The following is a 113,131-nucleotide window of genomic DNA, read 5'->3' on the forward strand; positions in this document are numbered from 1 at the left end:
GGGCTCACGGAGAGCAATCCGCCCTGCCCTCAGCTCTCGTACACGACGCTGCCGCGTCCACCGCAAGCCCGGCTCGCGACAATGACGACCTCATGATCGCCCCTCGAGATTGAGCCGGGATGGGCGACACATACGTCATTTCCGAATTTCGGTAAAGCGGAATATTTTTATGCGGGCAGATTGACAGAGAAGCGAAACATCGACGAGACGGCGACGCCGAACATCAGGACCGCCCGCGCGAGCGTTGCGCCTGGGCCCAGGCGACAGCGACATCGCGTGGCGGGGCATCCACGCGCTTGATGGGGGTCAATTCGCCGGAGGCCGAGACGATCGCCGTTTCTTCGCGGCGGCAACGCGTGCAGACGAAGCGGACCTCGTGCGGCGACGCCGACCAGCTCGACCGTTTCACATTGGCCGCCATCGGCCAGGCATCGCAATGCGAGCACGACACCAGAAATCGACCGGGATCGAGCATACCCATTCCATTGGACTCCGCGTCCTGCCGCCTCCTTCAATGATTAATCCATGTGAATCGTTCCGGTGCTACAGCACCGCCGGCATTGGCTCGAGTGCCCTACCGGTTCCGCGCATCCGCAAAGTGCTCAGCGGGCGCCCTTGAGGGTGCAGGAGGTCGTGCAGGTGACCGTCGTGCCGCGGTCGCACGTTTTGCAGGCGCTGACGCACTGGTTCATGTCGCGTGGATTGTAGCTGTAGTTGCGCAACGGACAGGCCGCATTCGTCGAGCCGGTGATGTCCTGCTCCTGATCGCAGGCCGCCGTCATGAGCGCGAATATGATCACTGCAACGAGGCGCATGGGATTGCCCTGTCAGACATGGCAAATCACACTCACGAGGCGCGCTGCATTGCAGCGAACCCCGGCCTTCCCACCAACGAGTGTCGCCGACCGGCGATGCTCGCTTGCTCCAAGGATGCGCGCCAAACGTTAAGAACGGATTTCAGCCGGCTCAGGCCGCAGCCGTCGTCGCGATCGCCTGCCGGATATCGACGGCCAGCTGACGGTACTGTTCCCCGAGCTTCAAATAGAACTCGCGCTTGCTGCTGTCGGTGGCGAGCTTGGCGATCAGCTCGCATTCGGCGGTGAGCGTCTCGAACCGTTCCAGCCTGTCTTCGAGATGTGTCATCGGCGTGTCCCCCATCAGACGCCTCATGGACATCCAACCTAAGCCCGGGAAATAGGTCACGGCGAACATCGTTATGGAGTAGCATCTTTTTTCCGGCGCGGCGTGCCGACCGCAAAGGCACGGCTATTTCTGCTCCAGCCGCCAGACGCCGTCCCAATCGGGATCCGGCGGATTGGCCACAAATTGAGCGATGCGGCCGAGCATCGTGCGCGAGGGGCCGTCGCCGGGGACCGCCTCGAGCGCCGCGTTGAAGGCGGCGCGGGCCTCGTCGAAGCGCCGCGCACGATAGGCGGCGAGACCATCGGCATAATGCGTGCGCAAGCTCACTTGCGCATCGCTGAGCGCGCCCGGTCTCGCCATCAGCTCGAAGATCGCCTGCGGCGCGCTTTGGCCCGCGACCGCCAGACGATCGATCTCGCGCAATTCCAGGCGCGATCCGATCCCGTCCGCGGTCGCCTGCGAGATCAGGATGCGGGTGCCGTAGACCTTGTTGACGGCCTCCAGCCGCGAGGCGAGATTCACGGCATCGCCCATCACGGTGAAGCTCATCATCAGCTCGGAACCGATACTGCCGGTCAGGACCTCGCCCGTGGCGATGCCGATGCGAAGATCGCACGGCGCCGGCATGGCGCGGATGCCGAGCAGGTCCGGCAGCTGCTTCTGCAGCGCGGGCACCTGATCGGTCATCTCGACGGCGGCGAGCCCTGCGAGCAGACCCTGCTCATCCTCCTCGATGAAGGGCGGCCCCCAATAGGACATGATGGCGTCGCCGATATATTTGTCGATGATCCCGCGATTGTTCCTGATGGGAGCGGACATCACGGTGAAGTAGTGGTTCATCACCTTGACGAGGCCGCGCGGCGTCATGCCCTCGCTCATCGAGGTGAAGCCGCTCATGTCGCAGAACAAGATGGTCATCACCCGGCGCTCACCGTCGATGGCGACCTCCGGCCGGTCGATCAGGCCCTGCACCACCTTCGGGTCGATGTAACGGCCGAAGGTCTCGCGAATGCGCTCGTTGTGCCTGAGCTGCTCGATCATGCGGTTGAAGGCGGCAGCGAGCTCGCCGATCTCGTCCTGTGTCGAGACGGTGATGGGCTTGTCGAACCGGCCCGCCTCGACCTCGCGGGCGCCGGCCAGCAGCAGGCGCACCGGTCGCGTGATGCCGCTACTCACCAGCAGCGCAAACACGAAGCCGACGATCGCCGCGAGCAGGGTTACGACCCCCGACACGATGATGGTCTGGTGCTGGCGGCCGATCACCTGAGACGTCGAGAAATAGACCTGCGCCAGCATGTCGGCGCGGATCGCATCGACCTTCCGGTTGAACGCATCGCGCAGCGTGTCGAGGTGTTCCAGCGTGCCGCGGGCCGCGGCCATATCCTTGGCGTCGACCTGCTTGAGCAGTTTCGCATTGCCCTCGTCCAGATCGCGCCGCAGCTCGGTGACGGAGCTTTCGATCCGGACATCGAGCCGTGCCAGCGCGGCGTTGTCGGAATACGTCCTGGGGTCGTCGATGATCGCGTTGATGAGCTTGCGAGCGGCCTCGGCCTCCCGCTCGAAATTGCGGTCCAAGGCCTCGAAGTCGCGAAGCCGCGCCGCGTAGGCCTCCTCGTCCGACGGCGCCTCCATCCTGGTCATCACCATCCGCCGCTGCGCCAGCGCCCGTTCCAGCGAGCGGATGTTCGCGCGCGCCAGATGGCTATAGGCGGGGATGTAGCGGTTGGTCAGCTCGTCGAGCAAAATGCCGACCTGGCTGGACATCACCATCGACAGGATCGAGGTGACCAGCATCAGGACGATCAATCCGAGCGCGATGCCGACGATCTTGCGCCGGATCGACTGGTTGAAAATCGGCATAGGTACAGGGCAAAGGTTGAAAGGATGAAGAGAAGGCACTCATACACCGGATTTCGCCGAGGGAACACGCGCAATCTGGCCGTTCCGGCGTCCTGTACCGTGCGCAATCGTCGCGCGAGTCCAGATCGTTAACAAAGGTTAAAGCCACTGCCTCTTCCGTCCTTTCGGAAGTTCCCCAGTTCCAATCCGTATTTTGCCGCATTGTTGCGACAGCCTGAGGATGCGACACGATGCCGACGCATCGTTCGGTACTTTGATTCGCAAGCCGCATGTCGCGGACCTTGGTTTGTAGTGGTTTTCGCAGGGGGGACCATCCAATGAACCAGTGCCTACGCTCGCTCGCGTGTGTCGTTGCCGTGGCCGCGATGGCCCTCCTTCCCACCGAGCTTGCGGCGAAGAGCAGTCAAAAATCATCCGCACCGAAGAAGACGCATGAGGCGAAAGCGGGCAAGCACCGCCACGCCTCCGCCGGCAAAGCGCGGCACGGCAAGCACGCCGAGGCCAAGCGCAAATCGAAGAAGGCGGTCGAGGAGCCCGCGGCCAAGCCGGCGCTGCCGCCGCTGACCGGCGATCTCGCCGCGCTGAAGGACGCCATCGACCTGACGCGCAAGGGCAAGACCGAAGACGCGAGCGCTGCGCGCGACCGCATCACGGACCCTGCCGGACAGAAGCTCGCCGACTGGTTCATGCTGCGCCATCCCGACAGTACCGCGAATTTCAAGCGCTACGCCGCCTTCCTCGCCGCCAATCCCGGTTGGCCGAGCAGCGCCCTGCTCCGCCGCCGTGCCGAGGCACGGCTGTGGCAGGAGAAGGCCGACGCGGCCATCGTGCACAAGTTCACGATGGATCGCCCGACCAGCGCCAAGGGCAAGTTCGCACTCGCGCGCGTCCTGCTCGCCGAAGGTGAGACCGACAGGGCTGCGCGGCTGGTCCGGGAAACCTGGCGCGCGGAGGAACTGTCCGAGCGGAGCGAAGAGGACTCCTATGCGGCGTTCGGCGACCTTCTGTCCGCCGACGATCACCGCGCGCGCATGGACAAGCGCCTCGGCGCCAAGGATTATGCAGGTGCGCGGCGCGCGGCGAAGCGGCTCGGCGAGGACGCGCTCGCGATCGTGAAGGCCTGCGCCGCCGTCACCGGCAAGGCGAGCAAGGCCAAGGATCTGCTCGAGGACGTCGCGGCCGAGGAGCGACGCGATCTCGGTTACGTGCTGTGCCGCGCGCAGTGGCATCTTCAGAACGACCGCATCGACGACGCGGCCGAGGTGATCCTCGCTGCCAAGCCCGACATGATGGCCGCGCAGGACACCGATGCCTGGTGGCGCGAGCGCCGCATGCTGGCGCGCAAGCTGCTCGATCAGGGCAAGGCCAGGATCGCCTATGACGTGGTGCACACGGCCGCGGTGCCGGAAAAGGAGGTCTACCGCGTCGACTATCACTTCATGTGCGGCTGGATCGCGCTACGCTATCTCGACGATCCCAAGACGGCGATGGTGCATTTCGCCTCGATCGACGCTGGCTCGTCCAATCCGATCGCGCTGTCGCGGGCGCATTACTGGCGCGGCCGCGCGGCCGAAGCCATGGGCGCGGCGGCCGACGCGCGCATGAGCTACCGGGCGGCGGCGCGCTATCACACCGCCTATTACGGCCAGCTCGCCCGCGCCAGGCTCGGCCTCGACGGCATCGAACTGCGTCCGCCCTCGCCGGTGCTGGCCTCGGCCGATGCGCAGCTTGCGGACGAGCGCGTGCGCGCCGCCGACATGCTCTACGGCATCGGCGAGCGCGACATGGTGTTCTATTACGCCGAGGATTTCGCCAAAGAGAGCACCGACGTCGCCGCGCTGGAAGCGCTCGGCGAGCTTGCGGGCCGGCGCAACGATGCGCGCGTGATGCTGGAGGTCGGCAAGACCGCGCTGGCGCGCGGGCTCGCGCTTGACCATTACGCCTTCCCGACCATCGGCATCCCCGAGCACAAGCAGGTCGCACCGGCGATCGAGACCAGCGTGATCTATTCGGTGGCACGCACCGAGAGCTCGTTCGAGCAGCGCGACAAGTCGCATGCCAACGCGGTCGGGCTGATGCAGGTGACGCCGGAAGCGGGACGCGACACCGCGAAGCGCTTCGGCCTGACTTACGACTGGGACAGGATGGTCTCCGACCCCGTCTACAACACGCAGATGGGCGCCGCCGAGCTCAGCGCGCTGTTCTCGGAATATCGCGGTAACCAGATCATGACCTTCGCCGGATACAATGCCGGCCGCGGCCGCGTGCGTGAATGGGTGCAGAAGCGCGGTGATCCCCGGGACCCCAACATCGATCCGGTCGACTGGGTCGAGCGCATCCCGCTGTCCGAGACGCGCAACTACGTCCAGCGCGTGATGGAGAACGTGCTGGTCTACCGGGCAAGGTTCGAGGGCAGCAGCATGATCGCCGGCAAGAGCGACCGGCGCGTGGTGACGCACGAGGCCAGCGCAACGGAGCCAGCGGCGGCCGCAGCACCCATTCCCTGATCAACGCCGCCGGGGCTGGACGCGGCGCCTGCAAGAATACGGTGCTGCGGCTTCTACGCGCGTGCAGCCGCGCAGCTAAAGCGCGATGCGATTAGGATGAATCGTCATCGCGCTTTACGTTATTGTTTGAGCATGATCGTTTCGGAAAACCGCTTCACACTTTTCCGGATCATGCTCTAGGTGTCACCTCCTTCCATCGTGATCGGGTCGCGACTGTCCAAATAGGCGCCGGTCAAAGCTCTCGCGAAGGTCCAGGCAGTGATCGTGCAGCCCCAGCACCAGACGGCACTCATCACCGTCAACGTCTGGATCATGCTGCCAGCGGCGAGCTCGACCTTGCCGGCGATTGGTTCCGTCCGCCCAGGCACCGGCCAGTGCATGAACAGCGTGGAGAATTCGCCGCGCCGGTAACAATCGTCGTCACAGTAACGGCGCTGCGTCCGCGCATGGCGGACATAGCCGGAGCGGAGCGACCGCGAGCATGTGCTGCACGCGGCCGCGTGCAACGGCGGCTCGTGATTGACCACCACGAATTTCATGAAGCCGCTCTCACGCCATCTTTGGCGAGCGTCTCGCAGAACAGCGCGTAGCACTGATGATCGCAGTAAGGCAGACGCGTCGCGATCTCGCGCAAATAGCTGCCGCTGATCGGCTCGCAGCACTGCATGCACGAGGTCTGCCGGAACGGGGTCCGGCCGTTGACCAGCACGAACGCGAATCTCATGTGGCACCTCCCAAAGCGAAGCAGTAAACGCTGTCGAGCGGAGACAGTGCGGGCGGTGGAGCGCACAGATGGTTCCGGCCGTCCGGATTATCCCTGTTTCGCTCCACCTTTTGCGGTGGGATCAGAATGTATCTCCCGTCCTCCCGGCGCCGCGCATAGATCTGGCCGTCGATGTACTTGATGTCGGTCGGATAACAGTCGGCGCTGTTGCAACAACTGAGGCTCGGGTTATCAGGCATGTGCCAGGTGGAATAGAACTTTTCGTGCAGCGCCTGGTCCTGGGGTGGGTGCTTGCGATGAACGGCACCGTGTCCCGTCTCCTGTGCCTGGCCGGCCGCGATGGGGGCGATGAGAACGATCCAGCAGAAGAGCTTGCATGAGCGGTTCAACGCACGGCCTCCCGGATCAACTCTCCAATCCAGCCTTATGCGACCTGGGCCCGAAACAACCACCGGCGGTCGCGTTCGCTTCGCGTGCGGAAACGATCAACGCACTTCTTGGAGCAGAGCGCCGTGCGCCAGGAATAGTAGCGGATCAGGCCAAACTTGCCGCCGCACACCGCACAGCCCTTGACTGAGGAGCAACTATCGGACGCCGATGGGCGACGCTCAGGAAGTACCGACATATCGCACATTGCTGTCTCCCTCTGTTGCTTGCGCTTTTCTCGGCTGTTCGCTTCGACACTCCCGATGGTCGAGAGGCTAGTCCGCCGGGCACGAAACGCTCAATTGTACGGAGGTAAAATGGCCGACATGACTAGGCATGGAGGAGCTATACCTAAGTTTGTCCCGTATTCGCCCGGGCCCACGCGGCCCGAGTTCAACGAGACGGCGCACGACGCACCGGCTGCACGGTCACCGTGAACCTCGGCCGGCACGGTGTCCTTGAGGCGCCGCAATGGACCTGGCGGTGAGCGGACGGTCCAAAGGCGAACGTCATGACGGCCGACCCGACTTTGGCTGGAATTGCTCCTCTGGCCGCAACGTGCTCTACTCCTGTTCACGCAGAGAGTGCCGGGAGCGTCAGCGATGAAGCCTGGCCGGGCAGCGACGTTCGGAAAGTCAGCCGCGCAATTCCTCGTCGGCTGCTTGAGGCAAACTGTTCCTACCAAGCAGCGCACCGATGCCAATGCCGCCGACTTGCTTGAAGCGGTCAAGCAGTGGCAGCAGGTCTTCGAGCACACGCCGGTCATGTACTTCATGGTCGATCCGGCCGGTACCGTGATCAACGTGAACACATTCGGCGCCGAGCAGCTGGGCTACACGCCGGCGGAGTTGATCGGCCGATCCGTGCTGGATGTCTTCCTCGCGGAAGATCGCGCCACTGTCCGCGCCTGTGTCGCGTTGTGCCTCAAGACCCTTGATCAGTCACACACCTGGGAAATCCGGAAGGTTCGCAAGGACGGCTCGAAGTTATGGGTGCGCGAGAACGCCAAGGCCATGCTGCGGGCCAATGGCGGGCCGATCGTGCTGGTCGCCTGCGAGAACATCACCGAACGGAAGGAGGCCGAGAACGCGCTGCGACAGAGCGAGGCTTATCTCGCCCAGGCGCAGGAATTGAGCCACACTGGTAGTTTTGGCTGGAAGGCCGCAACCCGCGAGATCACCTGGTCCAAGGAGACCTATCGCATCTTCGAATGCGAGGAAGGGACGAAGCCCGCGATCCCCTTCATGCTCCAGCGGATCCATCCGGAGGACCGGCTCGCCGTGCAGCAGACGACGGGCCGGGCGGCGCGCGAGGGCAAGGACTATGATCACGAATACCGGCTGGTGATGCCCGACGGTTCCATCAAATACGTCCGAGCGGTGGCACGGGCAACGCGAGATGCTAGCGGTCGCGTTGAGTTCGTCGGATCGGTCACCGACATCACGGCGACCAAGGAGGCAGAACGCAGGCTTCGTGACAGCGAGCAGCGCTTTCGCGATTATGCCGAAACTGCGTCTGACTGGTTCTGGGAAACCGGGCCGGACCACCGGGTCACCCAGATATCCGAGCACTCCGATACCAACACCGCCCCCGCCGGCCTGATCGGGCTCACGCGTTGGGACATTGCGCCCGACGCCGCTCTCGAGCCCGAAAAATGGCGACAACATCGAGCGGCGCTCGACGCCCACGTCCCGTTCCGCGACTTGGTGTACCGCAGCAAAGACCGTAGTGGGCAGCCGATCTACGTCCGGACCAGCGGCAAGCCCTTCTTCGACGCGGACGGCACTTTCCTGGGCTACCGTGGCGTTTGCACGGACGTAACCGCCGCCATCCGGGCCAACCAAGCCGAAGACGCGCTGCGCAAGGCCCAGGCCGAGCTCGCCCATGTGACACGTGTCACGACACTGGGTGAGCTGACCGCTTCGATTGCGCACGAAATCAATCAGCCTCTCGCTGCAGTGATCGCAAACGCCGACGCCTGCCTCGCCTGGCTGCAGCGCAGTCCGCCGGATCTCAAAGCGGCCCGCCGCTCGGTCGAGTGGATCATCGAGGACGGCAGGCGTGCCGGCGACGTGATCCGTCACGTTCGGGCGCTCGCCAAGCGTTCTGACATCGAGATGGTTCCGCTCGACGCCAATGCGGTCGTGCGGGAGGCCGTCGCGCTGGTTCAACGCGAGATGGCCAGCCACGCCGTGTCCGTCCGCATGGAGCTGTCGTCGGCACTGCCGAGGATCTTTGGCGATCGCATCCAATTGCAGCAGGTCCTGATCAACCTGATCATGAACGGGATCGAGGCCATGGCAGACGTCCACGATCGCCCGCGCGAGCTGGCGATCCGCTCACAGGCGAGCGGCGATGGCGCGATGCAGGTGAGCGTTTCCGACTGCGGAACCGGCATCAGCGAACAGGCGATAGACCGCCTGTTCACGCCGTTCTTCACCACGAAGTCCTCCGGCATGGGCATGGGTCTGTCGATCTGTCGATCGATCATCGAGGCCCATGGCGGACGACTTTCCGCCATACCAAATCAGGAGCGCGGCGCGACTTTTCAGATCACCTTGCCCCTCCACCGAGAGGAAGCATCGTGACCGAGCGCGCGGAATCTTCGCCGCCGCAGAAGGACGGCGATCAGCCCCTTGTCCTCATCGTCGACGACGACGCGTCCATGCGCCGTGCGCTCACCAATCTGTTCGAGTCGGTCGGTCTCAAGGTCGAAGCATTCGGCTCGGCGCCGCAGCTCCTGCAGGCCAAGCCGCCAGACGTCCCGAGCTGCCTGGTGCTCGACATCCGCCTGCCCGGAACGAGCGGCCTCGAGCTGCAGGCCGATCTTGCCAAGGCAAATATCCACACGCCTATCATCTTCATTACCGGTCATGGCGATATCCCCATGACGGTTCGGGCCATGAAGAGCGGGGCGATCGACTTCTTGACCAAGCCGGTCCGCGATCAGGACATTCTCGACGCAGTTCAGGCCGCGATCGAGCGAGATCGCAAGCGCCGCGACCTCAACAGGATGGTCTCGACGGTCAGATCACGCTTCGAGTCACTGTCCTCGCGGGAGCGAGACGTATTGTCACTGGTGACGTCCGGCCTGATGAACAAGCAGGTCGCCGCCCAGCTCGGATTGGCCGAAATCACCGTCAAGATCTACCGCGGCCAGATCATGCGGAAGATGGGCGCGAAGTCGCTGGCCGATCTGGTGAGAATGAGCGAGGCGCTCGGGATCGGCCCGAACAAGCCCGATGCACAAACCTAAGTATGAGTTTCCAATCGTGACCGGCAGGTCCACCTTGCGCCTTTATGTTCTAGCCGTGGCGACGGCAAGCGTAATTCCCGGCGAGGAGCGGACGTCTTGTCAGTGGCTTCGGTCATCTCGGTGCTTGACGACGACCCCTACGTTCGGGCCGCGATCAACAATCTCCTGGAATCGCGCGGATACAACGTCCACACATTCGCCTCGGCGGAAGAGTTCCTGAGCTCGACCGATTCGAGCGACACCTCGTGCGTGATCGCCGACGTGCAGATGCCGCTGATGAGCGGAATCGATCTGTTGACAAAGATGCGGGCGCAGGGGTCGGCTACGCCGTTCATATTCATCACAGCTTTCCCGGATGAGGGCGTGCGTGTGCGGGCGCTCGATGCGGGCGCAATCTGTTTTCTCGGTAAGCCGTTCGCCGCCTCGGATCTGATGCAATGCCTGGACCGTGCGCTGGCACCAGGTCACCAAACCACGTCGTGAGCGCCCCGCCGCCAGCAAACGCGGCGGTGACGCCGCGAGGAGTGCGCCGCCGGTTCAATCCACCTTGATGTTGGCCGCCTTGATGATCGGCCACCATTTCGCGATCTCGGCCTTTTGCCGCGTGCCGAGCGCTTCGGGCGTGAGCTGATCCTTCGGTGTCATCTCGAGACCCTGGCTTTCGAGCTGCTTCCTCACCGCAGGATCGTTCAGCGCCTCCACGGCCGCGGCGTTGAGCTTCGCGACGATCTCCTTCGGTGTGCCCTTCGGCACCCACATGCCCGACCACAGCGTCATGTTGAAGCCTTTCAGGCCCGCCTCCTCCGCGGTCGGGATCTCGGGTGCGGAGGCGAGGCGTTTGTCGTCGGTGACGGCGTAGGCGCGGATGGTGCCGGCGCGGACCTGGCCGATGGAATTGGAGGTCTGGTCGACGATGATGTCGATCTGGCCGGCGATGAGATCGTTCAATGCCGGTGCAGTGCCGCGATACGGCACGTATTGCAGCTTGATGCCGGAGACGCTCTCGAAATAGACGCCGGCGATGTGGCTGCCGGAGCCCGCGCCGGCCGTGCCGGCGGTCGGCGGCGACGGTCGCGACTTCAGCCAGTCGATCAGCTCCTTCAGCGAGGTCGCCGGCACCGCATTCTTGCTGACCACGATCATCGGGTTGCTCGGCAGCAGCACTACCGGCTCGAGATCGGCAACGAGGTCGAATTTGAGCTTGTAGACGGCGCCGTTGGCGACGTGGGTCCCGAGATGGCCGAACGAGATGGTGTAGCCGTCGGGCGGCGATTGCACGGCACGGCCGACACCGATCGAGCCGCCTGCTCCGGTGACGTTCTCGACCACGACCGGCTGGCCCAGCGGCACCCGCATACGCTCGGCGAGCACCCGCGCCATTGCGTCCGAAGGGCCCCCGGCCGCGAACGGCACGATGATGGTAATGGGACGCGAGGGAAAATCGTCGGCGCGCGCGGCGCCTGCAACAGCGAGAACAGCAATCAGCGCAGCCCAGAAGGCCTTCTTCATTGTCTTCTCCCCAGTGATGTCTTTTTCTTCACCTCGCCCCGCTTGCGGGGAGAGGTCGAATTGCGAAGCAATTCGGGTGAGGGGGAGTCTCCGCGAACTCAACTGTCACTGTGTTTGCGGAAGCAGCCCCTCACCCCGACCCTCTCCCCGTAAGAACGGGGAGAGGGAGAAGCAAGTTAGAACTTCGAATAGTCAATCGGCTTGTGGCGATCGAGCGTGCGGGTGACCGGCGGCAGCGGATATTTCAGGCCGGTCGCGCAGTTGAACAGCATGACGCGATCGGTCTTGCTGACCCGGCCGTCGGCGAGACTTTCCTTGTAGGCGGCGTAGGTCGCGGCGCCCTCGGGGCAGAGCAAGAGCCCCTCCTCGCGCGCGACCTCGTTCAGCGCCGCCGAGATCTTGTCGTCGTCGACCGCGATGGCAAAGCCCTTGCTCTCGCGCACCGCGCGCAGGATCAGGAAATCGCCGATCGCCTGCGGCACACGGATGCCCGAGGCGATGGTGTGGGCGTCCTCCCAGCGCGTCGCATGCTCGGTCCCGGCCTCATAGGCGCGCACCATCGGCGCGCAGCCGGAGGCCTGCACCGCGACCATGCGCGGACGCTTCGAGCCGATGAAGCCGATCTTCTCGAGTTCGTCGAACGCCTTCCACATCCCGATCAGGCCGGTGCCGCCGCCGGTCGGATAGAAGATCACGTCGGGCACGTCCCAGCCGAGCTGCTCGGCGAGTTCGAGGCCCATCGTCTTCTTGCCCTCGATGCGGTACGGCTCCTTCAAGGTCGAGGTGTCGAACCAGCCGACCTTGGCCTTGCCCTCGCCGACGATCTTGCCGCAATCGTCGATATAGCCGTTGACGCGGTAGACGGTCGCGCCCTGCAGCTCGATCTCGCTGACGTTCACTTCGGGCGTGTCAGCCGGGCAGAAGATCGTGGTCTTGATGCCGCAGGACGTGGCGTAGGCCGCCAGCGCCGCGCCGGCATTGCCGTTGGTCGGCATCGCCATATGCTTGATGCCGAGCGCCTTGCCCATCGACACCGCCATCACGAGGCCGCGCGCCTTGAACGAGCCGGTCGGCAGCCGTCCCTCGTCCTTGACGATGATCTCGCCGCCGCCGAGTTTTGCGCCGAGCTTCGGCAGCCGGACCAGGGGCGTCGTGACTTCGCCGAGCGAGACAATGTCCTTGCATTTGCGCACGGGCAAAAGCTCGCGGTAGCGCCACATGTCGCCGGGGCGCTGGGCGAGCGCATCCTTGGTCAGCGCCTTCTTCACGCCCGCGAGGTCGTAGCGTACCAGAAGCGGCTTGCCGGCCTTGGAGAGGTTGTGAACCTCGTCGGCCGCGTAATGATCGCCCTCCATCGCGCATTCGAGATGGGTGACGAAGGTCGGACGTTCGATGGTGAGATTGTCGTTGTCGTGCATGGGATGATTTCCTTCTTGTTCTGCAAACAGCTCTCTCTGCTCGTCATTGCGAGCGAAGCGAAGCAATCCAGAATCTTTCCGCAGCAGCAGTCTGGATTGCTTCGCTTCGCTCGCAATGACGGCTGTCAAATGTTCAACACCCGTCCATACGCATCCAGCACGGCTTCCTTCATCATCTCCGACAGGGTCGGATGCGGGAAGACCGTGTGCATCAGCTCTTCTTCCGTCGTCTCCAGATTCATGGCGACGACGTAGCCCTGGATCAGCTCGGTGACCTCCGCGCCGACCATGTGGGCCCCGAGCAGTTGGCCGGTCTTCTTGTCAAAGATGACTTTGACCAGGCCCTGATCCTCGCCGAGCGCGATCGCCTTGCCGTTGCCGACGAAGGGAAAGCGGCCGACGCGGATCTCGCGGCCGTTCTCCTTGGCCTTGGCTTCCGTCAAGCCGACCGATGCAACCTGCGGGTGGCAATAGGTGCAGCCCGGGATCATGTTCTTGTCGAGGGGATGCGGATTGAGGCCCTTGATCGCTTCGACGCAGATCACGCCCTCATGCTCGGCCTTGTGCGCCAGCATCGGGGGGCCGGCAACGTCGCCGATCGCGTAGATGCCGGGGACGTTGGTCTTGCCGTAGCCGTCGACCACGATGATGCCGCGGTCGGTCTTCACGCCGACTTTTTCCAGGCCGAGATTCTCGATGTTGCCGACGACGCCGACCGCCGAGATCACGCGCTCGAACTCTGATGTGACAGGCTTGCCCTTGCCGTCGTCGATGGTGGCGAGGACGCTGTCGGCCTTCTTCTCCAGCTTGGTGACCTTGGTCGAGGACATGATCTTGATGCCCTGCTTCTCCAGCCGCTTGCGGGCGAGGCCCGCGATCTCGGCGTCCTCGACGGGCAGAATCTGCGGCAGCACCTCGACCACGGTGACGTCGCTTCCCATGGTGTGGAAGAACGAGGCGAACTCGATGCCGATCGCGCCGGAGCCGACCACCAGCAGCGACTTCGGCATCCGCTCCGGCACCATCGCCTCGAAATAGGTCCAGACCAGCTTCTTGTCCGGCTCGAGGCCGGGCAGCACGCGCGGCCGCGCACCGGTGGCGACGATGATGTGCTTGGCCTGGTAGGTCCCCTCGCCTAGCGCGCCCTTCGGGCCCTCGACGTCGGACTTCTTCACCGTGACCTTGCCGGGCGCATCGATCGAGGCCGCGCCCCAGATCACGCTGACCTTGTTCTTCTTCATCAGGAAGCCGACGCCGTCGTTGAGGCGCTTGGAGACGCCGCGCGAACGCTGCACCACCGCCTTCGGATCGAACGAGACCTTCTCGGCGGAGAGCCCGTAGTCCTTCGCGTGCTGCATGTAGTGGTAGATCTCGGCCGAACGCAGCAGCGCCTTGGTAGGAATGCAGCCCCAGTTGAGGCAGATGCCGCCGAGATAGGATTTTTCGACGATCGCGGTCTTGAAGCCGAGCTGCGCGGCGCGGATGGCGGTGACATAGCCGCCGGGGCCGGAGCCGATGATGATGACGTCGAAGGATGTGTCGGCCATGCGCGATGCTACTCCGGTTTAGTGCTCTCTTCAGTTACCGCAGTCGGGGTTGCAGCTACGGTCTCTTTTTTGCTGGGGGAACGACTACTCAACAGTTCGAGAATAATCGGAATGGCGCGAAACGCGAGATAGATGCCCACCGGTACGATCAATGACTCCCATGAAAAGCTGACGTTCATGTCTCAACCCCTGAAATGTGAAGCTAGGTACAAGCTTTGACTTCCTAAAACCCAATTCACGACAATGAGACTTACAACTGAAACTGAATTCGCCGACCAGAGTGGCTGTCTGTGCGCCCGATCAATACCAAGTATCGCGAAGGCGGCGCTAACCATCGCCAAGTGCAAGAGTCCAGCGGGCGTAAGAGAGTCAACCTGAAAGACCTTTAACCAGCCAAGAGAGGCACGACTGATGTCGCCTGAGAAACCATTGAAAAAGATCGGGCCGCCAAACGTCAACTTCCACCAGACAACTTCGCGGGCCTGCGGTAGGAGGCTCGCTACACAGGTTGCATGATTTGCGAATGAATAGGAGGCAAACGCGGCGAACCCCGTGTATATTAGTAATGCTGCCGGAACGAAGGCCATTGGAATCTCAGTGCCGAGCACTTTGAAGCTCGCAGCTCGTGAGAGCTTGAGCAAGACAATCGTCCAAGCGAACGCAACGCCTCCAACAAACGTACTACTAACAAACTTCGCGTCGCTTAGAATTCCTTCCGTGAGGATATCCGGCGGCGGGCACACCGGAAATCACACCATCATCATCACGGGATTTTCGATCAGCTGCTTGAACGCGCCGATCAGCTCGGCGCCGAGCGCGCCGTCGATGGCGCGGTGATCGCAGGACAAGGTCACGCTCATCATGTGCGCGATCTCGATCTTGCCGCCGCGCACCACGGGACGCTCCTCGCTGGTGCCAACCGCAAGGATCGTGGCATGAGGCGGATTGATCACCGCAGTGAAGTGGCTGATGCCGTACATGCCGAGGTTGGAAACGGCCGTGGTGCCTCCCTGGTATTCCTCCGGCTTGAGCTTGCGCGAGCGGGCGCGCGCGGCAAAATCCTTCATCTCGTTGGAGATGGTCGAGAGCGTCTTGGTCTCCGCTTTGCGGATGATCGGCGTGATCAGGCCGCCGGGCATCGCGACGGCAACGCCGACGTCGGAATGGTGATGCTTGACCATGCCGCTTTCGGTCCAGCTGACGTTGCAGTTCGGGATCTTCTGCAGCGCGACCGCCATCGCCTTGATGACGAAATCGTTGACCGAGATCTTGTAGAGCGGCTTCTTCTCCTTGTCCTTCGGCGCGGCGGCGTTGATCTCCTCGCGGGCAGTGAGCAGCTTGCCGATGTCGCAGTCGATGGTGAGGTAGAAGTGCGGGACGTTCTGGATCGATGCGGTCAGGCGCTGGGCGATGGTGCGGCGCATGCCGTCATGCGGGACGATGTCGTAGGAGCCGGGCTCGAACAGCGACAGGATCTGCTTGTCCGACATGGTCGGCGCGATCGCAGGCGCGCCTGACGGTGCCGCGGCGGGCGCTTTCAGACCCTTGCCGGACTTGGCCTGCTCGACGTCGCGGGCGACCACGCGGCCGTGCGGACCGGTGCCGGCGACCAGGGCGACATCGATGCCGGCCTCCTTGGCGAGACGGCGCGCCAGCGGCGACGAGAATACACGGCCGCCATGACCATTGGCTTGCGCTGCCGGAGCTGCAGCCTGCTGCGCGGGTGCCGCGGCGGGCGCAGCAGCTTTCGGTGCGGCGGGCGCAGGCGCGGGAGCCGGCGCAGCGGCAGCGGCCTTTGGCGGCGCGGCCGAGGCGCTGGGCTTGGCGCTACCCGCAGCCTTCACGTCCTCGCCCTCGCCGGCGAGCACGGCGATCACGTCGTTGACCGGGACATCCTGCGTACCCTCTGGCACCAGGATCTTGGCGATCGTGCCTTCGTCGATCGCCTCGACCTCCATGGTCGCCTTGTCGGTCTCGATCTCGGCGATGACGTCGCCGGACTTGACCTTGTCGCCCTCCTTCTTCAGCCATTTGGCGAGGTTGCCCTTCTCCATCGTCGGCGAGAGAGCGGGCATCAGGATGTTGATGGGCATGCTGACCTCAAGAAGAACTTTGCAAAACGTCGTCGTCCGACAGCGGCGACGAACAGACCAGGTTTAGTTGCCGATGTCGCCCTGCCACAGGCGCTCATTGGTTGGGATGGAACGCCAATTCTTCATCATGGTGATGGAGCGGTCGTCGGCAAGGTCGATCCACGGAATCCCGAACTTGTCGAGAATGTCCTTGGAGCCTTCGAAGGTGGCGGATTCCCCGATCACCACCAGCTTGACCTTGAACAGCGCGAGCGCGCCGGCGCACATCGAGCAAGGCGACAGCGTGGTGTACATGACGGTGTCATGGAACGAGATCGCGCCGGCCTCGCGCAGGCAGCTCATCTCGCCATGCAGGATCGGATTGTTCTCCTGCACGCGGTTGTTGTGGCCGCGGGCGATGATCTTGTTGTCGCGCGTCAGCACCGCGCCGATCGGCAGGCCGCCCTGCGCGATCGAGGCTTCCGCCTCGCGGATCGCCTCCAGCATGAAATCGTAATGATAGGCTTCGATCGCCATGGTCAGTGCCCCTTGCCGCGCGGCGTGGTGGTGCCCGTGTCAGTGGGACGCTCGATCTCGGCCTGGAACATGTCGAGGATCCGGTTCAGCGCGTCCTCCTCGGTATATTCGCTCTCGCGCGCATAGGCGCGCGCGGCATGACGTGCGAGATCGACGAGCAGGAGGCCCCACATGTCCGGCTCCTCGAAGGCGCGCTGGAACGCCATCGACAGCCCACCGTCCAGGACGAACACGCGCAGGATCTCGACCGCGTCGTCGCGGGTCATGACGTCTGGCGGCAGTGGCTGCTCCTTGGGGCCTGCCATGGTCTACCTGTAGCAGACGGCTTTAGCGGCCTCGACGACGTCCGCCGCCGAGGGCAGCGCGAGCTTCTCCAGGTTCGCGGCATAGGGCATCGGCACGTCCTTGCCAGACACGCGCGTCACCGGCGCATCAAGATAGTCGAAGGCGTTCTCCATGATGCGCGCGGCGATCTCGGCGCCGACGCCGCTCTGGGCCCACCCCTCTTCCACCGTAACCGCACGTCCCGTTTTCTTCACGGAGTTGATGATGGTCTCCGTGTCCATCGGGCGCAGCGTGCGCAGGTCGATCACCTCGGCCTCGATGCCGTCCTTGGCGAGCTCGTCCGCAGCCTTCAGCGCATAGGTCATGCCGTTCGACCAGGAGATGATCGTGACGTGACTGCCGGCGCGCACGATGCGCGCCTTGCCGATCGGAATGATGAAGTCGTCGAGCTTCGGCACTTCGCCAGTGTGGCCGTACAGCACCTCGTTCTCGAGGAAGATCACCGGGTTGGGATCGCGGATCGCAGCCTTGAGCAGGCCCTTGGCGTCCGCGGCCGAATATGGCGCAACCACCTTGAGGCCGGGGACGTGCGAATACCACGCCGAATAGTCCTGGCTGTGCTGGGCGGCAACGCGCGCGGCCGCACCGTTCGGACCGCGGAACACGATCGAGCAGCCCATCTGGCCGCCCGACATGTAGAGCGTCTTGGCCGCGGAATTGATGATCTGGTCGATCGCCTGCATGGCGAAGTTGAAGGTCATGAACTCGACGATCGGCTTGAGGCCGGTCATCGCGGCACCGACGCCGACGCCAGCAAAGCCGTGCTCGGTGATCGGCGTGTCGATCACGCGCTTGGCGCCGAACTCCTGGAGCAGGCCCTGGGTCACCTTGTAGGCGCCCTGATATTCAGCAACTTCTTCGCCCATCACGAACACGTCCGCGTCGCGGCGCATCTCTTCGGCCATGGCATCGCGCAGCGCTTCGCGGATGGTCTGCGTCACCATTTCGGTGCCGGCGGGGACTTCCGGATCGGGCTCGGCGACGGCCTGGGGAGCAGGCGCGGCTTTCGGCGCGGGCGCCTCGGCCTTTGCTGCGGCCGGCGGCGCGGACTCCGCAGCCTTCGCCGCCGCTGCGGGTGCCTTGGCGAGATCAGCCGCGCTCTCGCCGTCTGCGAGGATGGTCGCGATCGGGGTGTTCACCGCGACGTCGGCGGTGCCCTCGGGGATCAGGATCTTGCCGAGCGTGCCCTCGTCGGTCGCCTCGACCTCCATGGTCGCCTTGTCGGTCTCGATCTCGGCGATGACGTCGCCGGACTTGATCGTCTCGCCCTCTTTCTTCAGCCATTTGGCGAGGTTGCCCTTCTCCATCGTGGGCGACAACGCGGGCATCAGCACTTGAATTGGCATATCTTCTCCAAAGAAAGCTTGCGCGCGTTCAGCGGTACACGTCGGTCCAGAGCTCGGCGGCATCCGGCTCGGGATCATGCTGGGCGAAATCGGCGGAGGCGTTGACGATGTCGCGCACTTCGGCGTCGATCGCCTTGAGATCGGCCTCGCTGACCTTGGCGGCGAGCAACCGATTGCGAACCTGCTCGATCGGATCCTGGTCGTGGCGAACCTTCTCGACCTCCTCGCGCGTACGATATTTTGCGGGATCGGACATCGAGTGGCCGCGATAGCGATAGGTCTGCATCTCCAGGATGAAAGGACCCTTGCCGCCACGGCACCAGGCCGCCGCCTCCTCGCCCGCCGCCTTCACGGCGCGGACGTCCATGCCGTCGACCTGCTTGCCCGGGATGTTGAAGGACGCACCGCGCTTGGAAAAATCCTGCTGTGCCGAGGCGCGCGAGACCGAGGTGCCCATGGCGTAGCGGTTGTTCTCGATTACGTAGATCACCGGCAGCTTCCAGAGCTCCGCCATGTTGAAGCTCTCATAGACCTGGCCCTGATTGGCCGCGCCGTCGCCGAAATAGGTGACGCTGACATTGTCGTTGCCGCGATAGTGGTTGGCAAAGGCAAGGCCGGTGCCGAGCGAGACCTGGGCGCCGACGATGCCGTGACCGCCGTAGAAGTGCTTCTCCTTGCTGAACATGTGCATGGAGCCGCCCTTGCCCTTGGAATAGCCGCCGCGGCGTCCCGTCAGCTCGGCCATGACACCGTTGGCATCCATGCCGGTCGCAAGCATGTGACCGTGGTCGCGATAGCCGGTGATGACCTGATCGCCCTCTTTGAGGGCCATCTGCATGCCGACCACCACGGCCTCCTGGCCGATATAGAGGTGGCAGAAGCCGCCGATGGCGCCCATGCCGTAGAGCTGGCCTGCCTTTTCCTCGAAGCGCCGGATCAGGAGCATGTCGCGGAGCGCCTTGAGTTCCTGCTCCTTCGTGAATTCCGGGGGCGAACCGCCGTCGGTCTTGTCCTGTGGAGCGCTTGCGGCGGCTTTCTTGGGTGCGGCCATGGGAATTCCGGGTCAGAGAAAACTTTCGCCCTCTCTAACCCAAGTCAAACGCCCTTGGAAAGCACCGCGGCGGCATGGCACGACTTTCATTATGCCGCACTGCAACGTGATCGAAATATTGCAAAATCTTTGGCGCTGATCGGGCAACAAATCTATGAGCGCCATCGCGCGCGCAGATTCGTGACCGGATCAAGAACGGTGCACGACGCCAATCCCGACATGCGGAGCGGACGGCGCCGAAGCGGCGCCGCCCTCTCCGATCCGATCAGAAGAAGCCGAGCTTCTTCGGGCTGTAGCTGACCAGGAGGTTCTTGGTCTGCTGGTAATGATCGAGCATCATCTTGTGGGTCTCGCGCCCGACGCCCGACTGCTTGTAGCCGCCGAACGCCGCATGGGCGGGATAAGCGTGGTAGCAGTTGGTCCAGACCCGGCCAGCCTGGATCTCCCGGCCGAAGCGGTAGCAGCGATTGGCGTCGCGGCTCCAAACGCCGGCACCCAGGCCGTAGAGCGTGTCGTTGGCGATCGCGAGCGCCTCTTCGTCGGTCTTGAAGGTCGTGACCGAGACGACGGGGCCGAAAATCTCCTCCTGGAAGATTCGCATCTTGTTGTGGCCCTCGAACACGGTCGGCTGCACGTAGAAGCCGCCGGTGAGATCGCCGCCGAGATCGGCGCGTCCGCCGCCGGCCAGCACCTTGGCGCCCTCCTGCTTGCCGATGTCGATATAGGAGAGGATCTTGCTGAGTTGCTCGCTGGAGGCCTGCGCGCCGATCATGGTGGTGGGATCGCGCGGATCGCCCTGCTTGATCGCAGCGACGCGCTTGAGCGCCCGCTCCATGAAGCGGTCATAGATGTCGGCGTGGACCAGCGCCCGGCTCGGACAGGTGCAGACCTCGCCCTGGTTCAGCGCGAACATGACGAATCCCTCGATCGCCTTGTCGAAGAAATCGTCGTCCTCGGCGGTGACGTCCTTGAAGAAGATGTTGGGCGACTTGCCGCCGAGCTCTAGCGTGACCGGAATCAGATTCTGGCTGGCATATTGCATGATCAGCCGGCCCGTCGTGGTCTCGCCGGTGAAGGCGATCTTGGCAATGCGCGGGCTCGACGCCAGCGGCTTGCCGGCCTCGAGGCCAAAGCCGTTGACGATGTTGAGCACGCCTGCCGGCAGCAGGTCGGCGATGACCTCGGCGAAGACCATGATCGAGGCCGGGGTCTGCTCGGCGGGCTTGAGCACCACGCAATTGCCGGCGGCCAGCGCCGGCGCGAGCTTCCAGCAGGCCATCAGAAGCGGGAAGTTCCAGGGAATGATCTGGCCGACCACGCCGAGCGGCTCGTGGAAATGATAGGCGATGGTGTCGTGGTCGATCTCGCCGATCGAGCCTTCCTGGGCGCGGACGACACCGGCGAAATAGCGGAAATGGTCGATCGCGAGCGGCAGGTCGGCGGCGCGCGTCTCGCGGATCGGCTTGCCGTTGTCCCAGGTCTCGGCAATCGCGAGGCGCTCGAGGTTCTCTTCCATGCGGTCGGCGATCCGGTTCAGGACCGCGGCGCGCTCGGCGACGCTGGTGCGGCCCCAGGCGGACTTGGCGGCATGCGCCGCGTCGAGCGCTGCCTCGATGTCCTGCGCGTCGGACCGCGCGATCTTGCAGACGACCTGGCCAGTCAGGGGCGAGGCATTGTCGAAATATTTCCCGGAGATCGGCGCGACGAACTTGCCGCCGATGAAATTGTCGTAGCGTTCGGCAAAGGGCACTTTGGTGACGCTGAGGAATTCCACCTTGTTCATTGATCACTCCCGATGTTGCTGTTTGCGCTTTGTCGTCGCCTGTTTGCGACTTGCGCCGACGATGATGCGGGAGGCGATGTCTGTCAGCCCGGGCGGACGCGATGGCGGAGCCGACCTGTCGCAGAACTGCGACAGTCGTGGACGAGGTAAGCGTGAGATGGAGCGCTCACAGCCACCCTACCGTCATTGCGAGCGCAGCGAAGCAATCCAGAGTCCCTCCGCGGAAAGATTCTGGATTGCTTCGCTGCGCTCGCAATGACGGATGAGCTCAGTGGTTCAGCTCGAACCGCTTCAGCTTCCGATGGAGCGTGGCGCGGCTGACGCCGAGGGCCTTGGCGGCGGCGGAGACATTGCCGCCGGCGCGGAGCAGCGCCCGCTGCAGCACCGCGCGCTGGCCGCCGGCAAGATGATCGCGCGCGGCATCGCCGCCGAGAAGATCGGCCGCGGGCACCGGCCGCAACGCACCGCCGGGCGCGATGCCGAGCGCCAGCCGGGCGGAGCGCGTTGCGCCGATCACGAGATCGTCCGCATCGACCGCAACGAGGCCGCCGCAGCTTCCATCCGCCGCCTGTGTCAGCACGATGCGGGCATGGGCGAAGACCTTGCGAAACAGGTCGGCCTCGATCCGCCTGGCCGCCTCGCCTGCCGCGAGCGCGATCAGGCTGGCGAAGGCGTCGGTGCGGTCGGCGCGGCAGGAGGAGACGTCGAGCACGCCCGCGAGCGCCGCCTCGTGATCGTAGATCGGAACGGCGGTGCAGCTCAGAAGCGTGTTGCGCGCAAAGAAGTGCTGGTCGCGATCGATGGTCAGCGGACGCTGCTCGACGAGGCAGGTGCCGATACCGTTGGTGCCCTCGTGCTCCTCGCTCCAGAGTGCACCGGTCCAAAGGCCCCAGGACTGAAACGTCGCATCGTCCGCCACCGTGCCGCGGCGATCGACCGGCACGCCCTCGCGATCGGCGAGCAGCACGCAGCAGCCCGCAGCGCCGACAGCCTGATAAAGCCGGTCCATGGCGCCCTGGGCGGCCGCCAGAAGCGGCGCGATGCGCTCGCGCGCCTGCTGCAGCTCGGCTTCGGTCAGCCGCATCGGCGCGGCGTGGCCGCCGGGATCGAGATGGTGCAATCGGGAGGAACGGCGCCACGAGGCCACGAGCGCGGACCGGGCCGCCTGGCCTGACGCGATGGCGGCCTCGACGCGGGCCGCGTGATGCCGGGGCATTGTCCCATTCATCACAGTTTCCTCCGGATATCGATTGTAGGACGCGCCGGTGCTCCCCGGTTGATCTGCGTCAACTTCAGCGCGCGCCAGCAAAGGCATGAGCCCGCCGCGGCGCCGCCGTCAAGGGAACCGCCCGGTTCGGGGGTTACGACCTTCGCAGGAGGAGGCAAAGGTGCGGCGGTCGGATGTCAGCAGCGACTTTCGCTTTCCGCTTCGAAAGCTGCGGATGCCGCTAGTTCGCCGGGATCATTCGAACGAGATCGCGCGGATGGACATAGTCGAGCTGGAAGCGCGCCCGCTCGTCCAGCATGTCCGGGTCGATCTTCTCGGACCGCAGCAGCGACACCCGTTGTTCGCTTCTGGCGCGCTCGCGCTTGAGCTGAGCCAGCTCGCTGGTCAGCGCGATGATCTCCTGGTCGAGCTCCTGGCGGGCGTTGAGACCGTATTTGCCGGTGTAGGCGTTGACGCCGAAATAGCCGACGATCGCCGCCGCCATCGCATAGAGGGCAAGACCGGTCAGGATCGATTTCAGGCGCGCGCGGGAGACCATCTTCGGAAGATGGGACAGGTTGGTTAAGGGAGTGCTAATTGCCAGAACGAGGCACTATCCCCACGACGCGTCATGCCCGGGCTTGTCCCGGCCATCCACGTGCTTTGCCGGCGATGACGAAGAACGTGGATGCCCGGGACAAGCCCGGGCATGACGGAGCGTCGGCTTGGCCGGAAGCTCAGCCCTGATTCTTCGCCACATGCGCGGCGAAGGCGTCGATGTATTGCTGCAGCACCGTCTTGAGGGAGTCCTTGGTCAGGTTGCCGTCCGCATCGAAGGCATCGCCGACGCTACTGAGATAGATTTCCGGCTGCTGGAGGACCGGACCGGAAATGCCCGGCAGGATGTTCTGCAGATGCTTGGCCGCGCTGACGCCGCCGAGCAGCCCCGGCGAATTGGAGATGATGCCGACCGGTTTGCCGAGGAACGAGCTCTTGCCATAGGGGCGCGAGGCGACGTCGATGGCGTTCTTCAGGACGCCCGGGATCGAGCGGTTGTATTCGGGCGTGACGAACAGGACGCCATTCGACGTCTTGAGCTTCTCGCGGAAGGCGAGCCAGTCCGCGGGCGGCGCGCCCTCTAGGTCCTGGTTGAAGAACGAGATGCCCGCCGGCGTGATCACCTCGAGCTTGAGCGAGGCAGGCGCAAGCTTGGCGAGCGCATTGGCGATCTTGAGCGAGAAGCTGTCCTTGCGCAGGCTGCCAGCGATCGTGACGATGTTGTAGGCCATTGGGTGTCCTTGAAGGCTCGAGCGGAAATGCCGGGACGGCACTTAAGCCATCCGGGTCAATAGATGCAAGTGCATGAACCGGTCCGATTTGGAAACGCTGCGTTTCTGGAAATGGGTCCGGTTGCGATCCGTCCAGGCCACGATCAAAAGCAATCAGGCCGCCAAGCGGCGGCCTGATGCGTGTCGATAACCGACCGAAGCGATCACTTGTTCGGGTTGATGAGGAATTTTTCGCCGGTGGCCCGCTTGGCGTAGACTGCGATATTGGCGGGATCGAGCGCCTCGGCGAGCGAGACAACCTTGGTGTAATGGCTGGCGAAGGTGGTTTTGAGCTCGGATGCCACGCGCTGGCGCAGGCGGCCGATCTCGGCCGGGCCGATGTTTTGAAGGAATGGCGTGAGCAGCCAGCCGCCGACGCCCCAGCTGAGCCCGAACGAGCGGTTCAGCTCCGTCGGCCGCGTGTCGAGGCTGCCATAGATGTAGACCTGCTTGTACACGTTGGAGCCGTAGCGGCTGTATTCCTTCGCGGTCTTGTTGGCTGCGATCTCCATCGCGGTCAGGATCTGGCTCGCCAGCTTGCCGCCGCCGATGGCGTCGAAGGCGATGGTGGCGCCGGTCTCGACCAGCGCGTTGGTCAGATCGTCCATGAAGCTGGGCGCGCTGGAATCCACGACGTACTTTGCGCCGATCTTGTGCAGGATGTCGGCCTGCTCCTTGCTCCTGACGATGTTGACGAGGCCGATGCCGTCCTTGATGCAGATCTTGTTGAGCATCTGACCGAGATTGGAGGCTGCGGCCGTGTGCACGAGCGCCTTGTGGTTCTCCCGCCGCATCGTCTCGGTCATGCCGAGTGCGGTCAGCGGATTGACGAACCAGGAGGCCCCGTCCGCCGCCGTGGTGCCCGGCGGCAGCTCCATGACGTCGCGGACCTTCAGCACGCGGTACTGCGTGTACATCCCGCCGCCGATCATCGACACCGTCTTGCCCATCAGGGCCTTGGCCGCGTCCGACGATCCGGTCCTTACTACCGTGCCGGCGCCCTCGTTGCCGACCGGCAGCGACTGATCGAATCTCGCCGCCATCATCCGCATCGCCGCCTCCGGCATCGTGGCAGTGATGACCGGCATCTCCTTGGTGCCGGAAGCCTTGGCGGCCGACATGTCGGCGGGTCCGATCAGCAGCCCGAGATCGGACGGGTTGATCGGGGTGGCCTCGACGCGAACCACGACCTCATCGTCGGCCGGCTCCGCGGTCGGGACCGTCACGAGAGACAATTCCAGCTCGCCGCTCTTCTTGAGCAGCGAACGCAATTCCAGTCCGGTCTTGCCGTCACTCATGTCGATCCTCCCCTGTCCTTCTGTTCGCGCGGATCGAGACGCCGGCTTACGCCAGCGCCTTCAGTGCCGCCCTGCCGCCATAGAGCGCCTGCTTGCCGAGCTGCTGCTCGATGCGCAAGAGCTGGTTGTATTTGGCGGTCCGGTCGGACCTTGCAAGGGAGCCGGTCTTGATCTGACCGCAATTGGTGGCGACCGCGAGGTCGGCGATGGTGGAATCCTCGGTCTCGCCGGAGCGGTGCGACATCATCGAGGTGTAGCCGGCCTTGTGCGCCATCTCGACCGCGGCGAGCGTCTCGGTCAGCGTGCCGATCTGGTTGACCTTGATCAGGATCGAGTTGGCGCGGCCGGTCTTGATGCCTTCGGCAAGGCGCTTGACGTTGGTGACGAAGAGGTCGTCGCCGACCAGCTGGCACTTCTTGCCGATCAGGTCGGTGAGCTCCTTCCAGCCGTCCATGTCGTCTTCCGACATGCCGTCCTCGATGGTCACGATGGGATAGCGCGCGACGAGGTCGGCAAGATACTTCGCCTGCTCGGAGATCGAACGGGTCTTGCCCTCGCCTTCATAGACGTATTTGCCGTCCTTGAAGAACTCGGTCGAGGCGCAGTCGAGGCCGAGCATGATGTCGGTGCCCGCCTTGAAGCCGGCCTTGCCGATCGCGTTCATGACGAAGTCGAGCGCGGCGTCCGCCGACGGCAGGTTCGGAGCGAAACCGCCCTCGTCGCCGACATTGGTGTTGTGGCCGGCCTTCTTCAATTCGGACTTCAGCGTATGGAAGACTTCCGCGCCGTAGCGCAGGCCCTCGGCAAAGCTCGAGGCGCCGACCGGCAGGATCATGAATTCCTGGAAGTCGATCGGGTTGTCGGCGTGCACGCCGCCATTGATGATGTTCATCATCGGCACCGGCAGCAGGCGCGCGGAGGTGCCGCCGACGTAGCGATAGAGCGGCATGTCGAGCGAATTCGCGGCCGCCTTGGCGCAGGCCAGCGAGACGCCGAGGATGGCGTTGGCGCCCAGCCGGCTCTTGTTCGGCGTGCCGTCGAGGTCGATCATGATCTGGTCGATCTGGGCCTGCTGCTCGACATCGAGGCCGCTCAGAGCCTCGAAGATCTCGCCATTGACGGCGCCGACCGCCTTGGTCACGCCCTTGCCGAGATAGCGCGCCTTGTCGCCGTCGCGCAGTTCCACGGCCTCATGGGCGCCGGTGGAGGCGCCGGACGGAACCGCGGCGCGGCCGAGCGCCCCGTCCTCCAGCACGACATCGACCTCGACGGTGGGATTGCCCCGGCTATCGAGAATTTCGCGGCCGATGATGTCGATGATGGCGGTCATGATGTCCACTTCCGTTCGTTGGGGCTGATCGGTGCCGCGGGTCTTACACGGGCCGCAAGCAAATGTGAACGCTTGGACGCACGGCTCCGACTGACGCGAAAGGCGCCTCAGAATATGCTCGACCGCATCTGGTCCGCGTGCCCAACCTCAATCTCAAACAGTCGGGGTAACGCCATGAATCGCCGCCAATTTCTTGCTTCGAGTGCCGCGCTGCTTGCCGCCCGCCCAGGTTTTGCGCAGGAAGCCCCGTTCCGGACGAAATACTACGCGATCAGCCCAGGCATCGGCCTGCACGATCTCACGCCCGCCCCTGACGGCACGATCTGGTTCACGGCGCAGGGCAAGGGCCTGCTCGGCAGCCTCGATCCACGCGATGGCCGTTTCAAGACGGTCAGCCTCGGCCAGGGCGCGGCCCCACACGGCGTGACCATCGGACCCGATGGCGCGCCCTGGATCACCGAGGGCGGCCAGAACGCGATTGCGCGGGTCGACCCTGCCGATCTCAAGGTGACGCTGTTCCGCCTGCCGGAAAAGTTCGCCTCCGCCAATCTCAACACCGGCGTGTTCGACAGGGAGGGCACCTACTGGTTCACCGGCCAGTCCGGCTATTACGGCCGGCTGTCTCCGAAGACCGGCGAGATGAATGTGTTCAAGGCGCCGAAGGGGGTCGGCCCCTACGGCATCACGGTCACACCCATGGGCGATGTCTGGTACGCCTCCCTCGGCGGCAGCCATATCGCGAAGATCGACCGCGCGGGCGGCAATGCGACCGTGGTCGAACCGCCGACCCCGAACCAGGGGTCGCGGCGCGTCTGGTCGGATTCGAGGGGCCGGATCTGGGTCAGCGAGTGGAACAGCGGCCACGTCTCGGTGCATGATCCCGCGGACGGCTCGTGGAAGACCTGGAAGCTGCCGGGCGAACGTCCCCGCGCCTATGCCGTGTACGTCGATGACAAGGACAAGGTCTGGCTGACCGATTTCTCCGCCAACGCCATCGTGCGGTTCGATCCCGCCACAGAAAAGTTCAATGTCTTCGCCAGCGACAAGGCCAACGCCAATGTCCGCCAGCTCGACGGCCGTCCGGGCGAGCTATGGGGCTGCGAGTCCGGCAACGACCGGATCGTCATGATCCAGACAATCGCCGCCGGTTGACGACGAGCCCGTTTGCGTCCATCCCGGCATCCTCTGGAGCGCGATCTTATCGCGCTCCTATTGCTTAATTGAGCATGATCTTTCGGAAAACCGGTGCCCACTTTTCCGGATCATGCTCCACAGGATGTTGACGACGATGGCGAAAAAGTCCCTCCAGCTCGGCCGCGCGGTCGAATGGCCGCACACGCCGGAAGAGGCCCAACTCGACCGCGTGCCCAATCCGCAGAAAGGCACGGATTATCTGGTGCGCTTCACCGTGCCGGAATTCACCTCGCTCTGCCCGGTTACGGGCCAGCCGGATTTCGCGCATCTGATGATCGACTACGCGCCAGGCGCTTGGCTGCTGGAATCGAAATCGCTCAAGCTCTACATCGCCAGCTTCCGCAATCACGGCGCCTTCCACGAGGACTGCACCGTCATGATCGGCAAGCGCATCGCCAGCGAGATCAAGCCGAAATTCCTGCGCATCGGCGGCTATTGGTATCCGCGCGGCGGCATCCCGATCGACGTGTTCTGGCAGACCGGCCGCGTGCCGAAGGGCCTGTGGGTGCCGGAGCAAGGCGTGGCGCCCTATCGCGGGCGGGGCTAGGGCATGCTCGGTCACGTGTGACCATCAAGAGAAAACGGCCTCGGTCGACAGCGACGAGGCCGCTCTCGCAGCACGGTCCTAGCTTGCCAAGCGCTGCCTCAGGCTCTGGTAGAGCGCCGTCTCGAAGTTCATATAGCCGATGAATGATGTCGGATCACCGAAGGGCAGAATCTGGGTGGCCCAGAACCCGCCGACGTTGTTCTGCCGATCGATCCAGTAGAACAGGTTGGCAAGCCCGGCCCAGCCCAGCGCGCCGGCGGGACGTCCTGTCGGGGCTTCCTCGTCGTTGACCATGAAGCTCAACGCCCAGGATTTGGATTGGCCCGGAAAGAATTCCGCATCATTGCACAGTGACGGGATGACACCCGTGATCGGCGTTACCTTCCTGTCGCCCAGATGGTTCTTTTCCGCCATCCGAACGGTTTCGGCTTTCAGCACGCGGCCGTGTTCGCCAACCCCGTCATTCAGCCACATGCGGATGAAACGCATGTAGTCGCCGACCGTGCCGTACAGGCCGTGGCCGCCCATATGGACTTCGGGCTTTGCTGGAAGCTCGAAATCCATCGGCGCAAGGGACCCGTCGGCATTCCGCGCGTGGATGCCGGCCAGTTTCTGGCGCATCGCATCGGTCAGCTCGAAGGTCATGTCCTCGATCCCGAGCGGTTCGAAGATGCGTGTCTTGAAGACTTCACCGAGTCGCTTGCCCGTGATGGCCTCGACGATCTGGCCGCACCAGTCGAGATTTGTTCCATAGTCCCAGCGCTCGCCGGGATCGAACAGCAGCGGGGTCATCAGGGAGGCCTTGGTCGCGGTGATCACGCTGGGCTGCCCCTTCTCCTGCGCCAGCCGGTTGTAGGTGTGGTTGATGAAATCGTAGCTCAGGCCCGCCGTGTGGGTCATCAGCATGCGCGTGGTGATATCGCGCTTCGGTGCACGCAGGATCGGCTCGCCCGCTGCATCGAAGCCCTCGATCACCTGCAGCTTTCCGATCTCGTTCGCGTAACGCTTCGCGGGCGCATCGAGATCGAGCTTGCCCTCCTCGACGAGTTGCAGAACGGCCGTGCCGGTAATCGCCTTGGTGGTGGAGAAAAGGGCAAAGACGCTGTCGGTGGTCATGTCCGCCGGCCGATCGAGACGGCGTTTGCCGGCTGCGCCTTCATAGATGTTGCGCCGGCGGTCCGTCATCATCGCGACAACGCCGGGCACGCGCAGCGTGGATGTGACGACGCCGTCGAGAACGGCATCTGCCGTCGCGCCAAAATTCATGATCATGATCGTCCTCCCGTGCTGGATTGTTTGATGTGGTCGACGCTCGCGTCGCGAGCGCTCATTGCATCACGAAGCCCTCGTAACCGTTCACCGCGACCTCGTCGCACTTCTGTCGATACGCGCCGACGCCGCCGCAGTACGACAGGACACGGCGCGGCTTGCCTTCGACGTTCGAGCCCAGGTACCAGGAATTGGTTTTCGCGATCAGCGTCGCGTTTGCGATCTCATCGTGATGGGCCACCCAGCTGTCCTGGGCGTCCTTTGTCGGCTCGACCACCTTCAGATCCTTGCTGCGCATGTACTTGATGCAGTCATCGATCCATTCGACCTGCTGCTGCAGGCACGTGGTCATGTTGCACAGCGCGGCCGATGGAGCGAGCGGAACGGCGGTCGTGAACAGGTTGGGATAGCCGTGAACCTGCAGGCCCATCGTGGTGCGGATGTCCCTGCCCCAGTCCTCCCTCAGCGATCGGCCGTCGCGGCCCCTGATATCGATGCGCGTCAAGGCACCGGTGCCGGCGTCGAAGCCGGTTGCTAGGATAATGACATCCAGCTCATGGACCGTACCGTCAGCGGTCTGAATACCAGTGGGCGTGACGCGATCGATCGGATTGCTCTTGACGCTGACGATCTCGACGTTGGGGCGATGGAAGGCCTCGAGGAAGTTCTGCTCGAGCGGCACACGGTGCGTTCCGAAGCCATAATCGGCAGGAATCAACGCATCGCACAGTTTCGGATCCCCGAGCCGCTCGCGCATCTTCCCGCGCACGAATTCGGAGATCTCGGCATTGACCTCCGGGTCGAAGAACAGCTCGGCGAACGAGGATATCCATAGCTTCAGGGAACCGTCATTCCAGCAGGCCTCGATCACCGCGCGGCGGCGCTCCGGCGTGAGGTCTGCCCAGGCGTGCTCGAAGTCGTATTCAAAGCCGGTGAATGTGCGCGGCAGGCGTTCGGTGAGCGACTTGAATCTCGACTTGTAGTCCTCGACCTCCGCGGCCCCAAATTTCGGATTCTTCATCGGGATGATGTATTGCGGCGTGCGGATGAACACCTTGAGATGGCCGACATCGCCGGCGATCGTCTGGATGACCTGGATGCCGGTCGCACCGTTGCCGATGACTCCGACGCGCTTGCCTGCGAGGTCGACAGGCTGCTCCGGCCAGCGCGCCGTATGGAACAACCGTCCCTTGAAAGTCTCCTGCCCCGGAAAGGATACGTAGGGAGCCGACAGCATGCCGCAGCAGGTGACCAGAAACTGGGTGTCGATCACGTCGCCCCGGTCGGTCGTGACCAGCCAGCGCTGCGTGGCCTCGTTGAAGTGCGCGCTCTTGACCGTCGTACTGAACTGGATGTCCTTGCGCAGATCGAGACGGTCGGCGACGTAGTTCATCCAGCGCTCGATTTCGGGCTGGCCCGGAAACTTCTCGCTCCAGCTCCAATCCTTGTAGAGCTCCTCGGAGAAAAGATACTGATAGATGTAGGCCTCGGAGTCGAAGCGCGCGCCGGGATATCGATTCCAATACCACGTGCCGCCTACGCCTGACGCGGCGTCGATCCCCCTGACGCTCAATCCCTGCTCGCGTAGACGATAGAGTTGATAGAGCCCGGCGACGCCGGCTCCGACAACCACGGCATCGAATCTCGCTGGTCCATGCGAACCGTTGCTTCCATTGGATTTGGTCAGGGCTTCCGCCATTTCTTCCTCCTCGGTGATTTTTGAGTGCGCACGACCTTCCCCATCCGTCATACGATCGGATGGTGGTGCAGCGCGTCATTGTTGATCCCATCTGTGCGGGACGGGGGAAGCTATGAGTATTCCGGCGGCTGGAGCTTGAATAAATCGGACAATTCTTTGAACGAAGCCGGACGTCCGTTGCCGGTTCTGCAGTTCGGCAACGCGGCTCGCTTGGCAAATGGCAAAACCGGCTTATGCTCGTCTCCGCCGTTCGGCCAATGAGAAGCAGAAGCGGTCAACCGCGCCTTAGAATCAGGGAAGGAGTCGCGCGCGATGGGCCAATTAATAACGGTTGAGGAACTCCCCCGCTACGCTCCCGGCCAATTGATGCTGGACAGTTCCGCCGTGGGCAAGGCTGACTTTCGGTTGCGCGTCTTCCGCTATGCGCCGTCCGACATCTGGGTGCCGCCGTCCGAGAATTTCCTGATCGTCGTCTATCGCGAAGGCACCACGTCAATGAACCGCCGTGTGACCGGCGCGTGGAAGCAGGATCACGTCGGACGCGGTGTCACAACCCTGCTGACACGTGCGGAGCCTTCGAACTGGCGCTGGAGCAATGACCTCGAAGTCAGCCATTTCTACATCTCGCCGAGCCTGATGACGAAGACCGCGAGCGAGGCATTCGACCGCGAGTCAGACGGCGTCGAACTCCACGATCTGCTCAGGATCGAAGATCCGGTGCTGACCTGGATCGGTGACCGGATGGTGCAGGAAGTGTCCGAAGGCGGCCCGGGCGGCCGGCTCTGCTACGATGCGCTGGCACTTCAGGCGAGCGTGCACATCTTGCGCAAATACGCCTCGGTGGAATTCAAGCTGCCCTGTCCGCAGGGGCGCTTCAGGCCAGCGCATGCAAGGCTGATCGAGGACTATGTCGAACAGAACATCTCCAGGAACATCACGCTCGAGGAGCTAGCCAACATCTGCAACTGCTCGCCGGTGCAGTTCGCGCGCAAGTTCCAGGTGCACTATGGCATGCGGCCGCATGCCTATGTCCTGAGCCGCAAGGTGGAGCGCGCCCGCCAACATCTGCGCAAGGATCGGCTCGCCCTGAAGGAAATTGCGCTCTTGAGCGGATTTTCCGATCAAAGCCATCTCAATCGGATTTTCCGCAGACACATGAACGTCACGCCGGCTGAGTATCGCAAGAGCTGCGCGAGCTAGCCTCCTCCGCCCAGTGTGACGTGGACGAAGTGAGACAGCCCCCACCCGTGTTCCGCGCAAGGTGCAGCGCGAAACGCTGCGCCCCGCACAGCCGGGACCGAGCGCCACGAATTCCGGACCCCGGATCAGCAACGCACCACGCCGCAAGTGCGGCGCGCTGCGTCGCATCAGGGGAACGAAAAACAATGTCTCGGTATAGTCAGTAGGCGCTCAGCAAATCCACCTTGGCATTCGCCAGCACCAGCCGCCGCGCCAGGATGGCGGCAAGATTGCGCATGATCTTCAACGACGTTTCCGGGTGCAGCCGGCGGTAATCGGCAAAGCTGTCGAGCGGCAGTTCGAGGCAGGTGACGGGCGTGTCGGCGAAGACGTCGGCGCTACGGCTGTGCTCCAGGATCGCCATCTCGCCGAATTCCATGCCGGGACCATGCGAGGCGAGCCGCACGCCGCTCCGCAGCTCGCGCGGTGGGCGGGGACGTCCCGCCCACACGCTTTTTCATCCGCCTCAGGTGATCGCGATCGGGCAGCCATTGCTGCCGGTCGCGCCTTTGATCGGCGATGGCGTGAAGCAGTAGACGAACTGGTACTTCTTGTCGGCAATCAACTCGTCGAAGATCAGGTTCTCGTGGTTGAGAATGCCGTGCTTGGTCTGCAATTCGGAATGAACCGCGAAAGCGAGAGACTTGTCGGGATTGGGCACCACTTCGACCGCCCAAGTGTCGGCCGCAGTCAGCGCGAGATCCTTCTCGATGATCCACTTCGCGGCATCGAGGCCGATCCCAGGCTCGCCGCTATTGTAGCGATCATTGTTCTTCATCCACAGGGAGCCCCAGCCGGTGTGGAACATGATCGCATCGCCTGGCTTGATGTCGCTCTCCGCGATGCTTTGCTTCGCTAGCGCCGCCTTGATATCGGCTGAGGTGATCTCTTGGCCCGCATCCATCATGCCGCCCTTCAGCGCGACCATATCGATCAGGTGGGCGCGTGTGAACAGCGGCTTGAGCTTCTCGGTGCCAAGCTTCTTCAGGCCGTAGGCGTCGCCGATCTCAGCGGCAGTGAAGCCGTTGTAGAAGCGCATCTCGCTCTTGTCGCCGTCCTTGCCCAACTGGATACCGATATGGCCGAGTCCGTCGAATTGTGTGCCGGTCTGGCCGATTTCGGTGGCGAGAAACTCGTCGTGATAGACGAGCTTGTTGTCGCCGAACGGGCCGCCAGTCGGCCCGCCGGGAATGCGCAACGAGAATGCGCGGGCGCCGAACAACGGCATGCCTTGCTCGTAAACGCGGCCGATCTTGTAGATCTTGCCATCCTTGATCCACTTCACGGCATCGAGAACCTTCGCCGGCGTGATATGGTTCGACGCGCCAGCCTCGTCGTCCTTGCCCCATTTCGAGGGCCACCAAGGCTTGTCCACGCCCTTTGGCATCGCCGGGGTTTGGGCTTGGGCCGCGGTGATCGGTGCAAGTGAGAACTTGCCGTGCATCGCACCTGCGAATGCCGCCCCAGCCGCACCAGCAAGGCCTGCCGTGCGGAGCAAGGTCCGCCGATCGGTCGCCGCACCGCCCTTCTCTTCATCGCCTTTGGTATCGTCCATCGTTTCCTCCCGGGGTGTGCCCGCTGAGATCGGGCTTAAGATCCTGTTTTCGGAATGCTCGTCCTCCATTAGGCTGTTGTCCAGCGACAAAAATAAGACCAGGGTTGAGGACGCCGATGAGCCTGTTCGAGAGCGACAAATCCGCCGAGCGGATTCCGGTGTCACTGATCACCGGCTTTCTTGGCAGCGGCAAGACGACACTGCTCAACCGCCTGCTGCGCCATGACGCGATGAAGGACAGCGCCGTCGTCATCAATGAATATGGCGAGGTCAGCCTCGACCACCTCCTCGTGGAACGCGTGGACGGCGAGGTCGCCGTGCTCGCGAGCGGTTGTATTTGCTGCACTATTCGCAGCGATCTGGAAGAGACCCTGCGCGCGCTGCTGGTGCGCCGCGATCGTGGCGAGGTACCGCCGTTCCGCAGGATTTTGGTCGAGACAACGGGGTTGGCTGACCCCGCTCCCATCGCTCAGCTGCTGCTGAACAACCCCTTGGTGTCGCATTTCCTTCGGCTAGACACCGTGGTGACCACCGTCGACGCGGTCAATGCAGCGCGGCAGCTCGACCGCCAATACGAGGCGGTGAAGCAGGTCGCGCTCGCTGACCGGCTGCTGATCACCAAGCGCGATTTGGTCAACGATACTGACGCACTGGACTTGCGGCTTCGTCGGCTCAATCCCAGCGCCAGGATCGAGAACGTGGCGCATGGCGAGGTCGATCCGGCTCAACTGTTCGGCGCCGCCCTCATTGACCCCGAAAAGAAGACAGCCGATATCGAGCGCTGGCTCAACGAGCAGGCGTTCGCCGACGTCGCCAAGGCTGCACATGAGAGCGGCCACCATCATGATGACGGTCATGCCCATCACGAGCATCATAGCCACGATGCCTCGATCCTTAACTTCATGATCGCATTCGACGATCCCCTTGACTGGATGGCCGTATCGCGCTGGCTCGCGCATCTGCGCGCCACCCGGGGCGAGGACCTCTTGCGGGTCAAGGGCATCTTGAATCTTCGCGATGAAGAGACGCCGGTCGCGGTTCATGGCGTCCACCACGTCTTCCATCCGCCGGTGGCGCTTGCAAAATGGCCCCATGCTGCCGACCGCCGTTCGCGCATCGTGTTCATCACCCGTGGCATTACGCGTCACGAGGTGCTTGACCTCTGGCAGGAGGCCTACGCGAGCGCCTGAGCGCCACAAGGACTGCTTGCGAAGCTTTTTGAGAGGGCGCTTCGTCCGGACGCGGCCTCAGACGCGGGCGTCTGACGGCGCCCGCTGCTTGAGCAGCCGCGCGCAGACGAGGCCGAGCAGCACCATGATCGCGGCGCTCGAAGACAGGGTCGCCATCTTGCCGGCATGCTGAAGCCCGAAGCCATAGGCGAGCGGTCCCACCGTCTGTCCCATGAAGAAGAAGAACGAATGCAGCGACATTGCCGTGGCGCGCGCCTCGACCGAGAGCTCGCTGGCGAAGACCTGGAGACAGCCATGGGCGATGTAGAAGCCCCAGCCCATCACGACGAGATTCAGCGCCTGCACTTCCCAGCGTGGACCGAAGGCGACGGCGATGAGCTGTGAGGCCACCAGCGTCATCCCTGCGATCATCATGCCCTTCACGCCGAGCCAAGGCAGCAGGCGCGACACCGTCAGCGTGTAGACCAGGCCGCCGACCGCAAAGCCGGCGATGACGATGCCGGCGATCGATAGCGAGGTCTGGCCGAGCTCGAACAGGAACGAAGCGATGTAAGGAAACAGCCCGAGCACGCAGCAGCCTTCGATGAACACAGCCGAATAGCAGACATAGGCATTCGGGTTGGTGAAGATAGTGCGATAGCCGGCCTTCAACGCCGACAGGCTCGTCTTCGGCGGATGCTTGACCTTGGCGCCACGAAAGCCGGCCGCGACCGCGATCGATGCGATGATCACCAGGACACCGAGCACCGCCAGCACGCCGCGCCAGCCGAGGAAATCACCGATCAGGCCTGAGGCCGAGGCGCCGAGCAGATTGCCCGTCATGGCGCCGGCGAGCGTGCGGCTGATCGCAACCTGGCGTTTCTCGGGACCGACGAGATCGCTGGTCAGACTGAGCGCCACCGGAAATACGCCGCCGGAGCCGATGCCCGCGAGGATGCGAGTTGCGAACAGAACCGAGAACGACGGCGAGAATGCGCCCAGGATGTTCGCGAAGCCGAGCAGCGCGAGGCAGCCGATCATCAGCCGGGTCTTGCCGAACAGGTCGGCGGCGGCCCCGATGATCGGCTGGATGATCGAGAAGGTGAAGGCGAACACCGCGGCAAAGCCCGCGGCGGTCGCGATGCTGACGCCAAAATCCTCGGCGACGTGCGGCAGCACCGGATCGAGTGCACGGGCCGATAAGGCAGCGGCGAAGCTTGCGCCTGAGATGACGTAAAGCGCCGTCGGCAAGCCGTGATCTTGCGGCCGCGCCTCGCTCTGCTGCATCAGCGCGGATTCTTTGCCAGCGCGTCGAACGCCATCAGCCGGGCGATGAGCCCCTCGAAGTCGCGCAGCGGTACCATGTTGGGACCGTCGGACGGCGCGCGATCGGGATCGGGATGGGTCTCGATGAAGACGCCGGCAACGCCGACCGCGACAGCTGCACGCGCCAGCACCGGGACGAATTCGCGCTCGCCGCCCGAGGACGTCCCCTTCCCGCCCGGCTGCTGCACCGAATGGGTGGCGTCGAAGATCACGGGCGCGCCGGTGGTGCGCGCCAGGATCGGCAGCGCGCGCATGTCGGAGACGAGCGTGTTGTAGCCGAAGGACGCACCGCGCTCGGTGACGAGCACGTTGGCATTGCCAGCGCTCGTGATCTTGGTCACGACATTGGCCATGTCCCAGGGTGCCAGGAACTGACCTTTCTTGACGTTGACGACCTTGCCGGTCGCGGCCGCCGCCAGCAGCAGATCGGTCTGCCGGCACAGAAAGGCTGGAATCTGCAGGATGTCCACAGCCTGCGCCACCTCGGCGCATTGCGTGGCTTCGTGCACGTCGGTCAGAACAGGCAAGCCGAGCGAGGATCGGATTTCCGCGAAGATCGGCAGCGACTGCGCAAGACCCAGCCCGCGCGCCGCCGCCGCGCTGGTGCGGTTGGCCTTGTCGAACGAGGTCTTGTAGACGAGGCCGATGTTCAGCCGCGCGGCGATCTCCTTCAGCGCGGAGGCGACCTCCAGCGCATGCTGGCGGCTCTCGAGCTGGCAGGGCCCGGCAATGACCGAGATCGGCAAATCATTGCCGAATTTGACCCTGCCGATGGTGACGACCGGCGCCGCTGAATTCGAAGAGCTCAAGGCAAATTCCCTCGTTTCGGCGCGACCATAGCCGGCATGAGGGTCGGATCAACCCTCTTCCGCCCGGACGGTCCGAATATCAGGGTTGCGCCAGGGTTCCCTGTCCGCTGCCTGCTACTTCACCGCCGAGAAGGCGGTCGGCGCCAGGATCTGGCTGACGATGTCGGCGACGATCTGGCCGTCGGCTTCGCTCTCGGCGCGCGCCTTCATCCAGTCCGGATCGGTCATGAACGCGCCCCACTTCTTCTCGCGCTCGGCAAGCGAGTCCCAGGCGAGGAAATAGGTCAGCTCCTGGTTGGATTCGCCGATCAGGGTGGTGAAGAACCCGGCCTGCTTGATGCCATGCTTCTCCCAGATCTTCAGCGTGGCGGTCTCGAACCGCTTGAGCAATGCCGGTAGGCGGCCGGGCACGCAACGATAGACGCGCATTTCGTAGATCATTCTTGCTCCCTCCCTGACAGGAGCGGCGGTTATACCCGCTGGCCACAACTCTGTCTTGAGCCTCACCCGGGGCCCCCTCATGGCGTTCCGTGCATAGCTCGATAGCGCGGGGCCGGCGCTCTTGATAATGTGCAGGCTCGGTCAGGGCGCATCAGCCGCCGACGGCCCGAGAGCAATCGGCAAAACGACCGAAGCGATCAAAGGGGGCGAAGGCAATGACCTATTTTGATCTCGGACCCTACAGCCGCAAAATCACCACGACTTCGCCCGATGCGCAGCTCTGGTTTGACCGAGGGCTCAACTGGGTGTTCGGATTCAACCACGGCGAGGCGATCAAATGTTTTCGCAAGGCGCTCGAGTTCGATAGCAGCTGCGCGATGGCGCATTGGGGCATCGGCTACGCCGCGGGTCCCAACTACAACCTGCCCTGGGTCCGCTATGACGCACAAGGCCGTCAATTGGCGCTGGCGGGATCATACGATGCGACGCAGGACGCCCGCGCGCAGGCGGAGAGGGCGAGCCCGGTCGAGCAAGCGCTGATCCGCGCCTTGTCGGCGCGCTATCCGCAGCGTGAAGCGATCGAGGACATGGCGCCGTGGGACAAGGCCTTCACGCGAGAGATGCGAAAGGTCTTCGCCACGTATCCCGAAGATCTCGAGGTCCGAGCCATCTTTGCCGAATCGATCATGAACGAGACGCCGTGGCTGATGTGGGACCTTGAGTCTGGAGAACCCACCAAGGGCGCTGGCACCGAGGAATGCAGGGCCGTGCTCGAACAAGCTTTCGATCGATGGCCGGCTGCGTGGAATCATCCGGGGCTGCTCCATCTCTACGTCCACCTCATGGAGATGTCGCCCTTCCCGCAAAAGGCGATGCGGGCTGGGGACCGGCTGCGCGGGATCGCCCCCGATAGCGGCCATCTGATCCACATGCCGACGCATCTCGACGTGCTGTGCGGGCAGTACAACGACGTCCTGCTCTACAATCAGAAGGCGCTGGCGACCGACCGCAGATTCCTCGCTTATTCGGACGATCCGGGTGTCTACCTGGTCTATGTCATCCACAACTTCCACTTCGCCATCTACGGCGCGATGTTCCTGGGTCAATACGCCCCCGCTATCGCAGCGGCCGAGGAACTCATTGCCACCGTGCCCGAGCCAGTGCTGCGCATTCAATCGCCCCCCATGGCGGACTTCCTGGAAGGCTACTTGACGATGAAGCAGCACGTTCTCGTGCGTTTCGGCAAATGGCACGACATCATTGCCCAACAGCTGCCGGAGGATCGCGAGCTATACTGCTCCGTGACGGCAATGATCCACTACGCCAAGGCGGTGGCTCATTCAGCGCTTGGCCACGTCACTGAGGCCGAAACCGAGAAAGCGTTGTTCGCTCAGGCGAAGACACGCGTGCCGGAGAGCCGGCTCGTGCACAACAACAAGGTCGTCGCCCTGCTCGGCGTGGCCGAAGCCATGTTGAATGGCGAACTGGAATATCGCAAAGCCAATTACGACTTCGCGTTCGCGGAGCTGCGCAGATCGGTCGCGCTCAGCGACGCCTTGCCCTATGACGAGCCGTGGGGATGGATGCAGCCACCGCGTCACGCACTCGGCGCGCTGCTGCTGGAGCAGGGACGGATCGAGGAAGCCGAGGCAGTGTACCGTTCCGATCTCGGCCTCGATGGAAAGCTGAGCCGGGCCTGCCAGCATCCCGACAATCTGTGGTCGCTTCACGGCTTGCACGAATGTCTCATGCGGCGTGGCGACAGCGCCGAGAGGCCGCTGATCAAGCAGCGACTTGACCTCGCCCAGTCGCGCGCGGAGGTGCCGATCAAGGCATCTTGCTTCTGCCGCAGGATGGACATCGCGGCCGCGTAGCCGGACGTGCGAGCAAGACTTTGTCAGGGCAGACCGAGCCGGCTATACCAGCCGGCTCTGCTTCGCCGCCGCCTCGATGAACGAAGCGAACAGCGGATGCGGCTCAAAGGGGCGCGACTTCAGCTCGGGGTGGAACTGGACGCCGATGAACCAGGGGTGATCCTCGTACTCGACGATTTCAGGCAGCACGCCGTCGGGCGAGAGGCCTGAGAACTTCAAGCCGTGCTGCTCGAGGCGGTCCTTGTAGGCGGTGTTGACCTCGTAGCGATGGCGGTGACGCTCGGAGATTTCGGTCGCGCCGCCATAGACCTGCGAGACGCGGCTGCCGCGATTGAGCGTTGCAGGATAGGCGCCAAGCCGCATCGTGCCGCCGAGGTCGCCTGCCTGCGAGCGCTTCTCGAGCTCGTTGCCGCGCAGCCATTCCGTCATCAGGCCGACCAGCGGCTCCTTGGTCGGGCCGAACTCGGTGGAGTTGGCGTCCTCGATGCCGACGAGGTTTCGCGCGGCCTCGATCACCGCCATCTGCATGCCGAAGCAGATGCCGAAATACGGCACGTCGCGCTCGCGCGCGAACTGCGCCGCCCTGATCTTGCCCTCTGCGCCGCGCTGGCCGAATCCGCCGGGCACCAGGATGCCGTTGACGTGCTCGAGGAACGGCGCCGGATCCTCCTTCTCGAAGATCTCGCTCTCGATCCAGTCGAGATTGACCTTCACCTTGTTGGCGATGCCGCCATGCGAGAGCGCCTCGATCAGCGACTTATACGCATCCTTCATGCCGGTGTACTTGCCGACGATGGCGATGGTGACGTTGCCCTCGGGATTGCGGATGCGCTCGTTGATCTCCTGCCAGCTGCGCAGCTCCGGCGGAATCCGCGAGCCGATGCCGAAGGCAGCGAGCACTTCGTCGTCGAGGCCCGCATTGTGGTAGGCCTCGGGGACCGCGTAGATGTTGTCGACGTCGCGCGCCTCGATCACGGCGCTTTCGCGCACGTTGCAGAACAGCCCGAGCTTGCGCCGCTCTTCCTTCGGGATCTCGCGGTCGGTGCGGCAGAGCAGGATGTCCGGCTGGATGCCGATCGAGCGCAGCTCCTTCACCGAGTGCTGCGTCGGCTTCGTCTTCAATTCGCCGGCGCTGGGAATATAGGGCAGCAGCGTCAGATGGATGTAGACGGCGTGATCGCGCGGCAGCTCGTTCTTGAGCTGGCGGATCGCCTCGAAGAACGGCAGGCCCTCGATGTCGCCGACGGTGCCGCCAATCTCGACCAGCACGAAGTCGTAATCGTCGTTGCCGTCGAGGACGAATTCCTTGATGGCATTGGTGACGTGCGGAACCACCTGGATGGTCGCGCCGAGATAATCGCCGCGGCGCTCCTTGGAGATGATGTCCTGGTAGATGCGTCCGGTCGTGATGTTGTCGGCCTTGGTCGCGGGACGGCCGGTGAAGCGCTCGTAGTGACCGAGATCGAGATCGGTCTCCGCGCCGTCATCGGTCACGAACACTTCGCCGTGCTGATACGGCGACATCGTTCCGGGATCGAGGTTGAGATAGGGGTCGAGCTTGCGGAGGCGGACCTTGTAGCCTCGGGCCTGCAGCAGGGCACCCAGTGCCGCCGAAGCCAGACCCTTGCCGAGCGAAGAAACCACGCCGCCGGTGATGAATATGTACCGCGCCATGGGACTTAACCTCTAATCCCCTAAATACGATTCGCCAAAGCGATTCGTATTCCGCCCCAAAGATTTTGCGGGCCTGTGGGTGAGCCGAAACGAAGAGTGATGACAGTGCCTTGATGGGGATTGTTGATGCAGGACGGTAGCCACCGCCCTGCATGGCCCCCCTGCTTTATTGCGAGCGCGGCACCTGAGGACCGGTCGGAGCCGGCGCCTGCTGCTGCTCGTCGGCCTTCTTCAGCGAATCCAGGATGCCGCCCGAGGTCGGCGGCGCGATGGGCGACCCGCCGGCCGGCTGGGTCTGCGAGGGCTGGCCGATGATCGACGACGGCTTGCGGTCGTAACCGGCATACCAGGACAGGAACAGGCTGGTGAGGAAGAAGCCGACGGCCAGGATCGCGGTGGTCCGCGTCAGAAGGTTCGCCGTGCCGCGGCTCGACATGAAGCCCGCGCCGCCGCCCATGCCGAGGCCGCCGCCTTCCGACTTCTGGAGCAGGACGGCACCGATCATGACGGCGACGATCATGAGGTGGATGACGATGACAACGGTCTGCATGATATCCTTCCGTCACAAGCTGGCGGCGCCTGACGGCGGCCGATCGCGCTTCGCGGGTTTTCCTGAAGTTGCGCGGTGTTACACGATCGGAGGTGGCATTGCCACCCCCGATCGGGCCCGGTCCCGCGGTTTGGACTTAGCTAGGGGCAGCCCTTAGCGATCGCAAGGAAATCGGCCGCCTTCAGGCTGGCACCGCCGACCAGAGCCCCGTTGACGTTCTTCACCGCCATCAGTTCGGCCGCGTTCGAGGGCTTGACCGAGCCGCCGTAGAGGATTCGCATCTTCGCGCCCTCAGCCTTGAACCTGATGGTCAGGAGTTCCCGGATAAACCCATGAATCTGCTCGACATCCTTGGCTGTGGGGGTCAGCCCGGTGCCGATCGCCCAGACCGGCTCATAGGCCACGACCAGATTGGCCGCCGTCGAGCCCTCTGGCAGCGAGCCGTCGAGCTGGCCGCGCAGGATGTCCAGGGTCTGGCCGGCGTCGCGCTGGCCCTGCGTTTCGCCGATGCAGACGACCGCAACGGCCCCGGCGCGCCAGGCCGCCTCGGCCTTCTGCCGGATCAGCGCGTCGCCCTCCCCGTGGTCGGCGCGGCGCTCGGAATGGCCGACGATGATGGCGGTCGCGCCTGCATCGGCGAGCATTTCGGCGGCGATATCGCCGGTGTGGGCGCCGGAGGCCTTGGAGTGGCAGTCCTGGGCCCCGACCGCGACCTTCTTGCCGCGCGCCTTCTCGGCGAACGCCGCAACCAGGGTCGCCGGCGGGCAGACCAGCAGGTCGGCCTTGCCAGCCACGTCTGCCGCGCCGTTGAGCATGGCGTCGAATTCAGCAGCCTGGGCTTTCAGGCCGTTCATTTTCCAATTGCCCGCGATCAGCGGTCGGATGGCGTCGGTCATGTCAATGTCCAGCAGAATGAGGTTTGTTCATGCGCTAGCAGAGGTGCTCCTGCAGTTCCAGAGACCAGAGGCCCTTTCGCCGCAGCTTCAAGCGGTCGCCCGGGGCGAGGTTGCGGGGGGAAAGCCGCCACTTTATGATGATCTATCAATTTGGTGACGCGCTTTTGCGGAATCTGCATTAAGACGCGCTCCGTTCCCCTCCTGACCAAACAAGTTGGACCAAATGCTCCGAGGAATACGCAAGGCCTCATCGAACTGGCTCGGCAAGATCGTTATGGCCGTGGTGATGGGCGTGTTGATCATCAGTTTCGGCATTTGGGGCATTGCCGACATCTTCAAGGGCTTCGGCCAGTCCACGGTCGCCAAGATCGGCAGCACCGAGATCTCGCTCAACGAGTTCCGCCAGATCTACACCGACCGCCTGCAACAGATCAGCCGCCAGTTCGGCCGTCCGTTGACGCCCGACCAGGCGCGCGCGTTCGGCCTTGACCGCCAGGTGCTGCAGCAGACCATTGCCGAGGCCGCGCTCGACGAAGAGGCGCGCCGGCTCGGCCTTGGCCAATCCGACGAGCAGATCCGCCAGCTCATCATGAACGACCCCAACTTCAAGGGTATCGGCGGCAATTTCGACCCCAATCGCTTCCAAGCCTTGATCCGCAATTTCGGCTACACCGAGCAGCGCTATGTCGCCGAGCAGCGCAAGGTATCGCTGCGCCGGCAGATCACCGGCACGGTCGGCGCCGGCCTCGAGCCCCCGAAGGCCATGGTCGACGTCCTGACGCGCTACCAGAACGAACAACGCTCGATTGAATTCGTCCGGCTCGACGCCGCGCAGGCCGGTCCGATCGACCCGCCCTCGCCCGAGGCGCTTGCCGCCTATTTCGAGGATCACAAGGTCCAGTTCCGCGCGCCCGAATATCGCAAGATCTCCTTCGTCGTGGTCTCGCCGGAAGAAATCGGCAAATGGACCGAGGTCTCGGACGAGGATGCCCGGAAGATGTTCGAGCAGCGCAAGGACCGGCTCGGCACGCCTGAGAAGCGCCAGATCCAGCAGATCGTCTTTCCGAACGTTGCCGAAGCGCAGGCCGCTCGCGAGCGCCTCGTCGGCGGCACGTCGTTCGAGGACATCGGCAAGGAACGCGGGCTGAGCGCCTCCGACGTCGACCTGGGGCTTGTGACTAAGTCTTCGCTCGCGCCCGCCGTCGGCGATGCCGCGTTCGCGCTGCCTGCCGGCGAGATCAGCCAGCCGATCCAGAGCGGGCTCGGCGTCGCGATCGTCAGGGTCGACAAGATCGAGCCGGGCGCCGAGGCCGACTACGCCAAGCTTGCCGGCGACATCAAGCGCGAGATCGCGACTGAGCGTGCACGCGTCAAGGTCGCCGACCTCCGCGACAAGATGGAAGACGAGCGTGGCGGCGGCTCCAGCGTGATCGACGCGGCGCAGAAGCTCGGCCTCACCGCCGTGACCATCGAGGCCGTCGACCGCTCCGGTCGCGCCCCGAACGGCCAGCCGGTCGCCAGCATCCCGCAGGGCCTCGACGTGGTATCGCAGGCCTTCAACACCGATGTCGGCGTCGACAACGACGCGATCTCGTTCAAAGGCGGCTATGTCTGGTACGACGTGCTCGCCATCACCCCCTCGCGCGACCGCAATCTCGACGAGGTCCGCGATCAGGTCGAGGCGCGATGGCGCCAGGACCAGATCGCCGCCAAGCTGAAGGCCAAGGCGACCGAGATGGTGCAAAAGCTCGATGCGGGCGGCAAGCTCGCCGACGAGGCCACCGCCGTCGGCGCCAAGGTCGAGACCGCGAGCGGCTTCAAGCGCGACGACTCGCCCGTCGGCGTGCCCGGCACCGTCGTGGCGGCGGCCTTCCGCACCGCCAAGGACGGCATCGGACAGACGGCCGTGAGCGGCGGCAGCGAGGTGATCGTGTTCCGCGTCACCGACATCGTCGATCCCGCGGTCGACTTTGCCTCCGACGCGGTCAAGAAGCTGAAGGAGAGCCTCGACCGCGCCCAAACCGAGGAGCAGGTCGCTTCCTACGTCAACAAGCTTGAAACCGACATCGGGACCACCATTAATCAGGCCGCCTTCGCGCAGGTGACCGGCGCGAACCAGTGAGTTGAAAGCACGCGATGGACGACCTGAAATCGATCATTGGAAAAGTGGCGACCGGCGCCAGCCTGTCGCGTGACGAAGCCGCTTCCGCCTTCGATGCCATGATGAGCGGCGAGGCCACGCCCTCGCAGATGGGCGGGCTCTTGATGGCGCTGCGGGTGCGCGGCGAGACCGTGGACGAGATCACCGGCGCGGTCGCGGCGATGCGCGCGAAGATGCTGACCGTGCAGGCGCCGCCGGAGGCAGTCGACATCGTCGGCACCGGCGGCGACGGCTCCGGCTCGGTCAACGTCTCGACTTGCGCGTCCTTCATCGTCGCGGGCGCCGGCGTGCCCGTGGCCAAGCACGGCAACCGCGCGCTGTCGTCGCGCTCGGGCGCCGCCGACGTGCTGGCCTCGCTCGGGGTGAAGATCGATCTCAAGCCGGAGCAGGTCGGCCGCTGCGTGCGCGAATGCGGCATCGGCTTCATGTTTGCCCCCGCCCACCATCCCGCCATGAAGAACGTCGGCCCGACCCGGGTCGAGCTCGCCACGCGCACGATCTTCAATCTGCTCGGTCCCCTGTCGAATCCGGCCGGCGTGAAACGGCAGATGGTCGGCGTGTTCTCCAGGCAATGGGTACAGCCGCTGGCGCAGGTGCTGAAGAATCTCGGCTCCGACTCCGCCTGGGTGGTGCACGGGTCCGATGGTCTCGACGAGATCACCCTCACCGGCCCGACCTTCGTCTCCGCGCTCCACAACGGCGAGATCCGGAATTTCGAGGTGACGCCGGAGGAAGCCGGGCTCCCGCGTTGCGAGGCCGGTGCGCTCAAAGGCGGTGACGCCGATGCCAACGCGATCGCGTTGCAGAGCGTGCTCGACGGCAAGCCGAGCCCCTATCGCGACGTGGCGCTGCTCAACGCAGCCGCCGCGCTGGTCGTGGCCGGCCGCGCCAAGGACCTCAAGGAGGGCGTCGCGATCGGCGTCCGCTCGATCGACAGCGGCGCAGCCAACGCGAAGCTGAAGCACCTGGTCACGGTCTCCAAGAGCTGAACTCCCGCATGTCCGACATCCTGACCAAGATCGAGAGCTACAAGCGCGAGGAGATCGCGGCGGCGAAGCGAGCGCGTCCGCTCTCCACCGTCGAGGCGCAGGCCAAGGCCGCCTCCGCGCCGCGCGGCTTCCTGCGCGCGATCAAGGCAAAGCACGCCAACGGCGGCTACGCGCTGATTGCCGAGATCAAGAAGGCCTCGCCCTCCAAGGGACTCATTCGCGCCGATTTCGACCCGCCGGCACTCGCAAAGGCCTATGAAACCGGCGGCGCTGCCTGCCTGTCGGTGCTGACCGACACGCCCTCGTTCCAGGGCCATCTCGACTTCATGGTAGCCGCGCGCGAAGCAACCTCGCTCCCCGTGCTGCGCAAGGATTTCCTGTTCGATCCCTATCAGGTGGTCGAGGCCCGCGCACACGGCGCCGACTGCATCCTGATCATCATGGCGGCGCTCGATGACGCCGCGGCAAGAGACCTCGAAGACGCCGCCCTCGCCTACGGCATGGACGTCTTGATCGAGATCCATGACCGCGCCGAGCTCGACCGGGCGCTGAGACTTCGCTCGCCGATGATCGGGGTCAACAACCGTAATCTTCGGACCTTCGAAACCACGCTCGCGACCAGCGAGGCCTTGGCGCCGCTGATCCCTTCGGACCGGCTGATGGTCGGCGAGAGCGGCATCTTCACGCCCGCCGACCTCGCCCGGCTCGAGCGCGTCGGTATGTCGACGTTCCTGGTCGGCGAGAGCCTGATGCGGCAGGCCGACGTCACGGCGGCGACGCGCGCGCTGCTCGCGCGCGAGGCGACGGCGCGCGCGGCGGGCACGCGCTGACATGGCGCGCAAGCCGGCGAAGACCATTTCAGCCAAGACGAAGCAGGCCAAAGCAAAGGCCGGCCCCGCCCTCACCCATATCGGCGCCTCCGGCGAGGCGCGGATGGTCGACGTCTCGGACAAGCCAGCGACGGAGCGGCTGGCGGTCGCCGAGGGCCGCGTCGTCATGACCAAGACGACGCTCGATCTGATCGTGTCCGGCAACGCCAAGAAAGGCGACGTGCTCGGCACCGCGCGCATCGCCGGCATCATGGCCGCCAAGCGCACCTCGGAGCTGATCCCGCTCTGCCATCCGCTCGCCCTGTCGAAGGTCATTGTCGATATCGAGCCTGACGCCAAGCTGCCGGGCTGCGTGGTACGGGCCACCGTGAAGGTGACGGGACCGACCGGCGTCGAGATGGAGGCGCTCACGGCGGTGTCGGTCGCCTGCCTCACCATCTACGACATGATCAAGGCCGTCGAGCGCGGCGTGCGCATCGAGGGCATCCATCTGGTCGAGAAGCTCGGCGGCAAATCCGGCCATTACCGCGCCTGACGCGGGCTTGCGTTAGCGCCCCACTTTCGCGCCGCGCGCATGGATTGCTTTTGCGCGCGGGTATTCACGTCTCGTTAACCGCGCTTCCTAACTTTACTTCCACACCGTCACCGTAAACCAACGGATGTTCTCAGGGTCCTGAATTGATCCTGACGTGTGCGCGGCAACGAATCCAGCATGAAGATGAAATTCGGCAGTCGTCTCTTTGACCAGGTCTTCGTGCGCAGCGGCCCGATCCGCTGGCTTGTGGTTGGCGGCACGCTGCTGATCGCGGCCATCGCCATAGGCTCGGTCCTGATGGCGCAGAACTTCCGGGAGCGGGCGCTGCGCAATTCCGGCCGCGAGCTGGAAAACACCGTGCTGCTGCTTGCTCATCATTTCGATCAGCAATTGCAGGACTTCGCCGTCATCCAGAAGGGTTTCGTCGACTACGTCCGCACCACCGGAATTACCACCGGAGAGGAGTATCGCAAGCGCCTCTCGGGCGAGGACGTGCACCGGATGCTGCGGTCGAAGATCGAGGCGCTGCCCTATATGGGCGGCCTCAACATCATCGATGCCGAAGGCAATCTGATCAATTCGTCGACCGCATGGCCGACGCCCAAGGTGAATGTCGCCGATCGCGCCTACTTCCGCACCTTCAAGTACGATCCCTATGCGCCTGATGTCCTGATCGAGCCGCTGCACAGCCGCATCTCCGGCGCGTGGACCATTCTGGTGGCCCGGAGGGTCGTCGGGCCACGCGGCGAGTTCCTCGGCGTGGTCGGACGCGGGATCGAACCTGCCAATTTCGAGAAGTTCTTCGCCTCCGTGGTGCTCGGCGAAGGCGCGACGATCTCGATGCTGCATGGCGACGGCACACTGCTCGCCCGCTATCCGCAGTCCGGCGAATTGATGGGGCGAAACTTCAAGACCGGACCGTTCGAGCATCAAAGGGTGTTCGGGCTCGATCATTTCGCCGGCCGCTTCAACAGCCCCGTCGACGGCGAGGACCGGCTGATCTCCTCCCGTGCCCTGCCCCACTTCCCGATCCTGGTGATGGCCACCACGACGCGCGCAGCGGCCTTGGCTGACTGGCGCGAGCAGATCGGCATTCTGATCTCGATCGCAGCCTCTTCCGCGCTCGCGATCGCAGGCGTGCTGATTGCCGTCGTGCGCAAGCTGCTGGAGCAGCACCGCCTTTCGCGCGAACAGCTGACGCTGGAGAAGCAGCGGCTCGACCGCGCGGTCAACAACATGACGCAGGGCCTGTTGCTGTTCGATTCCGAGCAGCGGCTCGTGGTCTGCAACCAGCGCTACATCGAGATGTACGGCTTGTCGGCCGATGTCGTGAAGCCCGGCTGCAGCTTTCGCGACATCATCGCCCATCGCAAGACGACCGGCTCGTTTACCGGCGACGTCGATGCCTACGCCGCGCGCGTCCTGAAGGACATCCATCTCCGCAACTCCATGGTGGTCGATACCGCCGACGGCCGCTCGATCCACATCCTCAACGAGCCGCTCGCGGATGGCGGCTGGGTGGCGACCCACGAGGACATCACGGAGCGCCGGCGCATCGAGGAGCGCATCACCCACCTCGCCCATTACGACGCGCTGACGGACCTGCCCAACCGCGCCATGTTCCACGAGCATCTGCGGCAGGAGCTGGCCGCGGCGCGCGACGGCGAGCAGACCGCGGTGCACTACATCGACATCGACGAGTTCAAGGGCGTCAACGACGCGCTCGGCCATCTCGTCGGCGACGAGCTGTTGAAATCGATCGCGACCAACCTCCGCCGCTGTGCGGGTCCCGCAGACTTCGTGGCGCGACTCGGCGGCGACGAATTCGCCATCGTGCAGGGCGCGGTAACGTCGTTGGATCAGGTCAACGAGCTCGTCGCGCGCGTCTTCGAAACCATCCGCACGCCGGTCGACTGCATGGGCCATCATCTCACCAGCGACGCCAGCATCGGTATCGCGCTCGCGCCGGAGCACGGCACGGCGCTCGACCAGATCCTGAAGAACGCGGACATGGCAATGTACGCGGCCAAGTCCGCCGGACGCCACACCTACCGCTTCTTCGAGCCGGACATGGACGCCAAGGTCCGCGAACGCCGCCAGCTCGAGGGCGACCTGCGCCACGCCATCGCGCAAGGCGGCCGCGAAGGCGGGCTCGAGGTGTATTACCAGCCCTGCCTCGGCCTGAAGGACGACCGCATCACCGGCTGCGAGGCTTTGGTGCGCTGGCGCCATCCCGAGCGCGGCTGGGTCTCGCCGGCCGATTTCATCCCGATCGCCGAGGACACCGGCCTGATCAACGAGATCGGCGAATGGGTGCTGGCGACCGCGTGCCGGGACGCGGCAAGCTGGCCCGACGACATCCGCCTCGCCGTCAACGTCTCGCCGGTGCAGTTCAAGAGCGGCACGCTGGCGCTGAAGATCATGGCGGCGCTCGCAGCGTCGAATCTGCCGGCGAGCCGGCTCGAGCTCGAGATCACCGAGGCAGTCCTGATCCGCGACGACGATGCCGCGCTTGCCATCCTGCACCAGCTCCGCGCCATCGGCGTGCGCATCGCGCTCGACGATTTCGGCACCGGCTACTCGTCGCTGAGCTATCTGCACCGCTTCCCGTTCGACAAGATCAAGATCGACCGCTGCTTCGTCGAGGACATCGCCCGTCCCGACGGCTCCGCCAGCATCGTTCAAGCCGTCGTCAACCTGGCGGCCGCCCGCCGCATGACCACGACGGCCGAGGGTGTCGAGACCGAGGAGCAGCAGCGCCTGTTGCGTACGCTCGGCTGCTCCGAGATGCAGGGCTATTTGTTCAGCGCCGCCAAGCCCGCCGACAAGATGCTGGAGCTGTTCGCGCTGCACCGCAGCCGGCGCGCCCGGCGCGAAGGCAGCGAGAGCCGCCGCCGCGAGGTCGGTTAGGTCGAAACGGCGCTGGAAACGAAATCGCCCGGAAGCGGTCCTCCGCTCCCGGGCGAAACATGATCCGGAACGTCGTAAGATCTAGTTCGGCACTGCAGCCTTCGTCGCGCGCTTGGCAGCGACGGCATTTGCCGTAACGCCGTGGAGGAAGTCGTAGGCTGCGTGCAGAGCCTTATCGTCCTTCTCTTCCGGCGGAACGTAGGACTGCGATCCGGTCTGCTCGGTGCCGTCGGCCGACAGATGCCCGCGCATCTGGGATTCCGCCATGGTGTCCATCCGCCCCTTCAGCTCGGGCGGCACGTCCTGGAGGATCTCGATGTCGGGCGCGATGCCTTGGGCCTGGATCGAGCGGCCCGACGGCGTGTAGTAGCGCGCCGTGGTCAGCGCCAGCGCGCCATTGCCGGAGCCGAGCGGAATGATGGTCTGCACCGAGCCCTTACCAAACGATCGCGTGCCGATCAACGTCGCGCGCTTGTGGTCGTGCAGCGCACCGGCAACGATCTCCGAGGCCGAGGCCGAGCCGCCGTTGATCAGCACCACGATCGGCTTGCCTTTGGTGAGGTCGCCGCCATGAGCGGTGAAGCGCTGGGTTTCTTCCGGACTGCGGCCGCGGGTCGAAACGACCTCGCCGCGCTGCAAGAAGGCGCTCGACACCGACACGGCCTGGTCGAGCAGGCCGCCCGGATTGTTGCGCAGATCAACCACGTAGCCGGCGAGCTTCTCCGGCGGGACCTGCTTGGAGACCGAGGCGATCGCCTTCTTCAGGCCGTCGGCGGTCTGCTCGTTGAACGAGGTGATGCGGATATAGCCGATGTCGCCGTTCTCGACGCGGAAGCGCACCGGACGCACATGGATGATCTCGCGCGTGATCGCAACCTCGAGCGGCGCATCCGCACCCTTGCGGATGATGGTCAGCTTGGTCTTGGTGTCGACCGGTCCCTTCATCTTGTTGACCGCCTGCTCGAGCGTCATGCCCTGCACGGCCTCGCCGTCGATCTTGCCGATGAGGTCGCCGGACATGATGCCGGCCTTCGAAGCCGGCGTGTCGTCGATCGGCGAGACGACCTTGACGAGGCCATCCTCCATCGTGACCTCGATGCCGAGCCCGCCGAACTCGCCGGAGGTGGTCTCCTGCATCTCGGTCCAGGCCTTGGCGTTCATGTAGCGCGAATGCGGGTCGAGCGAGGTCACCATGCCGGTGATCGCCCCCTCGATCAGCTTGGCATTGTCCGGCTTCTCGACATAGCTGGCCTTGACCCGCTCGAACACCGCGCCGAACAGATTGAGCTGGGAATAAGCATCACCCGCACTCACTGCCGCCCGCGCTGCCCATACGCCGCCCTGCGGGCTGGCTACCAGAAGGGTCAGGCACGCTCCCGTGAGCGCGCCCAGGGGGAACAGCAGGGTTTTCCGCATGAAGGTGCCTTTTGTGCTTGGCGTTTCTCTTGAGGCTGGGAGACGCCATGCAAATGGCGATCCAGTCCATCTCTCACAATACCATTCTGGTTTCTTCAAGGCCGGGATGCCGCGCTGGCGGGTACACCGAAGAAATCCCTTCGCCTTGGCCTAAACTTTTGGCAACGTTCCGAAACTGTTTCGAAGCAACACGACACCGGTCCGGGCCGCCCACGCTTCGCAGCTATGCGATTTTAGGATGGTTTTGGAGGGCCGGACGCGATAGGCGATGGCGACAAGACTTCAAATTCTCGGGAGGACAACAATGAATGAAGCGCCCCGCATCCGGCCGGAACGGAACGTCGAGCTCGGCGCCAGCGACGAGCCGTTCCAGAACCTGCACGAGTTCATCCGGAAGGCGCGCGCCAACCTCAACCAGAATGCCTGGGACTACATCATCGGCGCCGCCGAGACCGAGACCACGATGCGGCGCAACCGCATGGCGCTCGACGAGATCGCCTTCCGCCCGCGCGTGCTGCGCGACGTGCGCAGGATCGATGGCAGCGTCGAGCAGTTCGGCCGCAAGCTGCGTCTGCCGGTGGTGCTGGCTCCCGTCGGCGCACTCGAGATCTTCGATCCGGATGGCGCGGCGAGCGTCGCGCGCGCTGCAGGCAGGTTCGGCGCGGCGCACATGCTCAGCTCGGTGTCCGAGCCCGGCCTCGAGACGACCGCCGAGGCTGCCCCCGATGCACTGCGTCTCTATCAACTCTATGTCCGCGGCGACGATGCCTTCGTCGCCGACGTGGTCGACCGGGCCGAGAAGAACGCCTATGCCGCCTTCTGCCTGACCGTCGACACCGCCCATTACAGCCGTCGTGAACGTGACATCGCCAAGCGCTACGTTCGCGAGAGCCGCCTGCGCGCCACCGGCGGCGATTTCCAGAAGGGCCTGGAGTGGCGGACCGTGAAGATGATCAAGGACACGTTCAAAATTCCGCTGATCCTCAAGGGTATCGCCACGGCCGAGGATGCGCAGATCGCGCTCGATCACGGCGTCGAGTGGATCTACGTCTCCAACCATGGCGGGCGCCAGCTCGACCACGGCCGCGGCGCCATGCACGTGCTGCCGGAGATCGTCGACGCCGTGAAGGGCCGCGCCAGGATCATGGTCGACGGCGGCTTTTGCCGCGGCACCGACATCGTCAAGGCGATCGCGGCGGGCGCCGACCTCGTCGGCATCGGCCGGCTGCAATGCTGGGCGCTGGCGGCAGCCGGCGAAGCCGGCGTCGCGCGGATGCTGGAGTTGCTCGAAGACGAGGTGCTGCGCTGCCTCGGCCTCCTGGGCGCCACCTCATTCGCCGAGCTCGACAAATCCTGCCTGCATCCGGCGGCCGCCACCAACGCGCCCAGCGTGTTCAGCGCGTTCCCGCTGTTCGACCACGAGCCCTATCGTTACTGACGCGCCATACCGAAGTGAAAAGGACGCAATGACATCGCTCTCTCCCGGCAGCGCGGATGCGCTGCTGTTCGACCTCGGGCGCGTTGTGCTCGACATCGACTTCTCCAAGGCGATCGCCTGCTGGGCGGGACATGCCGGCTGCCAGCCCGAGGCCATCATCGCGCGCTATGTGCGCGACGAGGCCTACCGGTTGCATGAGATGGGCAAGATCAGCGATGCGGACTATTTCGCCTCGCTGCGGTCCTCGCTCGGGATCGGCATCTCGGATGCGCAATTCCTGGAGGGCTGGAACGCGATTTTCGCCGGCGAGATGCCTGATATCGCCGAGCTGCTGCCGCGGGCGGCGAAGCAGATGCCGCTCTATGCCTTCTCCAACACCAATCGGCCGCACGTCGACTATTTCTCGAAGGAATATGCCGGTCTGCTCGGCCATTTCCGCGAGCTGTATCTGTCCTCCAGCATCGGCCTGCGCAAACCGGATGCCGAGGCCTTCGACCATGTCGTGGCGGCGATCGGCGTGCCGGCCGAGCGCATCGTGTTCTTCGACGACCTCGCCGAGAACATCGAGGGAGCGCGGGCGCGCGGGTTGACCGCCGTGCATGTCACCTCGCCGCGTGATGTCGGGAACGCATTGAAAGCACTGGGGATCTGAGCCGCGGGAAAGCCCGGAGCGCGCTCACTTGCCGGAACAAAAACTGCTGAAAATGTGGAACCTGATCACTTTGTGCATTTTTATACAGAGTTCCGGGAACGGAATACCACCCTTCGGACTCATGAGTCCGTTGGGACTTCTACATTGGACTGATCGACGTGCTGGGCAAGACCTATCTCACCAAGCAAGCCTCTCTCCTGCTCGAATTCGCCAGAACCACCTCGGATTCTGACCTCTCCGCCAAGCTGATCAGCAAGGCCGCCGACCTAAAATCCCAGGCGGACCCGCTGCCGGACAAGGATCAGGGTCCCAAGCCGCCCGACGTCGCGGACATCAGTCCGGGCGATCCGACGGGGCGTTGAACGATGTTGGCCGTGGCGCTCGTCATTCTCGTCCTTGCCATGGCAATCCTCGTTCCGGTCTGTCTCGCCTTCCGCATCATGCCGCGGCAGAGTTGAGCCGACCTTCTCCACCCCGCGATCACGCAGGATAAATCATCCCGCGTGCTGCTTTGCCTCACGCCTGCACTCGGCTAGAACTCTCGCCGCCCATTGACTGATGTGCTCAGCAGGAGTTCGCCCGTGGCCCTGATGCCGGTTTCTGACGCGCTTGCTGCGGTGTTGGCCGGCGTCGAGCCGCTGGCTGAACAGATGGTTTGCCTCGACGAGGCCTACCATCGTGTGCTCGCCCGCGATGTCGCGGCGCGGCGCACGCAGCCGCCGGAGGCGATGTCGGCGATGGACGGCTATGCCGTGCGCACGGCCGACGCGGCAAACGATTCGAGGTTGACCGTCGTCGGCGAGGTCGCGGCGGGCCGGCCGCTCGCGGGAAGCGTCGGCCCCGGCGAAGCCGTGCGGATCTTCACCGGCGGCGTCGTTCCCGACGGCGCCGATGCCGTCGTGATCCAGGAGGACACGGCTGCCGACGGCAAACATGTCACGATCAAGGAAGCCGCCATTTTCGGCCGGCACATCCGCCCTGCAGGCGTCGACTTCCGCGAAGGGGACGTGCTGCTGCGCAAGGGAATCCGCCTCACCGAGCGCGATCTCGCCCTCGCCGCTGGAATGAATCATCCGCATCTCGCCGTGATCCGCCGCCCAAAGGTCGCGATTCTCGCCAGCGGCGACGAACTCGTGATGCCAGGCACCACGCCTGGTCGCGGCCAGATCGTCTATTCCAACGGCTATGCCCTGCATGCGCTCGCCCGCAGCGAGGGCGCCGAGACCATCGACCTCGGAATTGCCGCCGATACGCTGGAGGCGACGTCCGCCGGCATCCGCCGCGCGCGCGAGAGCGGCGCCGACATCCTGATCACGACCGGCGGTGCCTCGGTCGGCGACCACGATTTGGTCCAGCAGGCGCTCAAGGGCGAAGGCATCGCGATGGCGTTCTGGAAGATCGCGATCCGGCCGGGCAAGCCGATGATGCACGGTCGGATAGGCGCGATGCGCGTGATTGGCCTGCCCGGCAATCCCGTGTCGTCCTACGTGTGCGCCTTCCTGTTCATGGTCCCCTTGATTCGCGCCCTGTCGGGCCGTTCAGCGATTCATCATCGGCGCGAGCGCGCCGTGCTGGGCCGCGATCTCGCCGCCAACGACCAGCGCGAGGACTATCTGCGTGCGCGGCTGGAGGAGCGCGACGACGGCACGCGCGTCGCCCTTCCGGTCAGCCATCAGGACTCCTCCCTTCTTGCGAATCTCGCTGCGGCACAGGTACTTCTGGTGCGCGCACCGTTCGCGCCGAAGGCCGAGGCCGGCACGCCTTGCGAGGTGCTCCGGCTGCCCGTCTGAGCCGCCCAGCCACACGCATTCCGCGAGCTTGGCCGCGTTCACCATAAATTAAGCAGTTGCGGAACACATATCGAACATATAGTGTCCGTTCATGATTTGTTTCGAGGATGTAGCGGCTTAGTGCCGGCTTCATCGTGTCGGAATCGAACGACATCAACCGGGGGACTTTGGTCGAGATGTTGACGCGCAAACAATACGAGCTTCTGCGGTTCATCAGCGAACGTCTGAAGGAAAGCGGCGTGCCGCCGTCCTTCGACGAGATGAAGGATGCGCTCGACCTGCGCTCGAAGTCAGGCATCCATCGCCTGATCACTGCGCTCGAGGAGCGCGGCTTCATTCGCCGCCTGCCCAACCGTGCCCGTGCCATCGAGGTGATCAAGCTGCCCGAGCTCCAGGCCGCCGCCGGCAATCGCCGTGGCTTCACCCCGAGCGTGATCGAGGGCAATCTCGGCAAGGTGCGCGCGAGCTCCAGCCCGCCCGCGGACGAGGGCGAGCGCCCCGTCGCGGTGCCCGTGATGGGCCGCATCGCCGCCGGCACGCCGATCGAGGCGCTGCAGACCCGCAGCCATACCATCAGCGTGCCGCCGGACATGCTCGGCTCGGGCGAGCACTACGCGCTCGAAGTGCGCGGCGATTCGATGGTCGAGGCCGGCATCCTCGACGGCGACATGGCGCTGATCCAGCGCAACGAGACCGCCAATACCGGCGACATCGTGGTGGCATTGATCGACGACGAGGAGGCCACGCTCAAGCGCTTCCGCCGCCGCGGCGCCTCGATCGCGCTCGAGCCCGCCAATGCCGCCTACGAGGTCCGCATTCTTCCGCCGAACCGCGTGAAGATCCAGGGCAAGCTGATCGGGCTTTACCGGAAGTACTGATACGGGAAACATCAAGCGCCGCGCGCGTTTCGATCGGCATCGGCGATCCAGGATCGGAGCGGATACTTGTCCGCTCCGGCTGGACGGTTTCTCTGGTTCTGCGCCGGCTGTCCGGTCCATCTTCCCGCGCGACATTCGCCCGCGCAGGCGCGCAGCAATCTCGCTCTGCTTCACCGGTAGAGTTGTGCCGGCAGTGCTGATAGCTCCGGCCGAATGCAAGGACGCGAGGTTTGTTCCTATCGAATCCGGGAAAGATAATGTGATCGCGCGCTGCGGACGCGAGCCGCAGATTTGCCCATAACCGAGCAGAGCGTTGTATGCTTCCACTCTGATAGAGGCCTGCGCCTCGAAAGAGACGCGGGTCGCTATCCCAGCATGAGGAGCACCCGATGTGTGACTACAGCCTGCATGCCGTCGCGACGCGCCCCGCCGAAGTCGGCGAGACGATCGTCACGACAACCTTCCGCGGCACCTCGACGCGCGGTTTCGCTTCCGAAGCCGATCCCTCCGTCGCGGTCTGTCTGCTGCCGGGGACGGAGCTCGCTTTCGCCGACAACGTCCGCTACGACAACCGCTGGATCTGGACGCGCACCGTGAACTCTCGCGTCGGCAAGTTCGGCAAGATCGACCCGCACATTCCCGATCGCCATCATGACGCGATCGAATTCCCCGACGGCAAATACGTGCTGGTGACGCAGCTCGTCGAAGGCCAGCGCGCGACCGTGCTGCAATTGCCGGTGACGCAGCCAGCCCCCGAGCGCGAGCACAAGCCGCAGATCGTCGCCGACACGCGGCCCACGATCACGCGCCTGCCGATCGGCTGACGCCCTTCGGCCGACAGGCCGAGCCCGGGATTGAAATTGCCGTCGCCGGCCGAGGCCGGCGAGCCCGGCAAGTTTGTGTTTCAGGACATTCGATCGGCGAGCCCACCGCCGCGCCTCGTCGTCGCACGAAGTTTGGGCCGTGCTGCCCGCATTTTGAACGTCCGCTCCGCAGCCAAATGACCGATGCTGTCGTGGTTTGAGGCGGCGGACACGCTCGATGAAGACCTTCATTCGCGTCGTTGAACTTTGGGTACCCGACCGGACGCGCATGCGGCTGGAATTCGGCGGCGGCCTCTACGACGATGGGCTGTCCGCGTTCAAAGCCGTCAGCGAAGAGCTGCACTTCGGATATGACGAGGGACTTCCAGGCAAGGCCTGGGCCTGTGGCCACCCCGTCATCCTCACGAAATTCGCCAACTCCTATTTCAAGCGGACCGATCAGGCCGCTGCGGCCGGCCTCACCTGCGGCGTGGCGGTGCCGGTGTTCGCGGGCGAATTCCTGCAAGCCGTGCTGGTGCTGTTCTGCGGCGACGACGAGGCGCATGTCGGCGCGATCGAACTCTGGCACAACGATCCTGATCTCTCGCATGAGATGGGGCTCGTCGATGGCTATTACGGCACCGCGGACATGTTCGAATTCAACTCCCGCCACACCAGATTTCCGCGCGGCTTCGGCCTGCCCGGACGCACCTGGAAGGCGGGCCTGCCGCTGATCATCAAGGACTTGCACGACGCCAAGAGTTTCCTGCGCTGGGAGGACGCCGCCAAGGTCGGGATCAATCTCGGCGTCGGCGTGCCCTACCGAACCGGTACCGACCAGACCTGGGTTCTGACATTCCTCTCCGCGCAGGCAACGCCGATTGCACGACGCTTCGAGATCTGGGTCCCGAACGAGGACCGTTCGGCGCTGGTCTTTCGCGCCGGCGATTGCAGCGCGCAGACCGACCTCGCCGCACGCTATGCGGCGCAGTCCATCGCCAGGGGCGAAGGCAGCATTGGCGGCGCCTGGGCCGCCGGCATGCCCGCGCTCAACGACGATCTCACCCGTGACGGCTCGATCGCCGGCTCCGAAGCCTGCGCAGCCGGGCTGAGCCGAATGGTGGCCCTGCCGGTCATCGGCAACGGAGGGCTTGACGCCGTGCTGGCCTGGTATTTGTGATCCGCGTCAATCGTCGGCCTGCAAGTCGGCCTCCGATGGCGTTGCGTCCCGGTTGCGGGGCACGGCCGCCTTCGGCACGAGGCTGCCGTCGAAATCTCCCTCGCCGGCGCCGGCCGGCAGCCAGGGACGGCTTGCTCCCCTCGTCCTCACCGCCTGCACTGAAAAGCCCTCGCCGCGTCTCGTCAGAGCCAGTGCGCCCTGACTGGCAAGACGCGCCCGATCGACCACCATCGCCGCGCAATCGGGTGGCGCAGGCCGCGCCGTCACCACCAGCGCGGCGCGGCTGCAATCATCGGCCAGCGCGTCGATACGCGTCGCCAACGCGATCAGTCGTCCGTCCGCGAGCGGCGCCACGCAGCCGGTCTCGTCACACGACACCCCACTCGCCAACGAGGCGTTGCCGGCATCGCGCGGATCGGCATCGGCAGCCAACCACTCCTTCAGCAGGAAGCTGTCCTTGCTGGCGCGGATCACCTGCAAGCGCCCATCGCCGCCCCGGACCGCGACGCTCGCGCCATCCCCGGCAATCAGGATATCGGGCTGCCGCACCGACAGTCCCCAGAGGATCGCTGCCAGCAGCACCAGGGCGCCGGACCAGCGCAAGGGCGTGCGCAACAGGCCCATCACGATGAGCCCGAGGCTCGCTGCAATCAGCGGCGCGATCCCGAAGGCGGGAATTCGGCCGACGGCGCCCGGCAGGGCCGCCACCCAGCGCGCGACCAGGACCATCCACTCGATGCCGATCCCCATCAACCACCAGAACACGCCGTCGAGCCCGAAGGGCGCCGCGAGCAGCCCCAACAGCCCGGCCGGCATCACCAGCGCCGAGACCACCGGCATGGCGCCGAGATTGGCGAGCACGCCGTATGGGGTCACGCGATGGAAGTGGAAGGCGGCGTATGGCGTGGTCGCGAGCCCCGCGATCAGCGAGGCCAGGAACAGCATCGCGATCTCGCGGCCGCCCCACAACGCGATCCGCGCCGTCGCGGAATGATCGGGCGAGGCGAGCAGGTTCGGCATGCCGATCTGCACCAGCGCCACCAGCCCGAGCGTTGCCGCAAACGACATCTGGAATGTGGAATGCGTGTTCGGACTTCGCTTGTTAGAACAAACGCTTAACCTGCATCACGCAGTGTTGTCCGGGACTTTTTCCGGGACTTTGCCAGCCGCTCGACCGCTTCAGCGACGTCCTCGTCGAGCACGTGTGCATATCGCAGGGTGCTCTTGATGTCCCGGTGATTGAGCGCTTTTTGCACCAGCTTGAGGTTGCCGCTGTCGCGCAAGAGCTTGGTCCCGAAGTCGTGCCGGAAGTCATGGAAGCGGAAATCGGCCAGCCCAGAAGCGGCTCTGAGGCGCTGCCAGGCGGTCTTAGCGCCAGTGTACGTCAGAGGGTAGCGTTGGCCCCTAATCCTCCCCAGCCGCTTGTTCCCGTAGATGGCAACGTACGTGAAAGCGAACTCAGGGTGCTGGCCCCTTAGCGGAAACAGTATCTCCCAAACCGCGGGCGTGATCGGGAACACCACGCGCCTGCCACCTTTGCCCAAACGAACAATCTGCCGGGTGCCGAAGTCCACCTCGGACCACCTCAGCGTAACGCATTCCTTCAACCGCATGCCGCTCGCGCGGACGAAGTCAAAGAACGGCCCATAATCAACCCGCATTGCTTGGTCGAGCGCCTCAGCTTCCTCGCTCTTCAGTTCGCGCACGCGCTCAGCAGGCTCGGCAAGGAGCAGGTCCTCCCACCGCGGCTCATTCTCGAATACCGCTCCCTCAGCCTTGGCGAAGGTGAATAGGCGCTGCAGCACCTTGGTGGCCGATCGGTTGACCGTGGCCTTGGAGATGAGCGGAAGGGCCTGCTCTTGCTCCTTGGTGCGCTTGCCACGTCGCGAGACGCGATGGCCTCGCCGCCACGCCACCATGTCCTTTGCGGCCTTGTGATCAATCTCCGTGAGCGGCTTCTCCTTGCCGAAGTACTCGATCAGCCGCGCCAGATTTGTCTCCGTGGCTTTGGGGTCGGAGTCGTACTGCGCACTGTCGTTCCAGAGGCGGTCGGCGACGTCATCGATCGCCAAGGATGCCTTGGCGCGCCGGGTCGCCTTCACAAGCGCCTTGGCCTTTTCCCGCTCTAAGGCCTCGAACTTCTCCGCCTCCCTTCGAGTCGTGCACTTCGTGCTGCCATGAAACCGATTACCGGCGTGCTGGAAGTCGAAAGAGTAGTAGGGCGACCGTGGGTCTTTATAGACTGACATGGCGTTTCCCTCCCGCGTCGCCGCTCGATAAAGTCGTTCAGATCAGCCTCTGTGAAGCGCCGCCGGGGCCGCTTCTTGCCGAGCCCAACGTTGATGTATCCGATGGCGCCCTCACTAACGAGGTCGCGAAGATGGTCTTCCGTGATGTTAAGCCAAGAAGCCGCCTGCTCAGGGGTGAGCAAACGGTTGTTGTCGTTGGCGGGATTGGGCGTCATGTGCTGAGAGCCCTACGCGCCACCCGTCCTGCGTGAGATAAATTCTTTTACATATTCGCTGGCGGTTTCGGGAACCCACGTCCGCCCCACGCCGGACATCAATTCTTGATCGGTTTCCTGGTCTGGAAGATCCTCAAACAGATCGTAGTACGCATCGAGAATGCCGGGTTCGATGGAGTCTACAGTTTCGGCTAAGCGAGTGAATATCTGGGCGCGGGCTAATTCACCCTTCGATTGAGCAAATTCCGCCGCACCTTGGAATTGAAGTTTCAGCAGGTCGTCTGCCATGGTCCATCCCCATAAATCTCGTTCGCTTGCTGCACCATGCGGACAAGCGTCGTCGTTGCCCATGCGGGCCTTCAGATCGAATTGTCGGGGTGGCAGCGCGCCCCGGTCTTGAGTTTCGAGCTTTACCTCGCCGGCCAGAGCCGACGCACAAGCCGCCAAATGGCGCGCCGTTAGTAGTGTACGAGGTTTTCGCCGGGATCATAGTCAAAACCCGTAAAATTCTGCGTTGGGTGGCAAGAAAGCCCGCCCCATCCCTGAGGCGGGCCAATCCTAACCGGGGTTAGTTTTTCAGACCGGTTCGGCAGCCGCCGCCCTCACCAGCACCCGGTGAACCTCGGGCTCCATTTCGTCGTCGCAGATGCCGAGCTGGATCACCACCAAATCGTCGTCCGTGCGACGGTGCTTGTCGAGCAGCGCGACGACGTAGTTATCCCGCACCTTCTGATCGGGGTCTTGCTTGCATGCCCACCGATGCCAAGGCAAGGCACGCACATTGGCCTCCGGATCGTCGCAGTAGCGCCCGTGTCCCGTTTTGCCGGTATGTGCACTGGCGTACGGCCTGACGCCGGCTTCGCGAAGCCCGTGAAAATACGTCCTCGCGCAGAAAGGCGTTGAAAGATCGACACCAGCGCTAGCATTGAGATTCAGATTAGACATTTACTTCCCCAATCGTGTCCGGTGCGTTTGACCGGCCCCGAATTTCTGTTACACCGGAAATCATGGCAAAGTCAATAACGGTGACACCGAAAAAGAAGCGAGGCCGCCCGGCCACCGGGCGCGATCCACACGTTACTGCACGCCTGCCGCAGAACTTGATAGACGCAATCGAGGTGTGGGCTTTTAAGAATGGGTCCTCCCGCTCCGAAGCCATCCGGCGGTTGGTCGAGATCGGGCTAAAGGCCAAAACGAAGTAGGACGCCCCCAAGACAGTTGACCAAGTGCGTCTCTGTTGATGTGAATAACACGGATAACTCACGTATTCGGCTTACATCACAACTTGGGGTGATCATCCTGAGGGCATTGCTCGAATCAGGAGGTTCATCGTGGGCGTCTTTTTGGTGACTTGGGATCTGAACAAGCAGCGTACGAACTACAACGAAGCGCGGCAGGCGCTGGTCACACATCTTGCGCGCTACAACCACATCAAAGATCCGGGGCTAGACTCAGTATGGTTCATTGAATCGTCGGCCACAGCAGACGCGGTTTCGGCAGACATCCTCACGAAGATGGACAACCAAGATCGGCTGATCGTGACCAAGCTAGTAAGCGGGCAGCATCAAGGCTGGCTCGGTAAGCCGGTGTGGGATTGGATCAACCCTCGTCTCTAACGGTAGGGGCGCAATTTGGCGCGATCCGGTGCGCTACGGCTTGCGCTCTCGCTGCGGTTGCGCTTGGATGGCACTTTAGGTCTTGGGGGCCACTATGCGCATTTTAGGGACGATGGCGCTTTGCGCCGCGCTGGGCGGCTGTGCAGCCGCACCGAAAATGGGATGGGTCCGCGTCGACGGTCAGTCCTCCCGAGATAACCCGGTTCTACAGACCCAATTCGAAGTCGACAGAACCGCCTGCTTGGGTGAGCGCAATAAGGCGGCCCTTTCGGGGGTCACTGTCGCTGGCAGTGGATTGGCGGGAGCCATCGCAGCCCAAGAGCGAACCAACGCGGCCGACACTGTCGGTCAGGGCTGCATGGCTGAGAAAGGCTACCTCCTGGTCAGAGAAGATGAGGCAGACGCAAAGCGTGCTGAATTGGCGAGGGTGGCAGAGCTGAAGAAACAGCAAGAGGCCGCGGCTGCCGCGCCTGCTCCGAAGCAAAAGAAGCCAGCCTCCACAGCAAAGCCGTCAAGCTAGCCAGAAGATGAAGATCGCGATCTTATCCGCCGCCCTGGCATTCGCCCCCGTTTCCTCTGCATTCGCGACCGGAGCGGATTTCGATAGCGGCAACTACATGCTGCAACACTGCGAACACTACATAACCAAGAACGGTCAATTCGACGTTTGGGACGGCGAGTGCGGCGGCACGATCGGAACACTCACGTTCTTGGCCAGCGTGCTACCTGAAGGCTTCAAAACCTGTCCCCCTAAGGGCTACACCAAAGAGCAGGCTGCGAGAGTCGTCGTTGCTTACATGCGCAACAATCCGCAGATATTGAACGAGCCATATCGGATCTTAGCGATGACAGCCCTCAGTCAAGCCTGGCCGTGCAAATCATCATCGCGCCAATGAGGATTTCTTCGGGCGGCCCCGTCTCGCCCGAAAATTCCGCGTCACTAAGCCAGAAGATCGTCTAATGAGACCGCGCCGGAATTCGGGAAGACACGGCGCGCGATAAATATTCCGGTGATGATACTGGTGGGAAAGCGAGCCTTCAGAATATCTTTCATGGCCCGGAAGTGAGCTCCAGCCGTGAGCATGTCATCGACGATGCCAATATATTTTGGGTCGCCAGGGCTGCAAAGATTTTCGTCGATCTTGTAGTTATTTCGCAGCTCAGCGGGACTGAGGCGATTGCCATCATGTACCGCGTCGGTTGATTGGATTTGATAGACGATCTCACGAACATCGATTGGAACAGTCGACACTATGGCCTTGCAAACCCTCGTCATCCGATCATCGTAGAATTCGTCGGTTTTGGCCTTTGATGGTGGCACCGGCACTAAAACAGCTTCGGCTAGCCATAGCGGATTCAATGCGGGCCCTATAGCAGCGGCGCACTTCGCAATCGCGTCAGCCTTCCAGTGATAACCGCCCGAATTTTTCTTCTTCTTCAGATTTAGGATCAGCGAATTCGTTTCGCTGTGCGCGAAGCCCATCCCACGGGTGTATTCGTAGAGGAAGATGCAGGAGTCTTCCGCCGTCAGGTAGTGATGATCAGGCCGGTTGTGATCTTCAATCTTTTGGAAGCGGACTGCTGACACTGAGCGCTTCCCAAATGTCGTCCATCTTCTTCACCCGGATCGCACCGCGAGCCTCAAAAGAGGCCGGCCAAGTGATGTCGTTCCGTTGGAAGCAAGAATCGAGAATGAATAGCTTTCGGCCTTGGTGGAGAGCTGCGCGACCCTGCGTCAGCGTTCCACTCGTCTCCCCGGCTTCCACGATGATAGTCGCCTCTGTCATCGCGCTCATCGTGATGTTTCGCTCCGGGAAGAACAAGCGATTGTGGGGGACGGCTTGATTAGCGTACCGCAGCACTGGCACTTGGGAGATCAGTAGGTAATCACCTGCAATCCGCTTCTGCAGATCAGTGTTTTCCTTCGGGTAATAGACACCGAGCGGGGTGCCGATCACAGCGATCGTGCGCCCTTTGGCATCGAGCGCCGCCGTGTGAGCTGCCGTATCGATGCCATACGCAAGACCTGACACCACGGTGAAGTCCTGCGCCACAAGTTCGCGTGCCAGCTTCTTGGCGCGTGCGATGCCGTCATCGCTGGGCTTGCGGCTCCCGACGACGGCGACCGAGCGCGTTTCAGAAAGCTCCCACGTGCCTTGGAAATACAGCAGCTCAACGGGGTACTTTGCGTCGCGAAGGCGTTTGGGATAATTGCCGGCGTGGTGAATTCTCACCCCGAACCGGGATACGCCCGCCTTCGATAGCTTCGTCATGACCTCCTTGGCGCGGCTGTCGGCTATGCTAGGCGAAACAAAGTCCGAGGGCATCGCCGTTGGGTCCGCAGCGAATCGATCAGCGATCGTCTTGAAGGTGGCCCCTTGTTGCAGCCACAGTTCTTCGTACGCTCCCATCTCGCGAGAAGGCGAGATCGGGGCGACGGCGGCACCATCGTTGGGTCGGGCAAGGAGCGCGGCGTTCATTGGTTTTCCATCATCATCTTTGCCTGCCGATTCTGGAATAGCAAACGGGGCATGTGGATTACCGCTCGGGTCGCGCTTAGTTCCCATAAACATCCTCTACCACAGAAGCTTAACATATTGTTTTCACAAGGTTTTGCTCGGCGTGGAAGAGGATTCAAGCCATAGCCCCCGCCCTACGACACCGTAGGAGGACAGGAAGCTACGGGCTTATCTTGCTCATTTGGAGCCTTGGATGGCACGCGCTAGCCGAACCCTGCGACACCGGCAGCCCTATAGTTCAGGCCCCGGCGCCGCGCCCCCCTCCATCACAGCACCCTCCCCGTCTTCGCCCGCTTCACTGTCGCCACAACACGCCCAGGCAGCTCCGCTTCAAGCTGGGCAAGTTGCGCCTGCACGCGCGCCAACCCCTCTCTGTCGGCGCCCCGCGCATCAATGCTGATGGTCATGGGGGCGGAGATGTTCCCACCCACCCCAGCTCGGAGCGCATCATTCGGAATTACCTGCGAGCCGCGCGGCAGATTGACCAGCTCAGGCCCCTCTTCGCCAACAACGGCCATGCCACCCTGGGCGAAGTTGGTACCCGAGGCATAGAACGGCACGGGACCAGCTGGGCCGCCCAAGGTGATGGGACCGGCAGATGCACCGCCAACACCGAACAGGCTTCCGATGTTGAACCCGCCGCTGCCGCCGAAAGCGGAAGACCACAACTGTTCGGCCGCCATACTGGCCAGCTTATCGGCGATCTTGCTCAGCGCATTCAGGCCGGCGGACTTAAGAGCCTCCATCGCAGACGCGCCGTTACGGATCTGCTGTGTGAAGTCGGTAAATATGCCGCGCGTGATATCTTGACCGATCTCACCGATCTGCCGTAATGCATAAGCGCTCCGTAGCGCAGCGGCCTCCGCAGACTGAAGAGCGGCTGGAACGTTGTTGCCATAGATACCAGAAAGTTGCTGAGCAATCGCCAGATCTTGCGGCGTCAGAAACGCGGTCTTGGCGGCAAATTCCGTGTTAGCCACGACCCTCGCCTTCGCCAATTCAGCGGCAGCGTTTCCGGCAGCGGCGGCAACCTTATCGATCTCGGCCGCCACCTCTGGAGTTACCTTGCCAAAGGCCTGTTGTGCGGCCTCCGTCAGTTTGTACTGGGTTTCGAGCCTGGTTAACTCCTCGATGCCAGCACCAAATCCGCTAGCGCGACCAAGTGACTTTGCGTCCTGCTTGGCTTGCGAGTTGATCTGATTTTGGAAGCTCTTTAGCGCTTGCTCTTGAGCGCTAGCGGCATCTTCCGCGGCCTTCTTACGCTCGTTCGTAGAAAGGATCGACAACTGATCGTCTCTCGCGCGCGCTACGGCCAAGCGCTCCTCGGTGCTGCCGGCTTTTTCGAGCGCGGCGACATAGTTCTGCATGATCTTTTGGCGATCATCGAGGTTTGGCGTGACCGTGCCGGCAAGCTTCTTCATGGCATCGGCGAATGCTTCGCCCTGCTGGGCGGCAGCGAGCGCGGTAGCGTCAAAATTACGCAGCGCCCTTGATGTCCCCTCAATGGCAAGCTGCGCGGTGCCGGCCTTCGACGTTAGATCAAGCAACTCTTTGGCCAAATCACGAGTCTTTTCATCCGATGTGCTGTCCGCGATTTCTTGGATCGCACGCCTAAAGGCGAGCACGTCAGGCATGCCATTCTTGACGCTCGTTTTGAACGCCGTGATCTCGTCGCTGAATGCAGCAAACTTGCGCGAATTCTCCTCGATCGCAGGCCCAAGTCCGGTGATCCTAAAATCCGAGAGAGACTTGGATATGCTTGCTGAAAGGGACTGAAACTCCTTCTTGATATCATCGGTCTTGAAGCCAAGCAGTGTCTTTAGAACGGCGGCCGCCTCCTTGACCGCCGTATCAACACCCTTGCCAGCCTCCCCATACGCGTCCTTGAGCGACTTGATCAGCTCGGCATGCGCCTTGAGCTTGTCATCCAAATCGCCAACGCCACCAAGCGCCTTGCTCACGTACTGAACAGCCGCACCACCTAGCGCGATCGTCGCAATCGTGGCGAGGCTTGTAGGCGTGAGCAACGACGCAAAAGCGCTGCCAAGCAGTCCCACTGCACCAGCCGCGCCGCCCTGCCCCAGCACTTGGCTGATCTGAGTGCCTTGCTGCAGCGCCACGGTGAACGGGGACTGGCCGCCCTGAAGCTGAACCGCGATGTCCTGAAACTGCGCAGCGAGGTTGGCGGTCTGGAATTTTGCGCCACTGAGCGACTTCGTGACGTCGTCAATCTTCTTGGGCGCTTTTGTAAAAGCGGTACCAAGGCTATTGTCAACCGCGCCGATCTGCCCTACCAGCTTATCAAGCTGGCGCTGCATGGCTCGCGTGTCGGCCGAGATCGATAGAATTAGTTGTTCGTTGTCAGCCATAAATTCTCCGAAATGAAATTCATTGATTGTTGCGCGCTGCGCTTCATCTTGTTAGACGGCGCCCCTAGACATCAAAGGAGCGCCGAGTGGCAAAGAAGGCAAAGAAGATTGTTCGCCGCGATTGGACGCCCACGGAATTGCGTTCCCTCAAGAAGCATTCGAAGGATCGCACTCCGGTCGCGAAGATCTCAAAGGAGATGAAGCGCACAGTTGGCGCGCTCCGTCAGAAGGCGCTGAATCTGGGAATCGGACTCGGTCATCAGCGGTAGTTGGAGAGCTGCGCCATCTCACTGATGGTGCCGGCCCGTGCCTGGGGACGTTGCACTAACGCAACAGTGGCGATGTTCCGCGCTGGAACAGGCTTTCGCGACTCAACCTACGAGCTGAGTTCTGGAATGATCCTGTTAGCCGGGGCTGGCAGTGAGCATTCCGTAAGCATTCAATTTTCCCGGAAAAATTAGGCCGCAGGATCTAGACAGGTTCTGCGGCCATTCATTTGGTCAACGCTGCTTCGTTCTTGGATCTGTCGCATTCGCGAAGGATGGCCTTAAGGCTGGTGATGACTTCGCGGATTGACGGAGCTGGCTCTTTACCCGCGGGAACGCGCAGATGTGCAATTGATGCCGTCATTGGATCTCGTCCGGCCACCGCTTGAGCAGCTTGATAAAAATTCCCTCCGCAGCGATCTGCGTGTGTTGCGCAAAACCGCCGACGACTCTTCCGACTGCACCAGCGCCGAATGTCCCGGGTTGTTGACACTTCGTGCCATATTGCTTCTCAAGCAATAACAATCCATCGTGGGGAAACCGCATCTGCGAGGTGTCACCGATGCTTGGCCGGATGTGCCGCTCGACCGCACGTCCTTTGAAGATGCCGTGCTCAGGATGGCATTCGACGACGTGGATCAACGGGCCGGCATTCTCGGTCCAACCCGCAAGCACAACTTCGCACCGGCCGGTCAAATTCAGGCCGAGCGCCTTGCTTCGAGTAAAGCACGTTCGCACAAGATCCGGCATCGCATCGGCAAGCGAATGTAGATCCGCTAATGGATTCTCCACCAGATGCGACGAGAGCAGAACTGGGATCTCTGAGGTGCCAGTGATGCCAAGCACGCCATTGTATTCGGGCAGGATCGTAACCTTCGTTCCTATGCCGCAAAGCTTGCCGGTGGCTGGGTCGTGCCAAGCGCCGTCGCTGAAGACGTGGACTGCATCCGAGGACCTGAAGGCCGAAATCGCGGTCATTGGGCGTCACCCTCGTCGTCCTCAGATCCCTCGTCAATTTCGACGGTTTCGGCCTCGTCAATAAACGTGCTGGTGATGCCGACAGCAGCGAGAGTCGTCGCTGCTACTGCTGTAAAAATTGGCATTTGTGACTCCGTTAAGTTGATAGTCGCGCCGATTTGATCAGTTCACGCCTGAGTGCCAGCACCTCTTCTACAGGCTCCCGATCACACCCGATCAGCGATCGAGGCTTGCTATCCAGCGGACAGGCGGCGAACTTGCTGCGCCCGAGCGCGGCGGCGAGTGCGATACTGTCGGCATGGGTTGGCGCGTTGTGCGCGCGCCTGAATATCTCGACAGCCTCAGGAGTGATATGGACGCTGTGGCGCCGCTTGTCCCGCTTCAACCTCGCGGGCATGGTGGTTCTCCGAAACTTTCGAATCCCCAGCAGGCGTACCGCGAACCGTTCGGGTGCTCGGCGCGCCACCTGGACATGATTTCCGCTCCATAGAGCTTCCAGGCATTGCGCGCCGCCTCTCGGTCAGGATGACCGCGCTCGTCGAGCTCGCAGATGCCGTCTAGATCCCCTGTGCACGGCCAGCCCAGTTCGAGCGCCCACTCCCAATCGTCTAACGTGCCTGCGTTGCGCCGCTTGTCGGTTCGTTTGCGGGCTGGCACTAGCGGCGGTTCCCATAGCTTGCGTCACGGGGCATACGCGGGCCGTCCGCCGGCTGCACGTCCAACCCAAGTTCACGGCACAGGATACGGAATCGGTTCTGCGCCTTGTGTTGGATATCCACCCAAGGGCTGGGTTTTTGGCAGCCGAAACGGTCAAGAACTACGGCCCCGCCGTCCAAAATAGCTGCCCTCGCCTGCTCCGATTGATCCAAACTTTCGCACGCGAGCCGCAAGAGATGGCGGTGGTGGTCGTCAAGGTCATAGTCCAGATGTACCTGACGCCACCAGGCTTTGGCGGCCTTAGACAGGTGTTGGGGTGGCTTAGGTGAGGCCATCAGGTCTCCAAATATTTTAAACTCTGGGGCAGCGCCCGCGAATGCAAATGGCCCACGCCGGTCCTAACGGGCGAGGCCTGTAGAACCATCGGACACCCCTCACCCGTCGACAGGCCAGCCGTCCGCACCGAACGTCACCACGGTCTGCCCTAAGTCCTCACGTTGACCGCGTGATGCATGACAAGCTTTGCAGGTTGAGAGGAATGGACCCGAGAAGAAGCGGCTAATGTCGCCCTTGTGCGGGCCGTCATGGTGCACCTCGGTTGCTGGCTCGACCAGGCCTTGCTCTAGGCACCATTGACAGAGCGGTTGAGCTGCTAGCTGTGCTGCCCTTGTCTCTCGCCATTGGGCGGTGCTGTAGAGCTTGCGGTACTGCTTGGCTTCAGGACTGCGTTGGTCTGTCATTACCAAACGCGAATCACATCCGTGATGTTGCCGCCATCATCGACGACGAACTCCGCCCGGTCTCCTGATCGCAATCTAAATGGGCCCATCCACTCCGGCTGGCGTCGCGTGGCAGCAAGGTCGCTTGCATGTACCTGGACCGTCCTGCGATCATCAAGTTCAACGATGCCGCGATGCTGACGCCAATTCCACGAATGCACCAAACCATTAATAGTCATTTCAATATTCCCTTCGCTCGCATTTTTGCCTCGATGCGACGTTTGGCTGCCTGATGGTTGGTGACCGGCATAGACCGAAACTTCATTTCCATCTCAGCCCGCCTCGACGCAACGCTCTTGGGCGCACTCTGGGCAGCTCGCGCTGCGACTGGAGCAGCGTAATTTGCGCTCGTGTCCTGGTACGCAGGCCACGTTACCAAGGACAGCTCCTTTAGCTCAGCCCGATTGACCACGCGGAGTAGAGTTTCGTCGTCAATCCAGGTCCACTCCTCTTTATCAACCCAGAACCCGATTGAGACTTGGTGCACCAAGCCGGACCGCACTGATGCAATTGCCTCTTGTCCATCCGGCGATGTTGCATCAGGCACCAGCGTGTACCAGAGGCCAACCGCATCAGGCTTAATGCGAAGCGTTCGATTGCTCACCCGGCCCAAGGGACGATCGTCTTGATGGCTCCAGAGCGCAACAATATCCGGATTGTCGATGAGCGATTCATCGAAGGCCTGCGGATCAAATTGTTCAAGAAAGTATCCGCCGACATCCGCGCGATCAGACCACTTGATGGCGTAACCAGAGATTATTCCAGCGTCACTCATCAGGCGGAAGCCCTCGCTTCTTACGCCGCTCCTCAATCATTCGCTTCGCGATCTCGACAGCGGACTCATCCGTCGTGCGATACCTCTTCTCGCCCGCGAATTTCACACTGCGCGAAACAACACCGAGCTTACTTTTATCCCCGGAGTAGACGTTGGTTTTAGACATTGTAACCGGCACCCTTCGCCTCGCGGATAAAGTGATGAACGTGGCCCTGCCCGCGGTCGCCGAGAAAGAACGGCCGCACCGGCGGCAGATAGCCGAGGCGCACGTCCTCGCGCTCTACATCGTCCAGCAGCGTGTCATGCTCTTCTCGGGCCGCCTCAAGAGCCCTGGCAGCCTCACATAGAGCGGCTAGGCGGCGCTGATATTCCTGGCGCACAGTGTCGCAAACGACCTTGCTCGCCGCATCGCGCGCCTCATCAATGCGCCTGCGCAAAATTTCCGTGGCGGCCTCGACGTTCGCCATCTCGGTTCCGACTTCACGCAGTTTCTTCGAAAGTCCTGCGACGCTCACTTCCGTGTTGTCGCCGAGCAGCGCCGCCACAGCGAGCGAAGGATGTTTCCCGCCGGCAGCCTTAGCCACTTCGATCTCGCGCCGAAGTAAGCCGCGCTCGGTGTTCAGTTCGCCATAGCGGGTTTGCAGTTCAACCTGTTTGACCAGAAGGCTGGCGTATTCGGGGGAGCTTTCAATCAAGCTCGGCACGCGATACGGCTCGGCAGCCGCGGGCTTTTTCAAAGGTGCCAAAATCTATTCTCCAAAAAGCTCGTCCAGCGCGTCAGCAAGCGCCACGACATTGATAGTGACTGATTTGTGATGGCCGTCAGATTGCCAGTGTGCGCAATGCACTCCGGGCTGACTGAAGCGCTTAACGGCGCCGATAGGCCTGTGAATGGCAACCGCTCGCCAGTTGCACGAAACCTCGATCTTTGAGGCACGCGCATCCCCAACAGAGAACCTAGCATCCTCAACCAGGATAGAGACCGCAATGGGTGCGTTGGGAATCGATGGCGGCTCATCAACCAAGCTGACGCCTCCAGGAGTCATCTGATGGTACGCTCGAACCGCGTCAGGCGCCTCGTGCAGGGTGACGTCGGACGCTAGGGCAATGACAAGATCGAGCACGTTGTCCTCGTCCAGATCCGGCGCGACACCGGGTGCGCCGATCGGAAGGATTCCGGCCTCTTGCAGGCGCCTGGCAATGCCGGCGCTCCGACTTCGTGAGAAATTAAGATGCCGCTCGATGCTGTCGAGCGCGTTGTTCAAGCTGGCCACGCGGCCACTCTCCATTTTTAAGAATTGCGATTGTTGGGGCAAATAAAAAGCCGCTCAGCGGCTTCGCGGCTTTAGGCCGGAAAAGAGGTGCGCCGGGATCGAACCGGCGCCAGTTGCACAACACGTCTAGGCAGAAATCTGCCCACAAGAGCTAAAGGGATTGAGTGCCTTGGGAGCGTATATGGCGGCGACTGTGTTGATCGTGGGGACCGAGTCGCGCCAGCCATACAATTCAGGATCGAATGTGAACTAGATTACATCTGCGGCCCTGCAGGGGGAGTAGTCTTTCAGTTAGATGTCTCGCTTCCTAACGCCGAGGTGCGTTGCGGGTTTCCGGACGTCAAATCGCAGCGGGCATCTGTCAATCAAAGGGAGGACAGATCATGAAGTTCGCAGCATTCCTCTTTATCTTCGCTCTCGCCGCGCTTGCGACTGCTCCTGCAGGTTCGGCGTACGCATGCGCACGCCCTTGTGGCAATTATTGTTGCGGGTAATCGGCGGAGGATTCCAATGCGCCCATTGGCCAAATGGGGGGCATTAGTTGCAATCGTGAGCATTGCACCGCTGGCATTCGTGGCTGCGATTTATCTGCAGAAGCCCCCGAATAGACTCAATGAAGCAATCTCCGCTATCGGCTTTCACCCGATAACGCCACCTATGCTTTTGCGCGCTCCTGGCTCAATCTATCATGTCTCTGCAAACGGCCGAGATTACGACATGCTGTGCGAAGTTTCGCCGGACCGACTAGTTGGCGTGACTCGTAGCTCAGCTTCAACCACCCAAGTCACGTCCGAATTACGAAGAGCTCAGTATGCGCTTGACTCGAAAATTGTGCATTCGATTCAGTCGCGAACCGATGCGAAGTTGGCAGAATCTCTAAGACTCGAACTTGATGACGTGCAAGTGTTGGAAATCTCGCTTGAGGAGCTAGCGATCATCGCAGACGAGCTGTTCCAGCGAGAGTCTTGTGATCGGGAAGTGAGGCGGTATCTAGAAAATGGGGAATACGTTTGCCAAGGACAGCGAGTTCTCAAGGCTTCGACAAGATACGTTGCGGCTTACGACAATACAGCGGCAGGTTCCGTGCAGCACACGACAGACTTGATAAGAAATCATTTTGACCCGACTGTTAGTGTACAGGGCGGTCAGAGTGTCTCTGGAGCGAACCTTTATTTTGGAATGAGACTAGCACCGCGGTGTTTATCCTTTAAAGATGCCAAAAGGCAGCCGCGCCCGCCACTCTCTCTCTGGAATCGACTAGTCAATCACTTTCCTTCACTAGAGTTCCTTTGAATATCGCACGGTGCGGAGCTGGACTGAGTGTTCACGCGGGAGATGATGACTTGTTGCAGCGTCGGTGACCACGTAGTTGCGGTCTTTGGGGCCGACGCCCCCGCGTCTTGTTTGGCCAAGGCCGACGTGCGTCCTTATCTGGTTTGACGTTCACGTTTCGGAATGAAATCAGGAGCGAGAGTGCGCCTAAGCCGCGACCCGCTCACCCTCGGCCATAGCCGTGTTCAGCGCAGCGACCGCTGCCCGAACCTCTTTCGCGGCCATCCTTGCCGCGTATTGGCCCGCAAAGCCCAGGTCCTCGCCAATGTCAGCCAAGCTACTGTCGCCCGCCGCCATGTCCAAGATCCTGGTCACCTTGTGGCCTAGGCGGGCGCGCAGCTTCTCGGTGTCCAACACGCGCGCCAACTCTGCTTGAGCGTCGGGCATCTCAGCGTCCCAGCTCTCGGTATCGGCCTTCTCGCTTTTCCGCTGGCGCACCTTGCCGAACTCGGCATCCGGGGTCGTCCACTGGTGCCCAGACCAAACCTTCACAAGCCGATTACCCACCCAGCGGGTCATACCGTGTTCGTGGGCGTAGATCAGCTGCTTGGCGCTGACGTCGACCATTTCACGGTCCAGGTTAGCCGCTACCGGATGCTCGCCCTCCTCCTCGTTCTCTTCCTCCGGCTCATTGTCGTTCGCAGCCAGACGCGGCGGCTCATTGAGCGTGCGCCATAGCCGAAGGCCGAGGAAGGTTTCTGGATCTCCTTGGCGCTTTGCCCAAGTCTCAACGGGACTGACCTCGCGGTGGGTGGCATGTGTGCTCGGCGCCGATGCCAGCCACGCGCGGCGGGCTGCAAGGTCGGCGAAGTCGTCGGCCAGAATGGGGCCATTATCGTTTGCGGGAGTCATGGTACCTCAACGTGATGTGCTGTTGATGGCCGTCTGCGCGGCCTTTGCTTCTTGGGTGGAATTCCAACCGGCCTACCAACCGGGTTGGGATTCCATCCCAACGGTGGGGGTATAAGGGGGTTGGAACACACACACCGTTGGTAGCCGTTGGTAGGGCGTTGGAAGACCGTTGGAAGGCCTACTCGGAAGCCATCCGCTTCTGGCGGATCTCGTCCTCGACAACGACCAATCGCTCGCGCTGCCTTGATGGTGGACCTTCCTTGATGACGGCGATCTTGTTTTCCGTGAATAATCTCGCCATCGCCTCCTCCAGCGCCTTCTTTGTCGTGCCCTCGCGCTCCGGCATCGCCGCCATGACCGTTGGCGCAAAGGCTGTGCTCCTGGAAGACGACACGCGCCGACCACTTGCGTTGATGGACGAGAGCATTCTTAGGAAGACCTGATCCGCATGGTTGGCCAACAAGGCCGCGTGCGCGGTCGGCTTGCCGTCATCAAGGATGAAGGCGCCCTCATGCCAACGCAGTTTGGTCTCGGCGCCCTTCCGGCCGTAATTTGCCTTCATGTTCTTCAGCAGGCGCAGATCCTCATCGGTCTTGTCTGAGGTGAAATACAGCCTCGACCGCACCGAGTTGTTCCAGGCTGTTGATCCCGAGAGGCCGGTGCCCGACTGCATGCCTTGCACCGAGGGGTGCGACAAGAGGAGCACGGCTAGATCACAGTCCATTGCAAGGCGCCGTAGCATCGATACAAAGAAGCGAACTTGCTTGCGGTTGATCTCGTCACCGCCGAACACGTCCGCTGCCGTATCGAGGATCAGAAGCTTCGGCCGGAATTCCGTCAGCAGATCTGTGATCCGCTGTGCCAGGGCTGTGAGCTCAAGTTCGCGGCTTCGGCGCTTTTCGGTGACGAGTTCGGCATCCTTTCCGGCCATCGGGATAACGCGCATCCTTCCCCTCAGATCGGCGAATGTGCGCTTCATAGCGGTCAGGATGTCATGGCCGCGCCGCTTGAGCTCGCCCTCGTCGTCCTCCGCGGCAAGGTAGACAACGCGCCCCTCCGCCGGCTGAAATCCGAGCGTCTCCAGACCGAGCACGCCAGCCAGGCCGATCTGGTAGGCCAGCAGACTCTTGCCCGTGCCGCCATCACCCGAAAGAAGCGTCACTTGCCGGTTGGGAATAAGACCCTCCAGGTACCATTGACGCTCCGGAATGGGCTGCCCTTCCCAATCGGAAGGATCGATGATCTTGATGGCGTCCGGCTGCTGATTGTCGTTGGACGCGATCGGGGCGCGGCTTGCCTCGATGGCTTCGCGCACGGCGATGCCTTGCATCACCCATCCCAGGATCTTTGGGTCAAACTCCTCGAACGCGGGAGCGTCAGCTGTCATGCCGATGGGCGGCAGCGTGGTGGGGTCGGTGTAAACGAATGGAGTCGCGGTCAGGGGTTTAGCTGTCATGATGGCTACCGCCCCCCGCCGCTACCGCCGCCTTCGCCAACTCATTGGCGATAGCGATGTCGAGCCTGCAGGTTTCGCTAAACACGCGATAGCTGCCGTCAGGCTTTCGGATGAGAGAAAGACCGAGAAGGCGCACTCCTGGAGCCACCTCAGCGCTGAACACGGCAATGCGCCGACGCCCGCTACCAGCGGGTCGATAATCAAAGATTTTCAAGAAAAGAGTCCCTGTGAAGGGTTGCCCCTACTGGGGCGGTGCTCTCGGCTGAAGGGCCGATCGAGCTTAGGCGGCTTCAGCGCCGCTCTGCTTGTTGTCGTTGGCGACGGTGCAGGTCCGCGCCCAACGATCTAACTCTTCGGTGCTGTAAACGACGGCTTTTCCGAAACGCATGAACGCGGGACCGTTGGTCCCATAGCACCGCGCTTTATCGAGGAATGATTTCGAAACGCCGAGATACTCGGCCGCCTCCCGAACCCTGATGTTCGCCACCGGTTGCCTCCGTGGGTTGGCGTTGCATTACACAGGGATAGTGCGACTTCCCCGGCCCCGCACTAAATGGGCACCCCGAAAATTTTGCGGAGATAGGAAGCCGGTGCGGCCGGGTAAAGGGTGTGCTCTGAGGCAAATACGATTTTTAAGGCGATTTGGGGCGAACGATCGGGCCAAACTCGCTTTGTTCGTCTGCACAAGAACAAACGGCCGCAGGCGCTGCCCTGAGACAGATCCCGCGGCCGGCGCCGCGACAGTCCGCACGATCGGCGCGGCACGGGACAGTAGCATGAACGGCAGCGCCCGGCGTGAATGGCACATATGAAAACGGCCCCAGCTTTTGGCGGCGGCTGGGGCCGCTGGAATGCTCCGACACGCAGAGGGGGCTACTACCGGAGCACAGAACTCAAACCGACCGCTCGCGATGTGTTCCTAGGAGGCGGCTGCGGAGTTTGCGAGAACCGACCCATCGCCAAACGCGCGTTCAAACGATGGGCCGTCCCGGGTGGATGTCGTGACACTTGAAGTGCCGCGCCACAGACCGGCATCTCAATCCTCGCGGCCTGAGAGTCGTTCCTTGCAATCTGTTCCCCGAGCGAAACCGTCCCGGCTTTGTTCTTTCGACAACCTAAAAGCGATTTATCCGGTTGTGCGGTTGTGTTTGGGCGAGGTCAATCCCAGGCCATCCCGCGGCGGGTCGCCCGAACACCACGTGAACGCCCGCTATCCACTCCGGGACTTTTTCCGGGACTCTGCGCCGCAAATACCGGGTTTTTCCCCGGGTTTGAGCGGCTTTCGTTCTGCCGCTCGCACCTTGGCCAAGCTGGTAGGCTATTGAAATTACGGGAGATTTAGACGGCGCGGGTTGCGATTGCGCAAAGCGCATTCAATCTCTGGAAGCTTGGATGCACCAACGCCTCCGGCGCGACCGCAAGCACGATCAGCGCGGCAACCGCCAGCGTGCGGAAGGTGATGGCGCGGCGGTCGACCATCACTGCGATCAGCACCACCGCCGTCATGAAGAACGATCTTTGCGTCGCAACCTCCGCGCCCGACAGCAACAGGTAGAACGCGGCCGCGACCAGCGCCGCGGCGGCCGACCATTTCTTGATGGCGGAGCCGGCCGCCAGCCCCGGGATCAAGGCCAGCAGCGCGCGCACCGCGAAGAAGACGACGCCGGCGACGACCGCCATGTGATAGCCGGAGATCGACAGCACATGGCCGAGTCCCGAGACGAACATGGCATCGTTCACGGGCGCGGTGATCGCATCGCGCCGCCCCGTGAGCAGCGCCGTCGCGATCGCGCGGTTATCGCCTTCGAGCGTTGCGCGGATGCGCGCATCGATCGCATCGCGCAGGCCCTGCATGAAGGCCGCGTAGCGCAGCCGCAGGCCGCCAGCATCCGGCGGCGTGGACGCCGTGATCGCGCCCATCACGAAGCCGGAGGCGCCGATGCCCTGGAAGAACATGTCGCGCGAGAAATCATAGCTGCCGGGGCGCACCGGCGAGATCGGCGGCATCAGCCGCGCCTTCAGCTGCACGAAGCTGCCAACCTCAGGCGCCGTGCCCTTGCGCACCGAGAGGCGGACGCGCTCGAGCTTGACGTCGCTGCGCTGCGCCTCCATCGCGCTGACGCGCAGCACGAAGCGGTCGGTGCGCTCGCGGATGTCGCGCGCTTCCACGAAGCCCGACAGCGACACCGAATAGAGCGGTTTTGCCAAAACGGTGTGCGCGATACGCGCGGTCTTCCAGGTCGCCACGGCAAAACCAGCCGCGACCGCCGCGAGCATGATGGCGGGCGCAAACAGCCGGCTCCGCCGGAGCAGCACCGCGCCGAGCATCAGCGCGATGGCTGTGGCAGCAACCACCCACAGCACCGGCTCATGATCGGCGGCGAAATAAAGCGCAATGCCGCCGCCGAAGGCGACCGGCACCCACGGCAACAGCCGGCCAGGCCCGGCCTCGCCCCGAGCCCATTGGCGCAGCGTCTCGATGATCGCCGGCCAGATGCCAAAGCCCGCCGGCGCAAAACCGCCGGCCGGGGTAGCGCGGCCGACCGGCCACGTCCCGGCAACTCCCTGGGACCGTCCTGGCCGGCCCGGCTCCGCCATTCCCCTGCACCTTACGATACGCGACGGCTGCCGAGGCTACCGGACCGTGCGGCTGCGCGAATAGCGGTACGGATCGGGAACAGGCAAAGACCGCCCTACTTTCTCCGGGCTGGCGCCCGTTGCTAGATCAGCGGCGCCTGCGACGAGGCGTGGTGATTGACGATCTTCCAGCCGCCGTCCTCGCGGATGATGACCCAGCTCATCTTGACGACGAGATCATCCCGCTCGCCCGCGAGATCGAACGTGATCTTCGCGGCCATGTTGATCAGATCAGGGCCGGCCTGCGCGGCGTGCACATCGGAGAACGCGGCGCTTGGCCTGCGCCAGCGCGGCAGGCCGTTGAAGTATTCGGCGACGCCGTCCCGGCCGCGATAGAGCTTCGGGTTGGAGCCGAAGAAGAATGCGTCCTTCGCATAGAGCGAGGACAGCGCGGCCGCATCGAGCGTCGCGAAGCCGGCGCACCATTTCGCGATGATGGCGGAAACGATGGCGTCGGCCTCGCTGCTCATGTCCTGCTCAGCCCTTCTCAACCCTTGGCGACTTCCTTCGCGAACGTGTCGCGCAGACCGATCGTGCGCGAGAACACCGGCTTGCCGGGCGTCGAGTCCTTGTCACGCACGAAATAGCCCTGGCGCTCGAACTGCATCGGCTCGGTCGAATTGCTCTCCGCAACGGACGCCTCGACCCGCGCATCGGCGAGGATCTCCAGCGAGTTCGGGTTGAGATCGGTCGCGAAGTTCGAGGCATCCGGGCTCGGATTGGCGAACAGCTGGTTGTAGATGCGGATCTCCGCCGGCTTGGAGGCCGCCGCCGGCAGCCAGTGCATGGTCGCCTTGACCTTGCGGCCGTCGGGCGCGTTGCCGCCCTTGGTCGCGGGATCATAGGTGCAGCGCAGCTCCACCACCTCACCCTTGTCGTTCTTGATCACGCCGGTACACTTGACGAAATAGGCATAGCGCAGCCGCACCTCGTTGCCAGGCGACAGGCGGAAGAACTTCTTCGGCGGGTTCTCCATGAAGTCGTCCTGCTCGATATAGAGCTCACGGCCGAACGTGATCTTCCGCGTGCCGGCCGAGGGATCGTCGGGATGATTGATCGCCTCGAGCTCCTCGGTCTGCCCTTCCGGATAATTCTCGATCACCACCTTGAGCGGCTTCAAGACCGCCATGCGCCGCTGCGCCGTGCGGTTCAGCTCCTCGCGGATGCAGAACTCCAGCATGCCGACATCGACCACGCTGTTGGCTTTGGCGACGCCGATGCGCTTGACGAACTCGCGAAGTGCAGCCGGCGGCACGCCGCGGCGACGCATGCCCGCCATGGTCGGCATGCGCGGATCGTCCCAGCCCGCGACATGGCCGTCGCGGACGAGCTGGGTCAGCACGCGCTTGGACAGCAGCGTATAGGTGAGATTCAGCCGCGCGAATTCGTACTGATGCGGCTGTGAGGGCACCGGCAGCTTCTCGATGAACCAGTCGTAGAGCGGTCGGTGGTCCTCGAACTCCAGCGTGCAGATCGAATGCGTGATGCCTTCGATGGCATCCGACTGGCCGTGGGCATAGTCGTAGCTCGGGTAGATGCACCATGCGTTGCCGGTGCGCGGATGGTGCGCATGCAGGATGCGGTACAGCACTGGGTCGCGCAGATTGATGTTGCCCGCGGCCATGTCGATCTTGGCCCGCAGCACGCGCGCGCCGTTGGGGAATTCGCCCGCCTTCATGCGGCGGAACAGGTCGAGGTTCTCCTCCACGGAGCGTTCGCGGAACGGCGAATTCTTGCCGGGCTCGGTCAACGTGCCGCGCGAGAGGCGGATCTCCTCCTGGGTCTGGTCGTCGACATAAGCGAGGCCGTCGCGGATCAGCTGCTCCGCCCATTCGTACAGGCGGTCGAAATAGTCCGAGGCGAAGAACAGGTTCTTGCCCCAGTCAAAGCCGAGCCAGCGCACGTCGGCCTGGATTGAATCGATATATTCCTGCTCTTCCTTGACCGGGTTGGTGTCGTCGAAGCGCAGGTGGCAGCGGCCCGGAAACTCCTGGGCGACGCCGAAGTTGAGTGCGATCGACTTGGCGTGGCCGATATGCAAGTAGCCGTTCGGCTCCGGCGGGAACCGGGTCACGATCTCCTTGTATTTGCCCTGATCGAGGTCGGCCTGGATGATGTCACGAATGAAATCGCGCCCAACCTCAGCTGCCACCGGTTCTATCATTACGAAAATCCTGTAGGGAAATCAGCGGTCCTTCTGCCAAATTCGCGTGGCCGCGCCAAGAGCTTACAAGAGCTTAAGCAAGGCCTGCCGGGTCCGCCGTCGCCCTTTAGTTATGTCCCGTTCCTGCTATACACCACCGCCTCCAATGCATAGGCCCTGCCAAGAATGTCCGATTCCGTCGTCACGCGCTTCGCTCCCTCGCCGACCGGCTTCCTCCATATCGGGGGCGCCCGCACGGCGCTGTTCAACTGGCTCTATGCCAAGAAGCACGGCGGCAAGATGCTGCTGCGGATCGAGGACACCGACCGGGAACGCTCCACGGAAGCGGCGATCGGCGCCATCCTCGACGGGTTGAAGTGGCTCGAGCTCGGCTGGGACGGCGAGGTCATCTACCAGTTCGCCCGCGCCGCCCGGCACCGCGAGGTCGCCGAGCAGCTGCTCGCCGATGGCAAGGCCTACCGTTGCTACGCCACCGCCGAAGAGCTCGCCGCCATGCGCGAGAAGGCGCGCAGCGAGGGGCGCACCCGCCTCTATGACGGCATGTGGCGCGACCGCGACGCGGCCACGGCTCCGAGCCACGTCAAGCCCACCATCCGCCTGCGCGCGCCGCAGACCGGCGAGACCGTGATCGAGGACCAGGTCCAGGGCCGCGTGGTCTGGCAGAACGAGAACCTCGACGATCTCGTCCTGCTGCGCGGCGACGGCAACCCGACCTACATGCTCGCCGTGGTGGTCGACGACCACGACATGGGCGTCACCCATGTGATCCGCGGCGACGACCACCTGATCAACGCCGCCCGCCAGAAGCAGATCTACGATGCGATGGACTGGGAGCTGCCCAGCATGTCCCATATCCCGCTGATCCACGGCCCGGACGGCTCGAAACTCTCCAAGCGGCACGGCGCGCTCGGCGTCGATGCCTACCGCGCGATGGGGTACCTGCCGGCTGCGCTGCGCAACTACCTGGTCCGGCTCGGCTGGAGCCACGGCGACCAGGAGATCTTCTCGACCGAGGAGATGATCGACGCGTTCGATCTCGGCAGCGTCGGCCGCGCCGCCGCCCGCTTCGATTTCGCCAAGCTGGAAAACCTCAACGGCCACTACATCCGCCACGCCGACGATCAATCGCTCGTGAAGATGTTCGAGGACGTGCTCGACCACGTCGTGCCGAGCCGCGACGAGATCAAGGCCAAGTTAAACGACACCACGCGCGCGCAGCTGCTCAAGGCCATGCCGGCGCTCAAGGAGCGCGCCAAGACATTGATCGAGCTGATCGACGGCGCCCATTTCATCTTCGCCGACCGGCCGCTGGCGCCGGATCCCAAGGCGCAGGCGCTGTTGACGCCCGAGAACCGCAAGCTGATCGGCCAGCTACATTCCGCGCTGGAGAAAGTCGAGACGTGGAGCGGCGCCACCACCGAGGCCGCGCTGCGCGCCTTTGCCGAGGAAAATAGTCTCAAGCTCGGCGCGGTCGCCCAGCCGCTTCGGGCGGCGCTCACCGGACGGACGACGTCCCCTGGTATATTTGAGGTTTTGGAGGTGCTTGGACGCCAGGAAAGCCTCGGCCGGCTTAGGGATCAGTCTACGACGTAAGTCGACCATGCGTGCGGCGATCTTGCAGCGCACATAGCAATAATATACCCATCTCCCCCACATTCTGGAACATCCGGCCTGCCCCCATGGTCGCCCTGGGGGTCTCCGGCTCCGGCCCGTCTCACCACACATCGGGGACCTCTGATGGACGCAAAAGAAAGCCCAAAGACCGCGACGCTGACGGTCGGAAACAAGAATTTCGATCTTCCGATCCTCAGCGGCAGCGTCGGGCCTGACGTCATCGATATCGGCAAGCTCTACGGCCAGTCCGGCCTGTTCACCTACGATCCGGGCTTTACCTCGACCGCGAGCTGCCAGTCCAAGATCACCTATATCGACGGCGACGCGGGCGTGCTGGAATACCGCGGCTACCCGATCGAGCAGCTCGCCGAGCATGGCGACTTCCTGGAGACCTGCTACCTCCTGCTCTACGGCAACCTGCCGACCGCCGCGCAGAAGAAGGATTTCGACTACCGCGTGACCCATCACACGATGGTGCACGAGCAGATGGCCCGTTTCTTCCAGGGCTTCCGCCGCGACGCCCATCCGATGGCGATCATGGTCGCGGCCGTCGGCGCGCTGGCCGCGTTCTATCACGATAGCACCGACATCAACGATCCGAAGCAGCGCATGATCGCCTCGATGCGCATGATCGCGAAGATCCCGACGCTGGCTGCGATGGCCTACAAATACACCGTCGGCCAGCCCTTCGTTTATCCGAAGAACTCGCTCGGCTTTGCCGAGAACTTCCTGAACATGTGCTTCGCGGTGCCTTGCGAAGACTACAAGGTCAGCCCGGTGCTCGCCGACGCGCTGGAGAAGATCTTCATCCTGCACGCCGACCACGAGCAGAACGCCTCGACCTCGACGGTGCGCATCGCCGGCTCCTCGGGCGCCAACCCGTTCGCCTGCATCGCGGCCGGCATCGCCTGCCTCTGGGGCCCGGCCCATGGCGGCGCCAACGAAGCCGCGCTGAACATGCTCTATCAGATCGGCACGGTCGACAAGATCCCCGAGTTCATCGCCAAGGTGAAGGACAAGAATTCCGAAGTCCGCCTGATGGGCTTCGGCCACCGGGTCTACAAGAACTACGATCCGCGCGCCAAGATCATGCAGAAGATGTGTCATGCCGTGCTCAAGGAGACCGGCCATGGCGACGATCCGATGCTGAAGGTGGCGATGGAGCTCGAGAAGATCGCGCTCAGCGACCAGTACTTCATCGACCGCAAGCTCTACCCGAACGTGGACTTCTATTCGGGCATCACGCTGAAGGCGATGGGCTTCCCGGTCTCGATGTTCACCGTGCTGTTCGCGGTCGCCCGCACCGTCGGCTGGATCAGCCAGTGGAGCGAGATGATCGAGGATCCCCAGCAGAAGATCGGCCGCCCGCGCCAGCTCTACACCGGCGTCGCCAAGCGCGATTACGTGCCGATCGACAAGCGCTAACGTCGGCCATCACGCCTTTCGCAGCGGCGCCATCGCAAGATGGCGCCGTTTTGTTTGCGCCCGCACTTTCCCTCGTGCTGCCACGCACAACAACAAGTCCATGCTCACGGCGGCAAGCGCCTTGACAGCCTAAATGCTCCGCGCGCATTCTTACTCTAAGTAAGAATGACGACAGGGATGGAAATGCCGGAGCAGCCGAGAAGTCGGCGGCAGACGCGCGCTGCCATTTTGACTCATCTGCTTCAGTCGGGCGGCTCGTTTCGTCCGCCGCTGGCCAAGGCCGTGCGTCTGTCGGAAGCGAGCCTGTCGCGCATCCTGCTCGACCTGAAGGCCGAGGGTCTGATCGAGGAAGTGCGGCGCCCTGCCCCTTACGTCGGCGGCCCGACCGGTCTCGTGTCGCTGGACGGCGCGGTGGCGCTGGCAGCCTTCGAGCTGACGACGCAGCGGCTCAGCGTCGGGGTCGGCGGCCTGTCGGGTGAGCTGCACTACACCGAGCGTGTGCCGCTCCCGAAGACGCCTGACGTCGAGACCGTCGGCCGGGCATTTCGCGAAGCGATGACGTTGTTGCGCGACTGGACGCGGCGCCGCCGGATCACCCTCTCGCAGATCGGCGTCTCGATTCCCGGCCTCGGCCGTCTCAGCATATCGGCCAATCCGATCATTCCCTGCGACGTCGCTCGCATCAGCGACATGTTCGGCGAGATGTTCGCCGGCGTGCCGCTCGAATTCACCAATTCGGTCGTCGCGCATGCCACCTTTCACCGCTGCCGCACGGAAAACTACCCGTTCAACGACACGCATCTGTTCGTGCTCGTCAGCCACGGCGTCGCCGGCGCCTGGATGGATGATCCGGCCGAGACCGATGCTCTGCAGCCGATCGAGCTCGGCCACATGGTGTTCGGGCCTGACGGACCGCGCTGCCGCTGCGGACATCACGGCTGCGTCGAGGCCTATACGTCGATTCCCGCGCTGGCTGCGCTTCTCGGCGTTTCCGAGACCGAGCTGCTCCAGCTCGGCAACGAATGGGTCAACACGGTCCCGATCTCATCGCGCGTGCGGCAGGATTTGCGCCGTCGGCTGTTCCGGCTCGGCCTTGCGATCGGCAATACGCTGAACGTCAAGCCGTGCGGCGGCGTTGCGATCAGCGGCTGGCCGTCGCTTCTCGCTGAAGAGGATCGGCAAGCACTGGTCGATGGGATCGACGCCTGCCTGCTGGGCGGACGCAAACTGGCGCAGGTCTCCCTCGCCTTCGTGCCGCCGTCGACCGGCAACGATCCGCAGGCTGCGCTCGCCTTCGCCGCCTTTTGTCTCGCCAGCCGTGGCGGCATGCCCGCGGCATCGACGGAGGCGGCCTGACATGCGCTGAGCCCAAACGGCCTGTAAAGCGCGAAAGATTTCACACCGGGAGGAACTGCCATGCCGATCACAACAACAAGGCGTCGTCTGCTCGCTGGCTCCGCTGCCGCGCTCGCCTTTCCGCACCTTGCCCGCGCGCAAGGCGCGGCCAAGCCGCGACTGACCGCGATCTCGCAATGGTCGGCGGGCAGCGACGGGGCGGCCATTACGGCGCTCGGCAAGAAATTCGAGGAGAAGGGCGGCGTTTGGCAGCACTCGCCCGTCCCCGGCTTCACCACCGAGATGATGAACAAGCTGCGCGCGCAGATCATGGCCGGCGATCCGCCGGCTTGCTCGCAGCTCAAGGGGCCCGAGATTGCGGCCTGGTCGAAGATTGCGCCCACCGTCAATCTCGATGCCCTCGTCGCGGCCGCCGGCTACGAGAAGGTCGTCGCTCCGGACCTTGCAAAGCTGCACAAGCCCGGCGGCAAATGGATTGCGCTGCCGCTACAGATCTACAGCACCAACATGCTCTTCCTGTCCAAGCGCGCGATGGACAAGGCGAAGGCGGACAAGGTCCCCGTCACCTGGGCCGACTTCAACGACCTCGCCGAAAAGATGAAGGCGGGCGGAGTCGCCTCTCCTATCGCCAATGGCGGCACCCGCCCGGACGACGGACAGAAATTCGAGGCGGCTCTCGCGGGCATCAGTCCGCTCGCCTATCGCGCGGCCATCATGAATCTCGAGAAGAAGGCCCTCGAGGGTCCGGAGATCAAGGCCGCGTTCGCCCAGGTCCGCAAGATCGCCGACTGGATGGACCCCAACGTCGGCGCCCAGCATTTCTCGACCAACCTGAAGCGCTTCATCGACGGCGACATGGGCATGATGATCATGGGCGGATGGGCGCAGGGCGTATTGCGCAATGCCGGCTTCAAGCTCGAGGACTTCATGATTGCGCCAGGCCCGAGCGACAACGGCAAGCCGGTCTTCCTGTTGAATGCCGACGCCTTCATCTTCTGGCAGCGCAAGGAGGCGGACCTGCAAGCCGGCCAGACCCTGATGGCTCAGCTCGTCATGGATCCGGCGATCCAGACCATGTACTCGCAGATCACCGGCTCCATCCCCGTGCGCACTGACGTCGATCTATCAGGCGAAGGCTGGTCAGAGGGGCAACGAACAACCTCGAAGGCCTTGAAGGAGGCCATCGCCAGCAATCAGGCCGTCCTCAGCATGGCGCACAACATGGCGCAGGAAAACGGAATGACCGCGGCGATGATCGACGTAATCACAGAGTACGTGAAGAACAAGACGATCAAGCCGGAGCAGGCGGCCACCCGCCTCGCCGAGGCCGTCGAGGGCGCGCGTTGAGCAATGCCGCCACGATGAGACCGGGCCGGCCGGCGCTTCCCGAATGGGTGCGCCGGCTGCCCGAATATCTGACGATCTGGGTGCCGCTGCTGCTGTCGGCGGCGCACCTCGTCTCGTTTTCGCTCTGGACGATCTGGATCTCGTTCACGCCGTCCACCCTCGTTCCCGTTGCGGGCTGGGTCGGCTTGCGCAACTACACGGCGGTCACGGCATCGCGCAACTGGCAAATCGCCTTCGACAATTTGCTGCTGTTCGGCAGCGCTTTCGTGCTGCTGAGCGCAGCGACCGGCCTCATCCTCGCGATCCTGCTCGATCAGCGCATTCGTGGCGAGAACGTGCTGCGCTCCATCTTCCTCTATCCCCTGGCGGTGTCCTTCGTGGTCACCGGCACGGTCTGGAGCTGGCTGCTCAATCCCGGTCTCGGGATCCAGAAGCTGGTGCACGACCTCGGCTGGACCTCTTTTAAGTTCGACTGGCTGATCGACCGCGACATGGCGATCTGGACCATTGTCATCGCCGCGATCTGGCAATCCTGCGGCTTTGCCATGGCGCTGTTCCTTGCCGGCCTTCGCTCGGTCGATCCCGACATCATCAAGGCCGCGCAGATCGACGGCGCGGGACCGGTCCGAACCTACCGGCGTATCATCCTGCCGTCGCTGTGGCCGATCACGGTCACCGTCGTGGTGATCCAGTTGCAGTTCGCGATCTCGACCTTCGATCTCGTGCGCGCACTCACCAACGGCGGACCAGGAATCGCGACCCAGCTGCCGGCACTCGTCGTCTACGACCTGATGTTCCAGCGCAGCCTGCTCGGCCGCGGCGCGGCGGCGGCCGTGCTGATGTTGCTCATTCTTCTCGCGGTGCTGCTGCCCTACGCGGCGTGGCGATACATCCAGCGACGGCGAGGCGCCCATGCCTGACCGCAGCTTCGCACCGACCCGGATCCTGATCTATCTCGCCGTCTTCTTGATCGCCGCGGCCTGGCTCGCGCCGCTCGTGGTCGTGGTGCTGAACTCGCTGCGGACCAACGAGGAGATCGCGCAGGGATCGATGATCGGCTGGCCGCAGCATCTGTCCTGGAGCAACTACGCCGCAGCCTGGAGCGGCTTCTGTGTCGCCGAGACCTGCGCCGGCATCCGGCCCTACATGCTGAACTCCGCGCTGGTCACGATTCCCGCCACGATCTTCTCCACCCTGCTCGGCGCAATCGCCGGTTACGCCGTGTCGCTCTGGCGCTTCCGAGGCGACAACTGGATCTATGGCATCGTGACGCTTGGCCTGTTCCTCCCCCAGCAGATGCGCCTGTTGCCCTGGACCATCGTGCTGCGGGACATCGGCCTCATCAACACGCTGACCGGCCTCGTGCTGATTCACACCATTCAGGGGCTCTCATTCACCACGCTGTTCTGCCGGAATTATTATGTCGCCATTCCCCATGAACTGATCAGGGCCGCCCGCATCGACGGCGCCGGCTTCTTCCGCATCTTCTGGCGCATCATCCTGCCGCTCTCAGGTCCCATCCTGATCGTCACGGTGATCTGGCAGTTCACCCATATCTGGAACGAGTTCCTCTATGGCGTGACGTTCACCACCGGCCAGCAGCAGCCCGTCACCGCAGCGCTTATCGCGCTGTCCGCCGCCGTCGCGGATATCCCGCAGCATGGCGTGCAGAGCGCAGCGGTGATCATCGCCGCGCTGCCCACGCTGTTGATCTACCTGCTCGGCGGCAAGTACTTCGTCCGCGGCCTGACTGCCGGGGCCGTGAAATGATGGAGTTGTCATGGCAGCACTGAGCATTCGCGCCCTGTCCAAGCGTTACGCCAATCTGGAGGTGCTGAAGGACATCGCGCTCGACATCGAGAGCGGCGAGTTCACCGTGCTGGTCGGCCCGTCCGGCTGCGGCAAGTCCACCCTGCTCAACATCGTCGCCGGGCTCGACCGCCCGAGCGCGGGAACGATCGAAATCGGCGGCCGCGTGGTCAATGACGTCGCGCCGAAGGACCGCGACATCGCCATGGTGTTCCAGTCCTACGCGCTCTATCCCTCGATGACCGTGCGCCAGAACATCACCTTCGGCATGGAATGCCGTCACGTTCCCAAAGCCGAGCAGGACGCTGCGGTCGGCCACGTCGCAAAACTGCTCCAGATCGAGCCGCTGCTCGGCCGCAAGCCCTCGCAATTGTCCGGCGGCCAGCGCCAGCGAGTGGCGATGGGACGCGCGCTGGTGCGCAATCCCCTGCTCTTCCTGTTCGACGAACCGCTCTCCAATCTCGATGCCAAGCTGCGCGTCGAGATGCGGATGGAGATCAAGCGCCTGCACCAGCGCATCGGCGCCACCATCGTCTACGTCACCCACGACCAGATCGAGGCGATGACGATGGCGACGCGGATCGCCGTGATGCATCAGGGCAGCGTGCAGCAATTCGCCGATCCCGACACCGTGTACCGCTATCCCGCCAATCTGTTCGTCGCACGCTTCATGGGCTCGCCGCCGATGAACACCATGCCGGCGCGGCTCGAGGCCGAAAATGACGGTCCGGTCGTCGTGATCGGCGCGGGACGGCCCGACGAGCTTCGTCTGCGCCTGAGGGGATATGACGCCGCAGCACCCTTTGTCGGGCGCAAGGTGGTGTTCGGAATCAGGCCGGAATGCATCGCTGAGGGGAGCCGCACGTTTTCCAGCGAAGCGCCTGTCCTCGTCGAGGCGCCGGTGGAGCTGGTCGAGCCCACCGGCGCCGAGACGATGGTGCTCCTGCGGCTCGGCGGCGAGCCCGCGATGGCACGAGTCTCGCCGGATATCCGCCCCGCGCCCGGCACGTCCGCCGCCTTCGCGCTCGACACCCGCCGCATTTGCCTGTTCGACCCCGAGACGGAGCGCCTGATCGCATGACGAAGACGACCTATTCCAGCCTAGCCGGCAGCGTGGTGCTGATCACCGGAGGCGCCAGCGGCATCGGCGCCGCCTTCGTCCGGGCCTTCGCGGGCCAAGGCGCCCGGGTCGCCTTCTTCGACATCGATAAGGACGCCGGCGAAGCCCTGGTGCGGGAAATAGCGGCCTCGTCCGGGCCTGCGCCGCTGTTCGTGCCCTGCGATCTCCTCGACATCGATGCCCTGCGCAGCGCGATGGCAGAAGCCCGCCGCTCGCTTGGCGACGCCGCCGTTCTCGTCAACAACGCCGCCAACGATCAGCGCCAGGCTCTCGCCGAGGTCACGCCGTCCGAGTTCGACTGGATGATCGGCGTCAATCTCAAGCACGTCTTCTTCGCGGCGCAAGCGGTGGTGCCACAGATGCAGGCGCGCGGCGGCGGCTCGATCATCAACATGTCGTCGATCGCCTGGATGCGCGGCGCGCCGGCACTGCCGGTCTACGCCGCGGCGAAAGCGGCGATCGTCGGCTTCACCAACTCGCTGGCGCGCTCCGTCGGTCCCGACCGCATTCGCGTCAACGCGATCGCGCCGGGCATGGTCATCACCGAGCGCCAGCGCAGGCTGTGGTATCCGGACGATCGGGTCATCGCCGAGATACGCTCGCGCCAGGCGGTGCCCGATGCGGTAACGCCCGAAGACATTGCCAATATGGCACTGTTCCTCGCCTCCGACGAAAGCCAGCGCATCACCAGCCAGTGTTTCAGGGTTGATGGCGGACTCGCCTAGGCCGGTGCGCATAAGACCGTTCGAGTGCCCTTTGCTTAGCCCTACGTGACGTTCGACAATAGTGATTGGAACTAGGAAACCTTGGGAGGTTCGCGCGTTTAGGGGCCGGAGCAAGCCGTGGAGGAGAAGCATGCGAACAGCAATTCTCGCATTGATTGTAGTTGCCGGAAGCGCAATGAGCTTCCAAGCAACGGCCCAACAGCAAAAGGCCGCACCCAGTGAGCAAACCAAGGAGGAGATGAAGCGCGACGTGGACCGGGAGCTCAAGGCTGGCCAGCCCAACGAGCAGATGCAGCGCGATGCGGACAAAGGGATCAAGACCCGCAACTCCGGAGAGTCCGGATACGTGGCCGATCAAGACAAGCCGGCCGCTTCGGCGCATCCTCCGGGCCGACCGGGAAGTGAGCAGACCACGGGTTCGGGTAGCCAGACCGGCACTCCGAAATAGAACACTCGGCCTGCTCTGCGTCTACGGCGAGTTGCGCGGGCGCCGGAAGTGGCCAATTCACGGGTCGCATGCGGTCCCGGGTTAGCGGGTCGTCCGCCTGGTTGCCGCCCAAATGTCCTCCCGGGGTCAGTATGTCGCGCTCAGTGTACGCGTGGAGCGAGACCCCGGGGGCAAGTGCGGGCCGTCATAGGGCGCACAAGCGCCAGTCGAGGCAAGGACGGCCTCCGCGTTCTGTCCACCGCCGATAGCCGACATCCAAGCTGCCTCAAATTATCCGGCTAAGGGCCACGGTGCGACCTGGAGCGGGATGTTACTCTATGAACAGCAGTCCCCTCTTCTTATCGCCGTCAAACGTATTTACAGCGTCGAACAGCCGCTTCCGTTCGACTAGCCACGGCTGGAAATCGAAATTGACATCGAGCACGAAAACGAGGTCTTCGGCTTCGAAATAGCCCCCAATTGGGGAATGGTGTCCACTACCAGCACCAAAAATATGAGCGCGATCGAAATTCACGATGTAGCGTCGCCGCGGATCGTTGGAGCGACGGAGATGCTCCAGAAACTCATTTTCGCTGAGATCGCGCAAGACAGTAACTTTCCGGCTGGTGTTGGACTGGGCGATGTTGGCCAGTTCGTCAAGCGTGAGCCCCATGATGCATACGCCTGTCCAGCAACTCCACGTCCCGGCCAACACCTTGCCTTCCGTCCTTGCCGCCTCGCCAAGGGACCGATACGCATTTGCAACAGCGGCAGGTCCGCAGCGAGAGCCATTTGACTGCCAATCAACGTGTCCTTCAAATGTTGCTGCCACGGGCAGGTGCCACGCACGCTCAATAAGCTCCGGAGTACGTGTGACCGATGAGGCTATGGCTTCTGATGGCACGTGCGATTGATTGACCACCAGGGCTCCGGCACACACCAGACTCAGGGCAATCACCAAGCTACTGATGCTTACGCGGTGCCATCGCTTCATGGATCGGAACCTTGGCGGCAATGACGACTTAGGCGCGCAAATTATACTCGGAAGCCGGAGAGCGCGAAGAAGATACCTGTCCGCGTTCGTCCGGGCTGAAAATGCGAACATAATCTCCGACAGGACGACCCGAGTTCTTCTTTGGGTCGAACAGGAAAGTGACAGCCAATCGGACCCTTTCCGCGGCATCCCCGAGATGTATCAGCGTCGAGATCTCAGTGCTAGACTTCCTGCTCCTACCGATTAGGAGGACGAACATGCCCGATAGCGTCTACAAGGTCATTGAACTGGTCGGTACTAGCAGCGACTCATGGGAGAAGGCGGCCGCTAACGCAGTCGAGCAAGCTGCTAAATCTCTCCGAGATCTCCGCATTGCAGAAGTCGTCAAGCTCGATATGCAACTGGATGACAAGGGAAAAGTTGAGGCCTATCGCGCCAAGCTCAACGTATCGTTCAAGTTCGAGGGCTCCTGAGCCTCAGCACCTCGCCGCTTCGGGCGAGGACGGCTCATTGGACAGGCGCGTTGCGGTCCGCCAGCCGGACGCTGTGGCCCATCCCGGAAGTTGGCACTAGTCCGAGCGGGACCGAAATGCTTTGATGCGCAGGAGCGTATGGCGCGTGGTGGCCCCATGTACATGGTCATTCGCAAGTACAGCAAGGTTCGTTCGGTCGCGGACGCCGCTCGTCGCGCCAAGAGCGGCGTTGGTGAGATCCTAAGACAATCGCAGGGATTCAAATCTTACCATGTGCTGGATGCGGGCGACGGTGTCGGTATCGCGGTGATGATATTTGACGACCGCGAAAGCGCCAACGCAGCGAACGCCAAGATACTGGCATTTGTTCAAGCCAGTCTACCGGACCTCGAACTTGGAGTTCCTGAAATCGCTGCCGGCGAGGTTTTGGTGAACATAGAGCCCAATGGGTCCTCGGGCATCAAGTAGCCGAAAACGCTGCCTGTTGCATGGCCCGCCGCCCGCTGATCGTGCAGTCTACCCGACCTGCATCGCGTTTGCGGCGGTCGCGCCCCGGCACCGGCATATGCCGGCCAAGAATCTGGCGACTGCGCTAATTTTCGAGGAGCACAATGCCATGAAGCAACACACCTCCGAAGCATTTTCCACCACAGCCAGGAAACTGCTCATGCGGATGCGCATCGTGATGCCACCCAGGGACCCCGATGAAGACGAGGAGGATGAAGACGAGGAGGACGAAGACGAGGATGAGCAAGATGATGCCGACGAACCGGCGGTCGTGCGCGAGCCGGACGAAGACTAGACTAGCCGGTGTCTGGCAGTCGCCGTTATACTATCTCTGATGGGCTGGGATGCGAAAGACATAGCGCTTCTCAAAAGGCTCTGGTCCGCGGGGCAGAGCGCGGCGCAGATTGCGCGCCATCTCGGCTGCAGTCGTAACGCGGTATGCGGTATGCTGAACCGTCTGGGCCTGAAGCGCGGCCACAAGCCGCCCACAGCGCAGCCCCAGATAAGGCCGGCCCCGAAGCTGAGGCCGTCGTCGGCCGCCTGCGCCCGTCCCATCGCGCGGAGGGTGTCGCCGAGTACAGCAGAGAGGGAGCTGCCAAAGGAATTCAGCCGGCAGCAGCTTTACGCCATTCTGGCTGAGGCGGTCAGAAACACTGGTTAAGAGCTCACCACGAACGTCCTTGCCCTCCCGTCCATGTCGGCCGCGTCGTTACTTTGCAAATAAGCGTCGGCCACCCGCGAGACAGAAACAGGGCCCACCTCACACGCATACGTTGATGGAACCGGGTTTTAGCTCGCGTTGTTTCGGCTCGGGGTCGTCACAGCCACGTCGCTATAGAGAAGCCCTGTATACGGGAGTATAGTCGCCAAAGGCATATTCCCGATCGATCTTGATCGGCTCCGGGGGGACGCGATCCGGCACGAGAAATCTGTCGATTGATCCATCACGCGTGAGCAAGAGATGATCATGCAACATGCGATTGAAGTGCCGTCGGTCGCCCTCGATTCGAATGAGTGCAAGCGCCCCGAGGAGGCACTGCGCGAGAGCGAGGAGCGCTTTCGCACGCTGGTGCAATTCTCCTTCGATGTGTACTGGGAAACGGACGCGGAGCATCGCTTCATCCGCCAAGAGTTCGCCGAGACGCTTCCCGAGCCGCCGGTCTCCGAGATCGGCAGGACACGATGGGAGATCCCGTATCTCGAACCTGACGCAGATGGCTGGCGCAAACACCGGGAGATACTCGACGCTCACCTCCCGTTTCGCGATTTCGAGCTCGCGCGGCCGATGCCCGACGGCGGCAAACGCTATATTTCCGTCTCTGGGCTGCCCATCTTTGACAAGACAGGGAACTTCGTGGGTTACCGAGGTGTGGGGCGCCACATCACGGAGCGCAAGCGCGCCGAACAGGCGCTGATCGAGAGCGAGGCCCGTTTCCGTACCTTCGTGGACCACGCGACCGATACGTTCATGCTGCACAGTGAAGATGGTCACGTTCTCGATGTGAATCGGAATGCCTGCGAAAGTCTCGGCTACAGCCGGACCGAACTGGTTGGGGCAACTGCGGCCTTGTTCGATCTGGAGATGGATGAAGCGACTTGGCGTCGCAACCGCGAGCGTCTCAAGGCCGGCGGCATCGCCACGCTCGAGAGGCGCTATTGCCGAAAGGATGGCACTGTGTTTCCCGTCGAAGTTCGTATGCGCGAGTTCTGCGAAGTCGGACAGTCACGAATCATTTGTCTGAGCCGCGACATCACCGAACGGAAGCGAACCGCCGAGACGTTCCGCGAGATGCAAGCTGAACTAACACACGCCAATCGCGCGGCGGCAATGGGCCAGGTCACGGCTTCGGTGACACACGAACTAAGCCAACCAATCACCGCGGTGCTCTGCAACGCAGAGGCCGCACTGAACTGGCTAGGAACACAATCTCCGAATTTCGAAAAGGCACAGCAGGCGCTCGTATCCATCGTCACAGAAGCCAAGCGAGGCGGCGAGATCATCAGTTGGATCCGTTCCTTGATCAAGAAAGCTCCGGCGCCGAAGGAGAGCGTCGATGTCAATGGTGCAATCCTGGACGTGATCACCATCGCCCGTAGCGAGCTGCTCAAACATGATGTCTCGATCCAGACCGACCTCGCTCCGGGCTTGCCGCTCGTGAAGGGCTATCGCGTTCAGCTGCAACAGGTGGTTCTCAATTTGATCCTCAACGCGATCGAGGCAATGAACTGTGTCGACGTTGGCGGACGAGAGCTGCGGATCAGCACGGCTGCAGATGCTTCAAATCTCGTTGTTGTCGCCGTACGGGATACCGGACCTGGACTTGACGTCGCAATCGTTGACCGCCTGTTCGAGCCCTTCTACACCACCAAGCCGGACGGAACCGGCATGGGCTTGTCGATTTGCCAATCGATCATCGAGGCGCACGGAGGACGACTTTGGACTGGTGCCAATGAACCACAGGGGGCGGCGTTTCACTTTAGTCTGCCTTCGCAACAGGAGTGATCCACGTCGCTTTAGCGTAACTCACGCCTTCGCTGTTGCGTTTCTTGGCGTCTGCTCTTTGGAGGGCAGCTCACGCTTTGGAGGGGGCGGCTCAAGCAGACTTCTATGAAACACCCTGGCTCGTTCGCCGACCCTGGCGCATCGTTGCGAGCACGATGTCGGCGGCGAGCACGCTCGGCGATGTGTTGCCGGTCGACATGATCTGATCGAGCCTGGCGAAGGCCTCGACCTGCTGCCGGCGCAGCGGAGACTCCGTCAGCACGTCCCGAAGCGCCGGCGCCAGCTTCTCCGGCGTGCATTCCTCCTGCAAATACTCGGGAATGACATCCTTGCCGATCACGAGATTGGCAAGGATCACCGAGGAGACACGGATCGCGCGTCGCAGGATGAACGCCTCGATCGCGCCGACGCGATAGGCCGTCACCATCGGAATGCCCGACAGCGCGAGCTCGAGCGTCACCGTGCCGGATTTCGCCAGCGCGGCGTGAGCGATGCGGAAGGCCGCACGCCGCTCGTTCTCGCCGATCACGATCTGAGGCTTGACCGGCCAGCTCGCGATGCCTTCGCGGATGGTGGCTTCGAGATGCGGCATGGTCGGCAGCATCAGTTCGAACGCACAGCCCTCACCCCTTAAGCGACCGAGCGTTGCGCCGAACACGTCGAGATGATGCCTGACCTCGCTGCGGCGGCTGCCGGGCAGCACCAGCAGCACCGGCGGCTCACTGTCGCGGCACGCCTGCTCCTCCGCACTCGGCCGCAGCGAGCCCAATTGCTCAATCAGGGGATGGCCGACATAGCTGCAGGGCGGGCCGCCGAGCTTGCGGTATTCCTCGGGCTCGAACGGCAGCAGGCCGAGCACGTGGTCGACATAGCCGAGCATGGTCCGCGCCCGTCCTGGCCGCCATGCCCAGAGCTGCGGCGAGACGTAGTCGACGATCGGGATCGCGGGATTGCGCGCGCGCACGCGGCGGGCGACGCGATGGGTGAAGTCGGGGCTGTCGATGATGACGAGCACGTCGGGCGCGGCCTCGGTCACTGCGTCGGCGGTCTGCCGGATCAGCCGCAGGATCTTCGGCAATTGCTGCACCACCGCGGCAAACCCGACGATCGAGAGCTCCTCGATCGGAAACAGCGATTCCAGGCCCTCGCGCGCCATAGTGCGGCCGCCGACGCCGACGAACTGCACGCCGTCGCCGAGGCGCTGGCGCAGCACCTTCATCAAGGCGCTGCCGAGCCTGTCGCCGGACTCCTCCGTCGCGATCAGGAAGATCTTCCGCTTGGGATCACGCGACATCACGCGGGCAGGCCGATGACGAAGAGATATTTGGCATCGGCAAGCGCGATCATCGTCTGCGGCTCGGCGGCGATGGTGTTGCCCGCGATGACGGCGATGCCGGCAAGGCCGGCAGCCGCGACGCCCTCGATGGTGCGCGGACCGATCGTCGGCAGGTCGAAGCGCAGGTCCTGGCCGCTCTTCGGCGCCTTCACCAGCACACCGCGTCCGGTGGCGGCGCGGATGCGGCCCTCCTCGCGCAGCCTCGCGACGCGGGCGAGCAGCGCGTCGGTGCCCTCGATGTCCTCGACCGCCACCACGTGGCCATCGATCACGACCACGGCCTGGCCGATGTCGAACGGGCCGAGCGCGGTCAGCACCGCCCGGCCGCGCGCGATGTCGGCCTTGCTGGCATCGCTCGGCCAGGCGCGGCTGATGCAGCCCTCGGGCATCAGGAGATCCGGCGCGACGTCCTTGATGCCGACCATCCGGAAGCCGTCCTGCTCGAGGATGCGGCCCACACCCGACAGCAAATGATCGTCGCCGCCACGGAAGGCGCGGATGACGTTGCCGAGCAGGCGCAGCGTCGTGAAGTCGAACCGGATCTCGGACAGCGAAGGCCGCACCAACGTGCCGATGAAGATCAGGTCGCGGCAGCCCTCCTCGCGGAACAGCCGCATCGCGCGTCCGAGCTGGCCGACGGAGATCCAGCGATGCCGGTACTTCTCCACCCGCTGGGGATCGCAGGCGCCGCGCAGCGGAAACAGCACCGGCGTGATGCCGTGCGCGGCGAGCGACTCGGCGACCGCGAACGGCATGGCTCCGCCCCCGGCGACGATGCCGACCGGTGACGAAACCTGCAAAGCCGCCGATGTCGTGCCCGCGGCCATCCCAAGATCACTCCAAGATCATTTCAAGATCACTTCGCGATGGCGGGAAGACAGAGCGGGCGCTTGCCCTTGCCGATGAAGTCGAGAATTTCGGCGATCGCGGGGTCCTCGCCCGCGAGCGGCCGCGCCGCCTCCAGCCGCTCGGCGAAGGTGCCGGCGCCATGGAATAGCTTCTGGTAGAACGCACGCACGGTGGCAAGCCGCTGCTTGGTGAACTTGCGACGCTTCATGCCGATCAGATTGAGGCCTTCGAGCACGGCATATTGGCCGTTGACGAGACCGAATGGAATGATGTCGTCGCGCACGCCACACACGCCGCCGACCATGACCTGCGGTCCGATACGGGTGAACTGATGCACGGCGGACAGCCCGCCGATGAAGACGAAGTCGCCGATCTCGCAATGGCCGCCGAGCGTTGCCGAGGTCGCGAAGATCACGTCGTTGCCGAGATGGCAGTCGTGGCCGACGTGGCTGCAGTTCATGAAATAGCCGCGGTCGCCAACCGAGGTGACGCCCCCGCCAGCGACGGTACCCGCGTTCATGGTGACGGATTCGCGGATGGTACAGCCCGCGCCGATCCTGAGCTGCGTCAGCTCGCCACGATAGCTGAGCGATTGCGGCGGCGTGCCCAGCGAAGCGAACGGATAGATGGTGCAGTCGTCGCCGATCGTGGTTTGCGCCGTGATGTGCACATGCCCGATCAGCTTGCAGTTCGCGCCGATGACGACGTTCGGGCCGATGATGCAATAGGGTCCGATCTCGGTGCCCTCGCCGATCACGGCGCCGTCCGCGATCCGCGCGGTGGGATCAATCTTGCTCATCAAGCCAATCTTACTCGTCAAGAAGGTCGGGTTATGTATTGAAGTCGCTCGGTTTTCGGCTGGTTAGCGCGACTATGCCCGATCTGTCCAGTGACGTATCATCTCGCCGTGTTTCAAGTGCCGGATGAGGCGGCCTTCCCGTCCCGTCGTCAGGTTCATGCGGAGCTTCAACGATCGTGGTCAGGGCCCTGATCCTTCTGCTGGCGCAGCTCGCGGATACTCCGATCGTGTCGGAGGCGGTCGAGACCGGCGAACACCGCCTGGTCGATCTCCGGACATTCGAGTGCCGGGACATCACCCGCAGCACGGTGCTTCAGCGGGTCTGTTACGATCGCGCGCAGCAGGACCTGATCGTCGCGAGCAACGGCGCCTATCACCGCTATTGCGGCGTGACGGCCGATACGGTCGAACGCCTCCTCGTCGCGCCCTCCATGGGCCAGTTCTTCAACCGGACTATCAGGCGGGAGGCGGCCGGCAGCCGCTACGATTGCACCTGAGCCCAGTGCCGCTCAATCGGTCAACATGGCGCCGACGTCGGCTTCGGCAACGACCTGACCGTTGACCTTTGCATCGCCGTGAAACCACCACATGGTCTTGCGGCGGCCGAGCGAGCGCATGTGATACTCGATCGTATCGCCCGGCAGCACCGGCTTGCGAAACTTGCACTTGTCGATGGTGAGGAAATAGACCGCCCGCGGCTTCTCGGTGCCCTCGACCGACTTGATGCCGATCACGCCCGCGGTCTGCGCCATCGCCTCGATCATCATGACACCGGGATAAACCGGACGCTCGGGGAAATGTCCCTGGAACGCCGGCTCGTTGAAGGTGACGTTCTTGATGCCGATGCCGCTGTAATCGGCGCGGATGTTGATCACGCGGTCGATCAGCAGCATCGGAAAGCGGTGCGGCAGTGTCTGGAGGATCGCGTTGATGTCCACCAGCTCGAACTTAACAGGTGATTCCGCCGTCATTCCCGTCCCTCGTCCTTCGGATCGGCCTTGCTGTCGCGTACCAGCCGCTCCACCGCGATGATCTCCTTGAACCATTGCTTGGTCGGCTTGGCGAAGTGCCCGCCCCAGCGGCCGCCCGGCGGGATGTCGTCCTTGACCGCGCTCATCGCCGTCACCTGCGCCCCGTCGCCGATCTTGAGGTGATTGTTGATGCCAACCTTCGCTCCGAGCGCCACGTTGTCGCCGATGGTCAGGCTGCCGGCGAGCCCGATCTGGGCCGCGAGCAGGCAGTGCCGGCCGATCGTCACATTGTGGCCGATCTGGACCTGATTGTCGATTTTGGTCCCCTCGCCGATCACGGTGTCACGCAAGGACCCGCGGTCGATCGTGGTGTTGGCCCCGACCTCGACGTCGTTCTGGATCAGCACGCGCCCGGTCTGCGGCACCTTCAGATGGCCCTCGGGGCCGAAGAAGATGAAGCCGTAGCCGTCCTGGCCGATCGAGCAGCCGGGATGGATCAGCACGTTGTTGCCGATCAGGGCGCACTGGATAGCGGTCCGGGCGCCGACATTGCAATCCCGGCCGATCTTGACGCCGGGACCGATCACCGCCCCGACGCCAATCACAGTGCCACTGCCGATCTCGACGTCCGGGCCGATCACGGCCAGGGGGTCGACGACCACGCCGTCCTCGAGCCGGGCCGTGGGATCGATGATGGCCGATGGCGCGATACCGTCGTTGCCGACCCAGGATTGCGGCCGCAGCGCGTCGGCGTGCCATTCCCGCGCGATCCGGACAAAGGCGCGGAATGGCTGCGCCACCCGCAGCACGGCCACATGTTCGGGCACCTCGGCCTCGAAGCGCGGACTGACCAGACAGGCCCCTGCCTTGGTCGCCCTGAGCTGATCGGCGTATTTGAGGTTGTCGAAGAACGCCAGATGCATCGGGCCAGCTTCGTCGAGCGAAGCAAGGCCCGTGATGACGTGGCCGCCCCTCGCGGGGTCGACCAGCTGCGCCTTTGTCAGCGTGGCAATGTCGGCCAACGCTGCGGCAGGCGGCTTTGTGAAGAAGATCGGCTGCGCCATTCCACCCCGTCGCGGTCCGGCTTCGGCATGAAGCGGTCAGGCCGCATCATGCCTCATGTCCTGGATCGGCACGATCCCTTTCCGATACCGGTTCCGGTGATCCGGATCGTGCCGTGCTGATCGAATTAGAACGTGGTGCCGCCGCCGAACCGGAATTCCTGCGTGCGGTCGTACTTGCCCTTGCTGAGCGGCACGGCGTAGTCGAAGCGCAGCGGTCCGAACGGCGACTGCCAGATCACGCCGACACCGACCGACGAGCGAACGACCTTGCTGTCGTCATAGACGAGACCGGTGCAGGTCCCCGTGCTCGAGGGATTGATGCTCGACGGGATACATCCCGGCGCATTGACCTCGTTGGTGGTGGTCCAGCTCGTCGGTCCCTTGTAGTCGTAGAGGCCGCCGGCGTCGGCATAGACGGCGCCCTTCAGACCCACTTCCTTGGGCAGGAACCAGAACGGCATCTGCAATTCGAACGAAGCACCCCAATACTGGGTGCCACCGAGCGCATCCTGCGTGCCGAACGGGTTCAAGTCGCGCGGACCGATGCCGTTCGGGGCGAAGCCGCGGACGAGGTTCGGGCCCATCTGGAAGTGGTCGAGCATGCGCAGATCGGTGCCGATCTTGTTCAGCATGCCGCCTTGCAAGCGGACGAGGCCGACGATGTCGGACACGAGCGGAGTGTAGTACTTCGCATCGACGACCGACTTCAGATAGGAGACGTCGCCGCCGACGCCGGCGAAGTCCTGCCGGAAGTCGACGAGCAGGCCGTCGGTCGGGTTCTTGTTGTTGTCCAGCGTGTTGTAGGTCAGCGTGTAGCCGAGCGCCGAAGTCAGCGTCTTGCCGTTGGCGAGCTCCTTGCGCACCGGCAGCGAGGCTTCGCCATCGTTGTAGCAGCCGAGGCCGTTGGTGGACGGATCCAGAGGTATACCGGTGGCAGCAGAGAAGGCCGGGCTGGGATTGAAGGCCGCCGAACCAACCACGTTGTTACAGTTCGCCAGGTAACCCGGCAGGGTGATTTCCTGCCGATAGATCGAGTAGCGCACCTGGAGCGAGAGATCTTCACGCAAGGAGAAGCCGAGGCGCGGCGAGAAGCCGAGCGTCTTGGTGCCGTAGGAGATGTAGCTGTTGGACTTCTGCTCACGCTGATAGAGGTCGAGGCCGAGCGCGACGCGGTAGTCGAGCAGGTACGGCTCGACGAACGACAGCGAGTAGCCGCGCGCATACTGGCCATAGGTCACCGCAGCCTTGGCGAACAGGCCGCGACCAAGCAGGTTGCGCTCGGAGATCGAGACTTCGGCCAGCGCGCCGTCGGTGGTGGAGTAACCGCCCGAGACCGAGAAGTCGCCGGTCGACTTTTCTTCCATGTCGACGATCAGGATGACGCGGTCACTCGACGAGCCCGGCTCGGTCGTGATCTTCACGCTCTTGAAATAGTCGAGGTTCTTCAGGCGCCGCTCGGCACGGTCGACCAGCGCGCGGTTGTAGGCGTCGCCTTCCGAGATGTCGAACTCGCGGCGGATCACGTAGTCGCGCGTGCGGGTGTTGCCGCGCAGGTTGATGCGCTCGATATAAGTGCGCGGGCCCTCGTCGATGTTGAACACGACGGACACGGTGTGCGCTTCGAAGTTGCGATCGCCGCCGGGCCGGACCACGGCAAAGGCATAGCCGCGGCGGGAGGCTTCGATCTGCATCTCCTCGACCGACTTCTCGACCAATTCGACGTTGTAGAGCGAGCCGACATTGAGGCGCGAATAGGCGCGCATCGAGCTCGGATCGAAGTTCGGAATGCTGCTGCGGAAATCCACCGCGCCGACGCGGTATTGCTGACCTTCCTCGATCTTGAAGGTGACGTTGAAGCCCTTCTTCTCCGGATCGTATTCGGTCAGCGCCGCCACGACCTGCACGTCGGCGAAGCCGTTCTTGAGGTAGAATCGGCGGATCAGATCGCGATCGGCTTCGACGCGGTCGGGATCGTAGACGTCACCGCTGCCGAGGAAGCTCAGCAGATTCGTCTCGCGCGTCTTGATCACGTCGCGGAGGCGGTAGGACGAGAAGGCATTGTTGCCGACGAACTCGATCGACCGGACGCCGGTCTTGACGCCCTCCTCGACCGTGAAGATCAGGTCGACGCGGTTGTTCGGCTGCTCGATGATCTCGGGCGTGACGCGCACGTCGTAGCGGCCGGAGCGGCGATAGATTTCGGCGATACGGAGCGTGTCCGACTGCACCATGGCGCGGGAGAAGGTGCCGCGGGCCTTGGACTGGACTTCAGCAGTGAGCTGCTCGTCCTTGATCTTCTTGTTGCCCTCGAAGGCGATACGGCCGATCACCGGGTTTTCCACCACGGAGACGATGAGCTGGCCGCCGGAACCGCGGTTGATCCTGACGTCCTGGAACAGGCCGGTCTCGATCAACGCCTTGAGGCCGTCGTCGATGGCGGCCTGATCCAGCCGGCCGCCGGGACCCGGCTTGAAATAGGAGCGGATCGTCTCCACCTCGACGCGGCGATTCCCTTCGACGGAAATCGACTGAACGGTCTGAGCGAGCGCAGACGAAGACACGAAAACAGCCCCAACCGGGGCAACCACCGGCGCGCCGAACAAGATCAGGGTCGCGAGCAAGCCCCCCCGGAGTCGCAGTCCAAACTTCATCGCGCAACGCGCCCTTATCATTCCCTGCCAGACCCAACCCCAACGCCGGTCCGGAGATTCCCCAAGTTCAGGCCGCTTGTAGCCAATTTCGCCGACGCCGCAAACGGCCGGAAGCGCCGTAATTTCAATTTCATTCCAAGACGTTGCTCAACAGCAACGCCACAAAAAAGCCCCTATCAGGAAGCTGCCATCCGCAGGATGTCGTTGTAGGTCGCAAACACCATCAACATCAGCACCAGGCCAAGCCCGATTCGGAACCCCATTTCCTGGGTCCGCTCGGACAAAGGCCGGCCCCGGACCACCTCGGCCGCATAGAACATCAGGTGGCCGCCATCGAGCAGCGGGATCGGGAACAGGTTCAAAAGGCCGATCGACACCGACAGCACCGCGCAGAGATTGATCACGAACTGGAACCCGGCGCTGGCCGCCTGCCCCGACATTTTCGCGATTCCCAGGACGCCGCTGACCTCGTTCGGATTGCCCTGGCCGACGAACAGCGAGCCCAGGAACTTGAAGGTGCTGGTGATGATGAACCAGACCTGCTCGACGCCGATCTTGAGCGCTTCGCCGACGCCGACCGGGGTGGTCGAGGCCTCCCCGGCCTGCGACTTGTGCTCGATGCCGAGAACGCCGAGACGGTGGCTGTTGCCAAACGGGTCCTTGCGCTCCAGCAGCGCCGGGGTCGCGGTCAGCGAGACGACGGCGCCGTCGCGCTTCACCTGGAAGGTAAGAGCCGAACCGGCGTTCATCGCAACGATTCGCTGCATGTCGGCAAAGCTCTCGATCGGCTTGCCGTCGATCTGGATGACGACGTCGCCCACCTTGAAGCCGGCGGCAGCCGCCGCGCCGTTGGCGACGACACCGTCGACCCGGGCGATCGTGCTCGGCTTGCCGTAATAGAGCGCCATTCCGGCGAAGATCAGCGCGCCCAGGATGAAATTGGCGATTGGTCCGGCCGCGACGATCGCCGCCCGGGGACCGACCTTCTTGTGGTGGAAGCTGCCGGCGCGCTCCTCGGCCGACATAGCCGCCAGCGTCTGGGCCGACGGGGTCGAGGCCTCGCTCTCGTCGCCGAAGAACTTGACGTAGCCGCCGAGCGGGATCGCCGAGATCTTCCAGCGGGTGCCATGGCGGTCGTTGAAGCCGACCAGCTCGGGGCCGAAGCCGAGCGAAAAGGTTAACACGCGTACGCCCGCCCAGCGCGCGACCAGGAAATGGCCGAGCTCGTGGAAGAACACGACAATGGTCAGGACGAACAGGAAGGGAACCGCGTAGCCGAGGAGCCCATGGCTCAACGTATTGAAACTATGGACGAAAAAGTCGATCATCGAATTCCCTCACCCAGCGCCGCAAGGCCCTGGTCCCGAACCAACTAGGATGCCTTTAAGGCAATTTGAGGCAATAGGGCGGCAGCCCTATTTCGCGCAACATGGTCAACAGAGATTGCATCGTCTGCGGAGGTCAGAGGCGCCTGGTTGCCGCCTTTGATCCAATCCTCGAGGGTCGCCTCGACTAGCCGGGCAATCGCCCCGAACCGGATCTTGCCGCCGATGAAGGCGGCCACCGCGACCTCGTTGGCGGCATTGTAGACGGTGGTCGCGCCCTTCCCGGTCCGGAGCGATTCGTAGGCCAGCCGCAGTCCGGGGAAGCGCTCGAAGTCCGGCGCTTCGAAGGTCAGCTGGCCGATCTTGGCAAGGTCGAGCTTGGCCGCCGGGCCCTTGAGTCGGTCGGGCCAGCCGAGGCAATGGGCGATCGGCGTCCTCATGTCGGGCGCGCCGAGCTGGGCCACCACCGAGCGGTCGGAAAACTCGACCATGCCGTGAATGATCGACTGCGGATGAACCAGCACGTCGATCTCGTCCGGCGAGAGCGCGAACAGATAGGACGCCTCGATCACCTCGAGCCCCTTGTTCATCATGGAGGCCGAATCGATCGTGATCTTCTGGCCCATGCTCCAGTTCGGATGCTTCAGGGCCTGCTCGAGCGTCGCCTGCTCGATGTCGACAGGCTTCCAGGTCCGGAACGGGCCGCCGGACGCGGTGATGATGACGCGGACGAGCTCGTCCCGATTGCCTGAGCTCAGCGCCTGGAACAGCGCGTTGTGCTCGGAATCGGCCGGCAGGATGCAGGCGCCGGCTTTTGCCGCGCGCTGCATGAAGAAGTCGCCGGCGCAGACCAGGCACTCCTTGTTGGCGAGCGCGACATGCGCGCCGCGATCGACCGCGGCGAGCGCCGGCTTCAGCCCGGCAGCGCCGCTGACCGCCGCCATCACCCAGTCGGCCGGACGCGCGCCGGCCTCGATCACCGCGCTTTCGCCGGCGCCGCATTCGGTACTGGTGCCCGCGAGCGCAGCCTTGAGCTCGGCGAGCTTGGAGGTGTCGGCGATCGCGACATAGCGCGCGTTGAATTCCTTGGCGAGCTTGGCGAGCGCTGCGACATTGCCGTTCGCCGTCAGCGCCTCGACACGGTAGCGCTCGGGCGAGGCGCGCAAGAGATCCATCGTGCTGTCGCCGATCGAGCCGGTGGCACCGAGGACCGTGACGCTGCGAATGTCGGACGCAGCAAGCCTGTTGTTACGCAAGGGAACGGCGCTCATATCCTCACCAAACCATAAGACCGCTTCCGGCGCTATGCACACCATGGCGGAAAAAGCCGATAAACCAGGCCGCCAGGATGGCGGCGACAAATCCGTCCAGGCGGTCCATAAGCCCGCCATGGCCGGGAATTAAGTGACTGGAATCCTTGACACCGAAGCGCCGCTTCACGGCGGATTCGAAGAGATCGCCGAGCTGCGACACCATCGACAGGACGGCGCCGACGAGCAGCAGCGGAATCAGCTTTCCGATCCCGGAGGCGGCGAAGCCGGCCGCGACCGCAAGGCTCGCCGCAAAGCCGCCGAGCGCGCCGGCCCAGGTCTTTTTCGGGCTCACGCGCGGCCATAATTTCGGGCCGCCGATGCTGCGTCCGGCGAAATAGCCGCCGATGTCGGTCGCCCACACCACGAGCAGCACGAACATCAGCGCGGAGAAGCCGTTGACGAGATCCTTGCGCACCAGGATCGAGGCCAGCAGCGCCGCCGCCGCATAGGCAAACCCGCTCGCCGCCCACAAGAACTTGCCCCGGGCGATCAGCGTCACGATGGCACCGCCGATGAGGCCGGTGACGACGGAGGTCTTGAGCGCGCCGAAAGCGACGGAGGCTCCCATCATGGCGATCACGACCGTCCCTGCCCCGGTCAGCGCGGCCGACGCTGCGCCCACCACCATCAGCCATTCCGCGAACAGCCCGATCGAGACCAGGGTGACGAGAAGCGCCCACAACCAGCCGCCGGCATAGGCGATCGCGATGGCCAGCGGCGCCAGCACCAGCGCTGCGAGGACCCGCATCACCAGATTGCTCGGGGCAGGCTTGGCGCCCGCCGATGCAGGATCGGGTTCGTTCACGAGGCGGTCTTCGCAACCAGGCCGCCGAAACGGCGCTCGCGTCTGGCAAATTCGGCGATCGCGCTTTCCAGCGCCGCCTTGTCGAAGTCGGGCCAATGGATCGGCACGAACACGAGCTCGCTATAGGCGGCCTGCCACATCAGGAAGTTGGACAGGCGCTGCTCGCCGCTGGTGCGGATGATGAGATCGGGGTCGGGGATGTCGGGCGCGTCGAGATGCGCGCCAAGCGTCTCGGCGTCGATCGTGGCAGGATCCCGCCTGCCCTCCGCGACCTCGCGGGCCAGCTTCTGCGCCGCCTTCGCGATCTCCTGCCGCGAGCCGTAGTTGAAGGCAACGACGAGCGTCAGGCGCGTATTGTCGCGCGTCAGCTCCTCGGCCTCGTTCAGCAAGGCGCAGATGTCGCTCTCGAGCCCCTCGCGCTCGCCGATGATGCGGACCTTGACGCCGTCGCGGTGCAGGCTCGCCAGGTCGTTGCGGATGAAGCGCCGCAGCAGGCCGAACAGGTCTCCGATCTCGCTCGCCGGGCGCGACCAGTTCTCCGACGAGAACGAAAAGATGGTGAGATAACGGATGCCGAGCTCGTGCGAGGCGCGCACCACGCGGCGCAGCGCGTCGACGCCGCGGCGATGCCCTTCCGCACGCGGCAGACCGCGCGCGGCCGCCCAACGCCCGTTGCCGTCCATGATGATGGCGACATGCGCAGGCGCCTCGGACCTGTCGGGTCCTTCGGTTGCGGGCGCGGCGGCGTTGGACATGAAGGCGGTGCCTTAAACGGTGAGGATTTCTTTTTCCTTGGCGGCCAGCAACTGGTCGATCTCGGCGATGGTGCCGTCGGTCGCCTTCTGCACCTCGTCGGCGTGACGCTTCTGGTCGTCCTCCGACATCTCGTGATTCTTCTCGAGCTTCTTGAGCACGTCGAGACCGTCGCGGCGGACATGGCGCGCGGCGACCTTGGCGGCTTCGGCATATTTGTGCGCGACCTTCACCAGCTCCTTGCGGCGCTCCTCGTTGAGCTCGGGAATGCGCAGGCGCAGCACCTGGCCCTCGGTCGCGGGCGACAGGCCGAGATTGGAATCGACGATCGCCTTCTCGACGGCCTTGACCATCGACTTGTCCCAGACCTGCACCGAGATCAGCCGCGGCTCCGGCACGCTGACGGTGGCGAGCTGATTGAGCGGCATGTGGCTGCCATAAGCCTCGACCTGCACCGGATCGAGCATCGAGGCGGAGGCGCGTCCCGTGCGTAGGCCGCCGAGCTCGTGCTTGAGCGAGGCGACGGCGCCCTGCATGCGACGCTTCACTTCGTTGAGATCGAAATTACCCGTGGCCATCACGTTTCTCCTTCAAAATCCCGGCGACCGCTCCGCACCGTCCGTTCGGCGCGCCAGATGAGCCGTCAGCCGGCGACGATGGTTCCGTGGCCGACGCCACGCAGAATCGCGCCGATCGAGCCCGGCTCCGCGATCGAGAATACGATGATAGGCAGCGATGTCTCGCGGGCAAGCGCGAAGGCGGTCGCATCCATCACCTTGTAACCGCCCTCGATCGCCTGCGAATGCGTCAGGCGGTCGAACCGCGTCGCGGTCGGATCCTGCTTCGGATCGGCCGAGTAGACCCCGTCGACATTCGTCGCCTTCAGGACCGCCTGCGCGCCGATCTCGGCGGCCCGCAGTACCGCGGTCGTGTCGGTGGTGAAGAACGGATTGCCGGTCCCGCCGCCGAGCAGCACGATGCGGCCCTCGGCCAGGTATTTGTGTGCCGCAGTGCGGGTGAACAGCTCGGAAATCTCGGGCATGACGAAGGCCGACAGGGTCCGCGCCGGCGTTCCCTTGCGCTCGATCGCCGCTTCCAGCGCGAGGCAATTCATCATGGTGGCGAGCATGCCCATGGTGTCGCCGGTGGTGCGCGACACCCCGCGGGATGAGACCTCGACGCCGCGGACCATGTTGCCGCCACCGATCACGACCGCGACCTCAGTGCCGAGATGGCGGGCCGCGATCAGATCGTCCGCAACCCGGTCGACGGTCGGCTGATCGATGCCAAAGCCTTGCCGTCCCGCGAGATACTCGCCGGACAGCTTGATCACGACGCGACGATAGACCGGATCAGTCATGAGCACTTTCCTTGTCCGGGCGCCGCTTCCGGCGGCACGCCGGAAGGAACTTCCGGCGCTTACTTCTTGCCGCTGGCCGCGGCGACCTCGGCCGCGAAGTCGCTTTCCTGCTTCTCGATTCCCTCGCCGAGAGCATAGCGCACAAAGCCCGCGATTTTCACAGCCCCGCCGACCTTGCCCTCGGCCTCCTTCACCGCCTGCGCCACCGACTTGCCGGTGTCGTGGATGAAGGCCTGCTCGAGCAGGCAGACTTCCTTGTAGTAGGTCTTGAGGCCGGACTCGACGATCTTCTCGATCACGTTCTCGGGCTTGCCCTGCTGACGGTACTTGTCGGCCAGTACTTCCTTCTCGCGCTTGACCACGGCCGGATCGAGGCCGGACGGATCGAGCGCCAGCGGGTTGGCGGCCGCAATGTGCATCGCGATCTGACGGCCGAGCGCTGCGAGCTCATCGGCCTTGCCCGGCGATTCCAGCGCCACGATCACGCCCATCTTGCCGGCGCCGTCGATGACGGCACCATGGACGTAGTGCGAGACAACGCCCTGGCTCACCTCGAGCGCGGCGGCGCGGCGGAGCGTCATGTTCTCGCCGATGGTGGCGATCGCATCATTGATGGCGGTTTCGATCGTGACGTCGCCGACCTTGGCGGCCTTGATCTTCTCGACGTCCGCTCCGACGTCGAACGCGACCTGGGCGATCATCTTGACCAGGCCCTGGAACTGGCCGTTGCGCGCAACGAAGTCGGTCTCGGAGTTGACCTCGACCACGACGCCCTTGGTGCCCTTGGTGAGCGCGCCGATCAGGCCCTCGGCGGCGACGCGGCCCGACTTCTTGGCGGCCTTGGACAGGCCCTTCTTGCGCAGCCAGTCCTGCGCCGCTTCCATGTTGCCGTCGTTTTCGGTGAGCGCGGCCTTGCAGTCCATCATGCCCGCGCCGGTCGATTCGCGCAGGTCCTTGACCATCGCAGCTGTGATCGTTGCCATCGTTGAAAATCCTTTGTGCCTGCCGGTTTGCCGCGGCGCGGCATCAATCGCCCCGCCGCGGTCCATCTCAGGAATTCGCGTCAACTGAAATGGTGGCCGGACCCTATCCGGCCAACCCATCGCTCTTTTTGACTATTCCGCTTCCGCGGTCAGCGCCTTGGCCTTGGCCACCCAGGCATCCGCGCGGCTCGGCAGACCGACTTCCTCGCCGATCGTGTGCGCGGTGTCGTGGTCGAGCTCGGCGAGCTGCCAGTAGTGGAAGATGCCGAGATCGTTGAACTTCTTCTCAATCGCACCCGACACGCCCGGGAGCTTCTTGAGGTCGTCGGCAGTGCCGCGAGGACCCGCAAGGCCCTGGAAGCCGCTCGAAGACGCCGCCGGCAGCTCTTCGGCGACCGGCTGGGCCGAGGCGCCGACGTCGATGCCCGAATCGCCTTGCGCGCGCGAGATGCCGTCGATCGCCGCACGCGCGACGAGATCGCAGTACAGCGAGATGGCGCGGCCGGCGTCGTCATTGCCCGGCACCACATAGGTGATGCCCTTCGGGTCCGAATTGGTGTCGACGATCGCAGCGACCGGGATGTTGAGCCGCTGGGCTTCCTGGATCGCGATGTCTTCCTTGTTGGTGTCGATCACGAAGATCAGGTCGGGCAGACCGCCCATGTCCTTGATGCCGCCGAGCGAGCGGTCGAGCTTGTCGCGCTCGCGCTGCAGCGTCAGGCGCTCCTTCTTCGTGTAGGAATTGGCTTCGCCGCCCGAGAGCACGTCGTCGAGGTGACGCAGGCGCTTGATCGAGGCCGAGATCGTCTTCCAGTTGGTCAGCGTGCCGCCGAGCCAGCGCGAATTGACGAAATACTGCGCGCAGCGCTTGGCCGCGTCGGCAACGCCGTCCTGCGCCTGGCGCTTGGTGCCGACGAACAGGATGCGGCCGCCCTTGGCCACCGTGTCGCTGACGGCCTGGAGGGCCTGGTGCAGCATCGGCACGGTCTGGGCGAGGTCGACGATGTGGATGTTGTTGCGGGTGCCGAAAATGAACGGAGCCATTTTCGGATTCCAGCGGTGAGACTGGTGACCAAAGTGCACGCCAGCTTCGAGCAGCTGACGCATAGTGAAATCGGGCAGTGCCATCGTTCTAATTCTCCGGTTGGTTCCTCCGGAAACGTGTGAGCAAAACGGAGCGTTCACGCCCCGGTTGCCACCGGACGGCCTTGTGAGCCATGTTTCCGTGTGAGATGGCGCGCTATATAGCGCCATTTCGGCCAAAAGCAAGGAAATAACGGCCTTTGGGGACGCCTCTAGGCTGCTGTCGCATCCCGGCATCCCCTGCCCCTCGCGCCTCCTAACACCTGGGCTGGCCCGGGGGGCAGCTCTTCGGTGGCGGGCCGGCCGGCCGCGGCGGCGCATGCGGCGCGGCGGCCATCGGCGGCGGCGCCGGTCGGGCGACCGGAGGTGGCGGCGGCGGCGGCGCTGGCCGCGCAACCGGCGGCGGAGGTGGTGCCGGCCGCGCCATTACTGGCGGAGGCGGAGGCGGCGCCGGCCGGGCAACAGGTGGCGGCGGCGCCGGCCGTGCCACGGCCACGGGCGGAGGCGCCGCTCGCGGCGGCGGAGGTGGCGCAACGCGCGGCGGAGGCGGCGGCGTCGGCCTTGCCAGAGCCTGAGGAGGCGGCGGCGGAGCGGCGGGCCTGGCGGCCTGCGGCGGCGGTGGCGCGGGCCGATGACCCTGAACTCCGGACGGTGTCCGCGCCGCTACGGGCGGCGGCGGAGGTGTCACGGGTTTGACCGCAGTCGGGGCCGCGGGCTTGCCGGTGGCCGCGCTCGGCGGCGGCAAAGCGCCCGGCTGGGGCCCGCCCGGCCTGCCGCGCAGGTCAGGCACAGGCGGGGTCGTTGTCCCCGGCGGCCTGGGCAGGGCCGCGGACGGGCTCGCCGCGGTTCCGGAAGCCGGCGGGGGATTGGGCGTCGTTGCCGCGTTCGGCTGCGCCGGCGGAACGTTGCCGCTCGGCGCCGTGGCGGTCGCGGCGGGCTTGCCAGGGGGTGGGACGGTCCCGGGCACAGCCCCTGCCCTGGCCGGCGGCGGCCCGCCGGGGGTGCCGGGCACGGGCAGCGTATTGGCCGGCGGCAGCTTGGTCGGGGCCAGCGCTTGCGGGGTTGCTGCGGCGTTGCCGGCGGGAGCGTTCGCGCTCGGACTGGGCGTGCCGCCGGGCGTCCCCGTCGCGGGCGGCGCTCCGGCCGGCGGGCTGCCCGGAGATCCCGGCACCGGCAGCGTATTGGCCGGCGGCGGCTTGGTCGGAGCCAGCGCTTGCGGGGTTGTAGCGGCACTGCCGGCGGGAGCGTTTGCGGTCGGACTTGGTGTGCCTCCCGGCGTCCCAGCTCCGGGCGCCGCTCCGGCTGGCGGGCTGCCGGGAGCTCCCGGCGGCGGCACAATATTGGCCTGCGGCAGCTTGGCGCCGGCGGGCGGCGGCGCTGTCGTGCCAGGCGCGACATTGGCCGGAGCTGGTGTCGGGATACCTGGCCTCGCCGTCGGCTGGATGGTCGCGCTCGGCGGCATCGGCGCCTTGCCCTGCTGGATCAGGGCGGCGCGCTGAACGACCGCCTGCGGCACGGCCGGTCCTGCCGGCGTGGCGCGGCCGGCAACCGCCGGCGCCAGATTGCCAGGTCCGATCCCAGATCCGAGCGCCGGCCCCGCGGCCGGCGGCGGCGCCGGCGGGCGGTTAATCACGGTGTTGATGACCGTGGTGTTGTGGATGTTCTGGTAGATGATGTTGTTCGGCGGCGGCGCGACATAGACCGGCGGCCTCACGAACACCGGGATCGGCACGAACACCGGCTGCGGCAGCACGAACAGACCGACCACCGGCAGCGGCGGCGGCAGCACGACGAAATCCGGCGGCGGCGGCGGCAGATAATAGACCGGCGGCGGCGGTGGCGGCGCGAAGCCGAAATCGGGATCGCTGAAATACAGCACCGGGCGATCGACATAGACCACCTCCTCCGGCGGCGGTGGCGGCACGTCGTAGTCGATCATCGCGAAGGTCGGCGGCGGCTCGGGCGGCGCGGTGAGGATCGCAAGGCGGCGCCGCGCATCCGCCGCATGCGGCCCGCGCGGATAGCGGCGCAGATACGACCAATAGGCCTCCGGCGTGTCGGTCCGGTAGGTCCGCCGCCAGGTGATGGCTTCGCGGCGCGCGGCAACGATCGCCATCACGCGCTTGGCGAGGGGATCGTTCGGATAGGCCGCGAGAAACTCTTCATAGGCCGCCAGCGTGTCGCGCTCGAGCGCGGCGGCATAGGCGTCCTGCACGCCGAGATCGCGGATCTGCTTGCTCCGGATTGCGGCGACCTGGTCGGGCGCAGCCGCCGGCGGCGCATCGGGCGCGCGCTCGAAGAACGAGAATGGCGCCGAGATCTTCTGCTCGTTCCAGGGCACCTGCGCGCCCTTGGAGGCCTCGTTGACGCGCAGGCGGACGCGGTCGAACACCTCGGGCAGCGGCAGGCCGCCGGTGCGGATCATCTCGGCGAGAGACTGCGCATAGATGCCGTAGGGCCCCGGCTCCTCCGGCGCCACCGTGCCGGGCGCGGCATTGAAGGCGATCAGCATGTTCGCCTCGGGCTCGACCAGCGCCAGACCGCTCGCGATCGGCTGACCGCCCTCGATGAAGGGCTGCGCACGGGCTGCATCGAGCACGACGATATTGGCCTTGAGCGGAATCGATGCGAGCTGGCGCGCATAGTCGCTGATGCGCAGAGCCTCGGTCGGTATGTCGGTGTCGCGGCTGATGTTGGAATCGACCGGGATGAAATAGTTCTCGCCGGCGAGCTGCACGCCGTAGCCGGCAAGATAGATCATCGCGACGGTGCCCGGGCCCGACGCCTGGGCCTTCTGGATGAAATCGCGCAAGCTCTTGCGCAGCGTGTCGCCGTCGAGATCGCGCGCGCCGACCACGTCGAAGCCGGCCGCCTGTAGCGTCTGCGCGAT

Annotated in this window: 108 protein-coding genes and 3 pseudogenes (1 of these 111 running past the window's edge); 40 read left to right on the forward strand and 71 right to left on the reverse strand. The window is 63.7% G+C overall.

Features of this window, described 5'->3' with window-relative positions; all coding sequences use genetic code 11:
• Positions 1 to 223: 223 nt before the first annotated feature.
• The 4 genes from GA0061099_RS19130 to GA0061099_RS19145 form a co-directional block, all read right to left on the reverse strand.
• Complete coding sequence (locus GA0061099_RS19130) at positions 224 to 481, reverse strand: hypothetical protein (protein WP_036009816.1); 258 nt, start codon at positions 479 to 481, stop codon at positions 224 to 226.
• 121 nt (positions 482 to 602) lie between these two features.
• Positions 603 to 815 carry a hypothetical protein gene (locus GA0061099_RS19135; protein WP_036031666.1) on the reverse strand — a complete coding sequence of 71 codons (213 nt, stop codon included), beginning with the start codon at positions 813 to 815 and terminating at the stop codon, positions 603 to 605.
• Between the two features lie 151 nt (positions 816 to 966).
• Positions 967 to 1,143, reverse strand: a complete 177-nt coding sequence (locus GA0061099_RS41250) for a hypothetical protein (protein WP_167361664.1) — start codon at positions 1,141 to 1,143, stop codon at positions 967 to 969.
• 123 nt (positions 1,144 to 1,266) lie between these two features.
• Positions 1,267 to 3,003 carry an adenylate/guanylate cyclase domain-containing protein gene (locus GA0061099_RS19145; RefSeq protein WP_036009819.1) on the reverse strand — a complete coding sequence of 579 codons (1,737 nt, stop codon included), beginning with the start codon at positions 3,001 to 3,003 and terminating at the stop codon, positions 1,267 to 1,269.
• 317 nt (positions 3,004 to 3,320) lie between these two features.
• Between GA0061099_RS19145 and GA0061099_RS19150 the strand changes: the two genes are divergently transcribed.
• Positions 3,321 to 5,510 (forward strand): lytic transglycosylase domain-containing protein, encoded by a 2,190-nt coding sequence (locus GA0061099_RS19150; RefSeq protein WP_036031662.1) that lies wholly within the window; start codon positions 3,321 to 3,323, stop codon positions 5,508 to 5,510.
• Between the two features lie 176 nt (positions 5,511 to 5,686).
• Here GA0061099_RS19150 and GA0061099_RS19155 read toward each other — a convergent pair whose 3' ends face one another.
• Genes GA0061099_RS19155 through GA0061099_RS19165 form a run of 3 tightly spaced genes read right to left on the reverse strand, consistent with a single transcriptional unit; the run spans position 5,687 to position 6,623 of the window.
• Positions 5,687 to 6,049, reverse strand: a complete 363-nt coding sequence (locus tag GA0061099_RS19155) for a hypothetical protein (RefSeq protein WP_036031661.1) — start codon at positions 6,047 to 6,049, stop codon at positions 5,687 to 5,689.
• A complete protein-coding gene (locus GA0061099_RS19160; RefSeq protein WP_036009825.1) occupies positions 6,046 to 6,234 on the reverse strand; it encodes a hypothetical protein in 189 nt (62 codons plus the stop codon). Before GA0061099_RS19160 ends, GA0061099_RS19155 begins: the two co-directional genes overlap by 4 nt.
• On the reverse strand, positions 6,231 to 6,623 hold the full coding sequence (locus GA0061099_RS19165; protein ID WP_036031659.1) for a hypothetical protein: 393 nt from the start codon (positions 6,621 to 6,623) through the stop codon (positions 6,231 to 6,233). The genes GA0061099_RS19160 and GA0061099_RS19165 overlap by 4 nt, the downstream gene beginning before the upstream one ends.
• A gap of 639 nt (positions 6,624 to 7,262) precedes the next feature.
• Between GA0061099_RS19165 and GA0061099_RS19175 the strand changes: the two genes are divergently transcribed.
• From GA0061099_RS19175 to GA0061099_RS19185, 3 genes are all read left to right on the forward strand, one after another.
• Positions 7,263 to 9,248, forward strand: a complete 1,986-nt coding sequence (locus GA0061099_RS19175) for a PAS domain S-box protein (protein ID WP_036031657.1) — start codon at positions 7,263 to 7,265, stop codon at positions 9,246 to 9,248.
• Positions 9,245 to 9,916 (forward strand): response regulator transcription factor, encoded by a 672-nt coding sequence (locus GA0061099_RS19180; RefSeq protein ID WP_036031655.1) that lies wholly within the window; start codon positions 9,245 to 9,247, stop codon positions 9,914 to 9,916. Before GA0061099_RS19175 ends, GA0061099_RS19180 begins: the two co-directional genes overlap by 4 nt.
• 96 nt (positions 9,917 to 10,012) lie before the next feature.
• Positions 10,013 to 10,399, forward strand: a complete 387-nt coding sequence (locus GA0061099_RS19185) for a response regulator transcription factor (RefSeq protein WP_036031653.1) — start codon at positions 10,013 to 10,015, stop codon at positions 10,397 to 10,399.
• Positions 10,400 to 10,453: 54 nt separating this feature from the next.
• On the opposite strand, the gene GA0061099_RS19190 is transcribed toward GA0061099_RS19185, so the two are convergent.
• The 15 genes from GA0061099_RS19190 to eno form a co-directional block, all read right to left on the reverse strand.
• Complete coding sequence (locus tag GA0061099_RS19190) at positions 10,454 to 11,425, reverse strand: tripartite tricarboxylate transporter substrate binding protein BugD (protein WP_036031651.1); 972 nt, start codon at positions 11,423 to 11,425, stop codon at positions 10,454 to 10,456.
• Between the two features lie 176 nt (positions 11,426 to 11,601).
• On the reverse strand, positions 11,602 to 12,843 hold the full coding sequence (locus GA0061099_RS19195; RefSeq protein WP_036031649.1) for a threonine synthase: 1,242 nt from the start codon (positions 12,841 to 12,843) through the stop codon (positions 11,602 to 11,604).
• A 125-nt stretch (positions 12,844 to 12,968) separates the two neighbouring features.
• Entirely contained in the window at positions 12,969 to 14,390 is a 1,422-nt protein-coding gene (lpdA, locus tag GA0061099_RS19200; protein WP_036009842.1) for a dihydrolipoyl dehydrogenase, read from the reverse strand.
• An 8-nt stretch (positions 14,391 to 14,398) separates the two neighbouring features.
• Positions 14,399 to 14,569, reverse strand: a complete 171-nt coding sequence (locus GA0061099_RS41255; protein ID WP_157786078.1) for a hypothetical protein — start codon at positions 14,567 to 14,569, stop codon at positions 14,399 to 14,401.
• A 570-nt stretch (positions 14,570 to 15,139) separates the two neighbouring features.
• Entirely contained in the window at positions 15,140 to 16,483 is a 1,344-nt protein-coding gene (locus GA0061099_RS19205; protein WP_074447971.1) for a pyruvate dehydrogenase complex dihydrolipoamide acetyltransferase, read from the reverse strand.
• A 63-nt stretch (positions 16,484 to 16,546) separates the two neighbouring features.
• Positions 16,547 to 16,999 (reverse strand): nucleoside deaminase, encoded by a 453-nt coding sequence (locus GA0061099_RS19210; protein ID WP_036032460.1) that lies wholly within the window; start codon positions 16,997 to 16,999, stop codon positions 16,547 to 16,549.
• A gap of 2 nt (positions 17,000 to 17,001) precedes the next feature.
• A complete protein-coding gene (locus GA0061099_RS19215) occupies positions 17,002 to 17,304 on the reverse strand; it encodes a DUF5076 domain-containing protein (RefSeq protein ID WP_008547332.1) in 303 nt (100 codons plus the stop codon).
• Positions 17,305 to 17,307: 3 nt separating this feature from the next.
• Complete coding sequence (locus GA0061099_RS19220) at positions 17,308 to 18,690, reverse strand: pyruvate dehydrogenase complex E1 component subunit beta (protein WP_074447972.1); 1,383 nt, start codon at positions 18,688 to 18,690, stop codon at positions 17,308 to 17,310.
• A gap of 28 nt (positions 18,691 to 18,718) precedes the next feature.
• On the reverse strand, positions 18,719 to 19,741 hold the full coding sequence (gene pdhA, locus GA0061099_RS19225; protein WP_036025165.1) for a pyruvate dehydrogenase (acetyl-transferring) E1 component subunit alpha: 1,023 nt from the start codon (positions 19,739 to 19,741) through the stop codon (positions 18,719 to 18,721).
• A 265-nt stretch (positions 19,742 to 20,006) separates the two neighbouring features.
• Complete coding sequence (adh, locus tag GA0061099_RS19230; protein ID WP_036025166.1) at positions 20,007 to 21,524, reverse strand: aldehyde dehydrogenase; 1,518 nt, start codon at positions 21,522 to 21,524, stop codon at positions 20,007 to 20,009.
• 268 nt (positions 21,525 to 21,792) lie between these two features.
• A complete protein-coding gene (locus GA0061099_RS19235; RefSeq protein WP_036009867.1) occupies positions 21,793 to 22,752 on the reverse strand; it encodes a helix-turn-helix domain-containing protein in 960 nt (319 codons plus the stop codon).
• A gap of 220 nt (positions 22,753 to 22,972) precedes the next feature.
• Positions 22,973 to 23,290 carry an FtsB family cell division protein gene (locus GA0061099_RS19240; protein ID WP_025036496.1) on the reverse strand — a complete coding sequence of 106 codons (318 nt, stop codon included), beginning with the start codon at positions 23,288 to 23,290 and terminating at the stop codon, positions 22,973 to 22,975.
• Between the two features lie 178 nt (positions 23,291 to 23,468).
• Positions 23,469 to 24,020 carry an NADPH-dependent FMN reductase gene (locus GA0061099_RS19245; RefSeq protein WP_036009870.1) on the reverse strand — a complete coding sequence of 184 codons (552 nt, stop codon included), beginning with the start codon at positions 24,018 to 24,020 and terminating at the stop codon, positions 23,469 to 23,471.
• 203 nt (positions 24,021 to 24,223) lie between these two features.
• Positions 24,224 to 25,357 carry a zinc-binding dehydrogenase gene (locus GA0061099_RS19250; protein ID WP_074447973.1) on the reverse strand — a complete coding sequence of 378 codons (1,134 nt, stop codon included), beginning with the start codon at positions 25,355 to 25,357 and terminating at the stop codon, positions 24,224 to 24,226.
• 46 nt (positions 25,358 to 25,403) lie between these two features.
• Positions 25,404 to 26,687, reverse strand: coding sequence for a phosphopyruvate hydratase (eno, locus tag GA0061099_RS19255; protein ID WP_036025201.1), 1,284 nt, complete (start codon positions 26,685 to 26,687; stop codon positions 25,404 to 25,406).
• A gap of 174 nt (positions 26,688 to 26,861) precedes the next feature.
• Between eno and GA0061099_RS19260 the strand changes: the two genes are divergently transcribed.
• Complete coding sequence (locus GA0061099_RS19260) at positions 26,862 to 27,839, forward strand: Vgb family protein (RefSeq protein WP_036025176.1); 978 nt, start codon at positions 26,862 to 26,864, stop codon at positions 27,837 to 27,839.
• 112 nt (positions 27,840 to 27,951) lie between these two features.
• On the forward strand, positions 27,952 to 28,428 hold the full coding sequence (gene queF / locus GA0061099_RS19265; protein ID WP_192893427.1) for a preQ(1) synthase: 477 nt from the start codon (positions 27,952 to 27,954) through the stop codon (positions 28,426 to 28,428).
• A gap of 78 nt (positions 28,429 to 28,506) precedes the next feature.
• Here queF and acmB read toward each other — a convergent pair whose 3' ends face one another.
• Entirely contained in the window at positions 28,507 to 29,700 is a 1,194-nt protein-coding gene (acmB, locus tag GA0061099_RS19270) for a methyl acetate hydrolase AcmB (protein ID WP_036025178.1), read from the reverse strand.
• A 55-nt stretch (positions 29,701 to 29,755) separates the two neighbouring features.
• Entirely contained in the window at positions 29,756 to 31,396 is a 1,641-nt protein-coding gene (locus tag GA0061099_RS19275; RefSeq protein WP_036025180.1) for a flavin-containing monooxygenase, read from the reverse strand.
• A 384-nt stretch (positions 31,397 to 31,780) separates the two neighbouring features.
• Between GA0061099_RS19275 and GA0061099_RS19280 the strand changes: the two genes are divergently transcribed.
• Positions 31,781 to 32,596 carry a helix-turn-helix domain-containing protein gene (locus GA0061099_RS19280; RefSeq protein WP_225151710.1) on the forward strand — a complete coding sequence of 272 codons (816 nt, stop codon included), beginning with the start codon at positions 31,781 to 31,783 and terminating at the stop codon, positions 32,594 to 32,596.
• Between the two features lie 199 nt (positions 32,597 to 32,795).
• On the opposite strand, the gene GA0061099_RS19285 is transcribed toward GA0061099_RS19280, so the two are convergent.
• Entirely contained in the window at positions 32,796 to 33,086 is a 291-nt protein-coding gene (locus GA0061099_RS19285) for a cyclic nucleotide-binding domain-containing protein (RefSeq protein ID WP_225143385.1), read from the reverse strand.
• Positions 33,087 to 33,101: 15 nt separating this feature from the next.
• A complete protein-coding gene (locus GA0061099_RS19290) occupies positions 33,102 to 34,190 on the reverse strand; it encodes a cyclase family protein (protein WP_036025182.1) in 1,089 nt (362 codons plus the stop codon).
• A 116-nt stretch (positions 34,191 to 34,306) separates the two neighbouring features.
• Here GA0061099_RS19290 and GA0061099_RS19295 point away from each other — a divergent pair, with 116 nt between their 5' ends.
• Positions 34,307 to 35,380, forward strand: coding sequence for a CobW family GTP-binding protein (locus tag GA0061099_RS19295; protein WP_050995938.1), 1,074 nt, complete (start codon positions 34,307 to 34,309; stop codon positions 35,378 to 35,380).
• A 57-nt stretch (positions 35,381 to 35,437) separates the two neighbouring features.
• Here GA0061099_RS19295 and GA0061099_RS19300 read toward each other — a convergent pair whose 3' ends face one another.
• From GA0061099_RS19300 to GA0061099_RS19310, 3 genes are all read right to left on the reverse strand, one after another.
• Entirely contained in the window at positions 35,438 to 36,646 is a 1,209-nt protein-coding gene (locus GA0061099_RS19300; RefSeq protein ID WP_036025183.1) for an MFS transporter, read from the reverse strand.
• Positions 36,646 to 37,494 (reverse strand): 3-deoxy-8-phosphooctulonate synthase, encoded by an 849-nt coding sequence (gene kdsA / locus GA0061099_RS19305; protein ID WP_036025184.1) that lies wholly within the window; start codon positions 37,492 to 37,494, stop codon positions 36,646 to 36,648. Before kdsA ends, GA0061099_RS19300 begins: the two co-directional genes overlap by 1 nt.
• A 114-nt stretch (positions 37,495 to 37,608) precedes the next feature.
• Positions 37,609 to 37,935, reverse strand: coding sequence for an NIPSNAP family protein (locus tag GA0061099_RS19310; protein WP_036025186.1), 327 nt, complete (start codon positions 37,933 to 37,935; stop codon positions 37,609 to 37,611).
• 215 nt (positions 37,936 to 38,150) lie between these two features.
• Here GA0061099_RS19310 and GA0061099_RS19315 point away from each other — a divergent pair, with 215 nt between their 5' ends.
• A complete protein-coding gene (locus GA0061099_RS19315; protein ID WP_036025187.1) occupies positions 38,151 to 39,809 on the forward strand; it encodes a tetratricopeptide repeat protein in 1,659 nt (552 codons plus the stop codon).
• A gap of 42 nt (positions 39,810 to 39,851) precedes the next feature.
• Here GA0061099_RS19315 and GA0061099_RS19320 read toward each other — a convergent pair whose 3' ends face one another.
• From GA0061099_RS19320 to tpiA, 3 genes are all read right to left on the reverse strand, one after another.
• Complete coding sequence (locus GA0061099_RS19320) at positions 39,852 to 41,483, reverse strand: CTP synthase (RefSeq protein WP_036025189.1); 1,632 nt, start codon at positions 41,481 to 41,483, stop codon at positions 39,852 to 39,854.
• 166 nt (positions 41,484 to 41,649) lie between these two features.
• Positions 41,650 to 42,033, reverse strand: coding sequence for a preprotein translocase subunit SecG (gene secG, locus GA0061099_RS19325; protein ID WP_036009912.1), 384 nt, complete (start codon positions 42,031 to 42,033; stop codon positions 41,650 to 41,652).
• A gap of 140 nt (positions 42,034 to 42,173) precedes the next feature.
• Positions 42,174 to 42,929 (reverse strand): triose-phosphate isomerase, encoded by a 756-nt coding sequence (tpiA, locus tag GA0061099_RS19330; RefSeq protein ID WP_036025191.1) that lies wholly within the window; start codon positions 42,927 to 42,929, stop codon positions 42,174 to 42,176.
• Positions 42,930 to 43,152: 223 nt separating this feature from the next.
• On the opposite strand from tpiA, the gene GA0061099_RS19335 reads away from it, so the two are divergent.
• The 5 genes from GA0061099_RS19335 to GA0061099_RS19355 all read left to right on the forward strand — a co-directional run bounded on the left by GA0061099_RS19335 (position 43,153) and on the right by GA0061099_RS19355 (position 50,354).
• A complete protein-coding gene (locus GA0061099_RS19335; RefSeq protein ID WP_036025192.1) occupies positions 43,153 to 45,051 on the forward strand; it encodes a SurA N-terminal domain-containing protein in 1,899 nt (632 codons plus the stop codon).
• A gap of 14 nt (positions 45,052 to 45,065) precedes the next feature.
• Positions 45,066 to 46,079 carry an anthranilate phosphoribosyltransferase gene (gene trpD, locus GA0061099_RS19340; RefSeq protein WP_036025193.1) on the forward strand — a complete coding sequence of 338 codons (1,014 nt, stop codon included), beginning with the start codon at positions 45,066 to 45,068 and terminating at the stop codon, positions 46,077 to 46,079.
• 8 nt (positions 46,080 to 46,087) lie between these two features.
• On the forward strand, positions 46,088 to 46,909 hold the full coding sequence (trpC, locus tag GA0061099_RS19345) for an indole-3-glycerol phosphate synthase TrpC (protein ID WP_036025195.1): 822 nt from the start codon (positions 46,088 to 46,090) through the stop codon (positions 46,907 to 46,909).
• 1 nt (position 46,910) lies between these two features.
• Positions 46,911 to 47,444 (forward strand): cyclic pyranopterin monophosphate synthase MoaC, encoded by a 534-nt coding sequence (moaC, locus tag GA0061099_RS19350; RefSeq protein WP_036025198.1) that lies wholly within the window; start codon positions 46,911 to 46,913, stop codon positions 47,442 to 47,444.
• A gap of 177 nt (positions 47,445 to 47,621) precedes the next feature.
• Positions 47,622 to 50,354 carry a bifunctional diguanylate cyclase/phosphodiesterase gene (locus GA0061099_RS19355; protein ID WP_036025206.1) on the forward strand — a complete coding sequence of 911 codons (2,733 nt, stop codon included), beginning with the start codon at positions 47,622 to 47,624 and terminating at the stop codon, positions 50,352 to 50,354.
• A gap of 81 nt (positions 50,355 to 50,435) precedes the next feature.
• On the opposite strand, the gene GA0061099_RS19360 is transcribed toward GA0061099_RS19355, so the two are convergent.
• On the reverse strand, positions 50,436 to 51,770 hold the full coding sequence (locus tag GA0061099_RS19360) for a S41 family peptidase (protein WP_036009952.1): 1,335 nt from the start codon (positions 51,768 to 51,770) through the stop codon (positions 50,436 to 50,438).
• Between the two features lie 304 nt (positions 51,771 to 52,074).
• Between GA0061099_RS19360 and GA0061099_RS19365 the strand changes: the two genes are divergently transcribed.
• From GA0061099_RS19365 to GA0061099_RS19395, 7 genes are all read left to right on the forward strand, one after another.
• A complete protein-coding gene (locus tag GA0061099_RS19365; RefSeq protein WP_074447974.1) occupies positions 52,075 to 53,208 on the forward strand; it encodes an alpha-hydroxy acid oxidase in 1,134 nt (377 codons plus the stop codon).
• A 28-nt stretch (positions 53,209 to 53,236) separates the two neighbouring features.
• Entirely contained in the window at positions 53,237 to 53,860 is a 624-nt protein-coding gene (locus GA0061099_RS19370) for an HAD family hydrolase (RefSeq protein WP_036025208.1), read from the forward strand.
• A gap of 158 nt (positions 53,861 to 54,018) precedes the next feature.
• Complete coding sequence (locus tag GA0061099_RS19375; RefSeq protein ID WP_036009959.1) at positions 54,019 to 54,222, forward strand: hypothetical protein; 204 nt, start codon at positions 54,019 to 54,021, stop codon at positions 54,220 to 54,222.
• 219 nt (positions 54,223 to 54,441) lie between these two features.
• Entirely contained in the window at positions 54,442 to 55,650 is a 1,209-nt protein-coding gene (locus tag GA0061099_RS19380; RefSeq protein WP_036025210.1) for a molybdopterin molybdotransferase MoeA, read from the forward strand.
• A gap of 176 nt (positions 55,651 to 55,826) precedes the next feature.
• Positions 55,827 to 56,528 carry a transcriptional repressor LexA gene (lexA, locus tag GA0061099_RS19385; protein ID WP_036009965.1) on the forward strand — a complete coding sequence of 234 codons (702 nt, stop codon included), beginning with the start codon at positions 55,827 to 55,829 and terminating at the stop codon, positions 56,526 to 56,528.
• Positions 56,529 to 56,917: 389 nt separating this feature from the next.
• On the forward strand, positions 56,918 to 57,352 hold the full coding sequence (locus tag GA0061099_RS19390; protein WP_025036527.1) for a hypothetical protein: 435 nt from the start codon (positions 56,918 to 56,920) through the stop codon (positions 57,350 to 57,352).
• 217 nt (positions 57,353 to 57,569) lie between these two features.
• Positions 57,570 to 58,511: a GAF domain-containing protein gene (locus GA0061099_RS19395; protein WP_036025211.1), complete on the forward strand. Its 942-nt coding sequence runs from the start codon at positions 57,570 to 57,572 to the stop codon at positions 58,509 to 58,511.
• A gap of 6 nt (positions 58,512 to 58,517) precedes the next feature.
• Here the strand turns inward: GA0061099_RS19395 and GA0061099_RS19400 are convergent.
• From GA0061099_RS19400 to GA0061099_RS40130, 5 genes and pseudogenes are all read right to left on the reverse strand, one after another.
• A pseudogene (locus GA0061099_RS19400) lies at positions 58,518 to 59,594 on the reverse strand (ComEC/Rec2 family competence protein); the annotation flags it as partial.
• A 32-nt stretch (positions 59,595 to 59,626) separates the two neighbouring features.
• On the reverse strand, positions 59,627 to 60,760 hold the full coding sequence (locus tag GA0061099_RS19405) for a tyrosine-type recombinase/integrase (protein ID WP_083235127.1): 1,134 nt from the start codon (positions 60,758 to 60,760) through the stop codon (positions 59,627 to 59,629).
• A 26-nt stretch (positions 60,761 to 60,786) separates the two neighbouring features.
• A pseudogene (locus GA0061099_RS43120) lies at positions 60,787 to 60,975 on the reverse strand (helix-turn-helix domain-containing protein); the annotation flags it as partial.
• 12 nt (positions 60,976 to 60,987) lie between these two features.
• Positions 60,988 to 61,326 (reverse strand): hypothetical protein, encoded by a 339-nt coding sequence (locus tag GA0061099_RS19415; protein ID WP_141697645.1) that lies wholly within the window; start codon positions 61,324 to 61,326, stop codon positions 60,988 to 60,990.
• 225 nt (positions 61,327 to 61,551) lie between these two features.
• Positions 61,552 to 61,920: a hypothetical protein gene (locus tag GA0061099_RS40130; RefSeq protein ID WP_141697646.1), complete on the reverse strand. Its 369-nt coding sequence runs from the start codon at positions 61,918 to 61,920 to the stop codon at positions 61,552 to 61,554.
• A gap of 62 nt (positions 61,921 to 61,982) precedes the next feature.
• Here GA0061099_RS40130 and GA0061099_RS43125 point away from each other — a divergent pair, with 62 nt between their 5' ends.
• The 3 genes from GA0061099_RS43125 to GA0061099_RS19435 all read left to right on the forward strand — a co-directional run bounded on the left by GA0061099_RS43125 (position 61,983) and on the right by GA0061099_RS19435 (position 63,487).
• A complete protein-coding gene (locus GA0061099_RS43125; RefSeq protein WP_074447978.1) occupies positions 61,983 to 62,177 on the forward strand; it encodes a ribbon-helix-helix domain-containing protein in 195 nt (64 codons plus the stop codon).
• Between the two features lie 129 nt (positions 62,178 to 62,306).
• A complete protein-coding gene (locus tag GA0061099_RS19425; protein WP_057030391.1) occupies positions 62,307 to 62,591 on the forward strand; it encodes a hypothetical protein in 285 nt (94 codons plus the stop codon).
• Between the two features lie 527 nt (positions 62,592 to 63,118).
• Complete coding sequence (locus GA0061099_RS19435; RefSeq protein ID WP_074447980.1) at positions 63,119 to 63,487, forward strand: Rap1a/Tai family immunity protein; 369 nt, start codon at positions 63,119 to 63,121, stop codon at positions 63,485 to 63,487.
• A gap of 44 nt (positions 63,488 to 63,531) precedes the next feature.
• Here the strand turns inward: GA0061099_RS19435 and GA0061099_RS19440 are convergent, their stop codons facing one another.
• The 3 genes from GA0061099_RS19440 to GA0061099_RS19450 form a co-directional block, all read right to left on the reverse strand.
• Positions 63,532 to 64,179 carry a hypothetical protein gene (locus GA0061099_RS19440; protein ID WP_074447981.1) on the reverse strand — a complete coding sequence of 216 codons (648 nt, stop codon included), beginning with the start codon at positions 64,177 to 64,179 and terminating at the stop codon, positions 63,532 to 63,534.
• Complete coding sequence (locus GA0061099_RS19445; protein ID WP_420886541.1) at positions 64,151 to 65,002, reverse strand: DNA-processing protein DprA; 852 nt, start codon at positions 65,000 to 65,002, stop codon at positions 64,151 to 64,153. Before GA0061099_RS19445 ends, GA0061099_RS19440 begins: the two co-directional genes overlap by 29 nt.
• Positions 65,003 to 65,376: 374 nt before the next feature.
• Complete coding sequence (locus tag GA0061099_RS19450; RefSeq protein WP_074447983.1) at positions 65,377 to 67,479, reverse strand: phage tail length tape measure family protein; 2,103 nt, start codon at positions 67,477 to 67,479, stop codon at positions 65,377 to 65,379.
• Between the two features lie 86 nt (positions 67,480 to 67,565).
• Between GA0061099_RS19450 and GA0061099_RS19455 the strand changes: the two genes are divergently transcribed.
• A complete protein-coding gene (locus GA0061099_RS19455; protein WP_074447984.1) occupies positions 67,566 to 67,748 on the forward strand; it encodes a hypothetical protein in 183 nt (60 codons plus the stop codon).
• A gap of 357 nt (positions 67,749 to 68,105) precedes the next feature.
• Here the strand turns inward: GA0061099_RS19455 and GA0061099_RS19460 are convergent, their stop codons facing one another.
• The 14 genes and pseudogenes from GA0061099_RS19460 to GA0061099_RS19525 form a co-directional block, all read right to left on the reverse strand.
• Positions 68,106 to 68,723, reverse strand: coding sequence for a hypothetical protein (locus GA0061099_RS19460; protein ID WP_074447985.1), 618 nt, complete (start codon positions 68,721 to 68,723; stop codon positions 68,106 to 68,108).
• Positions 68,720 to 68,848 (reverse strand): hypothetical protein, encoded by a 129-nt coding sequence (locus GA0061099_RS42770; RefSeq protein WP_276327049.1) that lies wholly within the window; start codon positions 68,846 to 68,848, stop codon positions 68,720 to 68,722. The genes GA0061099_RS19460 and GA0061099_RS42770 overlap by 4 nt, the downstream gene beginning before the upstream one ends.
• A gap of 11 nt (positions 68,849 to 68,859) precedes the next feature.
• Positions 68,860 to 69,120: a hypothetical protein gene (locus tag GA0061099_RS19465; protein ID WP_074447986.1), complete on the reverse strand. Its 261-nt coding sequence runs from the start codon at positions 69,118 to 69,120 to the stop codon at positions 68,860 to 68,862.
• A 259-nt stretch (positions 69,121 to 69,379) separates the two neighbouring features.
• Entirely contained in the window at positions 69,380 to 69,715 is a 336-nt protein-coding gene (locus GA0061099_RS43130) for a P27 family phage terminase small subunit (RefSeq protein WP_074447987.1), read from the reverse strand.
• A gap of 619 nt (positions 69,716 to 70,334) precedes the next feature.
• Positions 70,335 to 70,934, reverse strand: coding sequence for an HK97 family phage prohead protease (locus GA0061099_RS19480; protein ID WP_074447989.1), 600 nt, complete (start codon positions 70,932 to 70,934; stop codon positions 70,335 to 70,337).
• Between the two features lie 158 nt (positions 70,935 to 71,092).
• The gene (locus GA0061099_RS19485) at positions 71,093 to 71,680 is read right to left on the reverse strand and encodes a hypothetical protein (RefSeq protein ID WP_074447990.1); all 588 of its coding nucleotides are present in this window, start codon (positions 71,678 to 71,680) and stop codon (positions 71,093 to 71,095) included.
• Positions 71,681 to 71,683: 3 nt separating this feature from the next.
• The gene (locus GA0061099_RS19490) at positions 71,684 to 72,208 is read right to left on the reverse strand and encodes a hypothetical protein (RefSeq protein WP_074448026.1); all 525 of its coding nucleotides are present in this window, start codon (positions 72,206 to 72,208) and stop codon (positions 71,684 to 71,686) included.
• Between the two features lie 1,479 nt (positions 72,209 to 73,687).
• Complete coding sequence (locus GA0061099_RS19495) at positions 73,688 to 74,392, reverse strand: hypothetical protein (protein WP_074447991.1); 705 nt, start codon at positions 74,390 to 74,392, stop codon at positions 73,688 to 73,690.
• Between the two features lie 178 nt (positions 74,393 to 74,570).
• A complete protein-coding gene (locus tag GA0061099_RS19500) occupies positions 74,571 to 75,848 on the reverse strand; it encodes an AAA family ATPase (protein ID WP_083235128.1) in 1,278 nt (425 codons plus the stop codon).
• Positions 75,838 to 76,062, reverse strand: a complete 225-nt coding sequence (locus GA0061099_RS19505) for a hypothetical protein (protein ID WP_244620985.1) — start codon at positions 76,060 to 76,062, stop codon at positions 75,838 to 75,840. Before GA0061099_RS19505 ends, GA0061099_RS19500 begins: the two co-directional genes overlap by 11 nt.
• A gap of 66 nt (positions 76,063 to 76,128) precedes the next feature.
• Positions 76,129 to 76,335 (reverse strand): helix-turn-helix transcriptional regulator, encoded by a 207-nt coding sequence (locus GA0061099_RS19510; RefSeq protein WP_074447992.1) that lies wholly within the window; start codon positions 76,333 to 76,335, stop codon positions 76,129 to 76,131.
• Between the two features lie 893 nt (positions 76,336 to 77,228).
• Positions 77,229 to 78,446, reverse strand: a pseudogene (locus GA0061099_RS19515) (ComEC/Rec2 family competence protein); the annotation flags it as partial.
• Between the two features lie 122 nt (positions 78,447 to 78,568).
• The gene (locus GA0061099_RS19520) at positions 78,569 to 78,955 is read right to left on the reverse strand and encodes an SgcJ/EcaC family oxidoreductase (RefSeq protein ID WP_036025215.1); all 387 of its coding nucleotides are present in this window, start codon (positions 78,953 to 78,955) and stop codon (positions 78,569 to 78,571) included.
• Positions 78,956 to 78,972: 17 nt separating this feature from the next.
• Positions 78,973 to 80,649 (reverse strand): glutamine--tRNA ligase/YqeY domain fusion protein, encoded by a 1,677-nt coding sequence (locus GA0061099_RS19525; RefSeq protein ID WP_036025217.1) that lies wholly within the window; start codon positions 80,647 to 80,649, stop codon positions 78,973 to 78,975.
• Positions 80,650 to 80,814: 165 nt separating this feature from the next.
• Between GA0061099_RS19525 and gltX the strand changes: the two genes are divergently transcribed.
• The 9 genes from gltX to GA0061099_RS19570 all read left to right on the forward strand — a co-directional run bounded on the left by gltX (position 80,815) and on the right by GA0061099_RS19570 (position 90,493).
• The gene (gene gltX / locus GA0061099_RS19530) at positions 80,815 to 82,242 is read left to right on the forward strand and encodes a glutamate--tRNA ligase (RefSeq protein ID WP_036025218.1); all 1,428 of its coding nucleotides are present in this window, start codon (positions 80,815 to 80,817) and stop codon (positions 82,240 to 82,242) included.
• 144 nt (positions 82,243 to 82,386) lie between these two features.
• Positions 82,387 to 83,688 (forward strand): citrate synthase, encoded by a 1,302-nt coding sequence (gene gltA, locus GA0061099_RS19535; protein ID WP_036009984.1) that lies wholly within the window; start codon positions 82,387 to 82,389, stop codon positions 83,686 to 83,688.
• A 177-nt stretch (positions 83,689 to 83,865) separates the two neighbouring features.
• Positions 83,866 to 85,044 carry an ROK family transcriptional regulator gene (locus GA0061099_RS19540; protein WP_193375100.1) on the forward strand — a complete coding sequence of 393 codons (1,179 nt, stop codon included), beginning with the start codon at positions 83,866 to 83,868 and terminating at the stop codon, positions 85,042 to 85,044.
• 60 nt (positions 85,045 to 85,104) lie between these two features.
• On the forward strand, positions 85,105 to 86,391 hold the full coding sequence (locus tag GA0061099_RS19545) for an ABC transporter substrate-binding protein (protein WP_036025220.1): 1,287 nt from the start codon (positions 85,105 to 85,107) through the stop codon (positions 86,389 to 86,391).
• A 14-nt stretch (positions 86,392 to 86,405) separates the two neighbouring features.
• Entirely contained in the window at positions 86,406 to 87,311 is a 906-nt protein-coding gene (locus tag GA0061099_RS19550; RefSeq protein ID WP_085972169.1) for a carbohydrate ABC transporter permease, read from the forward strand.
• Positions 87,304 to 88,161 (forward strand): carbohydrate ABC transporter permease, encoded by an 858-nt coding sequence (locus GA0061099_RS19555; protein WP_036025225.1) that lies wholly within the window; start codon positions 87,304 to 87,306, stop codon positions 88,159 to 88,161. The genes GA0061099_RS19550 and GA0061099_RS19555 overlap by 8 nt, the downstream gene beginning before the upstream one ends.
• A gap of 10 nt (positions 88,162 to 88,171) precedes the next feature.
• Positions 88,172 to 89,281 carry an ABC transporter ATP-binding protein gene (locus GA0061099_RS19560; protein ID WP_074447993.1) on the forward strand — a complete coding sequence of 370 codons (1,110 nt, stop codon included), beginning with the start codon at positions 88,172 to 88,174 and terminating at the stop codon, positions 89,279 to 89,281.
• Positions 89,278 to 90,045: an SDR family NAD(P)-dependent oxidoreductase gene (locus tag GA0061099_RS19565; protein WP_036025234.1), complete on the forward strand. Its 768-nt coding sequence runs from the start codon at positions 89,278 to 89,280 to the stop codon at positions 90,043 to 90,045. The genes GA0061099_RS19560 and GA0061099_RS19565 overlap by 4 nt, the downstream gene beginning before the upstream one ends.
• Before the next feature lie 130 nt (positions 90,046 to 90,175).
• Positions 90,176 to 90,493, forward strand: coding sequence for a hypothetical protein (locus GA0061099_RS19570; RefSeq protein ID WP_141697647.1), 318 nt, complete (start codon positions 90,176 to 90,178; stop codon positions 90,491 to 90,493).
• A gap of 310 nt (positions 90,494 to 90,803) precedes the next feature.
• Here GA0061099_RS19570 and GA0061099_RS19575 read toward each other — a convergent pair whose 3' ends face one another.
• Positions 90,804 to 91,466, reverse strand: a complete 663-nt coding sequence (locus tag GA0061099_RS19575) for a phytochelatin synthase family protein (RefSeq protein ID WP_074447994.1) — start codon at positions 91,464 to 91,466, stop codon at positions 90,804 to 90,806.
• A gap of 257 nt (positions 91,467 to 91,723) precedes the next feature.
• On the opposite strand from GA0061099_RS19575, the gene GA0061099_RS19580 reads away from it, so the two are divergent.
• The 5 genes from GA0061099_RS19580 to GA0061099_RS19600 all read left to right on the forward strand — a co-directional run bounded on the left by GA0061099_RS19580 (position 91,724) and on the right by GA0061099_RS19600 (position 94,949).
• Positions 91,724 to 91,939: a dodecin family protein gene (locus GA0061099_RS19580; protein ID WP_035699963.1), complete on the forward strand. Its 216-nt coding sequence runs from the start codon at positions 91,724 to 91,726 to the stop codon at positions 91,937 to 91,939.
• Between the two features lie 156 nt (positions 91,940 to 92,095).
• A complete protein-coding gene (locus GA0061099_RS19585) occupies positions 92,096 to 92,407 on the forward strand; it encodes a hypothetical protein (protein ID WP_036009997.1) in 312 nt (103 codons plus the stop codon).
• A gap of 148 nt (positions 92,408 to 92,555) precedes the next feature.
• Positions 92,556 to 92,741 carry a hypothetical protein gene (locus GA0061099_RS41850; protein WP_036025247.1) on the forward strand — a complete coding sequence of 62 codons (186 nt, stop codon included), beginning with the start codon at positions 92,556 to 92,558 and terminating at the stop codon, positions 92,739 to 92,741.
• Between the two features lie 39 nt (positions 92,742 to 92,780).
• On the forward strand, positions 92,781 to 93,107 hold the full coding sequence (locus tag GA0061099_RS19595; RefSeq protein WP_036010004.1) for a GcrA family cell cycle regulator: 327 nt from the start codon (positions 92,781 to 92,783) through the stop codon (positions 93,105 to 93,107).
• Positions 93,108 to 93,413: 306 nt separating this feature from the next.
• Positions 93,414 to 94,949 (forward strand): PAS domain-containing sensor histidine kinase, encoded by a 1,536-nt coding sequence (locus GA0061099_RS19600; protein ID WP_158644882.1) that lies wholly within the window; start codon positions 93,414 to 93,416, stop codon positions 94,947 to 94,949.
• A gap of 103 nt (positions 94,950 to 95,052) precedes the next feature.
• On the opposite strand, the gene lpxB is transcribed toward GA0061099_RS19600, so the two are convergent.
• The 3 genes from lpxB to lpxA are packed head-to-tail and all read right to left on the reverse strand — an operon-like array spanning position 95,053 to position 97,933.
• Positions 95,053 to 96,243: a lipid-A-disaccharide synthase gene (gene lpxB / locus GA0061099_RS19605; RefSeq protein WP_036025236.1), complete on the reverse strand. Its 1,191-nt coding sequence runs from the start codon at positions 96,241 to 96,243 to the stop codon at positions 95,053 to 95,055.
• Positions 96,243 to 97,112: an LpxI family protein gene (locus GA0061099_RS19610; protein ID WP_036025237.1), complete on the reverse strand. Its 870-nt coding sequence runs from the start codon at positions 97,110 to 97,112 to the stop codon at positions 96,243 to 96,245. Before GA0061099_RS19610 ends, lpxB begins: the two co-directional genes overlap by 1 nt.
• 29 nt (positions 97,113 to 97,141) lie before the next feature.
• The gene (gene lpxA / locus GA0061099_RS19615) at positions 97,142 to 97,933 is read right to left on the reverse strand and encodes an acyl-ACP--UDP-N-acetylglucosamine O-acyltransferase (protein ID WP_036025239.1); all 792 of its coding nucleotides are present in this window, start codon (positions 97,931 to 97,933) and stop codon (positions 97,142 to 97,144) included.
• A gap of 176 nt (positions 97,934 to 98,109) precedes the next feature.
• Here lpxA and GA0061099_RS19620 point away from each other — a divergent pair, with 176 nt between their 5' ends.
• Positions 98,110 to 98,430 (forward strand): KTSC domain-containing protein, encoded by a 321-nt coding sequence (locus tag GA0061099_RS19620; RefSeq protein WP_036025241.1) that lies wholly within the window; start codon positions 98,110 to 98,112, stop codon positions 98,428 to 98,430.
• Between the two features lie 12 nt (positions 98,431 to 98,442).
• Here the strand turns inward: GA0061099_RS19620 and fabZ are convergent, their stop codons facing one another.
• The 12 genes from fabZ to GA0061099_RS19680 all read right to left on the reverse strand — a co-directional run.
• Complete coding sequence (fabZ, locus tag GA0061099_RS19625) at positions 98,443 to 98,904, reverse strand: 3-hydroxyacyl-ACP dehydratase FabZ (RefSeq protein WP_036010015.1); 462 nt, start codon at positions 98,902 to 98,904, stop codon at positions 98,443 to 98,445.
• Entirely contained in the window at positions 98,901 to 99,968 is a 1,068-nt protein-coding gene (gene lpxD / locus GA0061099_RS19630; protein WP_036010017.1) for a UDP-3-O-(3-hydroxymyristoyl)glucosamine N-acyltransferase, read from the reverse strand. Before lpxD ends, fabZ begins: the two co-directional genes overlap by 4 nt.
• Positions 99,969 to 100,093: 125 nt before the next feature.
• Positions 100,094 to 102,619, reverse strand: a complete 2,526-nt coding sequence (bamA, locus tag GA0061099_RS19635; RefSeq protein WP_036010019.1) for an outer membrane protein assembly factor BamA — start codon at positions 102,617 to 102,619, stop codon at positions 100,094 to 100,096.
• Positions 102,620 to 102,795: 176 nt separating this feature from the next.
• Positions 102,796 to 103,947 (reverse strand): RIP metalloprotease RseP, encoded by a 1,152-nt coding sequence (rseP, locus tag GA0061099_RS19640; RefSeq protein ID WP_036010021.1) that lies wholly within the window; start codon positions 103,945 to 103,947, stop codon positions 102,796 to 102,798.
• 44 nt (positions 103,948 to 103,991) lie between these two features.
• Positions 103,992 to 105,215, reverse strand: a complete 1,224-nt coding sequence (dxr, locus tag GA0061099_RS19645) for a 1-deoxy-D-xylulose-5-phosphate reductoisomerase (RefSeq protein ID WP_036025243.1) — start codon at positions 105,213 to 105,215, stop codon at positions 103,992 to 103,994.
• A 4-nt stretch (positions 105,216 to 105,219) separates the two neighbouring features.
• Entirely contained in the window at positions 105,220 to 106,062 is an 843-nt protein-coding gene (locus GA0061099_RS19650) for a phosphatidate cytidylyltransferase (RefSeq protein WP_036025246.1), read from the reverse strand.
• Positions 106,059 to 106,817, reverse strand: a complete 759-nt coding sequence (locus GA0061099_RS19655) for an isoprenyl transferase (RefSeq protein ID WP_036010029.1) — start codon at positions 106,815 to 106,817, stop codon at positions 106,059 to 106,061. Before GA0061099_RS19655 ends, GA0061099_RS19650 begins: the two co-directional genes overlap by 4 nt.
• Positions 106,818 to 106,829: 12 nt before the next feature.
• Entirely contained in the window at positions 106,830 to 107,393 is a 564-nt protein-coding gene (gene frr, locus GA0061099_RS19660) for a ribosome recycling factor (protein ID WP_025036556.1), read from the reverse strand.
• A 65-nt stretch (positions 107,394 to 107,458) separates the two neighbouring features.
• A complete protein-coding gene (pyrH, locus tag GA0061099_RS19665) occupies positions 107,459 to 108,175 on the reverse strand; it encodes a UMP kinase (RefSeq protein WP_036010035.1) in 717 nt (238 codons plus the stop codon).
• A gap of 59 nt (positions 108,176 to 108,234) precedes the next feature.
• A complete protein-coding gene (gene tsf / locus GA0061099_RS19670; protein ID WP_036025250.1) occupies positions 108,235 to 109,158 on the reverse strand; it encodes a translation elongation factor Ts in 924 nt (307 codons plus the stop codon).
• Positions 109,159 to 109,290: 132 nt separating this feature from the next.
• Positions 109,291 to 110,286: a 30S ribosomal protein S2 gene (locus tag GA0061099_RS19675; protein WP_036010040.1), complete on the reverse strand. Its 996-nt coding sequence runs from the start codon at positions 110,284 to 110,286 to the stop codon at positions 109,291 to 109,293.
• Between the two features lie 211 nt (positions 110,287 to 110,497).
• Positions 110,498 to 113,131, reverse strand: partial view of a caspase family protein gene (locus GA0061099_RS19680; RefSeq protein WP_074447995.1) — the 3' portion only. The gene runs 174 nt beyond the window's last position; only the last 2,634 of its 2,808 coding nucleotides appear in the window; its start codon lies off the right edge, out of view; the stop codon is at positions 110,498 to 110,500.

It is taken from the genome of Bradyrhizobium yuanmingense (assembly GCF_900094575.1).
Classification (GTDB): Bacteria; Pseudomonadota; Alphaproteobacteria; order Rhizobiales; family Xanthobacteraceae; genus Bradyrhizobium; species Bradyrhizobium yuanmingense.

Coding starts and splice junctions, on each gene's coding strand:
- GA0061099_RS19275 (WP_036025180.1), bottom strand. CDS start 31,396: ATGGCGGAAGCCCTGACCAAATCCAATGGAAGCAACGGTTCGCATGGA.
- queF (WP_192893427.1), top strand. CDS start 27,952: ATGCTCCACAGGATGTTGACGACGATGGCGAAAAAGTCCCTCCAGCTC.
- GA0061099_RS19450 (WP_074447983.1), bottom strand. CDS start 67,479: ATGGCTGACAACGAACAACTAATTCTATCGATCTCGGCCGACACGCGA.
- GA0061099_RS19360 (WP_036009952.1), bottom strand. CDS start 51,770: ATGCGGAAAACCCTGCTGTTCCCCCTGGGCGCGCTCACGGGAGCGTGC.
- GA0061099_RS19395 (WP_036025211.1), top strand. CDS start 57,570: ATGAAGACCTTCATTCGCGTCGTTGAACTTTGGGTACCCGACCGGACG.
- GA0061099_RS19260 (WP_036025176.1), top strand. CDS start 26,862: ATGAATCGCCGCCAATTTCTTGCTTCGAGTGCCGCGCTGCTTGCCGCC.
- GA0061099_RS19520 (WP_036025215.1), bottom strand. CDS start 78,955: ATGAGCAGCGAGGCCGACGCCATCGTTTCCGCCATCATCGCGAAATGG.
- GA0061099_RS19525 (WP_036025217.1), bottom strand. CDS start 80,649: ATGATAGAACCGGTGGCAGCTGAGGTTGGGCGCGATTTCATTCGTGAC.
- GA0061099_RS19465 (WP_074447986.1), bottom strand. CDS start 69,120: ATGCCCGCGAGGTTGAAGCGGGACAAGCGGCGCCACAGCGTCCATATC.
- frr (WP_025036556.1), bottom strand. CDS start 107,393: ATGGCCACGGGTAATTTCGATCTCAACGAAGTGAAGCGTCGCATGCAG.
- GA0061099_RS19150 (WP_036031662.1), top strand. CDS start 3,321: ATGAACCAGTGCCTACGCTCGCTCGCGTGTGTCGTTGCCGTGGCCGCG.
- GA0061099_RS19585 (WP_036009997.1), top strand. CDS start 92,096: ATGTACATGGTCATTCGCAAGTACAGCAAGGTTCGTTCGGTCGCGGAC.
- GA0061099_RS19480 (WP_074447989.1), bottom strand. CDS start 70,934: ATGAGTGACGCTGGAATAATCTCTGGTTACGCCATCAAGTGGTCTGAT.
- acmB (WP_036025178.1), bottom strand. CDS start 29,700: ATGATCATGAATTTTGGCGCGACGGCAGATGCCGTTCTCGACGGCGTC.
- GA0061099_RS19655 (WP_036010029.1), bottom strand. CDS start 106,817: ATGTCCAACGCCGCCGCGCCCGCAACCGAAGGACCCGACAGGTCCGAG.
- lexA (WP_036009965.1), top strand. CDS start 55,827: ATGTTGACGCGCAAACAATACGAGCTTCTGCGGTTCATCAGCGAACGT.
- GA0061099_RS19460 (WP_074447985.1), bottom strand. CDS start 68,723: ATGACCGCGATTTCGGCCTTCAGGTCCTCGGATGCAGTCCACGTCTTC.
- GA0061099_RS19500 (WP_083235128.1), bottom strand. CDS start 75,848: ATGACAGCTAAACCCCTGACCGCGACTCCATTCGTTTACACCGACCCC.
- GA0061099_RS19310 (WP_036025186.1), bottom strand. CDS start 37,935: ATGATCTACGAAATGCGCGTCTATCGTTGCGTGCCCGGCCGCCTACCG.
- GA0061099_RS19365 (WP_074447974.1), top strand. CDS start 52,075: ATGAATGAAGCGCCCCGCATCCGGCCGGAACGGAACGTCGAGCTCGGC.
- GA0061099_RS19435 (WP_074447980.1), top strand. CDS start 63,119: ATGAAGATCGCGATCTTATCCGCCGCCCTGGCATTCGCCCCCGTTTCC.
- GA0061099_RS19220 (WP_074447972.1), bottom strand. CDS start 18,690: ATGCCAATTCAAGTGCTGATGCCCGCGTTGTCGCCCACGATGGAGAAG.
- GA0061099_RS19595 (WP_036010004.1), top strand. CDS start 92,781: ATGGGCTGGGATGCGAAAGACATAGCGCTTCTCAAAAGGCTCTGGTCC.
- GA0061099_RS19580 (WP_035699963.1), top strand. CDS start 91,724: ATGCCCGATAGCGTCTACAAGGTCATTGAACTGGTCGGTACTAGCAGC.
- pyrH (WP_036010035.1), bottom strand. CDS start 108,175: ATGACTGATCCGGTCTATCGTCGCGTCGTGATCAAGCTGTCCGGCGAG.
- GA0061099_RS19540 (WP_193375100.1), top strand. CDS start 83,866: ATGGAAATGCCGGAGCAGCCGAGAAGTCGGCGGCAGACGCGCGCTGCC.
- bamA (WP_036010019.1), bottom strand. CDS start 102,619: ATGAAGTTTGGACTGCGACTCCGGGGGGGCTTGCTCGCGACCCTGATC.
- GA0061099_RS19610 (WP_036025237.1), bottom strand. CDS start 97,112: ATGGCCGCGGGCACGACATCGGCGGCTTTGCAGGTTTCGTCACCGGTC.
- GA0061099_RS40130 (WP_141697646.1), bottom strand. CDS start 61,920: ATGTCTAATCTGAATCTCAATGCTAGCGCTGGTGTCGATCTTTCAACG.
- GA0061099_RS19290 (WP_036025182.1), bottom strand. CDS start 34,190: ATGGACGATACCAAAGGCGATGAAGAGAAGGGCGGTGCGGCGACCGAT.
- GA0061099_RS19195 (WP_036031649.1), bottom strand. CDS start 12,843: ATGCACGACAACGACAATCTCACCATCGAACGTCCGACCTTCGTCACC.
- fabZ (WP_036010015.1), bottom strand. CDS start 98,904: ATGACGGCGGAATCACCTGTTAAGTTCGAGCTGGTGGACATCAACGCG.
- GA0061099_RS19370 (WP_036025208.1), top strand. CDS start 53,237: ATGACATCGCTCTCTCCCGGCAGCGCGGATGCGCTGCTGTTCGACCTC.
- lpxB (WP_036025236.1), bottom strand. CDS start 96,243: ATGTCGCGTGATCCCAAGCGGAAGATCTTCCTGATCGCGACGGAGGAG.
- GA0061099_RS19245 (WP_036009870.1), bottom strand. CDS start 24,020: ATGGCCTACAACATCGTCACGATCGCTGGCAGCCTGCGCAAGGACAGC.
- trpC (WP_036025195.1), top strand. CDS start 46,088: ATGTCCGACATCCTGACCAAGATCGAGAGCTACAAGCGCGAGGAGATC.
- GA0061099_RS19555 (WP_036025225.1), top strand. CDS start 87,304: ATGCCTGACCGCAGCTTCGCACCGACCCGGATCCTGATCTATCTCGCC.
- GA0061099_RS19415 (WP_141697645.1), bottom strand. CDS start 61,326: ATGGGCAACGACGACGCTTGTCCGCATGGTGCAGCAAGCGAACGAGAT.
- GA0061099_RS41255 (WP_157786078.1), bottom strand. CDS start 14,569: ATGAACGTCAGCTTTTCATGGGAGTCATTGATCGTACCGGTGGGCATC.
- GA0061099_RS19145 (WP_036009819.1), bottom strand. CDS start 3,003: ATGCCGATTTTCAACCAGTCGATCCGGCGCAAGATCGTCGGCATCGCG.
- GA0061099_RS19575 (WP_074447994.1), bottom strand. CDS start 91,466: ATGAAGCGATGGCACCGCGTAAGCATCAGTAGCTTGGTGATTGCCCTG.
- GA0061099_RS41250 (WP_167361664.1), bottom strand. CDS start 1,143: ATGACACATCTCGAAGACAGGCTGGAACGGTTCGAGACGCTCACCGCC.
- GA0061099_RS19240 (WP_025036496.1), bottom strand. CDS start 23,290: ATGGTCTCCCGCGCGCGCCTGAAATCGATCCTGACCGGTCTTGCCCTC.
- GA0061099_RS19300 (WP_036025183.1), bottom strand. CDS start 36,646: ATGCAGCAGAGCGAGGCGCGGCCGCAAGATCACGGCTTGCCGACGGCG.
- GA0061099_RS19405 (WP_083235127.1), bottom strand. CDS start 60,760: ATGTCAGTCTATAAAGACCCACGGTCGCCCTACTACTCTTTCGACTTC.
- GA0061099_RS19235 (WP_036009867.1), bottom strand. CDS start 22,752: ATGAATGGGACAATGCCCCGGCATCACGCGGCCCGCGTCGAGGCCGCC.
- GA0061099_RS19210 (WP_036032460.1), bottom strand. CDS start 16,999: ATGGCGATCGAAGCCTATCATTACGATTTCATGCTGGAGGCGATCCGC.
- tsf (WP_036025250.1), bottom strand. CDS start 109,158: ATGGCAACGATCACAGCTGCGATGGTCAAGGACCTGCGCGAATCGACC.
- GA0061099_RS19600 (WP_158644882.1), top strand. CDS start 93,414: ATGCAACATGCGATTGAAGTGCCGTCGGTCGCCCTCGATTCGAATGAG.
- GA0061099_RS43125 (WP_074447978.1), top strand. CDS start 61,983: ATGGCAAAGTCAATAACGGTGACACCGAAAAAGAAGCGAGGCCGCCCG.
- GA0061099_RS42770 (WP_276327049.1), bottom strand. CDS start 68,848: ATGCCAATTTTTACAGCAGTAGCAGCGACGACTCTCGCTGCTGTCGGC.
- GA0061099_RS19390 (WP_025036527.1), top strand. CDS start 56,918: ATGTGTGACTACAGCCTGCATGCCGTCGCGACGCGCCCCGCCGAAGTC.
- eno (WP_036025201.1), bottom strand. CDS start 26,687: ATGACCGCCATCATCGACATCATCGGCCGCGAAATTCTCGATAGCCGG.
- lpxD (WP_036010017.1), bottom strand. CDS start 99,968: ATGGCGCAGCCGATCTTCTTCACAAAGCCGCCTGCCGCAGCGTTGGCC.
- GA0061099_RS19135 (WP_036031666.1), bottom strand. CDS start 815: ATGCGCCTCGTTGCAGTGATCATATTCGCGCTCATGACGGCGGCCTGC.
- GA0061099_RS19160 (WP_036009825.1), bottom strand. CDS start 6,234: ATGAGATTCGCGTTCGTGCTGGTCAACGGCCGGACCCCGTTCCGGCAG.
- secG (WP_036009912.1), bottom strand. CDS start 42,033: ATGCAGACCGTTGTCATCGTCATCCACCTCATGATCGTCGCCGTCATG.
- adh (WP_036025166.1), bottom strand. CDS start 21,524: ATGAACAAGGTGGAATTCCTCAGCGTCACCAAAGTGCCCTTTGCCGAA.
- GA0061099_RS41850 (WP_036025247.1), top strand. CDS start 92,556: ATGAAGCAACACACCTCCGAAGCATTTTCCACCACAGCCAGGAAACTG.
- moaC (WP_036025198.1), top strand. CDS start 46,911: ATGGCGCGCAAGCCGGCGAAGACCATTTCAGCCAAGACGAAGCAGGCC.
- GA0061099_RS19495 (WP_074447991.1), bottom strand. CDS start 74,392: ATGACTCCCGCAAACGATAATGGCCCCATTCTGGCCGACGACTTCGCC.
- trpD (WP_036025193.1), top strand. CDS start 45,066: ATGGACGACCTGAAATCGATCATTGGAAAAGTGGCGACCGGCGCCAGC.
- GA0061099_RS19315 (WP_036025187.1), top strand. CDS start 38,151: ATGACCTATTTTGATCTCGGACCCTACAGCCGCAAAATCACCACGACT.
- GA0061099_RS19155 (WP_036031661.1), bottom strand. CDS start 6,049: ATGAAATTCGTGGTGGTCAATCACGAGCCGCCGTTGCACGCGGCCGCG.
- gltA (WP_036009984.1), top strand. CDS start 82,387: ATGGACGCAAAAGAAAGCCCAAAGACCGCGACGCTGACGGTCGGAAAC.
- GA0061099_RS19295 (WP_050995938.1), top strand. CDS start 34,307: ATGAGCCTGTTCGAGAGCGACAAATCCGCCGAGCGGATTCCGGTGTCA.
- rseP (WP_036010021.1), bottom strand. CDS start 103,947: ATGATCGACTTTTTCGTCCATAGTTTCAATACGTTGAGCCATGGGCTC.
- lpxA (WP_036025239.1), bottom strand. CDS start 97,933: ATGAGCAAGATTGATCCCACCGCGCGGATCGCGGACGGCGCCGTGATC.
- GA0061099_RS19175 (WP_036031657.1), top strand. CDS start 7,263: ATGAAGCCTGGCCGGGCAGCGACGTTCGGAAAGTCAGCCGCGCAATTC.
- pdhA (WP_036025165.1), bottom strand. CDS start 19,741: ATGGCCGCACCCAAGAAAGCCGCCGCAAGCGCTCCACAGGACAAGACC.
- GA0061099_RS19335 (WP_036025192.1), top strand. CDS start 43,153: ATGCTCCGAGGAATACGCAAGGCCTCATCGAACTGGCTCGGCAAGATC.
- GA0061099_RS19445 (WP_420886541.1), bottom strand. CDS start 65,002: ATGGGAGCGTACGAAGAACTGTGGCTGCAACAAGGGGCCACCTTCAAG.
- GA0061099_RS19250 (WP_074447973.1), bottom strand. CDS start 25,357: ATGAGTGACGGCAAGACCGGACTGGAATTGCGTTCGCTGCTCAAGAAG.
- GA0061099_RS19545 (WP_036025220.1), top strand. CDS start 85,105: ATGCCGATCACAACAACAAGGCGTCGTCTGCTCGCTGGCTCCGCTGCC.
- GA0061099_RS19565 (WP_036025234.1), top strand. CDS start 89,278: ATGACGAAGACGACCTATTCCAGCCTAGCCGGCAGCGTGGTGCTGATC.
- GA0061099_RS19320 (WP_036025189.1), bottom strand. CDS start 41,483: ATGGCGCGGTACATATTCATCACCGGCGGCGTGGTTTCTTCGCTCGGC.
- GA0061099_RS19215 (WP_008547332.1), bottom strand. CDS start 17,304: ATGGCAGGCCCCAAGGAGCAGCCACTGCCGCCAGACGTCATGACCCGC.
- GA0061099_RS43130 (WP_074447987.1), bottom strand. CDS start 69,715: ATGGCCTCACCTAAGCCACCCCAACACCTGTCTAAGGCCGCCAAAGCC.
- gltX (WP_036025218.1), top strand. CDS start 80,815: ATGTCCGATTCCGTCGTCACGCGCTTCGCTCCCTCGCCGACCGGCTTC.
- dxr (WP_036025243.1), bottom strand. CDS start 105,215: ATGAGCGCCGTTCCCTTGCGTAACAACAGGCTTGCTGCGTCCGACATT.
- GA0061099_RS19205 (WP_074447971.1), bottom strand. CDS start 16,483: ATGCCCATCAACATCCTGATGCCCGCTCTCTCGCCGACGATGGAGAAG.
- tpiA (WP_036025191.1), bottom strand. CDS start 42,929: ATGACCGACGCCATCCGACCGCTGATCGCGGGCAATTGGAAAATGAAC.
- GA0061099_RS19675 (WP_036010040.1), bottom strand. CDS start 110,286: ATGGCACTGCCCGATTTCACTATGCGTCAGCTGCTCGAAGCTGGCGTG.
- GA0061099_RS19355 (WP_036025206.1), top strand. CDS start 47,622: ATGAAGATGAAATTCGGCAGTCGTCTCTTTGACCAGGTCTTCGTGCGC.
- lpdA (WP_036009842.1), bottom strand. CDS start 14,390: ATGGCCGACACATCCTTCGACGTCATCATCATCGGCTCCGGCCCCGGC.
- GA0061099_RS19570 (WP_141697647.1), top strand. CDS start 90,176: ATGCGAACAGCAATTCTCGCATTGATTGTAGTTGCCGGAAGCGCAATG.
- GA0061099_RS19130 (WP_036009816.1), bottom strand. CDS start 481: ATGGGTATGCTCGATCCCGGTCGATTTCTGGTGTCGTGCTCGCATTGC.
- GA0061099_RS19560 (WP_074447993.1), top strand. CDS start 88,172: ATGGCAGCACTGAGCATTCGCGCCCTGTCCAAGCGTTACGCCAATCTG.
- GA0061099_RS19190 (WP_036031651.1), bottom strand. CDS start 11,425: ATGAAGAAGGCCTTCTGGGCTGCGCTGATTGCTGTTCTCGCTGTTGCA.
- GA0061099_RS19550 (WP_085972169.1), top strand. CDS start 86,406: ATGAGACCGGGCCGGCCGGCGCTTCCCGAATGGGTGCGCCGGCTGCCC.